At 71.6% G+C, this 113,002-nt stretch carries 100 protein-coding genes, 2 tRNA genes and 1 pseudogene (2 of these 103 running past the window's edge); 48 read left to right on the top strand and 55 right to left on the bottom strand.

The window, feature by feature from the left end:
* Positions 1–158, top strand: partial view of a YwqJ-related putative deaminase gene (locus tag ACZ6BG_RS24515; RefSeq protein ID WP_469005271.1) — the 3' end only. The gene continues 409 nt to the left of window position 1, outside the view; only the last 158 of its 567 coding nucleotides appear in the window; its start codon lies beyond the left edge, outside the window; the stop codon is at positions 156–158.
* Positions 159–241: 83 nt separating this feature from the next.
* Complete coding sequence (locus ACZ6BG_RS24510; RefSeq protein WP_469004954.1) at positions 242–730, top strand: SUKH-3 domain-containing protein; 489 nt, start codon at positions 242–244, stop codon at positions 728–730.
* Between the two features lie 42 nt (positions 731–772).
* Here ACZ6BG_RS24510 and ACZ6BG_RS24505 read toward each other — a convergent pair whose 3' ends face one another.
* Entirely contained in the window at positions 773–2,119 is a 1,347-nt protein-coding gene (locus ACZ6BG_RS24505) for a sensor histidine kinase (protein ID WP_469004952.1), read from the bottom strand.
* Positions 2,120–2,308: 189 nt separating this feature from the next.
* On the opposite strand from ACZ6BG_RS24505, the gene ACZ6BG_RS24500 reads away from it, so the two are divergent.
* From ACZ6BG_RS24500 to ACZ6BG_RS24470, 7 genes are all read left to right on the top strand, one after another.
* The gene (locus tag ACZ6BG_RS24500) at positions 2,309–3,166 is read left to right on the top strand and encodes a hypothetical protein (protein WP_469004949.1); all 858 of its coding nucleotides are present in this window, start codon (positions 2,309–2,311) and stop codon (positions 3,164–3,166) included.
* Between the two features lie 28 nt (positions 3,167–3,194).
* Positions 3,195–3,269 (top strand) — tRNA-Gln (locus tag ACZ6BG_RS24495).
* Between the two features lie 114 nt (positions 3,270–3,383).
* On the top strand, positions 3,384–4,841 hold the full coding sequence (gene glmU, locus ACZ6BG_RS24490) for a bifunctional UDP-N-acetylglucosamine diphosphorylase/glucosamine-1-phosphate N-acetyltransferase GlmU (protein WP_469004945.1): 1,458 nt from the start codon (positions 3,384–3,386) through the stop codon (positions 4,839–4,841).
* Positions 4,842–4,966: 125 nt separating this feature from the next.
* Positions 4,967–5,953: a ribose-phosphate diphosphokinase gene (locus ACZ6BG_RS24485; protein WP_190116350.1), complete on the top strand. Its 987-nt coding sequence runs from the start codon at positions 4,967–4,969 to the stop codon at positions 5,951–5,953.
* A gap of 223 nt (positions 5,954–6,176) precedes the next feature.
* Positions 6,177–6,767 (top strand): 50S ribosomal protein L25/general stress protein Ctc, encoded by a 591-nt coding sequence (locus ACZ6BG_RS24480; RefSeq protein ID WP_468459901.1) that lies wholly within the window; start codon positions 6,177–6,179, stop codon positions 6,765–6,767.
* 88 nt (positions 6,768–6,855) lie between these two features.
* Positions 6,856–7,452 (top strand): aminoacyl-tRNA hydrolase, encoded by a 597-nt coding sequence (gene pth, locus ACZ6BG_RS24475; protein ID WP_469004940.1) that lies wholly within the window; start codon positions 6,856–6,858, stop codon positions 7,450–7,452.
* An 86-nt stretch (positions 7,453–7,538) separates the two neighbouring features.
* Positions 7,539–7,994, top strand: coding sequence for a hypothetical protein (locus ACZ6BG_RS24470; RefSeq protein WP_469004938.1), 456 nt, complete (start codon positions 7,539–7,541; stop codon positions 7,992–7,994).
* A gap of 140 nt (positions 7,995–8,134) precedes the next feature.
* Here the strand turns inward: ACZ6BG_RS24470 and ppc are convergent, their stop codons facing one another.
* On the bottom strand, positions 8,135–10,903 hold the full coding sequence (gene ppc / locus ACZ6BG_RS24465; RefSeq protein WP_469004935.1) for a phosphoenolpyruvate carboxylase: 2,769 nt from the start codon (positions 10,901–10,903) through the stop codon (positions 8,135–8,137).
* A gap of 355 nt (positions 10,904–11,258) precedes the next feature.
* Here ppc and ACZ6BG_RS24460 point away from each other — a divergent pair, with 355 nt between their 5' ends.
* Both ACZ6BG_RS24460 and ACZ6BG_RS24455 read left to right on the top strand, forming a co-directional pair.
* The gene (locus tag ACZ6BG_RS24460) at positions 11,259–12,290 is read left to right on the top strand and encodes an acyl-CoA desaturase (protein ID WP_469004932.1); all 1,032 of its coding nucleotides are present in this window, start codon (positions 11,259–11,261) and stop codon (positions 12,288–12,290) included.
* Positions 12,287–13,006, top strand: coding sequence for a TetR/AcrR family transcriptional regulator (locus ACZ6BG_RS24455; protein ID WP_469004929.1), 720 nt, complete (start codon positions 12,287–12,289; stop codon positions 13,004–13,006). Before ACZ6BG_RS24460 ends, ACZ6BG_RS24455 begins: the two co-directional genes overlap by 4 nt.
* 27 nt (positions 13,007–13,033) lie before the next feature.
* Here ACZ6BG_RS24455 and ACZ6BG_RS24450 read toward each other — a convergent pair whose 3' ends face one another.
* The 3 genes from ACZ6BG_RS24450 to ACZ6BG_RS24440 form a co-directional block, all read right to left on the bottom strand.
* The gene (locus tag ACZ6BG_RS24450; RefSeq protein WP_469004927.1) at positions 13,034–13,678 is read right to left on the bottom strand and encodes a Uma2 family endonuclease; all 645 of its coding nucleotides are present in this window, start codon (positions 13,676–13,678) and stop codon (positions 13,034–13,036) included.
* A 132-nt stretch (positions 13,679–13,810) separates the two neighbouring features.
* Entirely contained in the window at positions 13,811–14,179 is a 369-nt protein-coding gene (locus tag ACZ6BG_RS24445; protein WP_469004924.1) for a VOC family protein, read from the bottom strand.
* Positions 14,179–15,018: a trans-aconitate 2-methyltransferase gene (locus tag ACZ6BG_RS24440; protein ID WP_469005269.1), complete on the bottom strand. Its 840-nt coding sequence runs from the start codon at positions 15,016–15,018 to the stop codon at positions 14,179–14,181. The genes ACZ6BG_RS24445 and ACZ6BG_RS24440 overlap by 1 nt, the downstream gene beginning before the upstream one ends.
* Before the next feature lie 164 nt (positions 15,019–15,182).
* Here ACZ6BG_RS24440 and tamR point away from each other — a divergent pair, with 164 nt between their 5' ends.
* Positions 15,183–15,680: a MarR family transcriptional regulator TamR gene (gene tamR, locus ACZ6BG_RS24435; RefSeq protein ID WP_469004922.1), complete on the top strand. Its 498-nt coding sequence runs from the start codon at positions 15,183–15,185 to the stop codon at positions 15,678–15,680.
* Here the strand turns inward: tamR and ACZ6BG_RS24430 are convergent.
* Positions 15,639–16,415 (bottom strand): response regulator transcription factor, encoded by a 777-nt coding sequence (locus ACZ6BG_RS24430; RefSeq protein ID WP_469004920.1) that lies wholly within the window; start codon positions 16,413–16,415, stop codon positions 15,639–15,641. The genes tamR and ACZ6BG_RS24430 overlap by 42 nt on opposite strands.
* Before the next feature lie 274 nt (positions 16,416–16,689).
* On the opposite strand from ACZ6BG_RS24430, the gene ACZ6BG_RS24425 reads away from it, so the two are divergent.
* Positions 16,690–17,133, top strand: a complete 444-nt coding sequence (locus tag ACZ6BG_RS24425; RefSeq protein WP_469004918.1) for a GNAT family N-acetyltransferase — start codon at positions 16,690–16,692, stop codon at positions 17,131–17,133.
* 219 nt (positions 17,134–17,352) lie between these two features.
* Here the strand turns inward: ACZ6BG_RS24425 and ACZ6BG_RS24420 are convergent, their stop codons facing one another.
* Both ACZ6BG_RS24420 and ACZ6BG_RS24415 read right to left on the bottom strand, forming a co-directional pair.
* Positions 17,353–17,628 carry a hypothetical protein gene (locus tag ACZ6BG_RS24420; RefSeq protein ID WP_469004916.1) on the bottom strand — a complete coding sequence of 92 codons (276 nt, stop codon included), beginning with the start codon at positions 17,626–17,628 and terminating at the stop codon, positions 17,353–17,355.
* A 71-nt stretch (positions 17,629–17,699) separates the two neighbouring features.
* Positions 17,700–19,388 carry a sodium:solute symporter family protein gene (locus ACZ6BG_RS24415; RefSeq protein WP_469004914.1) on the bottom strand — a complete coding sequence of 563 codons (1,689 nt, stop codon included), beginning with the start codon at positions 19,386–19,388 and terminating at the stop codon, positions 17,700–17,702.
* Positions 19,389–19,635: 247 nt separating this feature from the next.
* Between ACZ6BG_RS24415 and galT the strand changes: the two genes are divergently transcribed.
* From galT to ACZ6BG_RS24395, 4 genes are all read left to right on the top strand, one after another.
* On the top strand, positions 19,636–20,712 hold the full coding sequence (galT, locus tag ACZ6BG_RS24410) for a galactose-1-phosphate uridylyltransferase (RefSeq protein ID WP_469004912.1): 1,077 nt from the start codon (positions 19,636–19,638) through the stop codon (positions 20,710–20,712).
* Positions 20,712–21,683, top strand: coding sequence for a UDP-glucose 4-epimerase GalE (galE, locus tag ACZ6BG_RS24405; protein ID WP_469004910.1), 972 nt, complete (start codon positions 20,712–20,714; stop codon positions 21,681–21,683). The genes galT and galE overlap by 1 nt, the downstream gene beginning before the upstream one ends.
* 7 nt (positions 21,684–21,690) lie before the next feature.
* Positions 21,691–22,854, top strand: coding sequence for a galactokinase (gene galK / locus ACZ6BG_RS24400; protein WP_469004906.1), 1,164 nt, complete (start codon positions 21,691–21,693; stop codon positions 22,852–22,854).
* 122 nt (positions 22,855–22,976) lie between these two features.
* Positions 22,977–23,450, top strand: coding sequence for a carboxymuconolactone decarboxylase family protein (locus tag ACZ6BG_RS24395; RefSeq protein WP_469004904.1), 474 nt, complete (start codon positions 22,977–22,979; stop codon positions 23,448–23,450).
* Here ACZ6BG_RS24395 and ACZ6BG_RS24390 read toward each other — a convergent pair.
* The 10 genes from ACZ6BG_RS24390 to rsmI form a co-directional block, all read right to left on the bottom strand.
* Positions 23,447–24,172 (bottom strand): helix-turn-helix transcriptional regulator, encoded by a 726-nt coding sequence (locus tag ACZ6BG_RS24390; RefSeq protein WP_469004902.1) that lies wholly within the window; start codon positions 24,170–24,172, stop codon positions 23,447–23,449. The genes ACZ6BG_RS24395 and ACZ6BG_RS24390 overlap by 4 nt on opposite strands.
* Positions 24,173–24,465: 293 nt before the next feature.
* Positions 24,466–26,388: an outer membrane protein assembly factor BamB family protein gene (locus tag ACZ6BG_RS24385; protein WP_469004900.1), complete on the bottom strand. Its 1,923-nt coding sequence runs from the start codon at positions 26,386–26,388 to the stop codon at positions 24,466–24,468.
* Between the two features lie 49 nt (positions 26,389–26,437).
* A complete protein-coding gene (locus ACZ6BG_RS24380) occupies positions 26,438–28,213 on the bottom strand; it encodes an outer membrane protein assembly factor BamB family protein (RefSeq protein ID WP_469004898.1) in 1,776 nt (591 codons plus the stop codon).
* A 146-nt stretch (positions 28,214–28,359) separates the two neighbouring features.
* A complete protein-coding gene (locus ACZ6BG_RS24375) occupies positions 28,360–30,177 on the bottom strand; it encodes an ABC-F family ATP-binding cassette domain-containing protein (RefSeq protein ID WP_469004895.1) in 1,818 nt (605 codons plus the stop codon).
* A gap of 98 nt (positions 30,178–30,275) precedes the next feature.
* Positions 30,276–31,205, bottom strand: a complete 930-nt coding sequence (locus ACZ6BG_RS24370; RefSeq protein WP_469004892.1) for a 4-(cytidine 5'-diphospho)-2-C-methyl-D-erythritol kinase — start codon at positions 31,203–31,205, stop codon at positions 30,276–30,278.
* Positions 31,206–31,362: 157 nt separating this feature from the next.
* Positions 31,363–32,262: a 16S rRNA (adenine(1518)-N(6)/adenine(1519)-N(6))-dimethyltransferase RsmA gene (rsmA, locus tag ACZ6BG_RS24365; protein WP_469004890.1), complete on the bottom strand. Its 900-nt coding sequence runs from the start codon at positions 32,260–32,262 to the stop codon at positions 31,363–31,365.
* A 373-nt stretch (positions 32,263–32,635) separates the two neighbouring features.
* Entirely contained in the window at positions 32,636–33,979 is a 1,344-nt protein-coding gene (locus tag ACZ6BG_RS24360; protein WP_469005265.1) for a ubiquitin-like domain-containing protein, read from the bottom strand.
* Between the two features lie 485 nt (positions 33,980–34,464).
* A complete protein-coding gene (locus tag ACZ6BG_RS24355) occupies positions 34,465–35,337 on the bottom strand; it encodes a TatD family hydrolase (RefSeq protein ID WP_469004888.1) in 873 nt (290 codons plus the stop codon).
* 270 nt (positions 35,338–35,607) lie between these two features.
* The gene (locus ACZ6BG_RS24350; RefSeq protein WP_469004886.1) at positions 35,608–36,042 is read right to left on the bottom strand and encodes a hypothetical protein; all 435 of its coding nucleotides are present in this window, start codon (positions 36,040–36,042) and stop codon (positions 35,608–35,610) included.
* Positions 36,043–36,359: 317 nt separating this feature from the next.
* Positions 36,360–37,274 carry a 16S rRNA (cytidine(1402)-2'-O)-methyltransferase gene (rsmI, locus tag ACZ6BG_RS24345; RefSeq protein ID WP_469004883.1) on the bottom strand — a complete coding sequence of 305 codons (915 nt, stop codon included), beginning with the start codon at positions 37,272–37,274 and terminating at the stop codon, positions 36,360–36,362.
* A gap of 62 nt (positions 37,275–37,336) precedes the next feature.
* On the opposite strand from rsmI, the gene ACZ6BG_RS24340 reads away from it, so the two are divergent.
* The 5 genes from ACZ6BG_RS24340 to ACZ6BG_RS24320 all read left to right on the top strand — a co-directional run bounded on the left by ACZ6BG_RS24340 (position 37,337) and on the right by ACZ6BG_RS24320 (position 44,201).
* Positions 37,337–39,079 (top strand): dolichyl-phosphate-mannose--protein mannosyltransferase, encoded by a 1,743-nt coding sequence (locus ACZ6BG_RS24340; protein WP_469004881.1) that lies wholly within the window; start codon positions 37,337–37,339, stop codon positions 39,077–39,079.
* A gap of 100 nt (positions 39,080–39,179) precedes the next feature.
* Positions 39,180–40,823: a penicillin-binding transpeptidase domain-containing protein gene (locus tag ACZ6BG_RS24335; protein ID WP_469004876.1), complete on the top strand. Its 1,644-nt coding sequence runs from the start codon at positions 39,180–39,182 to the stop codon at positions 40,821–40,823.
* A 134-nt stretch (positions 40,824–40,957) separates the two neighbouring features.
* A complete protein-coding gene (locus tag ACZ6BG_RS24330) occupies positions 40,958–42,661 on the top strand; it encodes a penicillin-binding transpeptidase domain-containing protein (RefSeq protein ID WP_469004874.1) in 1,704 nt (567 codons plus the stop codon).
* A gap of 140 nt (positions 42,662–42,801) precedes the next feature.
* Positions 42,802–43,353, top strand: a complete 552-nt coding sequence (locus tag ACZ6BG_RS24325; protein ID WP_469004872.1) for a YbaK/EbsC family protein — start codon at positions 42,802–42,804, stop codon at positions 43,351–43,353.
* Entirely contained in the window at positions 43,350–44,201 is an 852-nt protein-coding gene (locus ACZ6BG_RS24320) for an EamA family transporter (RefSeq protein ID WP_469004869.1), read from the top strand. Before ACZ6BG_RS24325 ends, ACZ6BG_RS24320 begins: the two co-directional genes overlap by 4 nt.
* Here ACZ6BG_RS24320 and ACZ6BG_RS24315 read toward each other — a convergent pair.
* The 3 genes from ACZ6BG_RS24315 to ACZ6BG_RS24305 all read right to left on the bottom strand — a co-directional run bounded on the left by ACZ6BG_RS24315 (position 44,119) and on the right by ACZ6BG_RS24305 (position 46,383).
* The gene (locus ACZ6BG_RS24315; RefSeq protein WP_469004868.1) at positions 44,119–45,165 is read right to left on the bottom strand and encodes a hypothetical protein; all 1,047 of its coding nucleotides are present in this window, start codon (positions 45,163–45,165) and stop codon (positions 44,119–44,121) included. The genes ACZ6BG_RS24320 and ACZ6BG_RS24315 overlap by 83 nt on opposite strands.
* 247 nt (positions 45,166–45,412) lie before the next feature.
* Positions 45,413–45,595 (bottom strand): DUF397 domain-containing protein, encoded by a 183-nt coding sequence (locus ACZ6BG_RS24310; RefSeq protein WP_469004865.1) that lies wholly within the window; start codon positions 45,593–45,595, stop codon positions 45,413–45,415.
* On the bottom strand, positions 45,592–46,383 hold the full coding sequence (locus ACZ6BG_RS24305; RefSeq protein WP_469004863.1) for a helix-turn-helix domain-containing protein: 792 nt from the start codon (positions 46,381–46,383) through the stop codon (positions 45,592–45,594). Before ACZ6BG_RS24305 ends, ACZ6BG_RS24310 begins: the two co-directional genes overlap by 4 nt.
* Positions 46,384–46,494: 111 nt before the next feature.
* Here ACZ6BG_RS24305 and ACZ6BG_RS24300 point away from each other — a divergent pair, with 111 nt between their 5' ends.
* From ACZ6BG_RS24300 to ACZ6BG_RS24290, 3 genes are all read left to right on the top strand, one after another.
* Positions 46,495–47,190 carry an ATP-binding protein gene (locus ACZ6BG_RS24300; protein ID WP_469004861.1) on the top strand — a complete coding sequence of 232 codons (696 nt, stop codon included), beginning with the start codon at positions 46,495–46,497 and terminating at the stop codon, positions 47,188–47,190.
* Between the two features lie 750 nt (positions 47,191–47,940).
* A complete protein-coding gene (locus ACZ6BG_RS24295; protein ID WP_469004859.1) occupies positions 47,941–49,113 on the top strand; it encodes an amidase domain-containing protein in 1,173 nt (390 codons plus the stop codon).
* 32 nt (positions 49,114–49,145) lie between these two features.
* Complete coding sequence (locus ACZ6BG_RS24290; protein WP_469004857.1) at positions 49,146–49,598, top strand: hypothetical protein; 453 nt, start codon at positions 49,146–49,148, stop codon at positions 49,596–49,598.
* A 277-nt stretch (positions 49,599–49,875) separates the two neighbouring features.
* Here ACZ6BG_RS24290 and ACZ6BG_RS24285 read toward each other — a convergent pair whose 3' ends face one another.
* Genes ACZ6BG_RS24285 through ACZ6BG_RS24270 form a run of 4 tightly spaced genes read right to left on the bottom strand, consistent with a single transcriptional unit; the run spans position 49,876 to position 53,829 of the window.
* Positions 49,876–51,138, bottom strand: coding sequence for a serine hydrolase domain-containing protein (locus tag ACZ6BG_RS24285; RefSeq protein ID WP_469004854.1), 1,263 nt, complete (start codon positions 51,136–51,138; stop codon positions 49,876–49,878).
* A 36-nt stretch (positions 51,139–51,174) separates the two neighbouring features.
* Positions 51,175–51,948: an energy-coupling factor ABC transporter ATP-binding protein gene (locus ACZ6BG_RS24280; RefSeq protein WP_469004852.1), complete on the bottom strand. Its 774-nt coding sequence runs from the start codon at positions 51,946–51,948 to the stop codon at positions 51,175–51,177.
* Positions 51,933–52,697 carry a cobalt ECF transporter T component CbiQ gene (gene cbiQ, locus ACZ6BG_RS24275; RefSeq protein WP_469004849.1) on the bottom strand — a complete coding sequence of 255 codons (765 nt, stop codon included), beginning with the start codon at positions 52,695–52,697 and terminating at the stop codon, positions 51,933–51,935. The genes ACZ6BG_RS24280 and cbiQ overlap by 16 nt, the downstream gene beginning before the upstream one ends.
* Position 52,698: 1 nt before the next feature.
* Positions 52,699–53,829 carry an energy-coupling factor ABC transporter permease gene (locus ACZ6BG_RS24270; protein WP_469004847.1) on the bottom strand — a complete coding sequence of 377 codons (1,131 nt, stop codon included), beginning with the start codon at positions 53,827–53,829 and terminating at the stop codon, positions 52,699–52,701.
* Between the two features lie 268 nt (positions 53,830–54,097).
* Here ACZ6BG_RS24270 and ACZ6BG_RS24265 point away from each other — a divergent pair, with 268 nt between their 5' ends.
* The gene (locus ACZ6BG_RS24265) at positions 54,098–54,439 is read left to right on the top strand and encodes an SsgA family sporulation/cell division regulator (protein WP_469004845.1); all 342 of its coding nucleotides are present in this window, start codon (positions 54,098–54,100) and stop codon (positions 54,437–54,439) included.
* Position 54,440: 1 nt separating this feature from the next.
* On the opposite strand, the gene ACZ6BG_RS24260 is transcribed toward ACZ6BG_RS24265, so the two are convergent.
* Both ACZ6BG_RS24260 and ACZ6BG_RS24255 read right to left on the bottom strand, forming a co-directional pair.
* Positions 54,441–56,693 carry an MMPL family transporter gene (locus ACZ6BG_RS24260; protein WP_469004842.1) on the bottom strand — a complete coding sequence of 751 codons (2,253 nt, stop codon included), beginning with the start codon at positions 56,691–56,693 and terminating at the stop codon, positions 54,441–54,443.
* Between the two features lie 183 nt (positions 56,694–56,876).
* On the bottom strand, positions 56,877–57,470 hold the full coding sequence (locus ACZ6BG_RS24255; protein WP_469004840.1) for a TetR/AcrR family transcriptional regulator: 594 nt from the start codon (positions 57,468–57,470) through the stop codon (positions 56,877–56,879).
* Positions 57,471–57,714: 244 nt separating this feature from the next.
* Here ACZ6BG_RS24255 and ACZ6BG_RS24250 point away from each other — a divergent pair, with 244 nt between their 5' ends.
* Together ACZ6BG_RS24250 and ACZ6BG_RS24245 are read left to right on the top strand one after the other, a co-directional pair.
* Positions 57,715–61,077 carry a S41 family peptidase gene (locus ACZ6BG_RS24250; RefSeq protein WP_469004838.1) on the top strand — a complete coding sequence of 1,121 codons (3,363 nt, stop codon included), beginning with the start codon at positions 57,715–57,717 and terminating at the stop codon, positions 61,075–61,077.
* A 115-nt stretch (positions 61,078–61,192) separates the two neighbouring features.
* Complete coding sequence (locus ACZ6BG_RS24245) at positions 61,193–61,390, top strand: hypothetical protein (RefSeq protein WP_469004836.1); 198 nt, start codon at positions 61,193–61,195, stop codon at positions 61,388–61,390.
* 64 nt (positions 61,391–61,454) lie between these two features.
* Here ACZ6BG_RS24245 and ACZ6BG_RS24240 read toward each other — a convergent pair whose 3' ends face one another.
* Genes ACZ6BG_RS24240 through ACZ6BG_RS24230 form a run of 3 tightly spaced genes read right to left on the bottom strand, consistent with a single transcriptional unit; the run spans position 61,455 to position 64,833 of the window.
* Entirely contained in the window at positions 61,455–62,333 is an 879-nt protein-coding gene (locus ACZ6BG_RS24240; protein ID WP_469004834.1) for an SDR family oxidoreductase, read from the bottom strand.
* The gene (locus tag ACZ6BG_RS24235) at positions 62,330–63,289 is read right to left on the bottom strand and encodes an alpha/beta fold hydrolase (RefSeq protein ID WP_469004832.1); all 960 of its coding nucleotides are present in this window, start codon (positions 63,287–63,289) and stop codon (positions 62,330–62,332) included. The genes ACZ6BG_RS24240 and ACZ6BG_RS24235 overlap by 4 nt, the downstream gene beginning before the upstream one ends.
* Positions 63,286–64,833, bottom strand: a complete 1,548-nt coding sequence (locus ACZ6BG_RS24230; protein ID WP_469004830.1) for a flavin-containing monooxygenase — start codon at positions 64,831–64,833, stop codon at positions 63,286–63,288. Before ACZ6BG_RS24230 ends, ACZ6BG_RS24235 begins: the two co-directional genes overlap by 4 nt.
* 206 nt (positions 64,834–65,039) lie before the next feature.
* On the opposite strand from ACZ6BG_RS24230, the gene ACZ6BG_RS24225 reads away from it, so the two are divergent.
* The gene (locus ACZ6BG_RS24225; RefSeq protein ID WP_469005263.1) at positions 65,040–65,714 is read left to right on the top strand and encodes a MerR family transcriptional regulator; all 675 of its coding nucleotides are present in this window, start codon (positions 65,040–65,042) and stop codon (positions 65,712–65,714) included.
* Positions 65,715–65,808: 94 nt separating this feature from the next.
* On the opposite strand, the gene ACZ6BG_RS24220 is transcribed toward ACZ6BG_RS24225, so the two are convergent.
* Both ACZ6BG_RS24220 and ACZ6BG_RS24215 read right to left on the bottom strand, forming a co-directional pair.
* Positions 65,809–66,837: a DUF6528 family protein gene (locus tag ACZ6BG_RS24220; protein WP_469004827.1), complete on the bottom strand. Its 1,029-nt coding sequence runs from the start codon at positions 66,835–66,837 to the stop codon at positions 65,809–65,811.
* Positions 66,838–67,019: 182 nt separating this feature from the next.
* The gene (locus tag ACZ6BG_RS24215; protein WP_469004825.1) at positions 67,020–67,811 is read right to left on the bottom strand and encodes an exodeoxyribonuclease III; all 792 of its coding nucleotides are present in this window, start codon (positions 67,809–67,811) and stop codon (positions 67,020–67,022) included.
* A gap of 83 nt (positions 67,812–67,894) precedes the next feature.
* On the opposite strand from ACZ6BG_RS24215, the gene ACZ6BG_RS24210 reads away from it, so the two are divergent.
* Positions 67,895–68,374 carry a GNAT family N-acetyltransferase gene (locus tag ACZ6BG_RS24210; protein ID WP_469004823.1) on the top strand — a complete coding sequence of 160 codons (480 nt, stop codon included), beginning with the start codon at positions 67,895–67,897 and terminating at the stop codon, positions 68,372–68,374.
* 384 nt (positions 68,375–68,758) lie between these two features.
* On the opposite strand, the gene ACZ6BG_RS24205 is transcribed toward ACZ6BG_RS24210, so the two are convergent.
* On the bottom strand, positions 68,759–69,493 hold the full coding sequence (locus ACZ6BG_RS24205; RefSeq protein ID WP_469004821.1) for an FMN-dependent NADH-azoreductase: 735 nt from the start codon (positions 69,491–69,493) through the stop codon (positions 68,759–68,761).
* 86 nt (positions 69,494–69,579) lie between these two features.
* Here ACZ6BG_RS24205 and ACZ6BG_RS24200 point away from each other — a divergent pair, with 86 nt between their 5' ends.
* Complete coding sequence (locus ACZ6BG_RS24200) at positions 69,580–70,476, top strand: sigma-70 family RNA polymerase sigma factor (protein WP_469004819.1); 897 nt, start codon at positions 69,580–69,582, stop codon at positions 70,474–70,476.
* A 24-nt stretch (positions 70,477–70,500) separates the two neighbouring features.
* On the opposite strand, the gene ACZ6BG_RS24195 is transcribed toward ACZ6BG_RS24200, so the two are convergent.
* Positions 70,501–71,349 carry an arylamine N-acetyltransferase family protein gene (locus ACZ6BG_RS24195; RefSeq protein ID WP_469004817.1) on the bottom strand — a complete coding sequence of 283 codons (849 nt, stop codon included), beginning with the start codon at positions 71,347–71,349 and terminating at the stop codon, positions 70,501–70,503.
* A gap of 189 nt (positions 71,350–71,538) precedes the next feature.
* On the bottom strand, positions 71,539–72,540 hold the full coding sequence (locus ACZ6BG_RS24190) for a winged helix-turn-helix domain-containing protein (RefSeq protein ID WP_469004813.1): 1,002 nt from the start codon (positions 72,538–72,540) through the stop codon (positions 71,539–71,541).
* Positions 72,541–72,727: 187 nt separating this feature from the next.
* Between ACZ6BG_RS24190 and ACZ6BG_RS24185 the strand changes: the two genes are divergently transcribed.
* Positions 72,728–73,111: a hypothetical protein gene (locus ACZ6BG_RS24185; protein WP_469004810.1), complete on the top strand. Its 384-nt coding sequence runs from the start codon at positions 72,728–72,730 to the stop codon at positions 73,109–73,111.
* Positions 73,112–73,241: 130 nt separating this feature from the next.
* On the opposite strand, the gene ACZ6BG_RS24180 is transcribed toward ACZ6BG_RS24185, so the two are convergent.
* From ACZ6BG_RS24180 to galU, 7 genes are all read right to left on the bottom strand, one after another.
* A tRNA-Ala gene (locus tag ACZ6BG_RS24180) sits at positions 73,242–73,315 on the bottom strand.
* A gap of 180 nt (positions 73,316–73,495) precedes the next feature.
* A complete protein-coding gene (sepX, locus tag ACZ6BG_RS24175; RefSeq protein WP_469004808.1) occupies positions 73,496–74,842 on the bottom strand; it encodes a divisome protein SepX/GlpR in 1,347 nt (448 codons plus the stop codon).
* 279 nt (positions 74,843–75,121) lie between these two features.
* Positions 75,122–75,745, bottom strand: a complete 624-nt coding sequence (locus tag ACZ6BG_RS24170) for a GNAT family N-acetyltransferase (RefSeq protein ID WP_468462213.1) — start codon at positions 75,743–75,745, stop codon at positions 75,122–75,124.
* Positions 75,742–76,293: a MogA/MoaB family molybdenum cofactor biosynthesis protein gene (locus tag ACZ6BG_RS24165; protein ID WP_469004806.1), complete on the bottom strand. Its 552-nt coding sequence runs from the start codon at positions 76,291–76,293 to the stop codon at positions 75,742–75,744. The genes ACZ6BG_RS24170 and ACZ6BG_RS24165 overlap by 4 nt, the downstream gene beginning before the upstream one ends.
* Positions 76,290–76,781 (bottom strand): cyclic pyranopterin monophosphate synthase MoaC, encoded by a 492-nt coding sequence (moaC, locus tag ACZ6BG_RS24160; protein ID WP_469004803.1) that lies wholly within the window; start codon positions 76,779–76,781, stop codon positions 76,290–76,292. The genes ACZ6BG_RS24165 and moaC overlap by 4 nt, the downstream gene beginning before the upstream one ends.
* Before the next feature lie 122 nt (positions 76,782–76,903).
* Positions 76,904–78,256 (bottom strand): molybdotransferase-like divisome protein Glp, encoded by a 1,353-nt coding sequence (gene glp / locus ACZ6BG_RS24155; protein WP_469004800.1) that lies wholly within the window; start codon positions 78,254–78,256, stop codon positions 76,904–76,906.
* 3 nt (positions 78,257–78,259) lie between these two features.
* On the bottom strand, positions 78,260–79,162 hold the full coding sequence (gene galU / locus ACZ6BG_RS24150) for a UTP--glucose-1-phosphate uridylyltransferase GalU (RefSeq protein WP_469004798.1): 903 nt from the start codon (positions 79,160–79,162) through the stop codon (positions 78,260–78,262).
* 94 nt (positions 79,163–79,256) lie between these two features.
* On the opposite strand from galU, the gene ACZ6BG_RS24145 reads away from it, so the two are divergent.
* Positions 79,257–79,868: a 5-formyltetrahydrofolate cyclo-ligase gene (locus tag ACZ6BG_RS24145; protein WP_469004796.1), complete on the top strand. Its 612-nt coding sequence runs from the start codon at positions 79,257–79,259 to the stop codon at positions 79,866–79,868.
* 119 nt (positions 79,869–79,987) lie between these two features.
* Here ACZ6BG_RS24145 and ACZ6BG_RS24140 read toward each other — a convergent pair whose 3' ends face one another.
* Positions 79,988–82,837 carry a penicillin acylase family protein gene (locus ACZ6BG_RS24140; RefSeq protein ID WP_469004794.1) on the bottom strand — a complete coding sequence of 950 codons (2,850 nt, stop codon included), beginning with the start codon at positions 82,835–82,837 and terminating at the stop codon, positions 79,988–79,990.
* 229 nt (positions 82,838–83,066) lie between these two features.
* Between ACZ6BG_RS24140 and ACZ6BG_RS24135 the strand changes: the two genes are divergently transcribed.
* From ACZ6BG_RS24135 to mscL, 6 genes are all read left to right on the top strand, one after another.
* Positions 83,067–84,566: a potassium/proton antiporter gene (locus ACZ6BG_RS24135; RefSeq protein WP_469005261.1), complete on the top strand. Its 1,500-nt coding sequence runs from the start codon at positions 83,067–83,069 to the stop codon at positions 84,564–84,566.
* 372 nt (positions 84,567–84,938) lie between these two features.
* On the top strand, positions 84,939–86,204 hold the full coding sequence (locus ACZ6BG_RS24130) for an MFS transporter (protein ID WP_469004792.1): 1,266 nt from the start codon (positions 84,939–84,941) through the stop codon (positions 86,202–86,204).
* 67 nt (positions 86,205–86,271) lie between these two features.
* Positions 86,272–86,607, top strand: coding sequence for an FmdB family zinc ribbon protein (locus ACZ6BG_RS24125; RefSeq protein WP_469004790.1), 336 nt, complete (start codon positions 86,272–86,274; stop codon positions 86,605–86,607).
* A 113-nt stretch (positions 86,608–86,720) separates the two neighbouring features.
* A complete protein-coding gene (locus ACZ6BG_RS24120) occupies positions 86,721–87,572 on the top strand; it encodes an S-methyl-5'-thioadenosine phosphorylase (protein ID WP_469004787.1) in 852 nt (283 codons plus the stop codon).
* Between the two features lie 247 nt (positions 87,573–87,819).
* Positions 87,820–88,437 carry an RcpC/CpaB family pilus assembly protein gene (locus ACZ6BG_RS24115; protein ID WP_469004785.1) on the top strand — a complete coding sequence of 206 codons (618 nt, stop codon included), beginning with the start codon at positions 87,820–87,822 and terminating at the stop codon, positions 88,435–88,437.
* Between the two features lie 162 nt (positions 88,438–88,599).
* Complete coding sequence (mscL, locus tag ACZ6BG_RS24110; RefSeq protein WP_469004782.1) at positions 88,600–89,124, top strand: large conductance mechanosensitive channel protein MscL; 525 nt, start codon at positions 88,600–88,602, stop codon at positions 89,122–89,124.
* Positions 89,125–89,197: 73 nt separating this feature from the next.
* Here mscL and ACZ6BG_RS24105 read toward each other — a convergent pair whose 3' ends face one another.
* The 3 genes from ACZ6BG_RS24105 to pflB form a co-directional block, all read right to left on the bottom strand.
* Positions 89,198–89,416 carry a hypothetical protein gene (locus ACZ6BG_RS24105; RefSeq protein WP_469004780.1) on the bottom strand — a complete coding sequence of 73 codons (219 nt, stop codon included), beginning with the start codon at positions 89,414–89,416 and terminating at the stop codon, positions 89,198–89,200.
* Positions 89,417–89,510: 94 nt separating this feature from the next.
* Positions 89,511–90,362: a pyruvate formate-lyase-activating protein gene (gene pflA / locus ACZ6BG_RS24100; RefSeq protein WP_469004778.1), complete on the bottom strand. Its 852-nt coding sequence runs from the start codon at positions 90,360–90,362 to the stop codon at positions 89,511–89,513.
* 129 nt (positions 90,363–90,491) lie between these two features.
* Positions 90,492–92,777, bottom strand: coding sequence for a formate C-acetyltransferase (gene pflB / locus ACZ6BG_RS24095; protein WP_469004776.1), 2,286 nt, complete (start codon positions 92,775–92,777; stop codon positions 90,492–90,494).
* Positions 92,778–93,072: 295 nt separating this feature from the next.
* On the opposite strand from pflB, the gene ACZ6BG_RS24090 reads away from it, so the two are divergent.
* The 4 genes from ACZ6BG_RS24090 to ACZ6BG_RS24075 all read left to right on the top strand — a co-directional run bounded on the left by ACZ6BG_RS24090 (position 93,073) and on the right by ACZ6BG_RS24075 (position 97,892).
* A complete protein-coding gene (locus ACZ6BG_RS24090; RefSeq protein ID WP_469004773.1) occupies positions 93,073–94,287 on the top strand; it encodes a low temperature requirement protein A in 1,215 nt (404 codons plus the stop codon).
* Between the two features lie 83 nt (positions 94,288–94,370).
* Positions 94,371–95,498, top strand: a complete 1,128-nt coding sequence (locus ACZ6BG_RS24085; RefSeq protein ID WP_469004771.1) for a P1 family peptidase — start codon at positions 94,371–94,373, stop codon at positions 95,496–95,498.
* 163 nt (positions 95,499–95,661) lie between these two features.
* Positions 95,662–96,897: a L,D-transpeptidase gene (locus ACZ6BG_RS24080; protein WP_469004769.1), complete on the top strand. Its 1,236-nt coding sequence runs from the start codon at positions 95,662–95,664 to the stop codon at positions 96,895–96,897.
* Between the two features lie 233 nt (positions 96,898–97,130).
* Complete coding sequence (locus ACZ6BG_RS24075; RefSeq protein WP_469004767.1) at positions 97,131–97,892, top strand: DUF6227 family protein; 762 nt, start codon at positions 97,131–97,133, stop codon at positions 97,890–97,892.
* Between the two features lie 61 nt (positions 97,893–97,953).
* Here the strand turns inward: ACZ6BG_RS24075 and ACZ6BG_RS24070 are convergent, their stop codons facing one another.
* From ACZ6BG_RS24070 to ACZ6BG_RS24045, 6 genes are all read right to left on the bottom strand, one after another.
* A complete protein-coding gene (locus tag ACZ6BG_RS24070) occupies positions 97,954–98,205 on the bottom strand; it encodes a hypothetical protein (RefSeq protein WP_469004765.1) in 252 nt (83 codons plus the stop codon).
* Between the two features lie 161 nt (positions 98,206–98,366).
* On the bottom strand, positions 98,367–98,903 hold the full coding sequence (locus tag ACZ6BG_RS24065) for a hypothetical protein (RefSeq protein WP_469004763.1): 537 nt from the start codon (positions 98,901–98,903) through the stop codon (positions 98,367–98,369).
* Positions 98,904–98,980: 77 nt separating this feature from the next.
* Positions 98,981–101,053, bottom strand: coding sequence for a PTS fructose transporter subunit IIABC (locus ACZ6BG_RS24060; RefSeq protein WP_469004761.1), 2,073 nt, complete (start codon positions 101,051–101,053; stop codon positions 98,981–98,983).
* A 71-nt stretch (positions 101,054–101,124) separates the two neighbouring features.
* Positions 101,125–102,072, bottom strand: a complete 948-nt coding sequence (pfkB, locus tag ACZ6BG_RS24055) for a 1-phosphofructokinase (protein ID WP_469005258.1) — start codon at positions 102,070–102,072, stop codon at positions 101,125–101,127.
* Positions 102,073–102,212: 140 nt separating this feature from the next.
* Entirely contained in the window at positions 102,213–102,974 is a 762-nt protein-coding gene (locus tag ACZ6BG_RS24050; RefSeq protein ID WP_469004758.1) for a DeoR/GlpR family DNA-binding transcription regulator, read from the bottom strand.
* Positions 102,975–103,179: 205 nt separating this feature from the next.
* The gene (locus tag ACZ6BG_RS24045; RefSeq protein ID WP_469005256.1) at positions 103,180–104,643 is read right to left on the bottom strand and encodes an MFS transporter; all 1,464 of its coding nucleotides are present in this window, start codon (positions 104,641–104,643) and stop codon (positions 103,180–103,182) included.
* A 204-nt stretch (positions 104,644–104,847) separates the two neighbouring features.
* On the opposite strand from ACZ6BG_RS24045, the gene ACZ6BG_RS24040 reads away from it, so the two are divergent.
* A complete protein-coding gene (locus tag ACZ6BG_RS24040; protein WP_469004756.1) occupies positions 104,848–105,828 on the top strand; it encodes a helix-turn-helix transcriptional regulator in 981 nt (326 codons plus the stop codon).
* 280 nt (positions 105,829–106,108) lie between these two features.
* On the opposite strand, the gene ACZ6BG_RS24035 is transcribed toward ACZ6BG_RS24040, so the two are convergent.
* Entirely contained in the window at positions 106,109–107,131 is a 1,023-nt protein-coding gene (locus ACZ6BG_RS24035) for a sigma-70 family RNA polymerase sigma factor (protein ID WP_468457011.1), read from the bottom strand.
* Between the two features lie 214 nt (positions 107,132–107,345).
* Here ACZ6BG_RS24035 and ACZ6BG_RS24030 point away from each other — a divergent pair.
* The 3 genes and pseudogenes from ACZ6BG_RS24030 to ACZ6BG_RS24020 form a co-directional block, all read left to right on the top strand.
* Positions 107,346–107,602 (top strand): annotated as a pseudogene (locus ACZ6BG_RS24030) (GNAT family N-acetyltransferase); the annotation flags it as partial.
* Positions 107,603–107,682: 80 nt separating this feature from the next.
* Positions 107,683–108,819, top strand: coding sequence for a questin oxidase family protein (locus tag ACZ6BG_RS24025; RefSeq protein ID WP_469004753.1), 1,137 nt, complete (start codon positions 107,683–107,685; stop codon positions 108,817–108,819).
* A 173-nt stretch (positions 108,820–108,992) separates the two neighbouring features.
* Positions 108,993–109,529, top strand: coding sequence for a MarR family winged helix-turn-helix transcriptional regulator (locus ACZ6BG_RS24020; RefSeq protein WP_469004751.1), 537 nt, complete (start codon positions 108,993–108,995; stop codon positions 109,527–109,529).
* Between the two features lie 49 nt (positions 109,530–109,578).
* Here ACZ6BG_RS24020 and ACZ6BG_RS24015 read toward each other — a convergent pair whose 3' ends face one another.
* Both ACZ6BG_RS24015 and ACZ6BG_RS24010 read right to left on the bottom strand, forming a co-directional pair.
* Positions 109,579–111,108 carry an MFS transporter gene (locus ACZ6BG_RS24015; RefSeq protein WP_468457017.1) on the bottom strand — a complete coding sequence of 510 codons (1,530 nt, stop codon included), beginning with the start codon at positions 111,106–111,108 and terminating at the stop codon, positions 109,579–109,581.
* Between the two features lie 98 nt (positions 111,109–111,206).
* Positions 111,207–111,923 carry a TetR/AcrR family transcriptional regulator gene (locus ACZ6BG_RS24010; protein ID WP_469004749.1) on the bottom strand — a complete coding sequence of 239 codons (717 nt, stop codon included), beginning with the start codon at positions 111,921–111,923 and terminating at the stop codon, positions 111,207–111,209.
* A gap of 417 nt (positions 111,924–112,340) precedes the next feature.
* Here ACZ6BG_RS24010 and ACZ6BG_RS24005 point away from each other — a divergent pair, with 417 nt between their 5' ends.
* Positions 112,341–113,002: the 5' end (the start) of a M6 family metalloprotease domain-containing protein gene (locus tag ACZ6BG_RS24005; RefSeq protein ID WP_469004746.1), read on the top strand. Its footprint extends 670 nt past the window's final position; 662 of the gene's 1,332 nt are visible here — the first part of the coding sequence; its start codon is at positions 112,341–112,343; the stop codon falls past the right edge of the window.

The raw sequence follows: 113,002 nt of genomic DNA, 5'->3' as shown, positions 1-113,002 counted from the left end.
CGCGCAAGGCCCTCAAACACGCCAAACTCACCACCCGCCGCATCCGCGAGGACGGCGACCCCCTGCACGGCGCCTTCGCCCGCCCGTGCCGCTCCTGCACCGCCCTCACCGCGCACTTCGGCGTCCGCGTCGTCGACCCGACCGCGCCCGACGCGTGACGCGGGGCGCCCACCAGCCGACGACCCCCGGTGCCACCCGCACCGGCCGCCGCCATCCGCACCCGCACCACGAGGGCCATGCCATGCACACCGAGAACTCCACCCGCTTCCCCGTGCCCGTCGACGCCGCCCTGCGCACCGCCGGCTGGCGGCCGGGCCGCTGGGACATCAAGCAGGCCGAGATCTGGGCCGACGTCCTGCGCCGCCACACCTCACCGGCGGGCCACCAGCACGCCGTGTTCCCGGCGGCCGTGGAGACCTGGGCGGAGTTCGGCGGACTGCACATCACCCCGCAGGGCCCCGGCCGCCAGATAGCCCCGGCGACCCTCCACCTCGACCCGATGTACGGCCTGCACATGGCCCGCACCCTCGGCGACCTGGGACGGGCCCTCGGCACGGAGGTCTGCCCGATCGGCGAGGAGACACAGACACAGGCGCTGCTCGCCATGGACGCGGAAGGCCGGGTCTACAGCCTCGACCACAGCGGCGACTGGTTCCTGGGCCGCCACATCGACCAGGCCCTCACCACCCTCGTCGCGGGCACCCAGCCGACCCGGCTCACGACGGGCTGAACTCCGCCCGCGCACCCGGACCCGGCAGCCGCATGAGGAAGATCACTGACCGGCCGACGCCGGCAGCACCGCCGACACCTTGAACCCGCCCGCGTCCGTCGGCCCGGACACGAACACGCCACCGAGCGCGGTCACCCGCTCCTTCATGCCGACCAGGCCGTTGCCCCCGCTGGGCAGCAGCGCCTCGCCCGGACCGGCCTCCGGGGGCGGGCCGTTCTCCACCTGCATCGCGATCTCCGCGACACGGTGCGCGAGCCGCACATAGGTCTTCGCGCCCGCGGCGTGCTTGTGCACGTTGGTGAGGGCTTCCTGGACCACGCGGTACGCGGTCTCCTCCACGTCGGCCGCGTACGCCCGGGTGTCACCCTCCACGGACAGGTCCACGGCCATGCCCGCGGCCCGCGACTGGTCCACCAGCTCGTCCAGCTCGGCCAGGCACGGGCCCTCGGGGACGTCGGGGGCGGCGGGGCCGGGACCGGCGGGCTCGGCGCGGGACGCGGCCTGGGCGGCGGCCTCGCCGACGGCGGCCAGCGGGACGGGGGCGGGCGCGGGCGCCGGTTTCGGCGCGGTGTCGCCCGCCCGCAGCACGCCGAGCATCTGGCGCAGCTCGGTCAGGGCCTGGCGGCCCATGTCGCCGACCAGGGCGGCGTTCTTCACGGCCTTCTCGGGGTCCTTGCGGGCGACGGCCTGCAGCGCCGCCGCGTGCACGACCATCAGGCTCACGCGGTGCGCGACCACGTCGTGCATGTCGCGGGCGATACGGGTGCGCTCCTCGCCGCGGGCCCACTCCGCGCGCTCCTCGGCGCGCTCCGCGAGCAGTTGCAGCTCCCGCTCCAGGCTGTCGGCGCGCTCGCGCAGGGACTCCATGAGGCGGCGGCGGGCGCCCACGTACAGACCGAGGAGGACCGGCGGGGCGGTCACGCCGAGGGAGGTGCTGATGGCGATGAAAGGTATGAAGCCCTCGCCGATGGTCAGGTCGCCGTTGGCCATGTCCTGGTTGGTGCGCACGAACGTGACGATCAGGGTGCCCGCGAGGGACATGCCGGCGAGGGCGCCGATGATGCGGCGCGGCAGCTCGGAGGCGGCAAGGGTGTAGAGGCCGACGATGGCCATCAGGATGCCCATGCGGGCGGGCGTGATCGCGACGGAGATCAGCACGACCGCGATCGGCCAGCGGCGCCGCAGGACGAGGGCGGACCCGGCGAGCACCCCGAAGCCCACGCCGACCGCGACCGGGATGCCCGCGTCGTCGGCGAACTGCACGCCCTCGACACCGCACTCGGCCGCGGACACGAGCCCGAGCCCCACATCCAGGACGGCGCTGCGCCGCCTCTCCCACCACCACGGCCCGGTCCCGGCCGCGGTGTCGCTTTCCCCCGTCGTGGTCATGCCTTCCAGCGTACGGGCGTCGGCGCTCCCGTATCCGGTGAGTTTCCCGCCCTGTGATCCCGGGCAGGGCGGGGCAGGATCTGGTACTTGCCGGTGCCCCGCGCCAGCGAAACCCCCCGGTAACCCTCGAACAGTTGAATCGCCCGAATTTTCGACCCGGACGTCCGCATTCCGGACGAAGGTGTCCGCATGACCGAGATCACCGGCAAGTACGCCGATTTCGAGGACCTGCGGGCACGGGCGATCGCCCTGCGGCGCGAGGGCTGCAGCCTGCGGCAGATCCGCGACAAGCTGAAGGTCTTCAACAACGACCTCCTGAACCGCCTCGTCCAGGGCGAACCCCCGCCCGAGTGGACCAGGCGCCCGAACGCGAAGGACGATCTGCGGGCGAGGGCGCGGGAGTTACGGCTGCGAGGCCTCACGTACGACCAGATCGAGGTGGAGCTGGGCTGCTCGAGGAGTTCGGTCTCCCTGTGGGTCCGGGACCTGCCGAGGCCACAGCGGCGGGCCCCCTCGGAGCAGGGCAGGCTTGCGGCTCGAAAGCGGTGGGAGCACGAGTCCGCGGTGCGGGACGAGGAGCGACGCCGCACGAAGGAGGCGGCCCGGCAGGAGGTGGGCCCCATGTCGGACCGTGAGCTCTTCCTCCTGGGAGTGGGCCTCTACTGGGCCGAAGGCGGCAAGGACAAGCCGTACGACCGGCGGGAGAACGTCACGTTCGTCAACAGCGACCCCGGCATGATCAAAGTCTTCCTCTCCTGGCTCGACCTGCTGCACGTGGAGCGGGAGCGACTGCGCTTCTGCGTAATGATCCACGAGACCGCCGACGTGCCGGGGGCCGAGCACTACTGGGCCGATCTCGTCGGCGCGGACGCCTCCGCCTTCAACAAGACGACGATCAAGAAGCACAACCCGAAGACCGTCCGGAAGAACGTCGGCGACACCTATCGCGGCTGCCTGGTGATCAAAGTCCGACAGAGTGCCGACTTGTACCGTCGCATCGAGGGTGCGTGGTGCGGCATAGTGGAGGCCGCCACTTCAACGGACTGATGGTTTGTCCGTTTTGTGGTATTTACCATCCCCTGTGGTGTAATCGGCAACACGGGTCACTTTGGATGATTTGTTCCAGGTTCGAGTCCTGGCAGGGGAGCCACACGGCGCGGGTCCCGACCCACAAGGTCGGGACCCGCACTCATTTCCGCCCCACTACGCCCCGGTATCCTGCGGATGTCCACTCCCCAAGCATCCAAAGCCGAAGGGCACCCCTGTGAGCGCCAATCGCCCGGCAGCCGTCGTCGTCCTCGCAGCGGGTGAGGGCACCCGTATGAAGTCGGCCACGCCGAAGGTCCTGCACGAGATCTGCGGCCGTTCCCTCGTCGGGCACGTGCTCGCCGCCGCCCGCGAGCTGTCCCCCGAGCGTCTGGTGGCCGTCGTCGGGCACGAGAGCGAGCGTGTGATCGCGCACCTGGCCGGGATCGACGCCGAGGTGCGCACCGCTTTCCAGGCCCAGCAGAACGGCACGGGCCACGCCGTGCGGATGGGCCTGGAGGAGCTGGGCGGCAGCGTCGACGGCACGGTCGTCGTGGTCTGCGGCGACACCCCGCTGCTCACCGGCGCGACGCTCACGAGCCTGGCGGCCACGCACTCCGCCGACGGCAACGCGGTGACCGTCCTGACCGCCGAGGTGCCCGACGCGACCGGCTACGGCCGCATCGTGCGCGACGGCGTGTCCGGCGCCGTGACGGCGATCGTCGAGCACAAGGACGCGACGGACTCGCAGCGCGCCATCCGCGAGATCAACTCGGGTGTGTTCGCCTTCGACGGGCAGCTCCTCAGCGAGGCCCTCGGCAAGGTCCGTACCGACAACAGCCAGGGCGAGGAGTACCTGACGGACGTCCTCGGCATCCTGCGCGAGGCCGGGCACCGCGTCGGGGCCTGTGTGGCCGGGGACCACCGCGAGATCGCGGGCATCAACAACCGCGTCCAACTCGCCGACGCCCGCCGGGTCCTGAACGACCGGCTGCTCACGGCGGCGATGCTGGCGGGCGTCACCGTCGTCGACCCGGCGTCGACGTGGATCGACGCGGGCGTCACCGTCGAGCGCGACGCCGTGGTGCATCCGGGCACCCAGCTCCTGGGCGCCACGCACTTGGGCGAGGGCTGCGAGGTCGGCCCCAACACCCGCCTGAAGGACACCACGGTGGGTGCGGGCGCCCGCGTCGACAACACCGTCGCGGACAACGCCGAGGTGGGCGAGCGGGCGAGCGTCGGTCCGTTCGCGTATCTGCGGCCGGGCACCCGGCTCGGGGTGAAGGCCAAGGCGGGTACGTACGTGGAGATGAAGAACGCGACGATCGGCGAGGGCACCAAGGTCCCGCACCTGAGCTACGTGGGCGACGCGACGATCGGCGAGTACTCCAACATCGGCGCCGCGAGCGTGTTCGTGAACTACGACGGTGAGGCCAAGCACCACACGACGGTGGGGTCGCACTGCAAGACGGGTTCGGACAACATGTTTGTGGCTCCTGTCACGATTGGCGACGGTGCCTACACCGCCGCGGGCTCGGTGATCACGAAGGACGTACCGGCCGGTTCGCTGGCCGTCGCCCGTGGCCAGCAGCGGAATATCGAGGGCTGGGTGGCCCGTAAGCGTCCGGGAAGCGCGGCGGCGCGGGCCGCCGAGGCCGCCTCTCGGACCTCCGAGACTCCGGCCGGCGAAAGCTGACCGGAAACAGGTGCGCCTGACACCGCGTACCGTGATAGGTGCACGAAACCTGATAGGTGCACGAAATCGGCTGGTTCGCGCGAGTACACCTCGCGGCCAGGGAACACGTCTGAGGAGACTGTGCTGTGAGCGGGATCAAGACGACCGGCGAGAAGAAGATGATGTTCTTCTCCGGCCGCGCCCACCCCGAACTGGCCGAGGAGGTCGCGCATCAGCTGGGTATCGGCGTGGTGCCGACCAAGGCCTTCGACTTCGCCAACGGTGAGATCTATGTGCGCTACCAGGAGTCGGCGCGCGGCGCGGACTGCTTCCTGATCCAGAGCCACACGGCTCCGATCAACAAGTGGATCATGGAACAGCTGATCATGATCGATGCCCTGAAGCGCGCCTCCGCGCGGAGCATCACCGTGATCGTGCCGTTCTACGGCTACGCCCGCCAGGACAAGAAGCACCGCGGCCGCGAGCCCATCTCGGCCCGCCTGGTCGCCGACCTGATGCAGGCAGCGGGCGCCGACCGCATCGTCACCGTCGACCTGCACACCGACCAGATCGTCGGCTTCTTCGACGGCCCCGTCGACCACCTCTTCGCGCTGCCGATCCTCGCGGACTACGTGGGCGCGAAGGTCGACAAGGACAAGCTGACGGTCGTCTCCCCCGACGCCGGCCGTGTGCGCGTCGCCGACCGCTGGTGCGACCGTCTGGGCGCCCCTCTGGCGATCGTGCACAAGCGCCGCGACAAGGACGTGGCCAATCAGGTCACCGTGCACGAGGTCGTCGGCAACGTCGAGGGCCGCGTCTGTGTCCTGGTGGACGACATGATCGACACCGGTGGCACGATCTGCGCCGCCGCCGACGCGCTGTTCGCGCACGGCGCCGAGGACGTCATCGTGACGGCCACGCACGGCGTGCTGTCCGGCCCGGCCGCGGACCGTCTGAAGAACTCGAAGGTCAGCGAGTTCGTGTTCACCAACACGCTGCCGACGCCGAACGAGCTGGAGCTCGACAAGATCACGGTCCTGTCGATCGCTCCGACGATCGCCAACGCCGTCCGGGAGATCTTCGAGGACGGCTCGGTGACCAGCCTCTTCGAGGAGCAGAGCGGCCCCGCGTAGGGCGCGCGACCCCGGTCGTTCCGGGGTTCCCGGGCGTCCCGCAAGATCCTTTTGGGTGCGGCCTGCCTCACCGAGTAGACTGTCGAAGTTGCTCGGCGAGGGAGGCCGCACTCGCGTTTTCACGAACGTGGTGTGTGGCGGTCCGTTATCGACGCGCTCTTCGTAGCAGGCCAGTCGTGGCCGGGTGACCACTTCAGTTCACCTTTTCTACGAGGAGTGCACCATGTCTGAGGTCAAGCTCAGCGCCGAGGTCCGTACCGAGTTCGGCAAGGGCGCCGCCCGCCGCATCCGCCGCGAGGACAAGGTCCCCGGCGTCCTGTACGGCCACGGCACCGACCCGGTCCACATCACCCTGCCCGGCCACGACCTGCTCCTGGCCCTGCGTACCTCCAACGTCCTGATCTCCCTGGACATCGAGGGCAAGTCCGAGCTGGCCATCCCGAAGGCGGTGCAGCGCGACGCGCTCCGTCAGGGCATCCTCAAGCACGTCGACCTGCTCCTCGTGAAGCGCGGCGAGAAGGTCAACGTCGAGATCCCCGTCGTCGCCGAGGGCGAGCTGGCCCCGGGCGCCAACCTCCTGGAGCACGTCCTCAACGCGCTTCCGGTCGAGGCCGAGGCCACCCACATCCCCGAGTCCCTGAGCGTCTCCATCGCGGGCCTGGAGGCCGGTGCCTCCGTCCTCGCCAAGGACATCGCGCTGCCCTCGGGCGTCTCGCTGGCCGTCGAGGACGACACCGTCGTCCTGCAGGTCCTGGCCGCGCAGGCCGAGGAGGCCCCGGCCGAGGCCGCGGGCGACGAGGCCGCCGAGGCCTGATCCTCGACCCGGCAGTACCGACCGCCGCTCAGCGCCCAGGCGCTGGGCGGCGGTTGCGCTATGAAGGTGCCATGAAGGAGACACACAGATGACGACGGACCCGAGCGCCCCCTGGCTGATCGTGGGTCTCGGCAACCCCGGCCCCGGCTACGCCATGAACCGGCACAACGTCGGCTTCATGGTCGCCGACCTGCTGGCCGACCGCGTCGGCGGCAGCTTCAAGCGGGCCGCCAAGGCGCAGGCGCACGTCCTGGAGGGCCGGATCGGCCCGATGGGCCCCGGCAGCCGCCGGGTCGTCCTCGCCAAGCCCGCCTCGTACATGAACCTGTCGGGTGGCCCGGTCACGGCGCTGCGCGACTTCTACAAGGTCCCGACGGCGAACGTCGTCGCCGTCCACGACGAGTTGGACATCGACTACGGCGTGCTGCGGCTGAAGCTGGGCGGCGGCGACAACGGCCACAACGGTCTGAAGTCGATGACGAAGGCGATGGGCGCCGACTACCACCGGGTCCGCTTCGGCATCGGGCGCCCGCCCGGCCGCATGCAGGTCGCCGACTTCGTCCTGAAGGACTTCTCCTCCGCCGAGCGCAAGGAGCTGGACTACTTCGTGGATCGCGCCGCGGACGCCGTGGAGTGTCTGGTGACCGAGGGCCTGGAGCGGGCGCAGAGCGCGTACAACTCCTGACGTACGGCTGTGTAAGCGGGCGAATCAACGGGCTTTCACCCGGCCGCTGTTGACTGAGCGCAGTCCTTTCCCCAAGGATCGCCGCCATGCCCGCATACCTACTGCGGGGCGCGGCGGGGCTCGTCGCGGCCCTGATCCTGACCGCCGGCGTCTGGGCGTCGTGGGGGACGGCGCGGCACGTGATGGTTCCCGACGACGGGCGGCAGCGGGGCATGCTCTCGCTCGCGCGCTGCGGCGGTGACGAGTGCACCGGGCCGTACGCCCCCGCCTCCGGCAGCGAGGCCCGGGACCGCGTCGTCATCGACGAGTCGGTCGCGGCCCGCAAGGGCGAGCGCATCCCGGTCGTGGTCAAGCCCGACTCCGACGAGGCCGTCCGCAGCGGCGGTCCCGGGTTCCTGCACGCCTGGCTGCCGTTGGGCGGGGCGCTGCTGCTCGCGGCGGTGGTCGTGGCCGGGGGGCTGCGGCTGAACAAGGTGGCGGCGATCCTCGCCCTCGCGGGCGGGATCCAGCTGACGGCGGCCTTCGCGGCGCTCGCGCTCTGAACCCGCGAGGCCGCTGGAGCCCGCGAAGCCACCGGAGCCCGCGAAGCCGCTGGGGCCCGCGAAGCCAGGAACCTTCCGAACGGCCCCGGGGCCCCGCACCTGACGAAGGTGCGGGGCCCCGGGGCCGGGACGTGCGGCGGTCAGCCGGTGTTGCGCAGCCCCGCCGCGACTCCGTTGACCGTGAGCAGCAGTGCCCGCGCGAGCAGCGGGTCGGCCTCGTCGCCCGCGGCCGCCGCGTCCCGCTGCCGCTTGAGCAGCGCGACCTGGAGGTAGGAGATCGGGTCCAGGTAGGCATCGCGGATCGAGAAGGTCTGCTGGAGCACCGGGTTGGAGTCGAGCAGCCGCTCGCCGCCGGTGACGCGCAGGACCTCGGCGACGGTGAGCGCGTGTTCGGCCTCGATGGTGTCGAAGACGTGCTTCAGGTCCTCGGGCACCAGCGTGTCCACGTAGTGCCGGGCGATGCGCAGATCGGTCTTGGCGAGCGTCATCTCCACGTTGGAGACGAAGTTCCGGAAGAAGTGCCAGTGCTCGTGCATCTCGTCGAGGACGGTGTCCAGGCCCGCCTCGCGCAGCGCCTTGAGACCGGAGCCCACGCCGAACCAGCCGGGCACGATCTGCCGCGACTGGGTCCAGCCGAACACCCAGGGGATGGCGCGCAGGCCGTCGAGCGAGACGCCCGAGCCGGGGCGGCGGGAGGGCCGGGAGCCCAGGTGCAGGTCGGCGAGCTGGTCGACCGGCGTGGAGGCGAGGAAGTAGGTCGGCAGGTCCGGGTCCTCGACGAGCCTGCGGTACGCGGAGTGCGCGGCGTCGGACACGACGTCCATCGCGGCGTCCCAGCGGGCCAGGGCCTCGTCGGACTGGCGGGGCGCGGTGTGCAGGGCGGAGGCCTGGAGGGTGGCGGCGACCGTCAGTTCCAGGTTCTCCCGGGCCAGGGACGGCACCAGGTACTTGTCGGAGATGACCTCGCCCTGCTCGGTCACCTTGATCTCGCCCTCCAGGGTGCCCCAGGGCTGGGCGAGGATCGCGTCGTGCGAGGGGCCGCCGCCGCGGCCGACGGTGCCGCCGCGGCCGTGGAAGAGCCGGAGGCGGACGCCGTAGCGGTGGGCGACGTCGCGCAGTCGGCGCTGGGCGCGGTGGATCTCCCACTGGGAGGTGGTGATGCCGCCGAACTTGGAGGAGTCGGAGTAGCCGAGCATGACCTCCTGGACGTCGCCGCGCAGCGCGACGAGCCGCCGGTAGGAGGGGTCGGCCAGCATCTCGTCCAGGATGATGTCGGCGGCGCGCAGCTCGTCCGTGGTCTCCAGGAGCGGCACGATGCCGATCTTCGCCCAGCCCGCGTGCAGGTCGATCAGTCCGGCCTCGCGGGCGAGGACGGCGGCGGCGAACACGTCGTCGGCGCCCTGGCACATGGAGATGATGTACGACTCGATGACCTCGGGCCCGAACACGTCCAGGGCCTTCTTGACCGTGCCGAAGACGCCGAGCGTCTTCTCTCCGGCCGCGTCGAGGGGCGCCGGGGACGGCGCGAGCGGGCGGCGGGAGCGCAGTTCCTTGGCGAGCAGCTTCTGCCGGTACTCGCGCGGCATGTCGGCGTACCGCCAGGACTCCTCGCCGAGCCGGTCGAAGAGCTGGCCGAGGGCGTGGTGGTGGGCGTCGGCGTGCTCGCGCACGTCCATGGTGGCGAGCTGCAGGCCGAAGGCGGCGAGCGTACGGATGGTGCGGTTCATGCGGCCGTCGGAGAACAGGCCGCCCTTGTGGGCGCGCAGCGACGTCTGGATGAGCGTGAGGTCGTGCAGGAGCTCGGCGGTGCCCAGGTAGTCGCGGCCCGGCTCGTGCGCGGTGCCCTTGGCCAGGCGCTGCTTGGTGTTCTCCAGCTTCTGCCGGACGCAGGTGGCCTTGAGGCGGTAGGGCTCCTCGGCGTTGAGCCGCTTGTAGCGGGGGCTGATCTCCGGCAGCCGCTCCAGGTCGCACTGGAGGGAGTCGAGCAGTTCCTCGGTGGCGCCGGTGTAGCGGATGGAGTTGGAGAGGAAGCCGCGCAGCTCGTCGATCAGGTCCAGGGCGTCGTTGATGCCGTGCTCGTGCTGGAGGATCAGGACTTCCCAGGTGACGGCGGGCGTCACGTTCGGGTTGCCGTCGCGGTCGCCGCCGATCCAGGTGCCGAAGGTCAGCGGGCGGGTCTCGCTCGGCAGCTCGACGCCGACGCGCTCCAGCTCCGCGGTCAGGTCCTCCAGGACGTCACCGACGGCGCCGGCGTGCAGCTCGTCCAGGTAGTAGATGGCGTTGCGGGCCTCGTCGGCGGGCTCGGGGCGGACCACGCGCAGCTCGTCGGTCTGCCAGACGAGGTCGATGTTCTCGGCCAGACGGGTGTCGTGGCGGCGCCGGTCGGACTCGATGACCGGGGTCTCGAGGAGCTCGGCGACCCGGCGCAGCTTGTTCAGGACGGAGCGGCGGGCGGCCTCCGTGGGGTGCGCGGTGAAGACCGGGCGCACGTTCAGGTGCTGGACGGTCTGGCGCAGGTGCTCGGGGTCGGCGTCCTTGAGGCGGTCCGCGGTGCGGGCGAGCAGGCCGCCCTCGGCGGCGCGGCGGGCGCGCAGCTCACGGCCGCGGTGCACCTGCTCGGTGACGTTCGCGAGGTGGAAGTAGGTGGAGAAGGCGCGCACCAGCTTCGCGGCCGTCTCCAGCTCCGTGCCGCCGAGGAGCCTGGCGGCGGCCTCGCCGTCCTCGCGGGTCAGGCGGCGGACCTTCTCCACCAGGTCCAGGAGCTCGGGGCCCTCCTGGCGTACGAGGGTCTCGCCGAGGAGGTCGCCGAGGCGACGGATGTCGGCGCGCAGCTCGCTGTTCGTCCCGGCCGAGGTGGACGTGGTGCTCGCGGTGGCCGTGGTAGCGGTCTGGTCGTCGGCACTGCTCACAGGTGCGGCTCCTTGCGGTGAAGCCCGCCGTTTCCCCAGGGGGAACGGGGGGTGGGCACGTCTGGGAGGGGTCCCGGCCGTGGAACCGGGGGAGATACAGAGCGGACCGCGCTGTCCGACCGATCCAAGGATAGGTGTCGATGGGTCTTGGCAGACTCGCGGCCTCTTGCCGCGATGCCGCGCACTGCGATACTTACGAGGCCGTAACCTACGGTCCCGTAGCCACGCGTGTGAGCGGCCCCTTCCCTGGGCACCCGCCCGTCCGGTGCCTTCCCGCCCGGCACGTGTCGACACCTCCGAATTTCCAGAGTTCCGCATTCCCGCAGTCACCCTCGACCCCCCAGGGGAAGCCCTTATGACCACGAGCCCCGATGTCATCGACGAATCAAAGGGGGCGCCGGCGGGCGCCCCGCTCCCGTCCGCCACCCTGGGCGGTGAACAGAAGCGCTCCGTGGAGCAGCTCGCGCTGCTCCTCTTCATCACCGTCCCGTTCCTGGCCCTGGTGGCGGCGGTGCCGCTGGCCTGGGGCTGGGGGGTCAGCTGGCTGGACCTCGGCCTGCTGGTGTTCATGTACTACCTGGGCTGCCACGGCATCACCATCGGTTTCCACCGCTACTTCACGCACGGCTCCTTCAAGGCCAAGCGTCCGCTCCGGATCGCCCTGGCGATCGCCGGGTCCATGGCCGTGGAGGGCCCGCTGGTGCGGTGGGTCGCCGACCACCGCAAGCACCACAAGTTCTCCGACGCGGAGGGCGACCCGCATTCGCCGTGGCGCTTCGGCGAGACGGTCCCGGCCCTGATGAAGGGCCTGTGGTGGGCGCACATCGGCTGGCTGTTCGACGAGGAGCAGACCCCGCAGGAGAAGTACGCGCCCGACCTGATCAAGGACCCGGCGATCCGGAACGTCTCGCGTCAGTTCGTTCTGTGGACCGTGGTGTCGCTCGCGCTGCCGCCGGTGGTGGGCGGCCTGGTCACGATGTCCTGGTGGGGCGCGTTCACGGCGTTCTTCTGGGGCTCGCTCGTGCGGGTGGCGCTCCTTCACCATGTGACGTGGTCGATCAACTCGATCTGCCACGCCGTGGGCAAGCGCCCCTTCAAGTCCCGTGACCGCTCCGGCAACGTGTGGTGGCTCGCGGTCCTGTCCTGCGGCGAGTCCTGGCACAACCTGCACCACGCCGACCCGACGAGCGCGCGCCACGGCGTGATGCGCGGCCAGCTCGACTCGTCCGCGCGGCTCATCCGCTGGTTCGAACAGCTCGGCTGGGCGTACGACGTGCGGTGGCCGTCACAGTCCCGCATCGACGCCCGCCGCAAGGCGCCCGACGGAGTCGAAGGGGCCGGTGCGATTCCCGCCCCTGGCAAGCCCCAGGCCGCAGACGCGGCATGATGGACCACGTGGCGACCGACCCCAGCAATCCGAGTACGACGCGCTCCGCGCGGGCCCCGCAGGGCCCCGCGAGTTCGAACAACGACAAGCCCCGGCGGGCCCGCCGGACCCGGATGACCGGCGCCGAGCGCCGTGAGCAGCTGCTGGACATCGGCCGCACCCTCTTCGCCGCCAAGGGCTTCGAAGGCACGTCGGTCGAGGAGATCGCGGCGAAGGCCGGTGTCTCCAAGCCTGTCGTGTACGAGCACTTCGGCGGCAAGGAGGGGCTGTACGCGGTCGTGGTGGACCGTGAGATGCGCCAGCTCCTCGGCATGGTGACCGGCTCACTCACCGCCGGGCACCCCCGTGAGCTGTGCGAGCAGGCCGCCTTCGCCCTCCTCGACTACATCGAGGAGTACACCGACGGCTTCCGCATCCTCGTGCGCGACTCCCCCATCCCGCAGTCCACCGGCTCCTTCGCCTCTCTCATCTCCGACATCGCCACGCAGGTCGAGGACATCCTCGGCCAGGAGTTCAAGACCCGCGGCTTCGACCCGAAGCTCGCCCCGCTCTACGCCCAGGCCCTCGTCGGCAGCGTGGCCCTGACCGGGCAGTGGTGGCTGGACGTCCGCAAGCCCAAGAAGGCGGAGGTGGCGGCCCACCTGGTCAACCTGGCCTGGCACGGCCTGGACGGTCTGGAGCCCAAGCCGCGCTTGATAGGCCATCGCAAGTCCTGAGGGCCCCTGCCCCGGCGAGCGGCGCCGTCACGTCCGGGTGATGTCATCCCCGATGGCCAGGCCCTTGGCGGGGCCTTCGGGGATGACGGCGTCCTTGCCGTACGGGATGCGGTGCTCGTCGGTGTATTCGGCCTTCTTGGGCTCCGGTGAAGTGAGGACCGTGATGGCACCGTCGCCGTCATGGTCATCGACGATGACATACACAGGGATGCCCGCGCGGGCGTATTCGCGGCGCTTGCGGACACGGTCGCGCTCGATGTTGCGGCGGCCCGGAGAGACGACTTCGACGATCATGGACACGCCGGACGCGTCGACACCGAGGTCGTCCTCGTCGGGAATCTCGTCGAGCTCCAACGGGCCGACGAAGAGGTCCGGGATCCAGGACCTGCGGTGGTGGATGACGTTGACATCCTGATGCGCCGCGTCGTCACCGCCCGCGAGGTGCGCGTCGAGCACCCTGCGGAACCGGCTGATGAGCACGGCGTGACGAAGGCGGCCGGTGGGCGACACCTCGATGGCTCCCTCGATGATCTCGGCGCGGTAGCCCTCGGGGAGCTCCATGGCCTGCCAGGTCTGCCACAGGTACTCGTCCAGGTCGAAGGACTGATCCAAGCCCAGGGACTGGCTGTCGTCCTCGGTCACCGGCGACACCTCGTGTGCGAGAGCGGTCATCAGGAAGCACCTCCTTCGTTCAGTGTGGGCGGGTACATCTCTGCGGCACAAGCGACGCAAGGACCGTACGAACGTGCGTCGCCCGGCCGCAGGCATATGCCCATGGCCCGCCCGAACGAGTGAGGTCCGTCGTCAGACGCTGCCCAGCGGCTCCAGGAACTCCAACCGGTTCCCCACCGGGTCCTCGGAGTAGAAGCGCCGGTGGCCGGGGAGGTGGTCGTCCCAGGTGACGCGCGCGCCGAGGGCGGCGACCCGGGCCGCGTACGCCTCGATGCCGCTGACGAGCAGGCCGGGGTGCGCCTTGCGGGCGGGCCGGAAGTCGGCCTCGATGCCGAGGTGCAGCCGGACGGCGCCCGCCTCGAACCAGCATCCCCCGCGCCCCGCGAGAACAGGCGGCTTCGGCACCTCGGCCATCCCGAGCACGTCCACGTAGTACGCCCGCAGCGCGCCCTCACTGCCGGGCGGAGCGGCCAGCTGCACATGGTCGACGGCGGCGAGCATCAGGCCGCACCGCCTTTGCGGGCCACCGCGAAGAGCCGCCGGAAGGGGAACACGGTCCCGTGCGCCCCGGCCGGATAGGCCACGCGCAGCAGGTCGCGGTACTCGCCGAGGAACGCGTCCCGAGCCGCCGGGTCGTCGGCGAGGGCGGTGAGGACGGGCCGGAGGCCGGTCCCCTTGACCCAGTCGAGGACGGGATCGTCCCCGCCGAGCAGATGCTGGTACGTGCTCTCCCGGACGTCGGCCGCGCAGCCGAGCCCGGTGAGGAGCTCCAGGTAGGCGGTGGGTTCGAGGACGGCGTCGGCGTGCCGCAGCACTCCGCCGAGCCGTTCCCGCCAGCGCCCGCTCCCGCACAGTTCCCGCATCAGGGTGTGGCTGGGCGCCCCGAAGTTGGCGGGCATCTGGACGGCGAGCACTCCGCCGGGCCGCAGCGCCGCCACCCAGTCGGGGAAGCGGTCGGCGTGCCCGGGCACCCACTGGAGGGTGGCGTTCGACAGGATCAGGTCGTACGTCCCCGGGGCGGGCGCCCACGTCCCGGCGTCGGCGGGCGCGAACTCCAGGAGCCCGCCGCCCGCCGTGGGCCCGGCGAGGGCGGCGGCCTGGCTCAGCATCTGCGGGGAGTTGTCGTAGCCGGTGATGTGCGCGTCGGGCCAGCGCTCGGCGAGCAGGACGGTGACGTTGCCGGGCCCGCAGCCGAGGTCGGCGATGCGGGGCGGGCGGCCGTCGGGGTGGGTGGACAGCGGCGGCACCCGGGCGAGGAGGTCGCGGAAGGGGCGGGCGCGGTGGCCGGAGTGGCGCAGGTACTGGTCGGGGTCCCAGGTGGGCGACGCGGTGGGCGGCATGGGGTGCTCCTCTGCGACGGAGGTGACGACGGCGAGGTGGCGCGCGACCGACGTCGCCGTGAACGCGTACCGCATCGGTCGGCTCCACTCCCGGCCCCATCCTCGACCCGAAGTATCTTGACGTCAAGAGACTTCATGTCGAGGGACCCCCTACACTGATCGTCATGGAGGACGAGGTCGACCGGCTGGTCGCTGCATGGCGTCGGGAGCGCCCTGACCTCGACGTGGAACCGCTCGAGGTGCTGAGCCGCGTGAGCAGGCTGGCGCGCCACCTCGATCGCGCGCGTCGGCTGGCGTTCTCCGAGCACGAGCTGGAGCCCTGGGAGTTCGACGTGCTGACGTCGCTGCGGCGCGCGGGCGCGCCGTATCAGCTCTCGCCGGGCCAGCTCCTCACCCAGACCCTGGTCACGTCCGGCACGATGACCAACCGCATCGACAGGCTCACGAAGAAGGGCCTGGTGGAGCGGCTGCCGGATCCCAGCGACCGGCGCGGCGTCCTGGTGCGGCTCACCGACGAGGGCCGCGACCGGGCCGACCAGGCCCTCGCGGGCCTGCTCGACCAGGAGCGGGCGATCCTCGGTGAGCTCTCACGTACCCAGCGCGGTGAACTGGCGGCGTTGCTACGCCAGTTGACCGCCCCGTTCGACAACGTCCCCGGCTAGGTCGGCGGGGCCGACGCCGGCCCTGCGGGCCAGGGCGACGGCGGCGAGCGTGGAGTGCACGCCCAGCTTGCCGAGGACGTTCTGCATATGGGTGCGGACGGTGTGCGGCGACAGGAAGAGCCGCTCGGCGACGGCCTTGCGGCCGAGCCCCGCGACCATGCACCGCAGCACTTCGCGCTCGCGCGGGGTGAGGGACTCCACGAGCCGCTCGCTCTCCGTACGATGCTTGCGCGCCGCCGTCAGTTCGCGCAGGACGCCCGTGAGCAGGGCGGGCGGCAGATGCGTCTCGTCGCGCAGCACGCCCCGGATGACCGTGAGCAGCCGCGAGAGCGAGCAGTCCTTCGCCACCCAGCCGGACGCACCGGCGCCGAGCGCGAGGGCCGCGCGGCGCGGGTCGTCCTTCTCCGCGAGCACGACCGTGCGCACGGCGGGCTGGCCCGAACGCACGCCCGCCACCAGCGAGATGCCGTCCACGAGCCCGTCGGCCTGGCCTTCGTGCACCGGCACGGCGGGGCGGGCGCCCTGCAGCACCGACGCGGAGCTGCCCAGGTCGGCGTCCACGAGCAGGACGTCGTATCTGCGGCCCTCCGCGGCCGCGCGGTCCAGGCAGCGCAGGGCCGCGGGGCCGCTGCCCGCGGCGGACACCTCCACGTCGGGCTCCGCGGCGAGCGCCGCGGCCAGCGACTCGGCGAAGATACGGTGGTCGTCGACGACCAGGACTCGGATTCGAACCACGGAAACCCCCTTCCCCAAGCTCCTGAACGGAGCAGGGGATACCCCAACGTCGGAGAGCGACCGGAACAGGCGCGGCGCCCGGAGTGGGGACGCCGCAGCCGCACGGCCGCCGCCGTGCCGTGACTGCCACCCCCACGCCGGGCGTCGCACCCGACTGTCTCGCCCCCTGATCGGCGCCGGCCCCCACCGGCGCTGCCCTTCAGAGTACGGACGGGGGCCCCGAGCGGAAGTGGATTTGCAGAACTGATTGGCCAGCGCGTTTATGGTGGGCCGTATGTTTCGTATTGAGACAGGAGTCGACAAAGAACGTCTTCGTCTGCTTCGGGGGCGGCTGCGGGACTCCAACCGGGACGCCTCGGCGGTGCTTCGTGCTCTTCAGGGCACGCCCGAGGAGCGGGAAGAGCCGGTCGGTGTCTGGGCGTTGGACGACGGGGGTGAGCTGGTCGGGGGGCTCTCGGGGTACACGTGGGGGCGGTGGCTGCATGTGAGTCTGTTGTGGGTCGCCGAGGACGCGCGGGGGGCGGGGCTCGGGGGGCGGCTGCTCGCCGATGCGGAGCGGCTCGCCGTCGCGGAGCGCGGTTGCCTCAACTCCCGCCTGGAGACCTGGGACTTCCAGGCCCCCGCCTTCTACCGCGGGCAGGGCTACGAAGTCGTCGCCGTCATCCCCGACTACCCCGAGGGGCACAAGGAGTTCACGCTGACGAAGCGCCTCGCCTGACCTTCGCGGGGCGCCCCAGTCCCACCCCTTTCCCGAAACTGGGGCTCCGCCCCAGACCCTGCTCCTCAAACGCCGGAGGGGCTACATATGTCGCCGGTGCGGCACGGTTTTAGCCCGTCCGGCGTTTGAGGACGAGGCGCGAAGCGCCGATCAGCGGGGGTCCAGGGGGCGCAGCCCCCGGTTACGGGAAGGGGTGGGCCTGGGGCGCCCCCGCGAGGCCTACGCCTCGCCCTCCGGCCCCGGCGCAGCCGGCCGCAGCCACAGCCACGCCAGGAAGAACAGGCCGAGGGCGAGCATGCCGAGGCCGGTCCAGAGGTTGATGTTGATGCCCTCCGCCTTGTCGAGATCGGCGTCGGACACGGTGATCCCGGCGATGGTGACGATGACGCCGTAGACGACGAACAGGCCACCGATGATGCGCCGGATGTCGAAGAGACGCGCGGCCGTCGCGGACTTCCGCTCCAGCTCGGAGACTTCCTTCTGCAGGTCGGACATGATTCCTCAGGATGTGAGTGGGGTCAGGACGCAAGGAGGGGCGAGGAGAGGGGAAGGGGCCGGGGCCGGGTTCAGAACGAGTACGGGACGTAGCACGCGGCGGCCAGCACCACGGCACCCCACCCGAGCAACGCGGGCCTGCGGTACCAGGCGTCGTCACCCGCCTCGACCGCGTCGTCCTCGACGTCCGGCGACACGGTCCCGTACACGAGCCCGGCCAGTTCGGCCTCCGGCTTGGGCGCGGTGAAGAGGGTGACGCCGACCATGACGACCGCGCCGGCGACGAAGCCGACGATGGCGGAGACGAAGTTGGCGCCCTGGTCGGTGGGGATGTCGATGACGCCCTGCTTGTAGATCCAGAAGTAGTTGACCATCGCGGCGGTGGTGCCGGCGAGCAGCCCCCAGACGCCGGACTTCATGGAGGCCCGCTTCCAGAACATGCCGATGATGAAGACGACGAACATCGGGACGTTGAAGAAGGAGAAGAGGGTCTGGAGGTAGCCCATGATGTTCGAGAAGGACGAGGCGATGAAGGCGGTGCCGATGGAGGCGAAGACGCCGATCGCGGTGATGAGCCGCCCGAACTTCAGGTAGTAGCCGTCCCCGCGGCCCTTGACGACGTACTTGGCCCAGATGTCGTACGTGAAGACGGTGTTGAAGGACGAGACGTTGGCGGCCATGCCCGCCATGAAGGCGGCGAGGAGCCCGGTGACGGCGATGCCGAGCACGCCGTTGGGCAGCAACTCCTGCATCAGGTAAGGGATCGCGTCGTTGTAGGTCAGGTCCGAGCCGGGGGTGCCGATCTTCGGGACGAGGACGGCGGCGACCAGGCCGGGGATCATCACCAGGAAGACGATGAAGATCTTGGGGAAGGCGGCGATCAGCGGGGTGCGCTGGGCGGCGGAGAGGTTCTTCGCGGAGAGGGCGCGCTGCACCTCGGCGAAGTTCGTCGTCCAGTAGCCGAAGGAGAGCACGAAGCCGAGGCCGAGGACGATGGTGAGCCAGTTGGCGCCGAGCGGGTTGGCGTCGCCGATGCCGGTGCCGCCCCAGGCGGTCATGAAGTTGTCGCCGTGCTGCTTCTCGATGGAGCCGGTGAGCCCGTCCCAGCCGCCGACCTTCTTCATGCCGATGACGCAGATCGGGATGAGCGCGGCGAGGATGACGAAGAACTGGAGCACTTCGTTGTAGATCGCCGAGGACAGGCCGCCGATGGTGATGTACGCGAGCACGAAGAATCCGGCGACGACGATGGCGACCCACTGCGGCCAGCCGAGCAGCGCCTCGACGACGATCGCGAGGGCGTAGAGGTTGACGCCCGCGATGAGCACGGCGGCGAAGGCGAAGAGCGCCGAGCTGAGCACATGGGCGGACTTGTCGAAGCGCTGGAGCAGGAACTCGGGGACCGAGCGGACCTTGCTGCGGTAGTAGAAGGGCATCATGACCAGGCCGAGGAAGACCATGGCCGGAATGGCGCCGATCCAGTACCAGTGGACGACCGAGACGCCGTACTGCGCGCCCGTGGCCGCCATGCCGAGGATCTCGGTGGCGCCGAGGTTGGCGGCGACGAAGGCGAGGCCGGTGACCCAGGCGGGCAGGGAGCGCCCGGAGAGGAAGAAGTCGAGGCTGGTCTTCACGGAGCGCCGGGCGGCGAATCCGATGCCGAGGACGACCACGAAGTAGATCGCCAGGATCGCGTAGTCCAGCCCGTTGGTGGGCAGCCGAAGCCCTTCGGCGAGGGTGATGTGCGCAGGGGACTGCATGTGAACTCGCTTCGTCGCGCGAACTGATCAGACCGGAACCTACGCCTCGACCTTCAGTAAGTGAACAGTTCTGTTGATGTTCTTTGTTTGATTGTGATCGAGTCCATGATCGCTTCTCGTCGTGGATCATCGGGTGAGCCGAGAGAGGGGGCGACATCCCGGCAGGCGTCCTGAGCATTGACGAGCTTGTTGGCTTGTGGTTTGTTGTGTTCGGTTCTGTTGGCGGGCGGTGTAAGGAGCCCCGAACGTGAAGAAGACCTCGACTCGTCTCGCCGACGGTCGTGAGCTCATCTACTACGACGTGCGCGACGACGCCGTCCGCACAGCGGTCGACAGCAGACCCCTGGACCCCGTCGCCACCACCTCCGAGGTCCGCCACGACCCCCTCCTCGGCGACAGCGTCGCCATCGCCTCGCACCGCCAGGGCCGCACCTACCACCCCCCGGCCGACGAGTGCCCCCTGTGCCCCTCCACCGGCGGCCGCCGCACCGAGGTCCCCGACTCCTCGTACGACGTCGTGGTCTTCGAGAACCGCTTCCCCTCCCTCGCGGGCGACGCGGGCCGCTGCGAGGTCGTCTGCTTCACCCCCGACCACACCGCGTCCTTCGCCGACCTCACCGAGGCGCAGGCCGCGCTGGTCCTGGACGCCTGGACGGACCGCACCGCCGAGCTGTCCCACCTGCCGTCCGTCGCGCAGGTCTTCTGCTTCGAGAACCGGGGCGCCGAGATCGGCGTGACCCTCGGCCACCCGCACGGGCAGATCTACGCCTACCCCTTCGTCACCCCGCGCACGGCCCTGATGCTGCGCTCCCTGGCCGACCACCGCGCGACCACCGGCGGCCGCAACCTCTTCGACGACGTCCTCGCCGAGGAGCGCGCCGGTGAGCGCGTCGTCCTGGACGCCGAGCACTGGGTGGCCTTCGTGCCGTACGCCGCGCACTGGCCCTACGAGGTGCACCTCTACCCCAAGCGCCGCGTGCCCGACCTGCTCGGCCTCGACGACGCGGCTCGCACAGAGTTTCCCCAGGTGTATCTGGAACTGTTGCGGCGCTTCGACCGGATCTTCGGCGCGGGCGAGCGCGAGGGCGGCGCCGAGCCGCCGACGCCGTACATCGCGTCCTGGCACCAGGCCCCGTTCACGGCGCCGGCGGAGTACGAAGGCGTCAACAGGGACGACTTCGCGCTCCACCTCGAGCTTTTCACCATTCGCCGCACTTCGGGCAAGCTGAAGTTCCTCGCGGGTTCCGAATCCGGCATGAGTGTGTTCATCAACGATGTGCCGCCGGAGGCCGCGGCCCAGCGACTGCGAGAGGTAGCGAGTTGATGAGTGGGAAGTACCTGGTCACGGGTGGCGCCGGCTATGTCGGCAGTGTCGTCGCCCAGCATCTGATCGAGGCCGGGCACGAGGTGACGGTCCTCGACAACCTCTCCACCGGCTTCCGCGAGGGCGTGCCCGCGGGCGCGGCGTTCATCGAGGGCGACATCCGCGACGCCGCCAAGTGGCTGCACGCCGACGGCGATACCCCGTACGACGCGGTGCTGCACTTCGCCGCCTTCTCGCAGGTCGGCGAGTCCGTGGTGAAGCCCGAGAAGTACTGGGACAACAACGTCGGCGGCACCATGGCGCTGCTCGCCGCGATGCGCGAGGCGGGCGTGCGCAAGCTGGTGTTCTCCTCGACGGCGGCGACGTACGGCGAACCCGTGAGCACCCCCATCACCGAGACCGACCCGACCGCCCCCACCTCCCCCTACGGCGCCTCCAAGCTCGCCGTCGACCACATGATCACCGGTGAGGCGGCGGCGCACGGACTCGGTGCCGTATCCCTTCGGTACTTCAACGTAGCGGGCGCGTACGGAAGTTGCGGCGAGCGGCACGACCCCGAGTCGCACCTCATCCCGCTCGTTCTCCAGGTCGCCCAGGGCAGGCGCGAGGCGATCTCGATCTTCGGCGACGACTACCCGACGCCGGACGGCACCTGTGTGCGCGACTACATCCACGTCGCCGACCTCGCCGACGCCCATCTGCTCGCCCTGGACGCCGCGACCCCCGGCGAGCACCTGATCTGCAACCTGGGCAACGGCAACGGCTTCTCCGTGCGCGAGGTCATCGAGACCGTCCGCCAGGTCACCGGCCACCCCGTCCCCGAGGTCGTCGCGGGCCGCCGCGGCGGCGACCCGGCGGTCCTCGTGGCCTCCGCCGCCACCGCCCGTGAGCGGCTCGGCTGGAACCCGTCCCGCGCGGACCTCGCGGGCATCGTCGCCGACGCCTGGGCCTTCGCCCAGCAGAGGGGGTAACCCGCAGATGTCCGCCGTCACGAAGCCGACCGCCGAACTCATCGACACCTTCAGGGCGTTGTACGGCCACGAGCCCGCCGGAGTGTGGGCGGCGCCGGGCCGCGTCAACCTCATCGGCGAGTACACGGACTTCAACGAAGGCTTCGTGATGCCCCTCGCGCTGCCGCACACCGCGGTCGCCGCGGTGGCCCGGCGGGACGACGGGGTCCTGCGCCTGCACTCCGCGGACGTCGAGGGCCCCGTCGTCGAGCTGGCCGTGGACTCCCTGGCGCCGCTGTCCGACGGGGGCTGGGCCGCGTACCCGGCGGGCGTCGTCTGGGCGCTGCGGGACGCGGGCCACGCGGTCGGCGGCGCGGACCTGCACCTGGCGTCCACCGTCCCGACCGGCGCGGGCCTGTCCTCCTCCGCCGCCCTGGAGGTGGTCACCGCCCTCGCCCTGAACGACCTCTACGAACTGGGCCTGACCCGCCGCGAGTTGGCCCTGCTCGCCCAGCGCGCCGAGAACGCCTTCGTCGGCGTGCCCTGCGGCGTCATGGACCAGATGGCGTCCGCGGCCTGCGAGCCGGGGCACGTCCTGCACCTGGACTGCCGCGACCTGTCCGTGCGCCACGTGCCCTTCGACCTGACCGCGGACGGCCTGACGCTCCTGGTCGTCGACACCCGCGTCAAGCACGCCCTCGGCGACGGGGCGTACGCGGAGCGGCGGGCCGGATGCGAGGCGGGCGCGCGGGCCCTTGGCGTCTCCCACCTCCGCGACGTCCCGTACGCCGAACTCCCCACCGCGCTCGACCGGTTGAACGACGAGAAGGTGCGCCGCTACGTCCGGCACGTCGTCTCCGACGACCACCGCGTCGAGCGGGTCATCGCCCTCCTCGACGCCGGCGACGTGCGGGGCATCGGCCCCGTCCTCACCGAGGGCCACGCCTCACTGCGGGACGACCTGCGCATCTCCTGCCCGGAGCTGGACCTCGTGGTGGAGACGGCGTGCGCGGCCGGGGCGCTCGGGGCCCGGATGACCGGGGGCGGCTTCGGCGGCTCCGCGATCGTCCTGGCCGAGGCCGCGGACGCGGAGTCCCTCACGAAGTCGGTCCAGGAGGCGTTCGCGGCGGCCGGTCATGCGGCGCCGCGCGTCTTCCCCGCGGTGGCGTCGGCGGGAGCGCACCGCCTGTAGGGCCACCGAAGGGGGGCTCACCGGCCTGCTGCGACGCAGGTCACACCCCACCCATGTCACATCGCCCGGCCCCGCCTCCGTCCTAGGTGTGCAAGCCCATGACAACGGCAGAGGAGCACGCCATGGAAGCCCGTCTGAACATGTTCGCGAACCCGACCGCGATGAAGTTCTGGAAGCACATCATCGCGGCGAACAAGGTCCTCGTCGAGTCGACGGTCCCCGCCGCGACCCTCGAACTGGTGAAGATCCGCGCCAGCCAGATCAACGGCTGCGGCGGCTGCCTCGACATGCACACCAAGGACGCCGCGGCCGCCGGTGAGACCTCGCTCCGTCTCAACCTGATCGCCGCCTGGCGCGAGGCCAAGGTCTTCACCGACGCCGAGCGCGCCGCCCTGGAACTGACGGAACAGGGCACCCGCATCGCGGACGCCGCAGGCGGCGTCACGGACGAGGCCTGGGCGAACGCCGCCAAGCACTACGACGAGGAGCAACTCGCGGCACTGGTGGGCCAGATCGCCCTCATCAACACCTTCAACCGGGGAAACGTCATCACCCAACAGCCCGCGGGCGACTACGTGCCGGGCCAGTACGCCTAACGTCTCAGCCCGTCGTGGGGCTCCCCGCCCCCGGCGGGCTCTCCCTCCCCGCCCCCACTCCGCTCGGCCCGATCAAGCAACCCCGTCCGCGCGGCAAGCGCGGCCGCCTCAAGCCGGGACCCGACCCCGAGCTTCATCAGCACCCGCTGCACATGCGTCCGCGCCGTGCTGGGCGCGATCCCCATCCCGGCGGCGATGAGCCGTGTGTCCTCCCCGTCGGCGACCCGCACAAGCACCTCCACCTCACGCGGAGTGAGCATCTGCAGCAGCCGCTGCCCCTCGTCGTCGGGCTGGGCGGCGGGGTTGAGAAGTTCGCTGAAGGCGCCTTGGAGCAATTGGGGTGCGACGGCGGCCTCCCCGGCGCGCGCCTTCATGATGGCGCGCTCGACTCCTTCGATGCGCTCGTCATGACGTACGTATCCGGACGCGCCGGAGGCGAACGCCGCCGCGATGCCGCGGGGCGACGGAACGGGCCCGAGCACCACCACGGCGACCTGCGGCCGCTCCCGCTTGATCCGCACCACCGGGTCGAACATGCCCGGCTCCGCCGGTGTGGCCGTGCCGAGCAGGCACACCTCCGGCGCCCTGCTGATCACCAGCTCCGCCGCCCCGGCGGCGGGCGCCGCCGCGGCGAGCACCCGGTGCCCGCGCAGCTTCAGCGCCGAGGCGAGTGCCTCGGCGAGCAATCGGTGGTCGTCGACCACCATGAGCCGCACACCCACAGCGCAACCCCCCAAAGTCCCCCACGGATTCCCCCAATGATCCCCCCACGGATCGGGGGCCCCGGCCCTCCATCCCCCGGAAGCTACACGCTTGTTCGACATTGCGCTGCCCCTATCGTGCAGAAGCGGCCCGGAATGCCTCAATCAAGGCCGTTCAGAAGCATGGACACGGGGGGCTCCTGGTATGCGCACAGCGGGTCCAGCACGCGAGTACGGAGCGTGAACCGGGGCAACGCGAAACGGCCCCGCACTCGTTCGGGCGAGCGCGGGGCCGGGTGACGCTTCGGGAGCGGCTACTGGGTGGTGAAGCCCAGCGCGATGAACTCCTTGTCGTCCTTGGAGTACGGCTTGCTGATCAGCTTCTTGCCGAAGAACAAGTTGCCGCCGGTGTAGAGGAGTTCGTTGGACTTCGGGACCATGCCGCTGATGGCGCGGCTGACCGACTCGGTCGCGGGCGTCTGCAGGAGCGTGGTCTCCTTCATCGACTTGCCGTCGAGCGAGACGACCTTGGCGCCCTTGTTGTAGCCGCCGCCCTTGTACGCGAGGAGGTTGCCGCCGTCCATGCGGATCGGGAACATCTCGCCGTCGTCGCCCGCGTCGGCGCGGTCACCGGTCGTCTTGCCGGTGGCCAGCGAGAACGCGATGATCTCGTTGGTGAAGCCGTAGTCGGAGCCGCCCGCGTCGTGCTGGCGCGTGGGCACGTACAGCTTGTCGTTGCCGACGACGATGGCGCTGCAGCTCGCCCACTTGTTGACCTCGCAGTCGTGCGAGTACTTGCCGTCCTCCAGCTTGATGCGGGCGCGCAGCTTGCCGGCGTTGCTCAGCGAGAACACGTCCGTGGCGCCGCTCGCCGTGATCTCCTCGGTGTCCTGGCCGAAGACGATCGGGTTGGTCGAGATGATCTTGGCGTTGTCGACGCCGGCGGTCAGCGGATAGCTCCACTTGTCCTTGCCGGTCTTCGGGTCGAGGAGCTGGATCTTCAGCTTCTCGTCGCCGTAGCCGCCGCACTTGCGGACCGCGACGAGCTGGTCGCCGCCCGCGTAACCGGCGTCCTTGCACTCGTCGCCGATCTTCGGCTTCCACAGCAGCTTGCCGGAGAGGTCCCAGGCCGCGCCGGTGCCGCCGGTGCCCGCGCCCGCGGCGACGGTGTCGCCGGAGATGGCGATCTCCTCGAACTCCACGGGCGAGCCGCTGCCGGTGACGCTCTCGGTCCACAGCTTCTTGCCGGACTTCAGGTCGACCGCGGAGACCTGGCTGCAGTCGGGGTACTTGTTCGCCTTGGTGGACTTGGCGTCCTTGTAGACGACCGCGGCGATGCCCTCGTCGGTGACCTCCTTGGAGACCGCGCAGGTCTCACCGGCCAGCGGGATCGTCCACTTCTGCTTGCCGGAGGCGGGGTCGTAGGCGATGAGGGCGTGGTCCTTGTCCTTGCCCACGTAGCCGCTCTTGACGTACGTGTCGTCGGTGAGCCAGGAGCCCGCGACGCTCCACACGCTGTCCTTGGGCACCTCGGGCGCCGGGACCTGGAAGCCGACCTTGGCGCTGGTGTTCCCCGGGACCTTCTCCTTGGCGGGGCCGCCGGCGGCAGGCGGTCCGTCGGAGCCGCCCTTCTTGCCCTTGCCGCCCTTGCCGTCGCCGCCGTCGGCGCTGTTCTTCTTGTCGTCGTCCTTCTTCGAACCGGCGTAGATGACACCGCCGCCGACGATCAGGCCGATGGCCGCGACGGCCGCGACGATGATCAGCATCTGCTTGTTGGGCTTCTTGCCACCACCGCCGCCCGGCTGGGGCTGCATCGGCATGGTCGGCGGCTGCGGGTAGCCGTAGCCCTGCTGTGGGGCGGGCTGGCCGGGCTGCCCCGGGTAGCCGTAGCCGGGGGGCTGCTGCCCCACGGCCGGGAAGGCGGCCTGCGTCGGCTGGGCGTAGGAGGGCGGCGGGGTGCCGGGCGCGGCGGGCGGCGGGGTGCCTGGGGCCGCCGGCGGCTGCGGGTAGCCCTGGTTCGGCTGGCCCTGCGGGGGCGGCGGAGGCGTCTGCGGAGCCGCGGGCGGGGCCGCCGGGGCTGCGGGCGGCGGGGTCTGCGGGGGCTGCGGCGCCTGCGGGTAGCCGTAGCCGGGCTGTGGGGGCGTCTGGGGAGCGCCGAACCCGCCCTGCGGGGGGTCCTGGGGGGCGCCGAACCCGCCCTGCGGCGGCTGGTTGGGCGGCTGGGGCGGCTGTGTCATGACGTCTTTCCTTGGGGGGACGGAAGGGGTGGCTGAGCGGTGGGGAGGGTCACTTGCCGTAGGCCAGCATCAGCTTCTCGCGGCCTTGAGCGGTGCCGGAGAGCCGGGTGGTGGAGAGGTAGAAGCGCCCGTCCACGTAGTCGACCGCCTTCGAGTAGAAGCCGTTCTCGATCTTCGACGTCCCCGCCGGGTTCTGCAGCAGTGTCTTCGGTGTGTGCGAGCCGCTGGTGCCGATGGACACGACGCGGCCGCCGGAGTCGTACGACGGCTCGACGTACGCCACCAGGTCGCCTCCCTGGGTCTTCATCGGCACCATCGAGGTGGCCAGCGGTGACTTCGTCCGCCAGGCCTCCTTGCCGCTGGCCAGGCTGATCGCGACGATCTGGTTGGCGCCGGACGTCTTCTTGGTCGGCAGGTAGAGGTACTTGTCGTCGGCGACGGCACCGGAGCAGGCCTGCAGGTCACCGCCGAGTCCGCCCCAGCCGCACTCCGGCGCGAAGTCCTCGTTCACCTGGACCTCGGAGCGGGTGGCGGAGCTGCCGGACTTCAGCGTGGTGATGTTCCACTGCTTCTTGTCCTCGTTGGTGGCGTAGAGGACGGTGGGGCTGGTGGAGTAGACGTGCTCCAGGCGCCAGCCCTTGGGGAACTTCTTCGTCCACTGGACCTTGCCGGTCTTGGGGTCGAGCTCCACGACCTCGTCGTGCTCGGTGGGCGTGCTCGCCCCGCACGAGAACTTCATCAGCATGCGGTCGCCGCCGGTGAACCCGGCCGGGAAGCAGGTGCCCTCGTCCTTCTTCTCCGCGTCGAACAGCTTGTCGCCGTCGCTGACGCTGTAGGCGGTGCCGGACTGGGAGCGGCCGACCATCAGGGTGTCGCCGGTGATGCTCAGCTCCAGGCCGGTGGTGAAGTCGAAGAAGCCTTTCTCCTTGGTCTGCTTCTGCCAGCCCCTCTTGCCCGTCTTCAGATCGATGACCTGGAGCTGGTCGCACTTGGCGTTCTGCTTCGTACCGGCCTTGTACGCGACGACGATCTTGCCGTCGTCGCTGACCTGCGGGGTGGCCGCGCAGATCTCCTGCGGCAGCTTGATCGCGGGCCAGGCGGGCTTGCCGGAGTCCACGTGGTAGGCGAGCAGTTCCCGGTACGCGGCCTTGACCGCGATGCCGTCCTCGACCCACATGCCGGGGGCTTCGGCGCCCTTGCCGGGGGCCTTGGGCGCCTCCTTGTACCAGAGGACCTTGGCCTCGCCGGACTGGCGGCCCTCGTTGAGGTCCTCCTTGCCCTCGTGGCCGTCGCCGCTGCCGTCGCCCGGGTTGGCCGGGGCGGAGGACTTGGGGTTCTTGTTCTTCGACTCGGACTTCTTCTTGTCGTCGTCACCGCCGGACAGCGCGAAGACGGCGCCGCCCGCGACCAGGAGGGCAGCCACGGCCGCCCCGATGATCACGGCGGACTTGCCCTTGAAGGGCCCCTTGCCGCCGCTCGGGGGCGGGGTGCCCGGGGCGCCGGTGGGCATCTGCTGCGGGTAGCCGTAGCCCGGCTGCTGGCCGTAGGGGCCCGGCTGGCCGGGCTGCGTGGGCTGCCCGTACGGGCCGGGCTGCTGGCCGTAGGGACCCGGCTGGCCCGGCTGCGTGGGCTGGTCGTAGGGGCCCGGCTGGCCCGGCTGCGTGGGCTGGCCGTACGGTCCGGGCTGCTGCGGATAGCCGTAGGGGCCTGCCTGGCCGGGCTGCTGCTGGGGGTAGCCATAGCCGGGCTGCGGGGTCGCGCCCTGCTGTGGATCCTGTGGAGCTCCGAAGCCGCCGTGCGGCGGCTGATTGGGCGGCTGAGTCATCAGCGCTTCCCCCTTCACTGATTTTTCGGCACGCCAAGTGGTGCTCAGGCTGCCCTTTCTATCACTCCGATCCAGCCATCGACGGAGCCGGTCCTGCCCCTGTTCCCAAGGGAGGACCGGCCTGTAATGCGTCTGTTACGGGAAACTCACGCATCCTCCGCGAGTTCCAGCCAACGCATCTCCAACTCCTCGCGCTCGCCGACAAGTTCGCGCAGCTCCGCGTCCCATTTCGCCACCTTTTCAAAGTCTGTGGCGTTATTGGCGATCTGCGCGTGCAGCTTGGTCTCCTTTTCGGAAATCTTGTCCAGCTGCCGTTCGATCTTCTGGAGTTCCTTCTTCGCGGCGCGCGCGTCGGCGGCCGACACGGCCTTCGTCCCGTCCGGGGCAGCGGCGGCGGGCGCCGGGGCGACCGAGGCCGCCGCGGCCTCCGCCATCCGGTTCCTGCGCTCCAGGTACTCGTCGATGCCGCGCGGCAGCATCCGCATCGTGGCGTCGCCCATGAGGGCGAACACCCGGTCCGTGGTGCGCTCGACGAAGAACCGGTCGTGTGAGATCACCACCATCGAGCCGGGCCACCCGTCGAGCACGTCCTCCAACTGCGTCAGCGTCTCGATGTCGAGGTCGTTGGTGGGCTCGTCGAGGAAGAGGACGTTCGGCTCGTCCATGAGCAGGCGCAGCAACTGCAGCCGCCGCCGCTCACCGCCGGACAGGTCACCGACGGGCGTCCACTGCTTCTCCTTGCTGAACCCGAAGGTCTCGCACAGCTGGCCCGCGGTCATCTCCCGGCCCTTGCCGAGGTCGACCCGCTCCCGCACCTGCTGCACGGCCTCGAGGACCCTGAGCGTCGGCTTCAGCTCGGCGACCTCCTGCGACAGATAGGCCAGCTTGACCGTCTTGCCGACCACGACCCGGCCCGCGGCGGGCTGCGTCTCACCGGCCGACCGGGCCGCCTCGGCCATGGCGCGCAGCAGCGAGGTCTTGCCCGCGCCGTTCACGCCCACCAGGCCGACGCGGTCGCCGGGGCCGAGCTGCCAGGTCAGATGCTTCAGGAGCAGCTTCGGCCCGGCCTGGACGCTCACGTCCTCCAGGTCGAAGACGGTCTTGCCGAGCCGGGTGGTGGCGAACTTCATCAGCTCGCTGGTGTCCCGGGGCGGCGGCACGTCCTTGATCAGCTCGTTGGCCGCCTCCACCCGGAACCGGGGCTTGGACGTGCGGGCCGGGGCGCCGCGCCGCAGCCACGCCAGCTCCTTGCGGACCAGGTTCTGCCGCTTGGCCTCCTCGGTGGCGGCGATGCGCTCGCGCTCGGCGCGCGCGAACACGTAGTCGGAGTACCCGCCCTCGTACTCGTAGACCGTGCCCTTCTGCACGTCCCACATCCGTGTGCACACCTGGTCCAGGAACCACCGGTCGTGCGTGACGCACACCAGCGCCGAGCGGCGCTCGCGCAGATGCCGGGCGAGCCAGGAGATGCCTTCCACGTCGAGGTGGTTGGTCGGCTCGTCGAGGACGATCAGGTCCTGCTCGGCGATCAGGAGCTGCGCGAGCGCGATGCGCCGCCGCTCGCCGCCGGACAGCGGACCGATGACGGTGTCGAGCCCCTGCGGGAACCCGGGCAGGTCGAGCCCGCCGAACAGGCCCGTGAGCACGTCCCGGATCTTCGCGTTGCCCGCCCACTCGTGGTCGGCGAGGTCACCGATGACCTCGTGCCGCACGGTGGCCGCCGGGTCGAGCGAGTCGTGCTGCGTGAGCACCCCGATCCGCAGCCCGCCGCTGTGCGTGACGCGTCCGGTGTCGGCCTCCTCCAGCTTGGCGAGCATGCGGATGAGGGTCGTCTTCCCGTCACCGTTGCGCCCGACCACGCCGATCCTGTCCCCCTCGGACACACCGAGCGAGACACCGTCGAGCAGCGCGCGGGTGCCGTACACCTTGCTGACTGCCTCGACATTGACCAGGTTGACGGCCATTTCTCTCCTGACGACGGAATGCGATCGATCGTCCAGCGTAGTCGGGCCCCGGGGCCTTCGGCGGCGGGTGCCCGCTGGGCGGGACGTACGCGGCCGTCCTAGGCGCGCGGCTCGATCACCGTCGCGCCCGGGGCGGGCGCCCGCGCCACCCGGGCGGCCCGGCAGGTGCCCGAGGCGAGCAGGGCCCCGGCCACGCGCTCCGCCGCCCCCTCGTCCTCGACGAGGAAGGCCGTGGTGGGCCCGGAGCCGGAGACGATCGCGGCGAGGGCGCCCGCGGCCGTGCCCGTCCTCAGGGTGTCGGCGAGCGACGGGAAGAGGGACAGGGCGGCGGCCTGGAGGTCGTTGGCGAGGGTGTCCGCGAGGGCGGTGGCGTCGCCGGTACGCAGGGCCGCGAGCAGGGGCTCGGACGCCTCGGGGGCGGGGGCCTCCGGTGTGAGGCGGTCGAACTCGCGGTACACCGCCGGGGTGGAGAGGCCGCCGTCGGCGACGGCGAACACCCAGTGGAAGGTGCCGCCGACGGGCAGCTCGGCCAGCTTCTCGCCCCGCCCGGTGCCGAGGGCGGCGCCGCCGACCAGGCTGAACGGCACGTCACTGCCCAACTCGGCGCAGATGTCCAGGAGTTCGGCCCGGGACGCCCCGGTCCCCCACAGCGCGTCGCACGCCAGCAGGGCGGCCGCGCCGTCCGCGCTGCCGCCCGCCATGCCGCCCGCGACGGGGATGTCCTTGGCGATGTGGAGGTGCACGTCGGCCCGGCGGCCGTACCGCGCGGCCAGCGCCTCGGCCGCGCGCGCCGCCAGGTTCGTCCGGTCCAGGGGGACCTGGTCCGCGCCCGGCCCCTCGCAGGTCACCCGCAGCTCGTCCGCCGGGGTCACCGTGACCTCGTCGTACAGGCCGACGGCCAGGAAGACGTTCGCGAGGTCGTGGAACCCGTCGGGCCGCGCGGCGCCGACGGCGAGCTGGACGTTGACCTTGGCGGGGACGCGGACGGTGATGCCGCGGGGTGCGGTGGTGCCGGGGGGCGTGGTCACTGGCGGGGGTCCTTGTTTCCCTTGCGCTGGGTGGTGGTTTGGGCTGGTGGTTTGGGCTGGTGGTTACGGGTGGTGCTCGGGCGGCGCTCGCGGTGGGCTGGTCGCCGGTGGGCCCGTCGCCGGTGGGCTCGGCGCCAGCGGGCTCGTTGCCGCTGGGCTAGTCGCCGGTGGGCTCGGCCTTGGTCTCCGCGGTGGCCCCCACCTTGTTCTCCGCGATCCTCGCGAACTCCTCCACCGTCAGGGACTCGCCGCGCGCCTGTGGCGAGACGCCCGCCGCCACCAGCGCCGCCTCGGCCGCCGCGGCGGAGCCCGCCCAGCCCGCGAGGGCCGCGCGCAGCGTCTTCCTGCGCTGGGCGAAGGCCGCGTCGACGACGGCGAACACCTCCCGCTTGGACGCGGTGGTCTTCAGGGGCTCGGCGCGGCGCACCAGTGACACCAGGCCCGAGTCGACGTTCGGGGCGGGCCAGAAGACGTTGCGGCCGATGGCGCCCGCGCGCTTGACCTCGGCGTACCAGTTCGCCTTCACCGACGGGACGCCGTACACCTTCGAGCCGGGGTCGGCGGCGAGGCGGTCGGCGACCTCCGCCTGCACCATCACCAGCGTGCGCTCGATGCTGGGGAAGGTGTCCAGCATGTGCAGCAGGACCGGTACGGCCACGTTGTACGGGAGGTTCGCGACCAGGGCCGTCGGGGCGGGCCCCGGGAGCTCACGCACCAGCATGGCGTCGCTGTGGACCAGGTCGAAGGAGGCCGCCTTCCGCGGGAGGCGGGCCTCGACCGTCGCCGGGAGGGCCGCGGCGAGCACGTCGTCGATCTCCACGGCGGTCACGTGGGACGCGGTCTCCAGGAGGGCCAGGGTCAGCGAGCCGAGGCCCGGGCCGACCTCGACGACGACGTCGTCCGGGCCGACGTCCGCGGTGCGGACGATACGGCGGACCGTGTTCGCGTCGATGACGAAGTTCTGGCCGCGCTGCTTGGTCGGGCGTACGCCGAGGGTCGCGGCGAGGTCGCGGATGTCGGCGGGGCCGAGGAGGGGGCCTTGCTCGGTGGTGCTCACCGCCCCAGGGTAGCCCTGGGTCCGCCGCTCACCTGCTCGTGCGGTTGCCCTGGGGCGCGCTGCCCCAGGCCCCGCCGTGCCGGCCGGCCCCGCCCCGAACTCATGGGGCTCCGCCCCTGTCCCCCGCAATCGGCGCTCCGCGCCTCGTCCTCAAACGCCGGACGGGCTGAAGTGCCCACCGTGGGCCTCACGCGCAGCCCACCCGCCCATCCATCCACCCATCCACCCATCCACCCATCCACCCCAGCGACGCCGAACGACCGGACCCGGCACCGGGGAGCCGGGGGCAGCCGCAGGCTCATCGCCGGGTGGGCGGGTGGGAGAGATCCGCCGCGGAGCGGCGGGGCAGGTCGCTGGTCGCTCCAGTAGCACGTCAGAGGCGGCGGCCGCAGTGGGGCCAGGGGCTGGCGCCCCGTTGGACGTAGAGCTTCTTCGCTCGGTGGGTCTGTTCCGCGGCGGGGGCGTCCTGGGGGCGGCCCGCGCCGCCGAGGGACTGCCAGGTCTGGGTGTCGAACTGGTAGAGCCCGCCGTACGTGCCGGAGGGGTCGACGGCCGAGGCCCGCCCACCGGACTCGCACGCGGCGAGGGCGCCCCAGTTGAGCCCCTCGGCACCGGCGACGGCGGTCGGCACGACCTTCGTGCCGACCTTCACGATCCGCGTCTGCGGCTCCCGCACCACTTCGCTCCGCAACCGCTTCGGCTTCTGCTTCACGCCGTTGACGGTCCGTACCGAGTACGTGATCCGCCGCGCGCCCTCCCGCCCGGCCTGCGCCACGACCTCCGTGCCGCGCGGCAGCGAGGCGTCCTCGGTCTTGCGGACGTCGAACGGGATCGGCTCCTCGCGGACCTCCTTGCGGCCGGAGATCCGCATGACGGTGACGGTCTGCCCGTCGCGCGGGAAGCTGCCGGGCGGCACGGACGTGGTGTCGGAGCCGCGCAGGGTCACCCCGGACTCCTCGACCGCCTCGCCGACGGTCGCCGCGTTCGTACGGATGGTCCGGGACCGCCCGTCGGCCATGATCGTGACGGTGCGTTCGGTACGGACGTCCAGGTCGAGCCCTTCGCGGGCGATGCGCTTGCTGCGCGAGGCCGACAGATACGCCCCCTCGGCGCGCACCCCGAGCTGCTGGAGCGCCCCGTCGACGGTGCGGGCGGTCGTCCAGACCTCGCGGCGGTGGCCGTCGAGGGTGAGCTGGACGGGCCGCCCGTAGCGGACGGCGATCTCGTCGCCGCTGGCGAGGGCGGTGGCCGTGGTGGGGGCGACGATGTCGTGCGCGCCGACCTCCACGCCCTCGTCGGCGAGGAGTTCGCCCACGTCGTCGGCGAAGGTGTGCAGGGTGCGCGCCTTGCCGTCGACGGTGAGCTGGACGGCCTTGTCGTTGGCGACGAAGGCGGAGGTGCCGCCCGCGAGGAACGCGACGACCAGCGCCTGCGGCACGAGCCTGCGCAGTCCGTCGGGCCGCTCGGCGCTCCGCCTGCGCCGCGCCCCCCGCCGCGCCCCGCCACGCCCGTCACCGGCCCCGTCGGCCGCCTCGCCGTCGGCCCCCTCGTCCCCGACCACCCCGTCCCCGAACCCCTCGTCGTCGAACGCCACGTCCCCCGCCACCCCTTCGCCGGCTCCCCGGCCGTCCCGCCCGTCCGCCGCCCCCGCGTACCCCTGCGCACCGGAGTGCGGATACCCGTACGCGCCCCCGCCCTGGCTCGCCGGCGGATCCACCGCGAAGCCGCCCCCGGCGAACGCGTCCGGCGTGAACGCCCGCGTCGGCAGCTCGTCCACGACGGCGCCGCCCGCCCCGAAGACCTGCGTGGGCACCCCGTTCCCGGCGAACCCCTCGGCGCGGTCGAACGCGTCCGCCGCGCTGAACTCCGCGGCGGTGAACACCTGCGTCGCGGGCCCGTCCACCGCTCCCCCGCCGACGCCCGCGCCCTCGTATCCGTACGCGAGCCCGTACGGGTCGTAGGCGTCGTAGGCGTCATACGGACCGTGCGGCCCGTGCGGCGCGTACTGCGGCTGCTCGTACGTCTCGTACTGCGGTTTGCTCACGACGACGCTCCAGCTGACAAGTGACCACTGACAAGCCAAGTGCAGATCGGCTTGCAGAACCTAGCGGAGGCTCCGTCACTCTCCAAAGCAGGACGACTACTCTGTGTCGCCGTGTTGACCCAAGCTGTCAGGCCCGGGAAGCCTTCGGTCGTTATCGATCAGTAATCAAAGGCGCGGGCCGTGTTCGAGGAGATCGCCGCGGCCATGGTGTCCTCGTCGACGCCCCGGACCTCGGCCATGGCGCGGAGCGTGACCGGAATGAGATAGGGGGCGTTGGGCCGTCCGCGGTACGGGGCGGGGGTCAGGAAGGGCGCGTCGGTCTCGACGAGGACGAGTTCCAGCGGGGCGACGGCGAGCGCGTCGCGCAGCGGCTGGGCGTTCTTGAACGTGACGTTGCCCGCGAAGGACATGAAGTAGCCGTGTTCCGCGCAGATCCGGGCCATGGCGGCGTCGCCGGAGTAGCAGTGGAAGACGGTGCGCTCGGGGGCGCCCTCCTCCTTCAGGATCCGCAACACGTCCTCGTGGGCCTCGCGGTCGTGGATGACCAGGGCCTTGCCGTGCCGCTTGGCGATCTCGATGTGGGCGCGGAAGGAGCGCTCCTGGGCGGCCTTGCCCTCCGGGCCCGTGCGGAAGTGGTCGAGGCCGGTCTCGCCGACGCCCTTGACGTGCGCGAGGGCGGCGAGCCGGTCGATCTCGGCGAGCGCCTCGTCCAGGGCCGCGTCGCCCCCGGCGGGGCGGGCGCCCTGGCGCGACCAGCCGTCGGGGTCGCCGTGCACGATGCGCGGCGCCTCGTTCGGGTGCAGGGCCACGGCCGCGTGCACGGCCGGGTGCGCGGCCGCGGTGTCGGCGGCCCAGCGGGAGCCCGCCACGTCGCAGCCCACCTGCACGACCGTCGTCACGCCCGCCTCGGCCGCCTTGGCGAGGGCGCCCTCGACGGTGCCGGACTGCATGTCGAGGTGGGTGTGGGAGTCGGCGACCGGCACCCGCAGCGGCTCGGGCTGCGGCGGGGCGGCGTTCTTGTCGGCAGGCATGCGTCGATCGTACGAAGCCCTGCGGGGCTTTCCCCAATCCCGCCCCTTCCCGAAACCGGGGGCTGCCGCCCCCGGACCCCCGCTTGTCGCCGCTCCGCGCCTCGTCCTCAAACGCCGGACGGGCTATAGGCAGCCCCTCGTGGGGGTCCCCCCTGCTCCTTAAGAGCTCGGGGGAGTTTGAGGAGCGGGGTCTGGGGCGGAGCCCCCCACGCGGCGGAGCCGCAAATCGACACAGCCGGGAAGGGGCGGGCCCGGGGCGCCCCGCGAAGGTCAGCCCGCCTTGCGGTGGTGGAAGGGGTGCAGCAGGTCCGACAGGTGCCAGTGGTGCTTGGGTTCGGGGGCCGACTCGTCGTCGGCGGGCGCCGCACCCTCAGCGGCAGCCGTCCCGCCCCGGGCCACGCGCTGGGCGGCCTGCCGGTGATGCAGGGACTCGAGTGCCGACCGCACCGAGGACACCTGACCCGCCCGCATGATGCGCACCACGTGCCCGCCGCAGTTCAGGCAGGTGGGCCGGGTCAGCGGCGACGGCACCCGGTGGCCGTCCGCCACATACGTCACGAATTCCTGGCCCTTGCCGTCGACGTGGTGCTCTATCTCGTACGACTGCTCCCAGCCGTGCCCGCAGCGCATGCAGGCGAAGGCATAGGACTCATGGACGACATTGACAGCCACGGTGTGGTGACCGGTGTCTGCGATCTCACTCATGCCAGCTCCTCTTGTCCGCTGGACAAGCACCGCCGACCGGGATCTTTCCGGACCCGGTCCGACAGTGTGGGACGGGTGCGCCCCTGGAACCAGTGGACGCCTTTCCCTAAGCGAGCGCATCAGACCTGTCGACTGTTGGGCGCGATTTGGCCTTTCCATAGAGAACCGGCCTGGTGCGCGACCCACGCTTTAACATTCACGATAGTCCTTTGCCCGCCGATGGGCTCTACCGCGCGCCCTCTGCGCCGTAACCGTGACCTGTGCGCCGGGCATGTGCGCCAGGTCGCCCGCCCCGCTCCGGCACCGGAGCGGCGGGGTCAGCCCCCGAGCCCCGCGTTCTTCGCCGCCACCACCGCGTCGAACACCTCCCGCTTGGGCAGCCCCGCGTCGGCCGCGACCGCCGCGATGGCCTCCTTGCGCCGCTCCCCCGCCTCCTCGCGCACCCGGACCCTGCGCACCAGTTCCTCCGGACCCAGCTCCGCGGGGCCCTTCTCGGGGGCGCCCTCGACCACCACGGTGATCTCACCGCGCACGTCGCCGGGCGCGGCCCACTCCGCCAGCTCCTTCAGCGAACCGCGGCGGACCTCCTCGTAGGTCTTGGTCAGCTCCCGGCACACCGCGGCCCTGCGCCCGTCGCCGAAGGCCTCCGCCATCGCGGCGAGGGTGTCGTCCAGGCGGCGCGGCGACTCGAAGTACACCAGCGTGCGCCGCTCCTCGGCCGCCTCGCGAAGCCGCGAGAGCCGCTCGCCCGCCTTGCGCGGCAGGAAGCCCTCGAAGCAGAAGCGGTCCACGGGCAGCCCGGACAGGGCGAGGGCGGTGAGGACGGCGGAGGGCCCGGGCACGGCCGTGACCCGGATGCCGCGCTCGACGGCGGCGGCCACGAGGCGGTAGCCGGGGTCGGACACCGACGGCATGCCCGCGTCCGTCACCAGGAGCACCCGCGACCCGTCGGCCAGGGCCTCGACAAGCTCGGGCGTGCGTGCCGCCTCGTTGCCCTCGAAGTACGACACGACCCGGCCGCCCACCTGCACGCCGAGCGCCTGCGTGAGCCGGCGCAGCCTGCGGGTGTCCTCGGCGGCCACGACATCGGCCCCGGCCAGCTCCGCGGCGAGCCGCGGCGGCGCGTCCGCGACATCGCCGATGGGGGTGCCCGCGAGGACGAGGGTGCCGACGGAAGCCGGGGTTTCGGCGCTTCCGGACGGACTGACGACTGAATCTGCGCTTCCTGTCACGGATCCATCCTCGCAGGGGCCGGGCGCGGGACTGTCACAGTCAGGTTCCCTACGATGGCGCGGTGACCAGTACCGCGTCTTCCCCGGACACCCGCCAGGGCCAGGCAGCCGAGGAGCGGCAGCCGTCGTCGTGGCAGCACCGGCTGCGCCGCTTCGGCTACGCGGCCCGGCCCAGAGGAGATGTGCGGGAGCGGCTCATCCCGCCGTACGCGCAGCCGGGTGAGCGGCTGTGGGTGGCGCTCGGGGTGCCCCGGCAGTTGTCGCAGCGGCTGATGCGCTGGTCGGGCTGGCTGGGCCCGCTGGCGGTCGCGCTGGTGGCGGGGGTGCTGCGGTTCTGGAATCTCGGCAGCCCCAAGGACGTGATATTCGACGAGACGTACTACGCGAAGGACGCCTGGGCCCTCATCCACAAGGGCTACGAACTGAGCTGGCCCGACAAGATCAACGAGTCGGTGATCAAGCAGGGCGGCGACATCGCGCTGCCCACGGACCCGGCGTACGTGGTGCATCCGCCGGTCGGCAAGTACGTGATCGGCGTCGGGGAGTGGCTGTTCGGCTTCGACCCGTTCGGCTGGCGGTTCATGACGGCGGTGCTCGGCACGCTGTCGGTCCTGATGCTGTGCCGGATCGGGCGCCGCCTCTTCCGCTCGACGTTCCTCGGCTGTCTCGCGGGCGCGCTGCTCACCGTGGACGGCCTGCACTTCGTGATGAGCCGCACGGCGCTGCTCGACCAGGTCCTGATGTTCTTCGTGCTCGCGGCGTTCGGCTGTCTGCTGATCGACCGGGACAAGGCACGCGCGAGACTCGCGGCGGCACTGCCGGTGGACGCCGACGGGATCGCGCGCCCGGACGCGTACGTGGCGCACACCCTGCGCCTGGGGCGGCGGCCGTGGCGCTGGGCGGCCGGGCTCTGCCTGGGCCTGGCCTTCGCCACGAAGTGGAACGGCCTCTACATCATGGTCTTCTTCTGCCTGATGACCGTGTTGTGGGACGCGGGCGCGCGGCGGGTCGCCGGGGCGGACCGGCCGTACCTGGCGGCGGTGCGGCGGGACGTGCTGCCCGCGTTCGTGGCCACGGTGCCGGTCGCGGTGTTCACCTATCTGGTGTCGTGGCTGGGCTGGATCCTCTCGCCGAGCGACGGCAGCGGCGGCTACTACCGCAACTGGGCGGCGACCGAAGGCAAGGACAGCGACTGGTCCTGGCTGCCGGACTGGCTGCGCAGCCTGTGGCACTACGAGAACAAGGTCTACGACTTCCACGTCGGCCTGTCCTCGCCGCACACCTACCAGTCCAACCCGTGGAGCTGGATCGTCGACGGCCGCCCGGTCTCGTACTTCTACGAGTCGCCCTCGCCCGGCACGGACGGCTGCCCCGCCGACACCAAGGAGAAGTGCGCCCGCGAGGTCCTCGCGCTCGGCACCCCCCTGCTCTGGTGGGCGGCCGCCATCGCGCTGCTCTACGTCCTGTGGCGCTGGTTCTTCCGCAGGGACTGGCGCGCGGGCGCGATCGTGTGCGGGGTCGCGGCGGGATATCTGCCCTGGTTCATGTACCAGGAACGGACCATCTTCTACTTCTACGCCGTGGTCTTCGTGCCGTTCCTGTGCCTGGCCCTCGCCATGATGATCGGCGCGATCCTGGGACCACCGGGTTCCTCGGAACGCCGCCGGGTGGTGGGCGCGGCGGCGTCCGGCGTACTGGTCCTGCTGATCTTCTGGAATTTCATTTACTTCTGGCCCATCTATACCGGCCAGGCGATCCCGATCGATTCCTGGCGGTCCAGAATGTGGCTTGATACCTGGGTCTGACAGCGATAAACGGACACCTTCGGATAAGACCCGACGCTTTTCGCGCCTCCCGTCCCGGGGCCCTCTTAGGCTGATGGGATTCCTGGGGAGGGAGCGCTTGATGCGCAAAGGAGCGAAGGCTGCTCTGGTCGGTGGGGTGTTCGCCGTCCTGGTGGGGGGTTCCGGGTATGGCGCGTACAACGTGGTGACCGCGGTGAACGCCGACGGCGGTTCGTCGTCCTCGGCGAAGAACTCCGCGCGCGGGAGCGGGCCGCCGACGCGCGCGGAGGTCAAGGAGACGGCCGCCGCGTTCCTCGCCGCCTGGGCGAAGGGCGACGCGGACGGCGCGGCGGCGTACACGGACAACGCGGAGGTGGCCGCCGAGGCCCTGACCGGCTATCGCGAGGACGCGCACATCCGGAAGGTGCGGCTGACGGCGGGCCGGATCAGCGGGACGCGGGTGCCGTTCACGGTGCGTGCCACGGTGGCGTACGAGGGCAAGAGCAAGCCGCTGCGGTACTCCTCCGCCTTCGAGGTCGTCCGGGGTGTCCACAGCGGGCGGGCCCTGGTGGACTGGCGGGCGGACGTCGTGCATCCGGACCTGCGCGCGGGCGACACGCTGGAGACCGGCGAGGCCGCGGCGCCGCCGATCAGGGCCGTCGACCGCGACGGCAGGGCGCTCACCGCGAAGGCCCATCCGTCGCTCGCGCCCGTCCTGGACCAGCTCCGCTCGAAGTACGGCGAACGGGCGGGCGGCAGACCGGGCGTCGAGCTGTACGTCCGGCGTGAGGACGACGACGCCGGTACGAAGACGCTGCTCACCCTCGCCGAGGGCCGGGCCGGCACGCTGCGGACGACGCTGAGCGCCGCGGCGCAGCGAGCCGCGGAGGGCGCGGTGGCCCGGTACGCCGAGTCGTCGGTGGTCGCGGTCAGGCCGAGCACCGGCGAGGTGCTCGCCGTCGCCAACCACCGCGAGGACGAGTTCAACGCGGCCTTCGAGGGCAAGCTGGCGCCCGGCTCCACCATGAAGATCGTGACGGCGGCCATGCTCATCGACCGGGGCGTCACGAAGGCGTCCGGGCCCGCGCCCTGCACCCCGGAGGCGATCTGGCAGAGCCAGACCTTCCACAACCTCAAGGGCATGGCGCCGAACGGCAGGGCGACCCTCGCGGACAGCTTCGCGCGGTCCTGCAACACCGCGTTCGTGAAGCTGGTCGACGAGAAGCCGCTCACGGACGCCTCGCTGACCGAGGCGGCGCAGGACAACTTCGGCCTCGGCCGGGACGACTGGCACACCGGCATCACGTCGTCGGACGGCGCGGTGCCCGCGTCCACCGGACCCGACCGCGCCGCCAACGCCATCGGCCAGGGCCAGGTGCAGCTGAACCCGCTGAACCTGGCGTCGGTGACGGCGACGGCCATGACGGGCTCCTTCCGCCAGCCCGTCCTCGTACCGAAGTCCCTCATCGGCGAGGAACTGGCCACCGCGCGCGGCCTGTCCGCGGGCACCGTCGCCCAACTGCGGCAGATGATGCGGCGGACGGCGGTCGCGGGCACGGGCGCGCGGGCCATGGCGGGGCTAGGCGGGGACATCGGCGCGAAGACGGGGTCGGCGGAGGTCGACGGCCAGCGGCGGCCCAACAGCTGGTTCGCGGGCTACCGCGGGGACCTGGCGGTGGCCGCGATGGCCCAGGAGGGCGGGCACGGCGGGGACACCGCGGGGCCGATCGTGGCGGCGGTGCTGCGTACGGGCGCGGGTGGGTGACGGCAGGGCGACGGCGGCGGCGCCCGGTCGCCCGGGCGGGCGATGCCGTGGTCGAAGGGGTGCGCGGGTGCCGCTAGGTTGGGCAACCGGTGAGTTGGGCGCGGCGGGGGCCGAAGGGGATTGGCGGAGGGTCTGTGGGCAAGAGAAGACGTGCGACCGAGAGCAAGAAGGCGCACCCGGCCGTGCTCGGCGGCGCGGCGGTGGCGATCGTGTGCGGCGTGGGGGTCGCCGCGTACGCGCTGTCCGGCGGGGGCGACGGCAAGTCCGACGGGAAGACGGTGGCGACGGGACCACCGACCGCCGCCGAAGTGCGCACCACCACGCGGGCGTTCCTCACCGCCTGGGAGAAGGGCGACGTGGCCGCGGCTGCGGCCCTGACGGACGACCGCAAGGCCGCCCGCGCCGCGCTCACCGCCTACCGCGAGGAGGCCAAGATCTCCGCGGTGCGCCTGAAGCCCGGCAAGCCCGCCACCCGCAAGAGCGCGAAGGTGCCGTTCAAGGCGGCGGCCACGATCTCGTACGGGGGAAAGGACAAGCGGTACGCGTACGAATCCGCGCTGAGCGTCGCGCGCCGCGCGGCCGACGGCCGGGTCCTGGTCTCCTGGCGGCCGTCGGTCGTGCACCCCGAACTGCGGGACGGCGACCGCCTGGTCACGGGCGCGGCGGGCGTTCCGCCGATCAAGGCCGTGGACCGGGACGGCGGTCCGCTGACCGCCGCCAAGTACCCCTCCCTCGGCACGGTCCTCGACGGCCTGCGCGAGAAGTTCGGCAAGGAGGCGGGCGGCAAGGCGGGCGTCGAGCTGCGGGTGGTGCGCGCCGACGCGAAGTCGGCCGACGACGCCAAGGGCGCCAAGGACACCGCGAGGAAGAGCGACGCGAAGGACACCCCCGACAAGACGCTCCTCGCCCTCTCCCCCGGCACCCCGGGCACGCTGAAGACGACGATCAGCGCGCGCACTCAGGCCGCGGCGGAGAAGCAGACGGCGAAGCGCAAGCAGGCCTCGGTCGTCGTGGTCAGGCCGTCCACCGGCGAGATCCTCGCCGTCGCCAACTCCAACCCCGGCGGCTTCAACACGGCCTTCCAGGGCTCCCTCGCGCCCGGCTCCACGATGAAGGTCATCACCTCGTCGATGCTCCTGGAGAAGCGTCTCGCGGGCGTCGACAAGAAGCACCCGTGCCCGAAGTACGAGACGTACGGCGGCTGGAAGTTCCAGAACGACAACAAGTTCCAGATCAAGGGCGGCACGTTCCGGGCCAGCTTCGCGCGGTCCTGCAACACGGCCTTCATCACCCAGGCGAAGAAGCTGTCGAACGACGACCTGACGAAGCAGGCCCAGGACGTGTTCGGCCTCGGCCGTGACAACTGGTCCGTCGGCGTCTCCTCGTTCGACGGCGCCGTGCCGGTGCAGTCCCACGCGCAGATGGCGGCCTCGCTCATCGGCCAGGGCGGCGTCCGGATGAACCCGCTGAACATGGCGTCGGTCGCCGCCACCGTGAAGTCCGGCACGTTCCGCCAGCCCTACCTGGTCTCGCCCGACCTCGACGACCGCGAACTCGCCACGGCGCCGCGCAAGATGTCCGGCAGGACGGCGTCCGCCCTCCGCGAGCTCATGCACTACACCGGCGTCGCCGGCACCGCCGCCAAGCCCATGGCGGGCCTCGGCGCGGACTCCGGCGCGAAGACCGGCTCCGCGGAGGTCGACGGCCAGAAGAAGCCCAACGGCTGGTTCACCGCGTACCGCGGGGACGTGGCCGCGGCGGCGGTCGTGCAGGCCGGCGGGCACGGTGGGGAGGCGGCGGGGCCGGTGGTGCGGGCGATGCTCCTGGCGGGGAAGTAGGACGGAGCCCCCGGGGGCCGGTGCGCGAGGGTCCGGGCGCGGGGCCTCCGGGGCGTTCGCGGGGCCCGCGTGTCCGGTATCCGGGATACCGCGCGATACACGGTCGCGTGGCCCACACACGTACCGCTAGCGTGCGGCGCATGAGCACTACGGACAACGTCACGGGCGCATCCGGCGCCCACCCCCGCTTCGTCGAGGCCCTGCGCGGGCTCGGCCTCGACGACCTGCCCGACCGCATCCGCCGCTTCCCGGACCAGACCCGTACCGCGGCCGAGGCGGCCGCCGCGATCGGCTGCGAGCTCAGCCAGATCTGCAAGTCGCTGATCTTCGCCGCCGACGGGGTGCCCGTCCTCGTCCTCATGGACGGCTCGTCGCGCGTCGACGTGGAGCTGGTGCGGCGGGCGCTGGGCGCGGAGAAGGTCACGCGGGCCAAGGCGGACGTCGTGCGCGAGACCACGGGGTACGCGATCGGGGGCGTCCCGCCCTTCGGGCACGCCAACCCGACGCGGGTGCTCGCCGATCGGTCGCTGCTCGGCCACTCCGTGGTGTGGGCCGCCGCGGGTACGCCGTACACCGTCTTCCCGATGGACCCCGAGACCCTCGTCGCGCAGGCGGGCGGCACGCTGGTCGACGTACGCGAGACGCCGTCCGGCGCGGGCGACCCGTCCGGTCCTTCCGGTCCCGCTCAGTGACCCCGCTGGTCGCGGGGGCCGTCCTGCTGGCCGCCGTCACCCACGCCAGCTGGAACGCCATCGCCCACCACATCACCGACAAGCTCCTCGGCTTCACCCTCATATCCGGCGGCGGCGCCCTCATCGGCCTCCTCCTCGCCCCCTTCGCCCCGTTCCCCGCCGCCGGGGCCTGGCCCTACCTCCTCCTCTCCGCCGCCCTGCACGTCGCCTACATGGTCCTGCTCATGCGGTCCTTCCGGCTCGGGGACTTCGGGCAGGCCTACCCCATCGCCCGCGGCAGCGCGCCGCTCGTCGTGACCGTGCTCGCCGCCGTCTTCGCCGGTGAGGTGCCCGGCGGGTGGCAGGCCGCCGGGGTCGTCGTCTGCTCCGCCGGGCTCACCGGGCTCGCCGTGTGGGGGATCCGGGGGTCCGGGCGGCGGCCCGACTGGGCGGCGATCGGGGCGGCGCTCGCGACCGGGGTCTCCATCGCGGCGTACACCGTCGTGGACGGTCTCGGGGTACGCGCCTCCGGGTCGTCCCTCGGGTACATCGCCTGGCTGATGATTCTCGAAGGGATCGCCGTGCCCGCGTACGCCTTGTACCGGTGGCGCGGGGAACTCGGGGCCCGGCTGCGGCCGTTCGCCGGCGTCGGGCTCCTCGGTGCCGCGCTCTCCGTCGCCGCGTACGGGCTCGTCCTCTGGGCCCAGACGCGGGCCGACCTCGCGCCCATCTCCGCCCTCCGCGAGTCCTCCATCATCGTCGGTGCGGCGATCGGGGCGCTCTTCTTCAAGGAGAGGTTCGGGTGGTCGCGGATCGTCGCGGCGGGGGTGATGGTTGCGGGGATCGGCCTGATGTTGCACGCGGGGTGATGTCCCGTGCGGGTGGGACAGCCCGCCCGGCGAGGGCGCGGCGGACCTGGGCGGCGCCGCGGTGCGCGTCAGCGGGTCCGGGGTGGGCTACGGGCGGGCGTCCGCTGGGTCCTCCTGCCGGTCCTGCTGCGCCTTGTGGCTCCCGGCAGGCGCGGCAGAGGCCGCCGGGTAGGGCTTCCGGGCGCCCTGGTACGCCGCAGCCGGTGCACTCCATGATCGTGCGGTGCGGTGTACGTGGCGTACTCGGAGGGGGAACGGGCGGCATCTTGTCGAGGAGGCGCCGCTGGAGGAAGGCGCGGGGTGCGTGGACCTGCTCGGGAAGTCCCGCGCTCAGGGCCCGGGTGAGGTGGTCGGCCGTGACACCTCGGGCGAGCCAGTCGGCGGCCAGGTCCTCCAGAGCGGCACAGTCGGCGGCGGACAGGATCAACTGCGGCGCGGTGCGGCCGAGTCGGGCGAGTGCGCTGTACGCGGCGGAGGGCGGCGCGGGCCGAGTCCTGAGCTGGTGCCGCTCTTCGGGTACGTCGTCGGGGGCGCCGCCGCCTCGGGCCTCGGTCGGCGAGGGCGCGTCACCGTCGAGGAACCGGTTCCACCATTCGCTGTCACGTGCGGTACGGGTCCAGTACGTGCGGAAGACCCAACGCGTGCCGGTCCCGGCGTCACCCTCACCCTGGGCGAGGCGCCGTACGCGGCGCAGGTGCCCGGCTCGCGACAGCTCGTTGAGGGCGGTGCGGACGGCCTGCTGACCGTAGAGCGGCTGGGCGTTGGCGAGGGTCTTGGCGTCCATGGCGGCGCCTTCGGGAAGCCGGTCGACGGAGGCGGCGAGGTAGGCCTCGCGGGCGGGGAGGTGTCCGAAGTCCCGGGCGCGGGCGGGCCCTTGATCAGGTGCGGATCGCTTGCCGTAGCCCGGCTTGGCCATGGGGTGTGCGGAGGCGGGCAGGGCGGCGTTAGAGTCTTCGTAAGCCACGGGATCGTCCTTACCGATCTTGGGGCGAGACCCCGGTCTGGTGCGCTAACACCTGCCGGGGTCGTTTCTTTGTTGCCGCGAACCTAGAGGGTCGCGACGGCGCGTGGCAAGTCGGTCACGAAAAGTGATGTGCGGTGGTACGAGCGGGAGTTGGTAGGGGTGGGTGGGAGGTAACCCAACCACCCAATCCTTGCAAAAGGCGCTCGGATCTCGGCCCCCGAAGCTCGGGGGCCGAACTCCGTCCGCTTCAGCCTCGGCGCACGTGGCCGGTGAACGCGGCCCAGGCCGCGGGGGTCACCTCTATGAGTCCGGCCGCATGGTCCTTGGTGTCGCGGATCAGGATGAGCGGCTGGTTGTCGGCGACCTCAACGCAGTCGTTGGTGCTGCTGCCGCTGAAGGTGGACTTGTGCCAGTTCGGTATGTCGCTCACATGAACCTCTTCAATGCTTGCACTATGCGGTCTGTGGACGCCTCGGCTGTCAACGCGCTGGCGGAGACCCGATCGTAGAACTTCTGATACCGGATGACCTCCGCCGTTTCCTCGGAATAGTTGCCGGTGTAGAAGCCCTCCGTGTACACACCTCTGCTCCCCTCAGGAAGCGTCAGGATCGCGATCGTTCCAGTGAGGTACTGCCTGGCGCCGAACGGAAGCACCTGAACGGTGATGTTGGGGGCTTCCTGGACTGCGAGCAGCTTCTCCAGCTGCGCTTGAGTCGATCGGTGCAGTGCGGCTTCATCCAGGACGACTGACATCCACGGCGGGTTCTCGCGTTCCCACAACTTCTGTCGGGCCATGCGCTGGTTCACGTAGAAGTCAAGGTGGGCAGTTTCTCCCGCTTGCCCAGACAGCAGCAGCTCGCGCGCATAGTCAGGGGTCTGAAGCAGTCCAGGAACGATGAATCCAGCGGTGTGGATCAGCGCCGCCTTTTCTTGCTTCGCCAGATACGGCTTGGCGTAATCGCGAACAGTCTGCTGCTCCCGGATTCTGACCAAGTCCGACAGTGAGTCGCCCAGTTCGAGCACCACGCCCAGTTTGCTCGCCAGGGCGTGGTCCAGTGCCTCCCCGTTCTCCACCTCGGAGATCCTGCTCTTGTTGCTGAACACCTTGGCCGCGAGGTCGGTCTGGGACCAGCCCTTCGCCCTGCGCGCCTCCCTGACCTGGTTCCCGATGTACGCCTCAAGGCTCTCGGCCGGATCGAGCTCGTTAGCGCCTGGCATATGCCCCGTTCCACGGTCCGGTTCCGGAATCGCTACTCCTGGTAAACGTACCCGCAGGTGAGCAGTCTGGGAGTCGTACGGAAGGACCAACTCCCCTACGAGGTACCACCCATGACCAACGACAGCGGGACGCGCCAGCGCATGGAGCCTCCTGACGCAAGCACGGCGACGGCCGTGGGGGACGTCGTCGTGGACACGCGCCGAGGGCGCGTCGTCCAAGTGACGGCTGCGGACGGGGAGGTGCTGACGGTGACCCGGCCCGCGGGCCTCTCCTGGGAGACGAGGCGCCAGAACTGCCGAAGGGCCCTCCCCGGGGAGCGACGAGAATTCGAGATCGCCAGCCGCACGCCGGAGAAGAGCGGCAGCGACGACGAACCCCTCCCCCAGGAGATCGAATGGCGCCTGCCGCGCCACGCCAGGAGCGTGGGGCGGGCCCGAACCCTCCTCCGGGAGCAGGCGAGTTCGTGGGACCTGCCACCCGAGGTCACCGAGACGGCGACGCTGCTCCTGAGCGAGCTGATGACGAACGCGTACCGGCACGCGAAGGTCTCCCCGGGCAGGGAGATCTGGACCCGCTGCGTGCTGAAGGCGGGCCTCCTCCACATCGCCGTGTCGGACGCGAACGCGACACCGCCCGCGCCCAGGCAGTCGTGCCCGGAGGACGAGTCGGGCCGAGGCCTGACCCTGGTCGCCACGCTGTCGGACGACTGGGGCACGGAACTTCGCCCTGGGGGCATCGGCAAGAGGGTCTGGTTCGAACTCGCCGTCGCGCGGGGGCGTGGCCCTGACCGAGGGCGACCACGGTGACGTCACACGGACAGCCGCGAAAGCGCGATCCGGATCGCTTGCCCACGAGCGGTCCGCTTTCGCAAGGGCTCCAGACCGTCGCCCCGTACCCGCCCTTCGAGGGGCACGACTACGTGAAGGTGACGCTGGACCCGGCGACGTAGACCGCCCGGTACTTCGAAGCCTCTGGGGCGCCGCGGCGGCCTCCACCGCCGGCCACTACAGCCGTGACTACGACGCGATCAAGCCGCCGGAATCACCCTGCGGCTTGATCGCTGCCGTTCTCCCTGGCACTGCGCAGGCCAAGGAAAGGGTCTCGGGGCGCAACACCAATCTGCGGCCGACACCTCTTGTTGAGCAGGCTGCCCCCACCCTCGGAAGCGGAATGCCGCGTGCCGAACCTAGCGGGGGGAAGCGGACAGAAAATTGAATCGGCCATACCGCAGCCCCACCGGAGAATCCTTCGCACGTGGCGCGGAGCTTCACCAGGGACTCAGCGTGATCCAAAAGGCATCAACGCTCAGCAGAGAGGCCCTCATGCCCCGGCCAGGGGCCTATCTTTTGCGCCACACCAACGGCGATCATAACCATTGAACGACGCCTACAGAAGCGGAATGCCGAACAGCGAACTAAGGGGTGTCATTCCGCCTTTTGTGTCGGATTCAGTCAATCAAGGCTCAGAACAAGCCTGCTTCACAGCGCTCGAAGCGGAGGGCGATTTGCGTATGCCACTATTCCCGCTACCAGCCTTCTGCCATAGGAGATGCATCGATGCGCCACCCTAGATGTGCCGCAACACTCGCGGCAGCCGTAGTCCTTACGCCGCTCATCACAGCCGCAACGCCTTCCGCGCTCGCTAGCGACGAACCCGCCGCCGATGCACCGACGATCAGGGACTTCGTAGAACTCACCGACCGCTACCTTGAACAACGAGCTGCCGCGGTGACTGTCAAATCATCACAGGCGGCGCCGTCGCAGATAAGCACGATGGCCGTTCCCACCACTGATGCTTTAGGACAAAAGCTGGCGACAGAGTATCGGCAACTCGCCACCCTCGGAGCCGACTACAAGGAGCTCGACGGCGGATACGTCAGCGCAGATGTGACCGTCACCCCGAACGGACCTTTCTCTCAGACGGAAACGACATTCCGCCTGCAGGTTACTGAGGAAACGAAGCTCTACCACCCGGCCGACGAAGTCGCCGCTGGGGCACCGGAGGCCGAGGAGTACAGCCTCAAGCACACCCTGACGTTCAACCGTGACACCGCTGGCACCTGGAGGTTGGCCTCCGACCTCGCCGACACTGGCTCCATGCCACCCAGTACATACATGGCCGAACCTCAACTCGACCTGGGAGTTCCGGGAGAGGACAGTGGACCGCCTGACGAACCTGAAGGCGACAAGACCGAGACATCTTCGCCAACCGGCAACCCGACTCCGGGAGGCGATCCGAAGCCGGTCCAGGCAATGGCTGGATACAACTACCCCAAGATGGTCTCGTACGCCAACAAGTACTGGAAGAACGACAACGACGCCTACCGGAGATACGGCAGCGACTGCACCAACTTCATATCTCAAGCCATGCGTGCAGGCGGCTGGAAATTCAATGGAGACCGCCGCAGGCATAATTCGAGCTGGTTCTACGGCTCGACCCACACGATGTACACAAGTTACACCTGGGCCGGAGCCGAGAATTGGTACTGGTTCGCGAAGAAGTGGTCCAAGAGAACTCACATCCTTCGCTACGTGCAACAACTTGCCCTAGCTGATGTCCTACAGGCGGACTTCAACAAGGACAACAACATCGACCACACAATGATCGCCACCAAGGCAACGCCCAGCAATGCCTGGCTCACCTATCACACCCCCAACGTGCACAACAGGAGCCTCAAGAAGATCCTTCGCAAGTGGCCCAATTCCTGGTGGTACGCCCACCGCACCTGAGAAGCTTACAGTCGGCCGATCCTGGAGGCGCCATGAGCAGGCAACGCACACTCGTAGCAACCATTGCATTGCTCCTCGCCGCGGGCTGCAGCTCCGCCGACGCCGGGGACGCTTCTGATGACAGCGGCGGCCCTGGCAGGAACTCCCCGCCCTCTGGGGCTCCGGATGCAGTCAAGCGCTACGTCGAAGCCCTCAACAATCGTGACGTGAAGGGCCTCCTGGAAGTAGGGGACGCCCCCAACAAGCCGTGGTCGCGGAAGCAGGCAGACAAGATCATTCAAGCCAAGGGCGGCAAAGGGCTAACCATCAAGAAGGCACCCATTGAGTATGAACAAATGGGCGACTATCTAGGCAAGGTCGCCCTGACAGCTTCTGCCAGTGAAGGGCCCCCGCTGCGGGAGAGGGTTGATCTGGTGTACGAGCAGAGCCACTGGCAAGTCGTCCTGTTCGAGTGGCCCAGCAACAAAGAGACTTCAAAGTCGTAAGCACCCGGCGGGAGTTCTGTTCGGCATCCAATCGCGTCGCGCAGACGTACTACCGCCCCTGATCGACAGGGCCGCACGACATCGTGCGGCCCTGTCGATGCGGCCAATCAGCTCACAGGTCAGGCCAGTTGAGAATCCCAATGGCTGCCAAGCTACTGGGGAGACAGCGGGCCGCCGATGACACCCCGCGCCCGAAGTGACGGTGGGAGCGGGACGGGTGGGGGAAAGCCCGTCCGGCGATTGAGGACGAGGCGCGGAGCGCCGCATCGGGGGCGAGCTACCCGGCGGCGGTGCGGACGGCTCGGACCAGGGCCTGGGCCCTCGCATCCGCCGTCACTCCCTTCCCCATCCCGTTCGTGACATAGCCGAAGGCGAGCCCCGACTCGGGGTCCGCGAAGGCGAGGGCGCCGCCCCGGCCGGGGTGGCCGAAGGACGTGGGGGCGAGGAGGGGCGACGCGGCGCCGTGGAGCATGTAGCCGAGGCCGAGTCGGGTGTGGACGACGAGGACGCGGTCGGGCCCGGTGGACGCCTCGGCGCGGGCGAGGGCGAGGGTGGAGGGCGTGAACAGCCTTGCGCCGCCATCCACTTCGCCGATGAGGGACGCGTAGAAGCGGGCCAGCGCACCGGCGGTTGCGATGCCGTTGGAGGCGGGGAGGACGGCCGAGTGGTACGCGGCGGAGTTCTCGTCGGGGAAGGGCTCGACCACACCGAAGGCCCGCCGGGTGAGGGAGTCCGGGTCCCGGTAGGCGTCGGACACCTGCGGCTTGGGGCGGGTGCGGAGCCCCGGGGCGGCGGCGGGCAGATCGAGCCGCCCGAGCCGCCCCACGCGCCCGGCCCCGGCGGCGGCCACCCCGGCCGACCCGGCCGTCCCTCCGCCCGCCGCAGGCATCCCCACCCACAGATCCAGCCCCAACGGCCCCGCGATCTCCGAAGCGATCACGTCCCGTATGGAGCGCCCGGTGACCCTCCGCACCAGTTCCCCGGTCAGCCAGCTGTACGTGTGCGCGTGATAGCCGTGGTCGGTGCCGGGCTCCCAGAAGGGGCGCTGGGCGGCGACCGCGGCGGCAGCCACGTCGGGGTCGAGGGCCTGCTCGGGGGTCAGGGGGCGGTCGAGGGCGGGGACGCCCGCGCGGTGGGCGAGGACGTGACGTACGAGGGTCCGGTCCTTGCCGTGGGCCTTGTACTCGGGCCAGTACGCGCCGACGGGGGCGTCCAGGTCCAGCTCGCCGCGCTGGTGGAGGAGGAGCAGGACGGCCGCGGCGACCCCCTTGGTCGCGGAGCGGACGACCTGCGCGGTGTCCCGCTCCCAGGGCGCGGCACCCCCGGCCCGGTCCTCGGCCTCCGCCCCGTCGAAGTCCCTGATGCCGCCCCACAGGTCCACCACAGGGCGCCCGTCCCGGTACACCACGACCCCGGCCCCACGCTCCCCGAGCGCGGCGAAGTTGCGTACGAAGGCGTCCCGTACGGGCTCGAACCCCTCGGACACCGTGCCGTGCACCCCGGCGTTCTCGACGGCGTTCTCGACCTCAGCAGCGCTCATGTCACGCACAACAGCCACCCGCCGCCGAAGATTCCACTAGCTCTTCTCCCGTACGGACTTCGGATCGAAGCCGAAGGGGAGTTCCAGGCGGTGGCTGCTCATCAGGTCGGCGTCGGAGAGGAGCGCGCCGGTGGGGCCGTCCGCGGCGATGACGCCCTCGCTGAGGATCAGGGCGCGGGGGCAGAGTTCGAGGGCGTAGGGCAGGTCGTGGGTGACCATGAGGACGGTGACGTCCAGGGAGCGGAGGATGTCGGCGAGTTCGCGGCGCGAGGCGGGGTCGAGGTTGGAGGACGGCTCGTCGAGGACGAGGATCTCGGGCTCCATGGCGAGGACGGTGGCGACGGCCACGCGGCGGCGCTGGCCGAAGGAGAGGTGGTGCGGCGGCCGGTCGACGTAGGCGGCCATGCCGACCTGCCCGAGGGCCTTGAGGACCCGCGCCTCCAGTTCGGGACCGCGCACCCCGGCCGCCGCGGGACCGAAGGCCACGTCCTCGCGGACCGTCGGCATGAACAGCTGGTCGTCGGGGTCCTGGAAGACGATGCCGACCTTGCGCCGGACCTCCGCCATGTGCCGTTTGCCGACGGGCAGTCCGGCCACGGTGACGCTCCCCGCGCCCGCGGTGAGGATGCCGTTCAGGTGCAGGACCAGGGTGGTCTTGCCCGCACCGTTGGGCCCGAGCAGCGCGACGCGTTCGCCGCGGGCGATGCTCAGGTCGACGCCGAACAGGGCCTGGTGGCCGTCGGGGTAGGCGTAGGCGAGGCCGGTGACCTCCAGGGAGGCGGGCGGTGCGGTGGTCACGACAGGGTCCATCCCAACAGGCAGACGGCGAGGGCGGTCAGGGGCAGGGTCAGGGCGTACGTCCACTGGGCGCGGGTCGCCGCCACCTCGTCGATGACCGGCATCGACCCCGCGTAGCCGCGGCTGACCATGGCGAGGTGCACGCGCTCGCCGCGTTCGTAGGAGCGGATGAACAGCGCGCCCGCCGACTTGGCGAGCACGCCCCAGTGGCGCACGCCGCGCGCCTCGAAGCCGCGGGACTCGCGCGCGATCTTCATGCGCCGCATCTCGTCGGTGACGACGTCGCCGTAGCGGATCATGAAGGAGGCGATCTGGACGAGGAGCGGCGGGAGCTTCAGGCGCTGCAGGCCGAGGAGCAGTTCGCGCAGTTCCGTCGTGGCGGCGAGCAGGACGGACGCGGCGACGCCGAGGGTGCCCTTGGCGAGGACGTTCCAGGCGCCCCACAGGCCGTGGACGCTCAGGGACATCCCGAGGAACTCGGTGCGCTCGCCCTCGGCCACGAAGGGCAGGAGCAGGGCGAACGCCACGAAGGGGACCTCGATGAGCAGCCGCTTCAGCCAGAAGAGGAGGGGCACCCGGGCCGCGTACGCCACCGACGCGAGCAGCAGCGCGTACGCGGCGAACGCCCACATCGCCTCGCGGGGCGTGGAGACCACCACGACCACGAAGCAGAAGACGGCCGTGAGCTTCGTGTGCGGGGGCAGGGCGTGCACCGGCGAATGGCCGTGGCGGTAGAGGCGGTGGGCGTGGCCCGCACCCATGTCAGGCGTTCTCCGCGGGCTTGGCGGCGGGGGCGGCCGCAGGGGTGGCCGCCGCCGTGGTGACGCCGTCCGTGGTCGTCGACGCCGGGCCGCCGTCCGCTTCGCGCCGCCGTCGTACCGCCCAGAACACCCCGCTGCCCGCGACCACCGTCACGCCGACGCCGATGACGCCCGCGAGGCCGCCGGACAGGCGGGTGTTGGTGATGTCCTTCACGCCGTAGTCCGCGAGGGGCGAGTCGGCGGCGTCGTGTTCCTTCTCGCCCTTGTCGAAGCCCTTGTCGTGGGCGACCTTCTCCAGGCCGTCGGGGTTCGTGGAGGCGTAGAAGGAGACGAAGCCCGCGAGGACCAGGGAGGCGACCAGGCCCGCTGCCCACAGCTTGCGGTGCGAGCGGAAGCCGGTGGCGGCGGGGGCGGGGGCCGGGGTGGCGGCGGGCGCGGCCGGCGCGTCGACCAGCTCGCCGCCCACGCGCAGCTTCAGCGGCGCGGTGAGGCCGCGCGCCCCGTGCACCAGGTCCGGCCGCACCGCGATGACCGCGCCGACGGTGAGCGCCGTGATGGCGGCCTCGCCGATGCCGATGAGGACGTGGACGCCGACCATGGCCGTGGCGACCTTGCCGAGGGGCACGTCCGTGGTGCCGCCGACGGCGTAGATGAGGGTGAAGGCGGCGGCCGCGGCCGGGACCGACACGAGCGCGGCCGTGAACGCGGCGGCGGTCACCGAGCGGCGGCCGCGCGGCAGGACCTTCGCCAGGCCGCGGAAGATCGCGTACGCCACGACGGTCGTCACGACGGCCATGACGCAGATGTTCACGCCGAGCGCGGTCAGGCCGCCGTCGGCGAAGAGCAGGCCCTGCATGAGCAGGACGACGGAGACGCACAGGACCCCGGTGTAGGGGCCGACGAGTATCGCCGCGAGCGCGCCGCCGAGGAGATGGCCGCTGGTACCGGCGGCGACCGGGAAGTTCAGCATCTGCACGGCGAAGATGAACGCCGCGACGAGCCCGGCCAGCGGCGCCGTCCGTTCGTCGAGTTCTCTGCGCGCGCCCCGCAGGCTGACGGCCACCGCGCCCACGGCGGCGACTCCGGCGACGGCGGAGACGGGAGCATTGATGAAGCCATCGGGGACATGCATGCGCGTGCTCCTGGAAAGGCGCATGTCATGAGCGTGGGGAGGCACTCATGACGAGAGCGGATCGCTCCGAGCGGGTCGCTCGTGAACCTTTCAATGATGGGCGTTGTTGCGAATCGCTTGCAAGAGCGGCCTCGCAACGATTGGGGGCGGACCGGGACCGTCCCGGGCCGCCTTCACTCCCCCTTCACCCCATGTGACATATACGTACATATGGGACATTGGGGAGAGAGCCGCTTTCCGTGGGCCGGAACGACTACGAGGAGTCAGCATGTCCGCAGTCGAGCAGTACACCCGGGCCCACCTGGTCACCGACTCCCCCGACGAGCACGTCGTCGTCCCCGTCGCGCTGCGCTACGACCCGGAGGCCGACCCGCGCTCGGTGCGGGTCGACCTCCCTGGGTCCCACGACTGGACCTTCAGCCGCGAGCTGCTCGAACAGGGCCTGCGGGCCCCGGCGGAGAGCGGCGACGTGAGCATCTGGCCGTGCGGGCGGGTCCAGACGGTCCTGGAGTTCCACTCGGCGCAGGGGGTGGCGGTCGTGCAGTTCGACGCCTCGGCGCTGATCCGCTTCCTGCGCCGTACGTACGCGGCCGCCCCCGTGCCCCACTGACTCAGACGCCCACCAGATCCCGCTTCTCGTCGGGGTCGCCCTGGTCGGCGGGGGTGCGCAGGCCCTCGCCCTCGACGTCCACGTTCGGCAGCGAGCGGTCCAGCCACTTCGGCAGCCACCAGGCCTTGCGGCCGAGCAGCGCGAGGACGGCCGGGACCAGCGCCATGCGCACGATGAACGCGTCGAAGAAGACGGCGATGGCGAGGCCGAAGCCGATCATCTTGACCATCTGCTCGCTGGAGCCGATGAACCCGGCGAACACCGCGATCATGATGACCGCCGCCGCCGAGACGACCCGCGCCCCGTGCTTGAAGCCGGTGACGATCGCCTCGTGCGGGCTCTCGCCGTGGACGTACGCCTCCCGCATCCGGGTCACGAGGAACACCTCGTAGTCCATCGCGAGACCGAAGACCACGCCCACCATGAAGATCGGCATCATGCTCATGATCGGGCCGGTCTGCTCGACGCCGAACAGCGAGCCGAGCCAGCCCCACTGGAACACCGCGACCACGGCGCCGAGCGCGGCGAGCACCGAGAGCAGGAAGCCGAGGGCCGCCTTGAGCGGGACCAGGACCGAGCGGAAGACGACGATCAGGAGCAGGAACGCGAGGCCCACGACCAGCGCGAGGTACGGCAGCAGGGCGTCGTTGAGCTTCTGCGAGACGTCGATGTTCATGGCCGTGGTGCCGGTGACCATGACCTCGGCGCCACTGTCGGCCCTGACGTCCTTCGCCTCGCCGCGGATCGCGTGCACCAAGTCCTCGGTCTCGGTGCCGCTGGGCTTGGACGACGGCACGACGCTGATCATCGCGGTGTCGCCGGCCTTGTCGAACCGGGGCGGGCTGACCGTGAGCACGTCGTCGAGGCCCGAGATCTTCTTCTGTACTGCGGCGGCCTCGCCCTTGGCGTCGTCGACGCCCTTGAGGTCGGTGACCACCATCAGCGGACCGTTGAAGCCGGGCCCGAAGCCGTCCGCGATCAGGTCGTAGGCCTTGCGCTGGGTCGTGGACGTGGGCTGCGCGCCGTCGTCGGGCAGGCCGAGTTCGAGCTGCGAGACGGGCAGGGCGGCGGCGCCGAGGCCGAGCACGCCGAGCAGCAGGACGGCGACGGGGCGCCGGACGACGAAGCGGGCCCAGCGGGTGCCGAGGTTCTCCTTGGCGGGGGCGGTGCCCTTGGCCGGGGTGTCGCCCTCGGCGTCCGCCGCGGCCTTCTTGCGCCCGCCGAACAGCCTGCCCTTCTCCCCCGTCGGCTTGACCTTCCGGCCCGCGTACCCGAGCAGCGCCGGGATCATCGTCAGCGCGATCAGTACGGCGATGGCCACCGTGCCCGCCGCCGCGAAGCCCATCTTGGTGAGCATCGGGATGTTGACCACCGCGAGCCCGACGAGCGCGATGACGACGGTCAGACCGGCGAAGACGACGGCCGACCCGGCCGTGCCGACGGCGCGGCCCGCGGCGTCCTCGCGCTCGCGGCCCTCGGCGAGTTCGGCGCGGTAGCGCGAGACGATGAACAGCGCGTAGTCGATGCCGACGGCGAGGCCGATCATCATCGCGAGCGTCGACGTGGTCGTGCCCAGGTCGAGGGCGCTGGCGAGGGCGGCGATCGAGGAGACGCCGATGCCGACGCCGATCAGCGCGGTGAGCAGCGGAAGCCCCGCCGAGACCAGCGAGCCGAAGGTGATGACGAGGACCACGGCCGCGACCGCGATGCCGATGATCTCGGTGGCGCCGGTGTGCGGCATGGCCTGCAGCGCGTCACCGCCGACCTCGACGGTCATGCCGCCGTCGCGCGCCTCGTCGGTGGTCTTCTCCAGGGCGTCCCGGCTGTCGTCGGTCAGCTCCATGGAGGTGACCTTGTACGTCACGGAGGCGTACGCCGTCGTGCCGTCCTTGGAGACGGCCTTGGCGGCGAACGGGTCGGCGGCCGAAGCTACCTGGTCCGAGCCGGACTTGAGGGAGGAGACCGTCTTGCTGATCTCGGCCTTGTTGGCCGGGTCGGTCACCTTCTGGCCGTCCGGCGCCTTGAACACGACGCGGGCGCTCGCGCCGTCGGCGCTGGCCTCGGGGGCGCGCTCGTCGAGCAGGTCGAAGGCCTTCTGCGCCTCCGTGCCGGGGATCGAGAACGAGCTGGAGGCCGCGGTGGGCGCGGACGCCGCGCCGACACCGGCGAGGGTCAGCAGCGCGACCCAGATCAGGGCGACGAAGTGCCGTCGCCGGAAGGCGAGTCGGCCTAGTTTGTACAGGAAGGTGGCCACGGGGAGTACTCCCGGTCAGGTCGGTGGCTGATGGCTTCTGGGCAGGGGGGATCGGCCCGGGGGCGCGAGTGATCGGCCCGACGGCGAAGGGGGTACCGCCCATGCCCGAAAGGCGAGGGGGGAGGTCGCGTCAGGTGGTGTGGCCGCGGGTGCGACTGCGGGGAGCCCCCGCCCGGCCGGGCGTCAGACGCCGAGGGCGGGCAGGATCACCGCGTTGATGTAACTGCGGAGGAACTCCTGGTCGGCGGGGCGTTCCTCGACCAGGTCCCGGGCGACGAAGCCGCCGACCAGCATGTGGATGACGTACTCGAGCGCCGGGTTGTCGGCGTCGAGTTCGCCCCGGGCGACGGCGCGGCGCAGCAGTTCGTTCAGGCCGGTGATCTCCGGCTCGATCAGCAACTGCCGCATCGCCTGGTGCAGTTCGGGATTGCCGTGGATGGCGTGGAACAGGCCCCGCATCAGCGCCTGGTCCTGCTCCATCTTGCAGTCGTCCTGGAGGGTGACCATCTGCATGAAGTCCCCGCGCAGGGACCCCGTGTCGATGTCCGCCATGGACGCGGGCTTGTTGTGCTTCAGCGCCCGCGCGACCAGCTCGGCCTTGCCGCCCCACTGGCGGTAGAGCGTGGCCTTGCTGGACCGGGTGCGGGTGGCGATGGCGTCCATCGTCAGCCCGTCGTACCCGACCTCGCGCAGCAGATCGAGGACGGCCTCGTAAAGCTCCGCCTCCCGCTCGGGCGTGATCCGGCTCCGCCGCGGCGACGCTGCCACTTCGGTCATGGGCCGACTCCTTCCCGATTCCACTGCTACGCCGAGTACTCTACGGGACCAACTAACGAAACGAAACGGTTTCGTACGTGTCCTGGACCACACATCCCCAACCGGTCCGCACCCGAGAGCGAGCCCCGAGCGGCAAATCTCAGCCCGTCCGGCGTTTGAGGACGAGGCGCGAAGCGCCAACAGGGGGGAAAGGGGCGAAGCCCCATAAGTTGCCGCAGCCGACGGCACGGCAAAGCATGGGGAGGTGACTCAGGCGTACCTCCGCTTCCCCCACGTCAGCGGCGACCGACTCTGCTTCGTCGCCGAGGACGACCTCTGGGTGGCCCCGCTCACGGCGGAGGGCGCCCCGCCGGGCCGCGCGTGGCGCATCACGGCCGACCGCACCAAGCTGGGCCACCCCCGCTTCAGCCCCGACGGCAGTCACATCGCGTACACGAGCTGGCGCAGCCTGGACCCCGAGATCCATCTGGCGCCGGTGGCGGGCGGCCCCGCGCGGCGCCTGACCTACTGGGGCTCCACCGACACCCGCGTCTGCGGCTGGACGCCCGACGGCGACATCCTCGCCGTCTCCTCGCACGGCCAGCCCTTCTCCTACTTCTGCTGGGCCTACAGCGTGCCCACCGACGGCTCCCCCGGCGGCAAGCTGCCCTGGGGCCCGGTCCACGACATCGCCGTGCTCGACGGCGACGGCGACGGCGAGCGCCGCACGCTGCTCCTGACCGGCAAGCCGCCGCACGAGCCCGCCGCCTGGAAGCGCTACCGGGGCGGCGCGACGGGCCGCCTGTGGCTGCACGGCGAGCGGCTGCTCGCCGACCTCGGGGGGCATCTGGACGCGCCGATGTTCGTGTCCGGGCGCGTCGCGTTCCTCTCCGACCACGAGGGCGTGGGAAACCTGTACTCCTGCCGCCCCGACGGCACCGACCTGCGCCGCCACACCGACCACGACGCCTTCTACGCCCGGCACGCCGCCAGCGACGGCACCCGCGTCGTCTACCAGTGCGCGGGCGAGATCTGGCTGGTGGACGACCTGGCCGCGGACTCCGAGCCGCGCCGGGTCGAGGTCGAGATCGGCGGCCCGCGCGCCGGGCGGCGGACGTACCAGGTGCCCGCCGCGCAGCACGTCGACGCGCTCTCCGTGGACACCACGGGCCGCGCGAGCGCCGTCGTCGTACGCGGCAGCCTGTACTGGCTGACCCACCGCGACGGCCCCGCCCGCACCATCGCCGACACCCCCGGCGTACGGGTGCGGCTGCCGGAGATGCTTGGCACGGGCGGACAGGTCGCGTACGTCACCGACGCCGAGGGCGAGGACGCCATCGAGATCGCCTATCTGCCCCGGGCCAGCGGCGCCCGGGAACCGCGCAGGCTGGCGGCCGGGCGGCTCGGGCGGGTGCAGGAGCTGGTGTCCGACCCGGACGGGGAACGGCTCGCCGTCGCCTCGCACGACGGGCGGCTGCTCCTGGTCACCGTGCCCGACGACGCGGCGGCCACCGACACGTCCGCCGACTCCACTGCCGACGCGGCCCCCGATGCCCCCGAGGACTCGGACGGCGAGAACCCGGACGGCGAGGTGACGGAGCTGATCCGGTCCCTCAACGGCCCCGTCCGCGACCTCGCGTTCTCGCCGGACGGGGCCTGGCTCACCTGGTCGCACCCCGGCATCGGCCGCTCCCTGCGGAAGATCAAGCTGGCCCGGATCGCCGGGCCCGGCGCCCGTACGGTCATCGACGTCACCAACGGCCGCTTCGAGGACGAGAACCCGGTGTTCACCCGGGACGGCCGCTATCTCGCCTTCCTCTCCTGGCGCGGCTTCGACCCCGTCTACGACGTGCACACCGGCGACCTGTCCTTCCCGCTCGGCTGCCGCCCCTACCTCGTACCGCTGTCGTCCGCGACCCCCTCGCCGTTCGCGCTGCTGCCCGACGGGCGGCCCGCGGCGGGCGGGCTCGACCCGTCCGGCAGCGGCACGGACAGCGCGGGCGACGACGGCTCCGGCGACGGGACGGTGACCGTGGAGGCGGAGGGCCTGGCGAGCAGGGTGACGCCGTTCCCGGTGGCGGCGTCGAAGTACTCGGCGCTGTGCCCGGTGAGCGGCGGCGGCCTGGTGTGGCTGCGGTGGCCGATCTCGGGCGCGCTCGGCGAGACCTTCGCCAACCCCGCCGACACCTCGGGCCGTCCGACCCTTGAGTACTTCAACATCACCAAGGCCAAGAAGTCCGAACTCGTCGACCACCTCGACTGGTTCGCGACCAGCGGGGACGGCTCGCGGCTCGTCGTGGTGGACGAGGGCGACCTGCGGGCCGTGCCGTCCACCGAGTCCGGCGACAGCGACAGCACCGTCTGGCTCGACCTGCGCCGCATCCTGCACGACGTCGACCCGGCCGCGGAGTGGCGGCAGTCCTTCGACGAGGCGGGCCGCCTCATCCGCGCCCTGTTCTGGGAGCCGGGGATGTGCGGCATCGACTGGGACGCCGTCCTCGACCAGTACCGCCCCCTCGTGGAACGCGTCGCGTCCCCCGACGAGTTCGCCGACCTGCTCCGGGAGGTCCTCGGCGAACTCGGCACCTCGCACGCGTACGTCAGCGCCGCCCGGCGCAACGAGGGACCGCCGCACTACCAGCGGGCGATGGGGCTGCTCGGCGCCAACCTGGTGCGCAGGGACGACGGCTGGGTGGTCAAGCGGATCCTGCCGGGCGAGTCCTCCGACTCCAAGGCGCGCTCGCCGCTGGCCGGCGCGGGCATCCGCGAGGGCGCCGTCCTCACCCACGTCGACGGGCGGCCCGTCGACCCGGTGACAGGGCCCTACCCGCTGCTCGCGGCGGCGGGCGGCACCACCGTGGAGCTGACGTTCCGGCCCGCGGCGGGTGAGGGGCGTTCACGGCGGGTCGCGATCGTGCCGCTCGTCAACGAACGGCCGCTGCGGTACCAGGACTGGGTGGCCAAACGGCGTGAGGTCGTACGGGAGTTGAGCGACGGCCAGTGCGGCTATCTGCACATCCCCGACATGGGCGGGTCGGGCTGGGCGCAGTTCAACCGGGACCTGCGCCTTGAGGTGTCGCTGCCCGCGCTGCTCGTGGACGTGCGCGGCAACGCGGGCGGTCACATCAGCGAGCTGGTCGTGGAGAAGCTGACCCGCAAGATCCTCGGCTGGGACCTCACGCGGGACGCCCAGCCGGTGTCGTACGCCTCCAACGCGCCCCGGGGCCCGGTCGTCGCCCTCGCCGACGAGGCGACCTCGTCCGACGGCGACATGATCACGGCCGTGTTCAAGCTCCTCGGGCTCGGGCCCGTGGTGGGGCAGCGGACCTGGGGCGGCGTGGTCGGGATGACCGGGCGGCACACGCTCGGCGACGGCACGGTCATCACGGTGCCGATGAACGCGGCGTGGTTCGACGGGTACGGCTGGTCCGTGGAGAACCACGGCGTGGAGCCCGATCTCGCCGTCCTGCGCACGCCGTTGGACTGGGCGGAGGGGCGGCACGCGCAGCTCGACGACGCGGTGCGGGTGGCTCTGGACCTGCTGGCGCTGCGCCCGGCGGCGGTGCCGCCGGGCTACTCGGACGTGCCGGACCGGCGGCGGCCGAAGCTGCCGCCGCGGGGTGCGTAGCGCGACGCCGAGCGGGGCGGATCACGGAGGGTTAGTGATCGAAATGCGCACTCTGTCCCGTCATGTGAGTCTGGTCGAGCCCCGATCCCCTCACCCACTACGGGAGTGACACTTCATGGGCATCAAGGACCAGTTCCAGGACAAGGCCGAGGACCTCCGCAACAAGGCGCAGGAAGCCATGGGCAGCGCCAAGGAAGAGGCGAGCGAGCGCTCCTCGCAGGCCCAGGAGCGGGGCCGGCCGGAGACCCCGGACGAGGCCCAGCGCGCCGCGCAGGAGGCTCAGGACAAGTTCGACCAGGACTACGACGCGTAGCCGTCGCACCGGGCGGAACAGGAACGGGGCTCACCCGAACTTCGGGCGGGCCCCGTTTCCCGCGCTACCGCCCCCGGCGAGCCTCCGCGTCGGCGGTGCCCCCGGCCCCGACAAGACCGGTCGAGACCTCCCCGAGCCTCGGCTCGAACCTCCGCATCTCCCGTTGGCCGACACCCGCGATGATCCCCGGCAGATACGGCCGAAGGCCCTGCATGCCCCGCAGCCACCACTGCGCGTAGACGTGGGCGCTCCGGCGCTCGATCCCGGCGACGATCCGGTCGACCGCGGGACCCAGGGGGTAGGTCTTGTTGGACGGCCACGGCAGCCGCGACCGCAACTCCCGCATCACGTCGTCCTGATCGGCGCCCCGCACCATGTCGGTGTCGGTCCAGGACAGATATCCGACGCCCACCCGCACGCCCTTGTAGGCGACTTCGGCGCGCAGCGAGTGGGCGTACGCCTCGACTCCGGACTTGGACGCGCAGTACGCGGTCATCATCGGCGCGGGCGTCATCGCGGCGAGCGAGGCGATCTGGAGGAGGTACCCGCGGCTCTCCATGAGGACGGGCAGGAACGCCCGGGCGGTCACGGCGCTGCCGATGAGGTTGACCTCGATGACCCGCCGCCAGGCGACGGGGTCGGAGGAGAGGAAGGGGCCCCCGCTCGCCACCCCGGCGTTGGCGACGACGATGTCGACCTTCCCGAACCGCTCCTTGACCTCCTGCGCGACCCGCGCCATCGCCTCGTGGTCGGTGACGTCGGCGTGCCAGCACTCGGCCTCGCCGTGCAACCGCGAGGCGACCTGCTTCAGCTCGTCGGGTTCGAGCCCGACGAGCGCCACGTGCGCGCCGCGCGCCGACAGTTTGCGGGCGAGGAGTTCACCGACTCCGCGCGCGGCCCCCGTGACGACCGCGACCTGCCCTTCCAGGCTCACCTTGCTCACGCGCCCTCCCTCTCGTGCTGCCGCGCGGACTCCCGCACCGGCTGTCGTACGACGTATGCCTCGGCCAGTTCCGTGATCCCGCGCGTCACCGCTTCGGGCGCCTCCACCGGCGTCATGTGCCCGACGCCGGTCAGCTCGGTCAGGCCGAGGCAGTGCGGCAGCGCGGCCGCGATCCGCCGGGCCTGCACGACGGGGGTGAGCCGGTCGGCGGTCCCGGTGACGACCGCCGTGGGCGCCGTCAGCGCGGCCACCCCGGCGTCCAGGTGCAGCTCGTCCAGGACGTGCGCCCAGCGGTAGCGCACCACGCGCGGGCACCCGTGCACGATCCGCGCGCACGCCTCGACCCGCTCGGGCGCCGAACCGGGGCCCATCGTGGCGTACTTGAGGACCCGTCGGGCGAGCGGCGTCACGGGCCCCAAGGGCGCCCGCGAGCCCAGCAGCCGACGGGTGAGCCGGGTCCGCAGGCCCCCGGCGCGCAGCGGCAGGACCGTCGACTCGGCGACGAGCCGCGAGCTGCCCGTGCTGCACAGCAGCACCGCGGCCGCGTGGTCGCGCACCCCCGGCCGACCGGCCGCCGCCATCAGCGTCATGCCGCCCATGGAGTGGCCGACGAGCACGGCGGGTTCGCCGGGGGCGAGGGTCGCGGCGAGCACGGCCTCCAGGTCGTCGGCGAGGGCCCGGGTGCCGTACCCGGCGGCCTCCAGGGGCGCCTCGGTGCGCCCGTGCCCGCGCTGGTCGTAGGCGATCACGCGGTAGCTGCCCGCGAGGGCCCGCACCTGCGCCGCCCAGAACGCGGTGGAGCAGGTCCAGCCGTGCACGAGGACGACCGCGGGCGCGTGCTCGGGCCCGTGCACCTCGACGTGGACGCGCGCCCCGTCGGCGGAGACGGCGGTCAGCTCGTGCGCGGGGACGGGCGGCGCGTAGGGCCCGCTGCGGACGTGGGTGAGCCTGGTCATGCGGTGGCCCCCGCCTTCGTGGTCGCCCTGCCGGACTTGCGGCGCCGGGGGCCGTTGTCGGCCGCGGGGGCGCGCACGACCTCGTACTCGGACAGGTCGACGCGGCGGGTGGCGGTGCGGAACTCCGTCGTCGTACCGGGCCAGACGGTGGTGTTGACGCCGTTGTCGTCCAGATACCAGCTGGTGCAGCCGCCGGTGTTCCAGACGGTGCGCTTCATGCGCTCCTGGACGCGGTGGTTCCAGGCGTCGACGGCGGCGGTGCGCGGGGACAGCGCGGTGCGGCCGCCGATGGTGTTCAACTGCCGCATGTAGTCGGCGAGATAGTTCAGCTGGGACTCGATCATGAGGATCATCGAGGAGTTGCCGAGGCCGGTGTTCGGGCCGATGACGGTGAAGAAGTTCGGGAAGCCCGCGGCGGTGGCGCCGCGCAGCGACTTCATGCCGTCCTTCCAGGACTCCATCAGCGTCTGTCCTTCCGCGCCGACGACGCGTTCGGCGATCGGCATGTCCGTGACGTGGAAGCCGGTGCCGAAGACGATCGCGTCGACCTCGGCCTCGGTGCCGTCGGCGGCCACGACGGTGGATCCTCGCACCTCGGCGAGGCCGCTCGCGACGACGTCGACGTTCGGCTTGGCGAGCGCCGGATAGTAGGCGTTGGACAGCAGGATCCGCTTGCAGCCGATGCGGTACGTCGGCGTCAGCTTGGCCCGCAGCGCCGGGTCCTTGACGGACCGCTCCATGTTCCGCTTGGCGATGCGCTCGATCAGGCCGAGCTCGTCGGGCCGCTTGGTGAAGGCCTGCACCTGGAGCTCCCGGATGCCCCACAGGATGCCCCGGCGCGCCTGCGTGGTGAACGGCAACTGCCGGTGCAGCCACCGCTCGACGCCGCTGATGGCCCGGTCGGCGCGCGGCAGGACCCACGGCGGGGTGCGCTGGAACAGCGTGAGCCGCCGGACGTCGCGCTGGATCTCCGGCACGATCTGGATCGCGGAGGCCCCGGTGCCGACCATGGCGACGCGCTTGCCGCGCAGGTCGTAGTCGTGGTCCCAGCGCGCGGAGTGGAAGACCTTGCCGGGGAAGGTGTCCAGGCCCGGGATGTCGGGCGTCTTGGGGTCGGAGAGCGGTCCGGTGGCGGAGACCACGACGTCGGCGGTGAGCCTGCCGGTGCTCGTCTCGATCAGCCAGCGCAGCTCGTCGGCGTCCCAGGCCAGCTTCAGGACCTCGGTGTCGAGGCGGATGTGCGGGCGCAGCCGGAAGGTGTCCGCGACCCGCTCCAGGTAGTCCCAGATGTGCTCCTGCCCGGAGAAGGTGCGCGGCCAGTCCGGGTTCGGCGCGAACGAGAACGAGTACAGGTGGGACGGCACGTCGCAGGCGCAGCCCGGGTAGCTGTTGTCCCGCCAGGTGCCGCCGACCGCACCGGCCCGCTCCAGGACGACGAAGTCGGTGACGCCCTCCCTGCGCAGCCGGACGGCGGCGCCGATCCCGCCGAACCCGGACCCGATCACCGCCACCCGCACGTGCTCCACACGTTCGCTCCCGGCCATGCCGACACCTCCAGAGGCGTGACTCTGCCAGTAAGCACTGGCGCAATGGGGAGCGTAGAACAGCCTCGTACTCATGGGTAGGGGTCGGACGGGGAAAGTTACCGGCGGTACGACACCGGCGCGGCAAAGCCGTCCCGGCATAGGCTGCCCACGTGGCAGATCACACGGGAGACGCGGCAGACGCGGCAGACGTACGCGAGTTCCGCATGGAGGAGCTGGCCAAGGAGGCCGGTATCACCGTGCGCACCGTCCGCTTCTACCGCGAGCGCGGGCTGATCCCGCCGCCGCGCCGCGAGGGCCGCATCGCCTGGTACGACGAGCACCACCTGGCCCGCCTGCGCACCATCGCCGCCCTCCTGGAGCGGGGCCACACCCTGAACGGCATCGCGGAGCTGGCCGAGGCCTTCGAGCAGGGCCGCGACGTGGCCGAACTCCTCGGCATGGACGGCCCGTCGGAGGAGACCCCGGTCCGCCTCACCCCGGAGGAGCTGGCCGACCGCTTCGCGGGCGAGGTCACCCCGGAGAACCTGTCGGCGGCCCTGGACCTCGGCTATCTCGGCACCGACGGCGACGAGATCGTCCACATCAGCCGCCGCCTCCTGGACGCCTCGACCACCCTGGTGCGCAAGGGCATCCCGCTCGCCGCGGTCCTGGAGGCGGGCCAGCGCGTGCGCGAACACACCGACGCGCTCGCCGAGTTGTTCCTGACGGTCGTCCGCACGCACGCCCCCGACGACGCGGACGTCGGCGTCGAGATGCTGCGGCCGGTCGCCAAGGCCGTGGTGGAGGCGGAGCTTTCGCTGGCCCTCGACCGGCGGCTCGCGGGCGAGAAGCCGGACGAGGAGGCGGAGGGGGCCGAGGGGCGGGGCTCGGCGGGGTAAGGGTCAGCCGGCCGGGGTCCGGTCGGCCGGAGGGCGCAGCGGGCCGGGGCTCACCCGCCCGGGGTCCACCCGCCCGGGGTCCACCCGCCCGGCCTCAGCGCGGCAGCCACCAACGCGCCTTGTAGATCCCCCCGTTGACCAGCGTGTACGTCCCCGTGGGCCGGTGCACCCCCACCTTCGTGGTCCACCAGGTCTCTTCGAGGCCCTTCTCCGGCACGGTGCTGAGGACCTGCCCGGTGCGCGGGTCGTTGCCGACGGCCTTCACCGACGCACGGTCGATCAGCTCGTGCCCCGGGTAGTCGCGGACGAAGGTGCCGTGGCGCCGGTCGTACTGGAACACGGCCGCGTTCGTCGTCACCCACAGCCGCCCCGGCCGCCCCGCGACGGGGAACAGGTCGTGCCCGCCCGCGGTCTTCCCCGGCACGGCGACCGGCAGCGGGGTCACGGACGTCCGCGTCAGCGTGGGCCGCGCGGAGGTGCCGCCGACCTCGTACGCCACCAGGTCGTCGTCGCCGAGCGCCCACAGCACCCGCCGGGCGCGGTCCCAGTGCAGCGCGTGCGCGCCCTTGAGGCGGTCCTCGGCGTACCGCGTCGCGTCGGGGCCGAGCGAGGCGGCGTACAGGCGCACGAGCGCGCCGGAGCTGCACGCCACCGCCACGTTGCCGTCCGGCAGGATCTCCGCGCTGTGCGGATTGAACAGGTCGTCGCCGGGGCCGAGCGCCGCGCCCCAGTAGCGCCGCCCCGTCGGGTACTCGACGGCGGCGACGAACCCGAACGACGCCGTGGTCAGCACCAGGGTCCGCTTGCGGTGCACCCGCACCTTCGCCTCGCACGGGTACACCCAGCTGGCCTCCGGCTGGAGGTCCCGGTAGCGGGGGTCGCCCAGCGGCGAGAACTGCCAGCGCACGACGCCCGGTTCGGCCGCCGGGTCCCAGACGCGGCGGCGCGGGTCGAGCACGAGGAGCCGCTTGCTCGCCTGCTCGGTGACGAGGACGGGCGGGGTGCCCGGGGGGACGCCGGGGCCGGTGGCGTACGGAGCCGACTCGGCGGACGCGTACGCCGCACCCGCGGGCAGCGCCCCCGCGAGCCCCGCGCCCGCCACCGCGCCCGCGGCACCGGTCAACAGCCCGCGTCTGGAAAGACCTCCGGAAGGACCAGCAGACATGAAGTACCCCCGCGTGAGGATCAGTTGGCGCGCCCATCATGGACGATGAGCGCGACCGCAATCTGCCACGCCACGCGGCGGCCGGGACAGCCCTCTGCCGGACTTTTGGCCACGACTTCGCCCGCCGGTCGCCGAGCGGCCTACTCGTAGACGACGGTCACCGGCGCGTGGTCCGACCAGCGCTCGGCGTGCGTGGCGGCCCGCTCCACGTACCCCTTGACGGCGCGGCCCGCGAGGCCCGGGGTCGCCACGTGGTAGTCGATGCGCCAGCCCGTGTCGTTGTCGAAGGCGCGGCCGCGGTAGGACCACCAGGAGTAGGGGCCCTCGACGTCCGGGTGCAGCGCGCGCATCACGTCGTCCCCGAAGTCCTCGAAGACCTCCCCCATCCAGGCCCGCTCCTCGGGCAGGAACCCGGAGTTCTTCTTGTTGCCCTTCCAGTTCTTGAGGTCGGCCTCCTGGTGGGCGATGTTCCAGTCGCCACAGACCAGGACCTCGCGCCCGTCGGCGGCGGCCCGCGCCCTGAGGTCCTTCAGGTACACGAGGAACTCGGCCATGAACCGGACCTTCTCGTCCTGCCGCTCGGTGCCGACCTCGCCCGAGGGCAGATAGAGGCTCGCGACCGTGACGCCCGGCAGGTCGGCCTCCACGTACCGCCCGCTGCCGTCGAACTCCTGCGACCCGAAGCCCACCCGCACCCGCTCCGGCTCGCGCCGCGTGTACAGCGACACCCCCGCGCGGCCCTTGGCGGCGGCCGGGGCGTGCGTGACGTACCAGCCTTCCGGGTCCCGAACCTCGTCCGGCAACTGCTGCGGCTCGGCCCGCACCTCCTGCAGACACAGCACGTCCGCGCCGGTCCCGGCGAGCCACTCCACGAAGCCCTTCTTGGCGGCGGCACGCAGGCCGTTCACATTCACGCTGGTCACTGTGAGCATCCCGGCACGATACCGGCACACTGGTAGCCGCCCGGAATCCCGCGGCCGCCCCCACGGCCCTGCATAGAAGTACGATGGAGAGCATGAACATACAGCCCGTCGCCTTCGACCACCCGGACGCCGTCAAGCTCAACGACCGCGTCCAGCTCGAGTACGCCGAGCGCTACGGCGACGAGGGCGACGCGACCCCGCTGGACGCGGCCATGTTCAAGCCGCCGTACGGCCTCTACCTGATCGCGTACGACGACGCGGGCACCCCGCTGGCCACGGGCGGCTGGCGGGCGATGGACCGGAACGGCGAGGGGTACTCCGACGGGGACGCCGAGATAAAGCGCATGTACGTCACCCCGGAGGCCCGGGGTCTCGGCCTCGCCCGCCGCATCCTGGCGGCCCTGGAGTCCGACGCCCGCGAGGCGGGCCGCACCCGCATGGTCCTCGAAACCGGCACCAAGCAGCCCGAGGCCATAGCCCTCTACACCTCCACCGCCTACGAGCCCTGCCCCAAGTTCGGCTACTACCGCGACACCCCCTTGAGCCGCTGCTTCGCCAAGCCCCTGCGCTAGGGCCGGGGCGGAGCAAGGCCCCCGCGAGGTCCGGCTCCGCCAAAGCCCCGCCCTCCGCCGGGTCGGCGAACCGCAGCGAAGCCGCCAGCGCCTTCGCCCGCCCCACCACGACGGCGATCCCCAGCGACAGCCCGCCGCGCCACCTCCCCCACCCCGCACGCCTCGGCCCGCACCTGGCCGAGCGCGTCGGCCACGTACACGGGCCCGCTGATCCGCGAGGGCCGCGGCGCGGGCCCCTCGACGTACAGGCCGCCGTGCTCGGCGCAGCCACCGGCGAGCGCGGCCGTCAGGGCCGTGCCGCAGACGGCGGCGAGGGTCCTGCCGGGACTGCCAGGGCTGCCAGGGTTGCTCCATATGCCCCAAATGCATCGATCACGACATTTCTCACACGTGGAGAGCGGCCGCGCGCCCGCCGTAAGGGCGTACGGCGAGCTCGGCCACCGCCCCCCGCGCCGCCGCGAGGGAGTCCGCCGCGAGGTCCTGGAACGGGGCGAGCCCGGGGATGTCCCCGGCCCGCGTCAGCTCGGCCCGCACGACGTGCAGCTCCTCCTCGGGCACCCCGAGGGTGGCGAAGTACGCCCGCAGGTAGGGCACCTGGAAGTCGCAGCTCTCACGGGGCGTCCCCGGCCCGTAGCCACCGCCGCACGCGGCGACCACCACGACCCGCGTCCCGCCGAGCAGCGGCCGCCCGCTGTCCGGGTCGGTGTACGCCCCCGGGAACGACACCCGGTCGATCCACGCCTTCAGCGCCGCGGGCACGCCGAAGTTGTACATGGGGACCCCGATCAGCACGGTCCCCGCCGCCCGCACCTCCTCGACCAGCGGCAGCGTCAGCGCCCACTCCCGTTCCTCGTCGGCGCCCTCGGCCAGCGCGGCCACCTTCGCGAGCGGTACGGCGCCCTGCCGCTCCGCGCGCGTCCCGAGCGCGACATAGCCGGACCCCACCAGGGGCACCGGCTCGGCGGCCAGGTCCCGGTAGCGGTACCCGGCGTCCCCGTGCCGCTCCCGCCAGCTCCGCGCGAACAGCCCGCTCAGCGTCCGCGTCACGGACTCCCCGCGCCGATCGGCACTGGAGTCCAGATGCAGAAGGCCGCCCCTGACGTCATCTGTGTCACCCATGGCACTCACGCCGACTCAACTCCTGTCACATCCCTGCGGTCCGGTACGTCAAGGAGGTGACGGAGCACGACGTGGAAAGGTGACCGATGGACGAGCCGGCCGCACTGGCGGACCGCTTCGAGGCACAGCGCGGGCGGCTGCGGGGCATCGCGTACCGCATGCTCGGCTCGCTGCACGAGGCGGACGACGCGGTGCAGGAGACCTGGCTGCGCCTGAGCCGCACGGCCCACGCCCCGGGGCGCACCGAGCCGGTGGAGAACCTGCCTGCCTGGCTGACGACCGTCGTCTCCCGCGTCTGCCTGGACCTGCTCCGCACCCGCGCGACCCGCAGGGAGGACTTCGTCGGCGGCCCGGTCCCCGACCACATCGCCGCCGCCGACGCGCACACCCCCGAGGAGGAGGCGCTCCTGATCGAGTCGGTGGGCCGCGCCCTGCTCGTGGTCCTCGGCACCCTGGGCCCGGCGGAGCGGGTCGCCTTCGTGCTGCACGACTCCTTCGCCGTGCCGTTCGACCGGATCGCGGCCATCGTGGAGCGCTCACCGGCGGCCGCGAAGAAGCTGGCGAGCCGCGCCCGCGGCAAGGTGCGCGGCACCCCGGCCGTCCCGGAGTCGGACCCGGCCGGGCACCGGCGGGCCGTCGAGGCCTTCCTCGCCGCGGCCCGCGGCGGCGACCTCGACGCCCTCCTGGCGGTCCTCGCCCCGGACGTCGTCCGCCGCGCCGACCCGGCGGCGCTCCCGCCGGGCACCGCCGCCGAGATCCACGGCGCCGACGCGGTGGCCCGCGAGACGGTCCTGCTCACCCGCAACGCCCGGCACGCGGCCGTGCTCCTGCTCGACGGCGCCCCCGGCATCGTCGTCGCCCCGCGCGGCCACCTCCTCCTGGCCCTCACCCTCACGGTGAGGTCGGGCAGGATCACGTCGTACGAGGTCGTCTCGGCCCCGTCCCGCCTGCGCGGCCTGACCCTCGCCGTACTCCCGGACTGAGATCCCGGGAACAGGCCGACCGCCTCAGACCAGCTTGGGCAGCAACAGCTCGACGTCCTCGGCCGGCAGCTCGACCCCGAAGACCTCGGCGAGCACCTGGGGCACCTCGTGCGGCTCCAGCTCCCGGCTCTCCGGCGGGCCCGGCTGCCCCGGCGTGACCGTGGTCAGCCGCAGGTTGTCGAGGAGGTGCAGCCGGTCCGGGTGCAGGCGCTGCACGAAGACGCGGTCGCTGAAGGCGGAGTGGCGGCTGCTGGCGCCGAAGTGGTTGGTGACGCGCAGGTCGGTGGGGTACTGCGGGTGGAGCGTGAAGGTGTGTCTGACCAGCCAGCCGTCGCCGGAGTTGTCGGGCTGGCCCTTGCCCGCGGGCTGGTAGAGCGCCCAGCCGTCGGCGCCCGGCGTGACGTCCTGCCGCCGCAGCCGGTACGCCCAGGTGCCGTCGCTCACGTCCGTCGCGTCGGTCAGCTCGATGGGCTCAAGGGGGCTGGCCCCGAACCCGACATCACTGAGCCAGCGCTTCCCGTCGAGCTCCACGATCACCATGGCGTGCGTCTCGGGCCTGATCCTGGTCTCGCCCATCTGCACCCGCCCCTGCACCACGACGAACCGGAAGCCGAGGCGTTCCAGGGCGGCCGCGTAGAGGGTGATGTGCTCGAAACAGGTTCCGCCGCGACGGCTGCCGATCAGCTTGGCCTGGACGGACTCCAGGTCGAGCGGCCGGTACTTGCGCAGCACCGCCTCGACGTTCTCCCAGCGCACGGAGAGCACATGCGCCCGGTGCAGGGCGCGCAGCGTCGCGAGGGAGGGCGAGCGGTCCCCTTCGTGCCCGAGGTGCGCCAGATAGGCGTCGAGGTCGAGTGCGTCGCCGTTCCACATGCGGGGGGTCTCCTCGTGTCATCACGTCGTTTGCCGACGTACGCACGACGCTTGGCCGACGCACGTCCGACGCTTGGAGCGATCTCCCCCGCCCCCCTATTCCGCCATTCCGCCCCGGACCTCGCCCTCTGGTCCTCCACCACCGGTCCTCGGTCCCGGGCCCGGGCCGGTCCCGGGCCCGAGTTCTCCCTACAGGGAGTTGAGCAGGGCGGTGCCGAGCGCGGTGACCGTGTGGAGAGCCGTGTTGCGCTGTCGGGCCGTGTGCACCAGTCCCGCACAGCGCAGGGTGGTGGCGTGTTCGCTCGCGGTGGGAGGCGCGACTCCGGCCAGGAGGGCGAGCTCCTTGGTGGAGCACCCCGGGTGTTCCGCGATGGAGGTGAGGACGGCGGCACGGGTGTGGCCCAGCAGGGCGGACAGTGCCGCCGACCCTGTTCCGGGGTGCTCGGCGTGCGGGGGCGGAGCGAGGAGAGGCCGCGCGCCCTCGGGGCTGTGGGCGGGATAGGTCAGCACGGGCTGAGGTGCGGCGGCGGTGCAGACAGCGGACCACCGCGGTCCGAAGTAGGACGGGACGAGCAGGAGGCCGCGGCCTTCGAGGAGCAGATCGCCGTCGAGGCCACTGGCCATCGTGACCTCCAGTACGGGCGCGTTCCAGCGGACGCAGTGGGGGTTCGCGGAGGTGAGCAGGTGTTCCATGCCGCCGACCAGCGCCTGCCGCGCCTTCACTCCCCCTTCGGCCGTGGCGTTGCTGGTGATCTGTGGCCAGTAGGGGGACAGGAGCACGGTGTACGTGTGCTCCAGGCTGTCGCAGAGTTGCTGGAACAAGTCGCGGTCGTCGGCCAGGTTCCTGGCCCAGGCCGGGAGGGGCCAGCCGGCTGCCACATGCGCCAGGTCACTGCGGATCCGTGCGCGCGGCGTGGCCCGTACCCGCTCCAGCGCTTCCTCAGGAGAGCCTGTCTCGGCACGGGTGAGGAAGTCGGGTGCCCAGCGGTTGGCCCGGATCAGTTCGAGAACCATCCGGGCCTCCGGGCGCAGGCCGGCCAGGGCGCGACGCCGCCAGGCATCGAAGCGCACCGCGTGACCGCGCTGTTGAAGGGTGCGAACGGCCGCCCCCAGTTCCATCAGCGGCAGGGCGCACGGCAGCACCCGTGTCCGCGCCAGATCGTCGACCGTGAAGTGCATGCGGTAGACCACGGCTGCCCGCCCCCCCGAACGACACAGTTCGAGACGATCCTCCGGGAATGCCGTTGTTCGGTCCAGGCCGAATCACGTCGAGTGCCGCCGCCGAAGACGCGCAGGCTGGGATCCGGCGCCGGACGTACCGGCGCACCCCACGACCAGAACCACGGGGTAGCCCACGAGAAGAAACCGGGGAACATCCATGCGCACCCGTTCCTTCCGCACCGTCGGCATCGTGACCGCAGCGCTCCTGATGACCGGAGGAGCAGCAGCCGCCACCACCGGGGCGGCCACCGCGGCGCCCTCGACGGCCCGGTCCTGCTACGGCAGCGGCAAGGCCTTCACCACGGCGAACAAGGTGTGGCCCAAGTACCCGAACTGGGCCTACACGACGGCCAACTGCGCGGACATCAACATCAAGCCCAACGCCACGATCAGCGTGCGGACCTGCTGGAAGAACCACGCCTGCAACGCCCCGACGACCATCCGGGCCGGCCAGTGGGGAACCGCGGCCAAGGACGTCCTCAACGGGACGAAGTTCTACCTGAAGTTCAACCGCGACGTCAGCGGGACGGTCGCCTACTGACTGAGCACCAGGGCAGCGCCCACCTGGCTGCCCTTGAAACTGGCTCAGATACGCAGAGATCCCGTCCGATCGAAGTGATCGGACGGGATCTCTGTCACCGACTTGAGCTTCCTCAAGAACGGTTGTGCAGTGGACCTGAGGGGATTTGAACCCCTGGCCCCCTCGATGCGAACGAGGTGCGCTACCGGACTGCGCCACAGGCCCTTGCAACGAGTGAAACTCTAGCATCCCCATCCGGGTGCTTGGAAATCCGTTCCCGCGCTGGTCAGGAAGGCACACCTGGGCCGGTCGTGAAGGCCCGCCCGGGCCGGTCGGGAAGGTGCACCCGGGCCGGTCGGGGAGGCGGGCCGACGGGGCCTCACGGGAGGTCGCCCGGCCCGCCCGTCACTCGTTGGCGGCGCGCGGGCGCCCGTCGGCGCCGTCGTCGTACTGGTCGAACAGCGGGGTGCGGCCGCGCTCGCGGGAGCGGCGGGCGGAGGCCGCGCGGCGGGCGTCGCTGCGGCCGCCGTCGGCTCCGCCCTCGTCGCCCTCGCCGCCGTCGGCCCGCTGGTCCTCGGCGGGCGCCGCGGCCTCGGGCACCGGCCCGCGGTCGGCGGCGGGCTCGGCGGTGCTGGACCGGGCCGAGCTCCAGGTGTCGGGGGCGCCCAGGTCGACGCTGCCGGGGGCGCGCGGGGCGACCGGCGCCGTCACGTACGTCGGCAGCGGCACCGGGACCGGGTCCCAGCTGTCGGCGCGGCCGGGGCCGTGCTGGCGTTCGCGCTGCTGGTCGACCCACTCGGCGTGGTCGGTCTGCTCGACGAGGGCGCGGCGGTCGGCGGCGAGCGCCGACAGGCCGGTCTCCGGCTCCGGTGCGGGCTCCTCGGCGGCGGGCTCGGGGCTCGCCTCGCGCCCGCGCGGCTGCCGCTCGCGCAGCCGCCGCGCGGCGGCCTCGGCCCGGCGCCGGTCCATCGTGTACGTGAAGCGGCGCCGCTCCTGGCGACGGAGATAGACGATGTACGCGCTCAGCAGCGCGGCCGGGAAGGCGGGCGCCCACAGGAACGCGAAGCCGCCGACGGCCGCGACGATCGTGCCGACCGTGAACGTGAGGAACAGCATCACCGTGGTGCGGCGACGGCGCGCGAGCACCTTCGTGCGGCGGGCGCGCGCGGCGGCGTCGGCAGCGGCGGCACGCCGGGCGGCCGCGGACGGCCCCTGGCTCTGTCCCTGGCTCTGCCCGTGGCCCTGTCCGTGCGCCTGGCCCTGTCCATGCCCCTGGCTCTGGCCCCGCTCCGCGCCGGAGCCCCCGGCCGTCCTGGGCCCCTGCCCCGACCCCTGCCCGGACCCCGGCTTGGCGGCGGGGCGCGCGCCGACGCGCGCCTGCGCGCCGGGCTTGGCCTGTTCGGCGGCGGACGCGCGGGCCTGGGGCCGGGCGGCCGGGGGGCGGCCGCGGGAGTCCGTGGCGCGCCCCTCGCGTTCCGCTCCCGGAGGCACGGCGAAGGCCCGGACGTCGACCGAGTCGGTCACGGCGTCCGGGTCGCTGCGCGACTCCTCCTCCTCAGGCGAGCGCGCTTGCAGGTCCTTGGCGTACCGGCGCTCCATTCCCGCCCGTCCGGACAGCAGCCGGATGGCGGTGCTGAAGCGTTCCGTCGGACGAGCTTCGTTGAGCTCGTCCTGCCTACGGAGCCACATCGGCACCAAGTAGGCGGCCCAGGCCCCGACGATGACTGCGTAGATGAGGCCGCTGCTGCTCACGCCTCACACGGTAGAGGGGTTTTGTCGAGGCCATCCGCCAATTGAGCCGGTGTGTCGCACGATCTGGCTGATATCTCGAACTTTTTTTGTGACTGATGCGATCAACAGGCCGACGCGGCACCGAATTTAACGGTCACTCACCGATCAATTTCGAACAGGTATTTCATTTATGAGAGTGGCAGCATTGTGCCGTGCCGGGGGCGCGACGGCCCGTCAGGCGCCCGCTCCACGCGCTGCGGACGACGTCACGCGGTGTCACGTGGTGTCCTGCGGACGACGTCACGCGGTGTTCTGCGGACGTGCCTGCTGCCAGCGGCGCAGCAGCCCCTCGGGGACCTCTTCCACGGTGAGCGCGAACACCAGGTGGTCGCGCCAGGCCCCGTCGATGTGGAGATAGCGGGGCCTGAGCCCCTCCTCGCGGAATCCGAGTTTCTCCACGACCCGACGGCTCGGCGCGTTCTCGGGCCGAATGCAGACCTCGATGCGGTGCAGCCCGACGGTGCGGAAGCAGTGGTCGACGGCGAGCGCCACGGCGGTCGGCATCACCCCGCGCCCCGCGACCGACTCGTCGACCCAGTAGCCCACATGGGCCGAGCACATCGACCCCCAGGTGATCCCGGCGATCGTCAACTGCCCGACGAGGCGGCCCTGGAACTCGATGACGAACGGCAGCATGCGGCCCGCGTTCGCCTCGGCGCGCAGGTGTCGGACCATCTGCCGGTAGGTGGGGCGGTGGGCGACCGGGCCGCTGGGGGTGGGCGGCGGGATCGTGGCCTCCCAGGGGCGCAGCCAGTCGCGGTTGCGCCGGTTGACCTCCCGCCAGGCGCGCTGGTCACGCAGTTTTATCGGCCGCAGGACGACATCGCCGTCCGTCAGCTCGGCGGGCCAGCTGGGGCTGTTCAGCTCGCACCCCCGTCGGTCCTCGGATGGTCGCCGCCGCGCAGCTGGTCGACGGCGTGGATCAACAGGGGTCTGAGAACGGCGAGTCCGTCGCGCACACCGCCGCTCGAACCCGGCAGGTTCACGATCAGCGTGCGCCCCGCGACCCCGGCGAGGCCCCGGGAGAGCACGGCGGTGGGCACCTTCTCGCGGCCGTACGCGCGGATCGCCTCCGGGATGCCGGGGACGTCGTGGTCGAGGACGCGGCGGGTCGCCTCGGGGGTGGCGTCGGTGGGCGAGACGCCCGTGCCGCCGGTGGTGAGGATGACGTCGTACCCGGCGGCGACGCCCTCGCGCAGGGCCCGCTCGACGGGGTCGCCGTCCGGCACCACGCGCGGTCCTTCGACGGCGAAGCCGAGGGCGGCGAGGCCTTCGGCGAGGATCGGACCACCCTTGTCGGCGTAGACGCCCGCGGCGGCGCGGTTGGAGGCGGTGACGACGAGTGCCCGGTACGCCAGGCCCTCGCTCCCCTCGGCCGCCGCCCCGGAGTCGGCGGGCGCGCGGTGGGTCATGCCCCCGCTCCCCGCCGGTTCCAGTCGCCGGACTTGCCGCCCGTCTTCTCCTCGACCCGCACGTCCGTGATGACGGCGCCCTTGTCGACGGCCTTGACCATGTCGATGACGGTGAGCGCGGCGACGGTGACCGCGGTGAGGGCCTCCATCTCGACGCCGGTGCGGTCGGTCGTCTTCACGGTGGCCAGGATCTCCACGGCGTCGTCGGCGACGCTCAGGTCGACCTTCACTCCGGAGACGGCCAGCGGGTGGCACAGCGGGATCAGGTCGGGGGTGCGCTTGGCGCCCATGATGCCCGCGATACGGGCGGTCGCCAGGGCGTCGCCCTTGGGAACGCCCTCCCCCCGCAGCAGTTCGATCACGCGGGGCGAGACCAGGACCCGGCCGCCGGCGCGCGCGGTGCGGGCGGTCACGTCCTTCTCGGATACGTCGACCATGCGGGCGGCGCCCGCCTCGTCGATGTGCGTCAGTCGCTGCTGCGTGCTCATGTGCTGTGGCGCTCCCGGTCCGGGCCCCGCGCGGTGCGGTGCGCGGGCCTGCTGTGCGCGACACAGTACCGCCCCGGCGCCGCCCCGCCCGAGCCGCGCGCCCGCCCGGGCGGCGGGGCCCGTCAGCCGAGCAGCACCACGTCGACGTCCGCGCCCGGCTCCACGGACGTGGTGTCCTCGGGGACGACGATCAGGGCGTCCGCGTGGGCGAGGGCGGCGATCAGATGCGACCCGAAGCCGCCGACCGGCGTCACCGTGCCCGCGTCCGCGTCGTGGCGTCCGCGCAGGAACTGGCGCCGTCCGGCGGGCGAGGTCAGCGCCTTGTCGGCGGTGAGCCGGGCGCTGGCGGCGGGCCGGTGGACGTCCGGCAGGCCCATCAGGGCGCGCACGGCGGGCCGTACGAACATCTCGAAGGAGACGTACGACGACACCGGGTTGCCCGGCAGGGCCAGGAGCGGGGTGTGGTCGGGGCCGATGGTGCCGAACCCCTGCGGCTTGCCCGGCTGCATGGCGAGCTTGCGGAACTCCACCCCGCCGCCCGCGCCCAGGCCCTCCTCGTCGTCCGGGTCGCCGATGGAGTCCAGGGCCTCCTTGACGACGTCGTACGCCCCCACGCTGACGCCGCCCGTGGTGACGAGCAGGTCGGCGCGGATCAGCTGGTCCTCGATGGTGGAGCGCAGGATCTCGGCGTCGTCGGTGACCGCGCCGACGCGGTAGGCGATGGCTCCGGCCTCGCGGGCGGCGGCGGTGAGGGCGAAGCTGTTGGAGTCGTAGATCTGCCCCTCGGCCAACTCCTCGCCGGGCTGGACCAGTTCGCTGCCGGTGGACATGACGACCACGCGCGGGCGCGGGCGCACCTTGACCGTGCCCCGGCCGATCGCGGCGAGCAGGGCGATCTGCGGGGCACCCAGGACCGTGCCCGCGGTGAGGGCGCGGTCCCCGGCGCGGACGTCGCTGCCCCGCGCGCGCACGTGGGCGCGTGCTTCGGCGGGGCGGTGCACGCGGACCTCGCCGGAGGCGCCCTCGGGGGCCGCGCTGTGGGCGCGCATGCCGGCGGCGGGGCCCTGGCCGAGCCCGCCGTCGGTCCACTCCACGGGCACGACGGCCTCGGCGCCGGGCGGCAGCGGGGCGCCGGTCATGATGCGGGCGGCCTCGCCGGGGCCGACGGTGGGCTGCTCGGCCTGGCCCGCGGCGACGTCCCCGATGACCGTGAGGACGGCCGGGAACTCCTCGCTGGCGCCCGCGACGTCGGCCACCCGCACCGCGTACCCGTCCATGGAGCTGTTGTCGAACGGCGGCAGCGAGACGGGCACCGTGACGTCCTCGATCAGGACACAGCCCTGGGCGTCGAGGAGCTGGAGCTCGATGGGCTCCAGGGGGCGGACGGTCGCGAGGATGTCGTCCAGGTGCTCGTCCACCGACCAGAGGCGGTCCCGGCCGGTGGTGTGGTGCGTCGTCGTGCCGCTGCTGCTCAAGTGCTACATCTCCTCGGTGACGTAACTGCGAAGCCAGGCCTTGAAGTCCGGGCCCAGGTCTTCACGTTCGCACGCGAGTCTGACAATGGCACGCAGATAGTCGCCGCGGTCGCCGGTGTCATAGCGGCGGCCCTTGAAGACCACACCGTGCACCGGGCCGCCGATCTTTTCGTCGGCGGCGAGCTGCTGGAGCGCGTCGGTGAGCTGGATCTCGCCGCCGCGGCCCGGCTCGGTCTTGCGCAGTATGTCGAAGACGTGGGGGTCGAGGACATAGCGGCCGATGATCGCGTAGTTCGACGGGGCGTCCCCCGCCTCCGGCTTCTCGACCAGGTCGGTCACCTTCACGACGTCGCCGTCGGCGGTGGGCTCGACGGCCGCGCAGCCGTAGAGGTGGATCTGCTCGGGCGCGACCTCCATGAGCGCGATGACGCTGCCCCCGTGCCGCTCCTGGATCTCGACCATGCGCGCGAGCAGCGGGTCGCGCGGGTCGATCAGGTCGTCGCCGAGGAGCACGGCGAAGGGTTCGCGGCCGACGTGGGGGGCGGCGCACAGGACGGCGTGACCGAGTCCTCTGGGGTCGCCCTGGCGGACGTAGTGCATGGTCGCCAGGTCGCTGGACTCCTGGACCTTCGCGAGCCGGGACTCGTCGCCCTTCTTCGCGAGGGCCGACTCCAGCTCGTAGTTGCGGTCGAAGTGGTCCTCCAGGGGGCGCTTGTTGCGGCCCGTGATCATGAGGACGTCGTCCAGGCCCGCGGCGACAGCCTCTTCGACCACGTACTGGATCGCCGGCTTGTCGACGACCGGCAGCATCTCCTTGGGCGTGGCCTTCGTGGCGGGCAGGAAGCGAGTGCCAAGTCCCGCTGCTGGGATGACAGCCTTGGTGATCTTGGGGGGAGACTCAGTCATGAGCGTTACCTTAACCGGTGCCTATGTGTGAAATCTGTGGCTCCGGAATAGAGGCCCACATGTACGCACAATAGGAAGGATTTGTGAGTTCACCATGGATCAACCCGGCCCGGGCAAGGGAAACAAGCGCACATTGCGTGCGGAGATCCTCGCGGTAAGACGTGGGTTGACGCCCGGTGACACGCGGAAGACGGCCGCCGCCCTCGCCGAGCGCGCCCTGGAGTTGCCCGAACTCTCCGGCGCCGGGACGGTCGCGGCGTACGTCTCCGTGGGCACCGAACCCGGCACCCGTGCCCTCCTGGACACCCTCCACGCGCGCGGGACACGTGTCCTGCTGCCCGTTCTGCTCCCGGACAACGACCTGGACTGGGCCGCGTACGACGGGCCCAGCTCCCTCGCCCCCGTCCAACACGCGGGAAAGATGACGCTGTTGGAACCCGCGGGGCCGCGCCTCGGACCGGACGCCGTCCTGGAGGCCGACGCCGTGCTGCTCCCGGGGCTCGCGGTGGACACGCGCGGGATGCGGCTCGGCCGCGGCGGCGGATCGTACGACCGGGTGCTCGCCCGCCTTGAGCGCGCGGCGCTCTCCCCCGCGCTCGTGGTGCTCCTGTACGACTCCGAAGTGGTCGCGCACGTCCCCGGGGAGGCGCACGACCGGCCGGTGCACGCCGTGGTGACGCCGTCGGCGGTGCGCCGCTTCACGTGAGCGGCGGGCGCGCTTCCGCGGGGCGTCGCCGTCCCGTACGACGTCTCGTGCGCCGTCCCGTACGGCGAAAGGGCCCTCCACGCGCGCGTGGAGGGCCCTTTCGTCATGTCATCCGTCCGTCAGGGCTTGAGCACCAGCGTGTCGTTCGTGCTGTCCTCGACGGCCTTCTCGGAGTAGGCCCACGGCAGCAGCTCGCCCTTGATCCACTTGCCGGTCTGGTCGGTGTAGTGGTCGCTGTAGGCGTGCCCGGAGGCGCCGGTGAGGTTGATCCAGCGGGACTTGTCGAGGTCCTTCAGGTTCACGACCATCCGCATCGACGGCACCCAGATCACTCCGTAGCCGCCGGCCGCGTTCCAGCCGGTGGCGTTGACCGTGGCCTCGCCGCCGCCGAGCTTCCAGGGGCCGCGGTTGAGCACCCACTGGAGCCAGCCGGGGCCCTCGGTGCCGAGCGTCTGGTTCTTCAGCGTGAGGGTGTGCAGGCGCCCCCAGCTCCAGGTGTCGATGTCCTTGCCGAGCTTGGCCGTCAGGTCCCAGCGGGCGTCCTCCATGGCCCGCGCGAACAGCTGGTCGCGGTTCTTGGTCTCCTTGTCGGTGCGCGTGCCCGGCGTCTTCCACCAGTCGTTGTCCTGATCGTCGAGGATCTTGCGGATGACCTCGAAGTAGCGGTCGCCGCCGTCGGGCTGGGCGGAGTCCGCGTCGCGCTCGCCGCACTCGCGCACCCGGTTCTCCTCGTCGGCCGGGCGGGTGTTGCCCGTCGGCTCGACGGACAGGCACTGGCCCTTGACGCGCAGCTCCTTGGGCAGCTTGTTGCCGATGGCGAGCTGCAGGATGCTGCGCCAGACGGCGTTGAAGTACGCGGCGGCGGCCGAATCGGCGTCCTGCGTGTAGTCCCAGCCCTCCAGGAGCTTCTGGGCCTCACGGACGTGCTTGTCGTTGATGTCGATCTTCAGCAGCTTGGGCACGAGCAGCCGGGCGATCTCGCTGCTGTTGTCCGTCTGCATCAGCCGCATGTCCTCCGTGGAGATCTTGCCGCCGTTCTTCGTCTTGGACTTGATGAGGTCCTCGATGCGCTGGCTGCGCGCGCCGTAGCCCCAGTCCGAGGTGAGCTTGTACGGGTACTTCTTGCCGCCGTCGTCGTCGATCACGGCCTGGTTGGCGGTGACGATGTAGCCGCGCTTGGGGTTGTACTCGTACGGCAGCGCGTCCTGCGGGATCGGGTCGCCCCAGCGGTAGTCGGGGTCCCAGCCGGGCGCGGGCAGCGAACCGTCGCCCTTGCCGCGGGTGGGGATCTTGCCGGGCGCCTGGTAGCCGATGTTGCCCTCGGTGTCGGCGTAGATCAGGTTCTGCGAGGGCACCTCGAAGTCGGCGGCGGCCTTGCGGAACTCCTTGAAGTTCTTCGCCTTGTTCAGCTCGAAGACCGCGTCCATGGACTTGCCGGGCTCCAGGGCGGTCCAGCGCAGGGCGATGCCGTAGCCGTCGCCGCGGTCCGGTGCGGACGCGTCGACCTGGGCCTTCTTGCCGACCTTGACCAGCTCGTCGTCGCGGTCGGAGATCAGCGGGCCGTTGTTCGTCTCCCGGACCGTGATCGTCTTGGTCTTGCCGCCCGCGACCTTGATCTTCTCCTCGCGGGGCTTGAACGGCACGATCTTGCCGTCGTACTGGTAGCCGTCGGCGGTGAACTTCTCCAGGTACAGGTCCGTGACGTCGGCGCCGAGGTTCGTCATGCCCCAGGCGATGTCCTTGTTGTGGCCGATGACCACGCCGGGCAGGCCGGAGAAGGTGTAGCCGCTGACGTCGTACTGGCACTTGGCCGACACGGACTTGCAGTGCAGGCCCATCTGGTACCAGACGGACGGCAGCTGCGGCGCGAGGTGCGGGTCGTTGGCGAGGAGCGGCTTGCCGGTGATGGTGTGCGCCCCGGCGACGACCCAGGAGTTGGACCCGATGCCGTTGCCGTTCGAGCCGAGGCCCGCGTCCGGGATCTTGTCGAGGACGTCGGAGAGGCCGGAGAGCTGGGACTGCAGGCCGCTGCCGGGGTTCTGGGCGCCGCCGGTGCCCGCGGTGCCGGTTCCCGTGCCGGTGCCGGTTCCCGTGCCCGTACCTGTGCCGGTTCCGGTGCCCGTTCCCGTGCCGGTCCCTGTACCCGTACCAGTACCCGTTCCCGTGCCCGTCTGCCCGCCCGTCGAGTCGTCGCCGCCGAACTTCTCGGTGACCTCGTTGTAGCGGCCCTCCTGCACGATGGGCTTGTGCAGGTCGAAGGGGTACTCCGGGTAGAGGTCCTTGATCTGCGACGGGCCGAGGCGGCTCGTCATCAGGGCGCGGTCGATCTCGTCCTGCATGTTGCCGCGCAGGTCCCAGGCCATGGCCTTGAGCCAGGCGATCGAGTCGACGGGCGTCCAGCGCTGCGGCTTGTAGTCGTTCTCGAAGGAGAGCGCCGCGTACTCCACGGAGATCTCCTTGCCGTCCTTGCCGTCGAGGTAGGCATTGACCCCCTTGGCGTACGCCTGGAGGTACTTCTTCGTCTTCGGCGAGAGCTTGGAGTCGTACTCCTTCTTGGCGACGCGGTGCCAACCGAGAGTGCGCAGGAACTCATCGGTCTTGACCTGGCTCTTCCCGAACATCTCGGAGAGCCTGCCGGAGGTCATATGGCGGCGTACGTCCATCTCCCAGAAGCGGTCCTGCGCCTGCACGAAGCCCTGTGCCATGAACAGGTCCTCGTCGGTCTCGGCGTAGATCTGCGGAATGCCGTTGCCGTCGCGCTTGACCTCGACCGTGCCCGACAGGCCCTTCAGGTCGATGGAGCCCTTGGTCTGCGGGAAGGAGGCGCGGACGGTGCTGATGCTCCAGTACGCGCCGAAACCGATGCCTCCTACGACGGCCAGGACCAGGACGATCACGATCAGTCGGGCTCGGCGCCCCTTCTTCCTACCGGACTTGCGACCGGAAGAGGCGTTGGTGTTGGAGGGCATCGCTGTCCTTGCTGTCCTTCGCGAGCGGCAGGGCGGGGCTTGTGCGGGTCCTGGAGTGCTGGAGCAACCATAGGCGCAGGGCGATACGGCCCCGGACGCGGAGTCGGAAACCGGCATCGAACGAAGGTTCGGAGATGCTAGACGGAGCGCGGGGGCGTGCGTCAAGAGCGCGTTAAAGCTTAGGTAACGTAACGAAGCATCATGGCTCGCACGACGGAAGGATCAGCCCCTGTCTGTCCACGACCTCAACCAGCTTCTGCTCATCAGCTCACTCGTCCTGCTCGTCGCGGTCGTCGCGGTGCGCCTCTCCTCCCGCAGTGGGCTGCCGAGCCTGCTGCTCTACCTCGGCATCGGCGTCGCCATGGGCCAGGACGGCATAGGCAACGTCACCTTCAACAACGCCCAGCTCACCCAGGTCATCGGTTACGCGGCACTGGTCGTGATCCTGGCCGAGGGCGGCCTGGGCACCAAGTGGAAAGAGATCAAGCCGGCGCTGCCCGCCGCGGCCTCCCTGGCGCTCGTCGGCGTCGCGATCAGCGTCGGCGTCACGGCCGCCGGAGCGCACTACCTGGTCGGGCTCGACTGGCGGCAGGCGTTCATCATCGGCGCGGTGGTGTCCTCGACGGACGCGGCGGCCGTCTTCTCGGTGCTGCGCAGGGTGCCGCTCCCGTCCCGTATCACCGGGGTCCTGGAGGCGGAGTCGGGGTTCAACGACGCCCCGGTGGTGATCCTCGTCGTGGCCTTCTCCACCGCGGGGCCGGTGCACCACTGGTACGCCCTGGTCGGGGAGATAGCCCTGGAGCTGGCCATCGGCGCGGCCATCGGGCTCGCGGTGGGCTGGCTCGGCGCGTACGGGCTCCGGCATGTGGCGCTGCCCGCGTCCGGTCTCTATCCGATCGCGGTGATGGCCATCGCCGTCGCCGCCTACGCCGCCGGGGCCATCGCCCACGGCAGCGGATTCCTCGCCGTCTACCTGGCCTCCATGGTGCTCGGCAACGCCAAGCTCCCGCACTGGGCGGCCACCCGCGGCTTCGCCGAAGGCGTCGGCTGGATCGCCCAGATCGGCATGTTCGTCCTGCTCGGCCTGCTGGTCACGCCGCACCGGCTGCTCGACGACATCTGGCCCGCGGTGATCATCGGCCTCATCCTGACCGCGGTCGCCCGGCCGCTGTCCGTCGTGGCGGGCCTGCTGCCGTTCCGGATGCCCTGGCAGGAGAAGGCGCTGATGTCCTGGGCCGGGCTGCGCGGCGCCGTGCCCATCATCCTCGCCACGATCCCGATGGTGAACGGTGTCGACAACAGCGAGGAGATCTTCAACATCGTCTTCGTTCTCGTCGTCGTCTACACCCTGGTGCAAGGACCCACCCTGCCCGGCCTCGCCAGACTCCTCGGCATCGGCAAGGGCACGGAGGCCGCCGACCTGGGCATCGAGTCGGCGCCCCTGGAGCGCCTGCGCGGCCATCTGCTCTCGGTTCCCGTCCCGGAGGGCTCCCGGCTGCACGGCGTCGAGATCAGCGAGCTACGGCTGCCCACGGGGTCCGCCGTCACCCTGATCGTGCGCGAGGGCACATCCTTCGTGCCGGGCCCGACGACCGTACTGCGGCACGACGACGAACTCCTGGTGGTGGCCACGGACCCGGTGCGCGACGCGGCCGAGCAGCGGCTGCGGGCCGTCGCACAGGGCGGCAAGCTGGTGGGCTGGCTGGGGCTGCCGGACGCGCAGCGATGAGGGGGGCGGCGGCCTGAGGGTCGCGGCAATGTAGGGCCGGGCGGGGGCCCGCGTGGGGGTGTCTTGGGGCGGTGCGGGGGCAATCGCAGGTGGCGGGGGTCTCACTTCTCGTAATCCCAGGTGCGTCTTGCCTAGCACCTGTACGATGAAGGCACACTCGGAACGTACCGAATCACCGACTCATCGGGCACTCGGTACCGACACTGATCGAACCAACTCTGTCTGACGCAGAGCTGGCGCGACCGTATGGCGGCCGCGGCGCCCTCGCAGTGGGCGACCGGTATCTACCGCAGTTCTGCGCAAGAGGACAGCTCTCGGCGCCGTCGCCCTGGAAAAGCGGCCGCGCTACCAGGCAGCAGAAAGGCAAGGGCCGTGGCGTCCACGGTCACCGAACCCCGCCCGGGCTACGGACAACTTCTGCGCACCCCTCGCGCCTGGACCTTCCTGCTCCCGGGATTCGCCGCGCGGCAGCCGTTCGCGATGCTCACCATCTCCATCGTGCTGCTCGTGCAGCACACCACCGGCTCGTACGGGGCCGCCGGTGCGGTGTCGGCCGTCACCGGCGTCTCCATGGCCCTGTTCGCGCCCTTCACCGGCAAGCTCGCCGACCGCTTCGGGCAGCGCGCCGTGCTGCTGCCCGGCGTCCTCGTGCACGCCGCGTCCGGCGTCACGCTGACCGTGCTCGCGCTCACCGACGCCCCTCTGTGGGCGCTCTTCGTGGCCGCAGTGCCGACCGGTGCGTCGACGCCGCAGATCGGGCCGATGGTGCGGGCACGCTGGGGCGTCAAGCTCCAGGGCACCCCGCTCGCGCAGACCGCGGCAGCCTTCGAGTCCGTCACCGACGAGCTGACCTTCGTCCTCGGCCCGCTGGTCGCCACCGCGCTGTGCACCGGCGTCGACCCGGCGGCCGGACTGCTCACCGAGGCGGGCCTCACCCTCGTCGGCGGTCTGCTGTTCGCCGCGCAGAAGTCCACCCAGCCGAAGCCCGCTGCCGCCGGCCACGCGCGCGTGGAGCACGATTCGGCGCTGCGGGTGCCCGGCGTACGCGTCCTGATCGTCGCGTTCCTCGGCATCGGCACCGTCTTCGGCGGCATGCAGGTCTCCCTGGCCGCCTTCACCGAGTCCATCGGGCAGCCCGGTCTGAACGGCGTCCTGTACGGCACGTTCGCGGCGGGCAACATGCTCTCCGGGATCGCCTGCGGCGCCATCGCCTGGAAGATCGCCCCACAGCGGCGGCTCGTCCTCGGATACGCCGGACTGACGCTGATGGCGTCCGGCCTGTGGGCCGCGCACTCCGTGCCGCTGCTCGCCGGGCTCGGCCTGCTCGTCGGCGTCTGCATCGCGCCCGCCCTGATCACCGGCTACACGCTGGTCGACAGCCTGGTCGCGCCGACCGCCCGCACGGAGGCCTTCACCCTGCTCACCGGCGCGGTCGCGCTCGGGCAGGCGGCCGCGGTCACGGTCGCGGGACAGTTGGAGGACCGCTTCTGGGACGGCGCCGGATTCCTGGTGCCCCTCGGCGGCACGGCGCTCGCGCTCACCGTGCTCCTGTCGCTGCGCTCCCGCCTCACTCCGAAGGGCCCGGGCCGCACCGTGGCACGTGGCGTCGGTCACCGCGTACCGGTGACGGTGGACTGATCCCACGGAATACGTCACTATGGACCGTCGTTAGCACTCATCGAGTGAGAGTGCCAGGAGGAAGCAAGTGCCGACGTACCAGTACCAGTGCACCGAGTGCGGCGAGGGCCTCGAGGCGGTGCAGAAGTTCACCGATGACGCCCTGACCGTGTGCCCGAACTGCGACGGACGCCTCAAGAAGGTGTTCTCGGCGGTCGGCATCGTCTTCAAGGGCTCCGGCTTCTACCGCAACGACAGCCGCGGCTCGTCGTCCAGCAGCTCGCCCGCGTCGACGTCGTCCTCCTCGTCGAAGTCGTCGGACAGCTCGTCGTCTTCTGCGTCGACGTCGTCCGCCACGTCTTCGTCCTCCTCGTCGTCCTCGTCGGGTTCTTCCTCGTCGTCGACGAGTTCCTCGGCGGCCTGACCGGGCCCCACAGGGACTCCGGCTTACCTCCGGGACCCCCGCACTTCCCAGGACCCCGCCGTCGTACGACGGCGGGGTCCTCGGCGTATCCGGGCGCGGCTACTGTGCTGGCCATGGTGAATACGGCGAACGCGACTCAGGCCGAGATCGGCGTCATCGGCGGCTCCGGCTTCTACTCCTTCCTCGACGACGTCACCGAAGTGCACGTCGACACCCCCTACGGCTCCCCCAGCGACTCCCTGTTCCTCGGCGAGATCGCCGGGCGGCGGGTCGCCTTCCTGCCACGCCACGGCCGCGACCACCACCTGCCTCCGCACCGCATCAACTACCGCGCCAACCTGTGGGCGTTGCGCTCCGTCGGCGTGCGCCAGGTGCTCGCCCCGTGCGCCGTCGGCGGGCTGCGGCCCGAGTACGGACCCGGCACGCTCCTGGTGCCCGACCAGATCGTGGACCGTACGCAGTCCCGCCCGCAGACGTACTTCGACGGCCTTCCACTGGCCGACGGCAGCACGCCGAAGGTCGTGCACGTGTCGCTGGCCGACCCCTACTGCCCGACGGGCCGCGCCGCCGCCCTCAAGGCCGCGCGCGGCCACGACTGGGAGCCGGTGGACGGCGGCACGCTCGTGGTGATCGAGGGGCCCCGGTTCTCGACCCGCGCCGAATCGCGCTGGTACGCGGCGCAGGGCTGGTCCGTGGTCGGCATGACGGGCCACCCCGAGGCGATCCTCGCCCGTGAACTGGAGCTCTGCTACGCGTCGCTGACCCTCGTCACCGACCTCGACGCGGGCGCCGAATCCGGCGAGGGCGTCTCGCACGACGAGGTGCTCCAGGTCTTCGCCGCCAATGTGGGCCGGCTGCGGACCGTGCTGTTCGACGCGGTGGCGGGGCTGCCGGTGAACGCGGAGCGGGACTGTCTGTGCGTGGGGGCGCTGGGCGGGCTGGAGACGGGGATTCGACTGCCGTAGGGGCTGGAGGGCCGGGCGGGGGCCTGCTGGGCGCGGCCTGCTCGGGTCGGGCGGCGCGGGTGGCGCGGGTCGGGCGGCGCGGGGCGCGGGGGAACCTCCCCTTCGGGTGAGGGAGTTGTCCACAACCGGCGAGTAGTGCACGGGGCTCAGCGGGATCTGGCGTGGGCCTGCATCGTGAGAACGGAATCGGTACCGGGATCGGGACCGGGATCAGGGTCCGAACTTCTCACGGTGGGTGGTGGTCGTCATGGCGCAGGTCCCTTCACGTACACATACCTCTCCGCCCGGCCGGGGCAGCGGTGCGCCGCCGCCCTGTCAGGTGCCGCACTTCTCCCCGCTGCATGTGCGCGGTGGACGACAGCGGCTGCGGCGCCTGCTGCGGCACCGGCGGCGGGCGCTGGCCGTGGGTCTCGCGATGACGGCGGCCGCACTGGTGACCGCGGGGCCGCGCGAGCCGGGGCGACCGCAGCCACAGGGGTCCCCGGTGCCCGCGAGCGCCGGGGAGCACGGCGAGCACCCGGCGCCGCAACGGGCGCGGCGGGCGGCCCGGTTGGTGACGGCGCCGGTGCGGATCGCGGACGCGGCGACGGTGCGACTGCTGCGGCCGGGCGACCGGGTGGATGTCGTGGCCGCGGACGGCGCGGGGGTGGACGGCACGGGGGCCGGGTCGACGGGGTCGGCGGGTGCGCGGCCGGGCGGGGCGGCGCGGGTGGTCGCGGCCGGGGCGCGGGTGTCCGAGGTGCCGGACTCCTCCGACGCGGTGGCCGAGGGCGGGGCCCTGGTCGTCCTCGCGGTGCCGCGCGCGACGGCGGCCCGCCTCGCCGGGGCGAGCGCGACCGCCCGGCTCGCGGTGACCCTGCGATGAGCCGGGTACATACCCGTCCGACGGGTCCACGTGAGTACGACACGGCTGACCACCTGTCAAGTCGCTCATTCGCGTTATGGAATTGGACAGGGCTGCCACGCCCTGCCGTAGGTTGCGAGGCGGTTTGCCGCACAATCCGCACATGCAACGAAAGGCTCAGTGGTGAGCGAGAAGAAGGATCCGGGCATCTGGCAGGGCTTCAAGGCCTTCCTGATGCGCGGCAATGTCGTCGACCTGGCCGTCGCGGTCGTCATCGGCGCCGCGTTCACGAACATCGTGAACTCGGTGGTGAAGGGCGTCATCAACCCGCTGGTCGGCGCCCTGGGCACCAAGGATCTCGACCACTACAGCTCGTGCCTGAAAGCGCCGTGCGAGGTGAAGAACGGCGAGGCGGTCAACGGCATCCCGATCCTGTGGGGCTCGGTGCTCAGCGCCACCCTCAGCTTTGTGATCACCGCCGCGGTCGTCTACTTCCTGATGGTCATGCCGATGGCGAAGTACCTGGCCAAGCAGGCCGCGCGGCAGGCGGCGAAGGAGGGCACGCAGGAGGTCATCGAGATCTCGGAGCTGGAGGTGCTCAAGGAGATCCGCGACGTGCTGGTCGCCCAGCGGAACGGCGGGGAGGACCGGCAGGGCGGCGACCAGACGCCCGGCGGCGAGGGCAGGTCGGGCGGCTCAGGGCTGTAGCCCGGCTCAGGGCCGTAGCCCTGCCCGGGGCCGTGGCCCGGGGGCCCTGGTGGGCCCGGGGGCTCCGGCGGGCTCAGATGTGGTGGGGCGGCTTCTCGTCCAGGAAACGGGCGAGGTCGGCGGCGCTGTCGCCGGAGGACGTCGGCCGCTCACCCCATCCTCGGTCCGTGTCGTCCGCGGACTGCTGGGCCAGCGGGTCGTCGAAGACCAGCGCGTTCGCCGGCTTCTTGGCGTCCTGCCGGGGCTTCGCGTCCTTCGGATCGCGCGGTTCGGGGGCGGGGGCGGTGCTCATGCCTCCAGCGTACGTCCGCCGGAGGCGGCGGGAGTGCCGGCAGGAGCGGCCGGGGTGGCCGGTGGGACCGGGGCCGCCGGGGCCGCGGGAGCCGTCAGACGGCCCGCAGGCCCCGTGCGGCGAAGATCTCCCTGGCCGCCGCCAGCTGCCTCCGGGTCGGCGCGGGGGTGTCCCGGAGGGTGAAGTCCTTGCCGAGGGCGTCCCACTTCGCCGTGCCGAGCTTGTGGAAGGGCAGCACGTCCACGCGGGAGACGTTCCCGAGTCCGGCGGCGAAGCGGGCGACACCGTCGACGTTGGCCGGGTCGTCGGTCAGTCCCGGCACGAGGACGAAGCGCACCCAGACGTCCTTGCCGAGGGCGGCGAGGCGGTCGGCGAAGTCGAGGGTCGGCCGCAGCGGGCGCCCCGTGACCTCGCGGTACGTCTCGCGGTCCCAGGACTTGATGTCGAGCAGGACGAGGTCGACGTCACGGAGCAGGGCGTCGGTGGCCCGGACGCCGAGGAAGCCGGAGGTGTCGAGGGCGGTGTGCAGGCCGAGCTCGTGCTTGAGCCGGTGCAGGAGTTCGCCGGTGAAGACGGGCTGGAGGAGGGGTTCGCCGCCGCTGACGGTGGCGCCGCCGCCCGCGGCCGCGATGAACGCGGTGTACTTGGCGGCCTCCGCGAGCACGTCGTCGGCGGTGCTCCGGCGCCCCGAGCGCATCCGCCAGGTGTCGGGGTTGTGGCAGTACAGGCAGGTGAGCGGGCAGCCCGCGAGGAAGGTGACGAAGCGGGTGCCGGGGCCGTCGACGCCGGTGGACAGGTCCCAGGAGTGGACGGAGCCGGTCACGGGGCGGCGGGTGGCGGCGGCCGCGGGGGTCGCGGCGGGGGCGGTGTCGGCCGGGGGCTTGTTCACGGCCCCCGTGGCGGCGGTCGTCTTGGCGGTCGTGGCGGGTCCGAGCAGGACGGTCATGGCGGGGCTCCCGGACTTCCGTGGACGGGACGTGGTGGTCGCGGCGCCCGGGGCCGGGGTGAGGGCCGGGCCCCGGGGCCGCGAGTCGGTGGGGCGCGGCGGGGGTGTGACCCGGGGCGCGCCCAGGGCTCACAAGGAGCCGTGGAAGGTGCGGTTGATGACGTCGAGCTGCTGTTCGCGGGTGAGGCGGACGAAGTTGACCGCGTAGCCGGAGACGCGGATGGTCAGCTGCGGGTGGTTCTCGGGGTGCTCCATGGCGTCCTGGAGGGTGGCCTTGTCGAGCACGTTGACGTTCATGTGGAAGCCGCCGCTCGCCATGTAGCCGTCGAGGACTCCGGCGAGGTTGGCGACCCGCTCGTCGGGGGTGCGGCCGAGGGCGTCCGGGGTGATGGTGTTGGTCAGCGAGATGCCGTCCTCGGCGTCGTCGTAGTCGAGCTTGGCGACGGACAGGGCCGAGGCGATGTAGCCGTGTGCGTCGCGGCCGTTCATGGGGTTGGCGCCGGGGGCGAAGGGCAGGCCCGCGCGGCGGCCGTCGGGGGTGTTGCCGGTCTTCTTGCCGTAGACGACGTTCGAGGTGATCGTCAGGACGGACTGGGTGTGCACGGCGTCGCGGTAGGTCGGGTGCCGGCGGATCTTGCCCATGAAGTCGGAGACGATCCGCTGGGCGAGGGCGTCGGCCCGCTCGTCGTTGTTGCCGTAGGCCGGGTAGTCGCCCTCGATCTCGTAGTCGACGGCGAGGCCCGTCTCGTCGCGGACGACCTTGACCCGGGCGTGCTTGATCGCCGAGAGCGAGTCGGCCGCGACCGACAGACCGGCGATGCCGCAGGCCATGGTGCGCAGGATGTCCTGGTCGTGCAGGGCCATCTCCAGGCGCTCGTAGGCGTACTTGTCGTGCATGTAGTGGATGACGTTGAGCGCGTGGACGTAGGTCTTGCCGAGCCAGCCGAGCATCGCGTCGTAGCGTTCGGCGACGGTGTCGTAGTCGAGGTAGTCGCCCTCGATCGGCTCGAAGCCCTCGACGACGAGCTTGCCGGTGAGCTCGTCCCGGCCGCCGTTGATGGCGTAGAGCAGGGCCTTGGCAACGTTGACGCGGGCGCCGAAGAACTGCATCTGCTTGCCGACGGCCATCGCGGAGACGCAGCAGGCGATCGCGGTGTCGTCGCCGTACTTGGGGCGCATCAGCTCGTCGGACTCGAACTGGATGGCCGAGGTGTCGATGGCGACGCGGGCGGCGAAGTCCTTGAAGGCGCGGGGCAGTCGGCCGGACCAGAAGACGGTCAGGTTCGGTTCGGGGGCCGGGCCGAGGTTGTAGAGGGTCTGCAGGGCGCGGAAAGTGGTGCGGGAGACGAGCGGGCGGCCGTCCTCGCCGATGCCCGCCATGGACCAGGTGACCCAGGTGGGGTCGCCGGAGAAGCCCTCGTTGTACTCGGGGGTGCGCAGGAAGCGGACGATGCGGAGCTTGATGACGAAGTCGTCGATGAACTCCTGGGCGTCGGACTCGGTGATGAGGCCGCGGTCGAGGTCGCGCTGGAGGTAGATGTCCAGGAAGTTGTCGATGCGGCCGATCGACATGGCCGCGCCGTTCTGCTCCTTCACGGCGGCGAGGTAGCCGAAGTACAGCCACTGCACGGCCTCGCGGCCGGTGCGGGCGGGGCCGGAGATGTCGTAGCCGTACGACAGGGCCATCGCCTTCAGTTCGCCGAGGGCCTTGATCTGCTCCGAGATCTCCTCACGGTCGCGGATGACGTGCTCGGTCGGCCAGTCGAGGCAGCGCCGGGCCTTGTCGGCCTCCTTGGCGGCGATGAGGCGGTCGACGCCGTAGAGGGCGACGCGGCGGTAGTCGCCGATGATGCGGCCGCGGCCGTAGGCGTCGGGCAGGCCGGTGATGATGCCGGCGGAGCGGCAGGCGCGGATCTCGGGGGTGTAGGCGTCGAAGACGCCTTCGTTGTGGGTCTTGCGGAGGTGGGTGTAGATGTCCTTGACGGCGGGGTCGGCCGGGTAGCCGTAGGAGTTGAGCGCGCTCTCGACCATGCGCCAGCCGCCGTTGGGCATGATGGCGCGCTTGAGCGGGGCGTCGGTCTGGAGGCCGACGATCAGGTCCTTGTGGTCGGCGGCGGTGCCGTCGACGTAGCCGGGCTTGAAGGCGTCGATGCGGGAGGGCGTCGCGATGTCGACGTCGTGCACGCCGCGCTCGTTCTCCTCCGGGAACATCGAGAGGAGCCGCTGCCAGACGGCGGTGGTGCGCGGTGTGGGGCCGGTGAGGAAGGCCGCGTCGCCTTCGTACGGGGCGTAGTTGTGCTGCACGAAGTCGCGGACGTCGATGGAGTCGCGCCACAGGCCGCCCTTGAAACCCTCCCAGGCCTCGCCGTGCACCGTCGTTTCCTCAGGAGTCGCATCCGCAGGAGTCGCAGTCATCGCCCGCACCTTCCGAGTCGCCGTGTCGCTACGGCTCCATTGCACTCCCGCGCGGGCGGTCCGGGGCGCCGCGTTGGTCCCGGCTTGAGGGCCACAAGTCCCGTCGGTGGCCCGGGGTTCGCGGGGTGGCCCGAGGTGAGCTGGGACTTCTTGGGGGACTTTGGTCCCGTGTTCGCTTGTGAAAGCGTTCACAATATTTTGCCGAGGGGGTGCCCGCACCGCCCACTCGGGTGCTCCGGCCCCGACACGGCTCGCGCCGGGACGTGGGGCCGCCGGGCTCTGCTGTTGTTGGCCCATGACGTCGACCACTCCCCCGCCGGGTGCCGCGACCACCCCACCCGCACCGCCTCCCCCACTGCGTCCGATGGTCGCCCGCGGCCGCGAGGAGGAGCACCGTGCCGCGACACCGCTGGAGCTCTTCTTCGACCTGTGCTTCGTGGTGGCGGTCGCCCAGGCCGGTGTGCAGCTGGTGCACGCGGTCGCCGAGGGGCATCCCGGCGAGGGGGTCCTCAACTACGCGATGGTGTTCTTCGCGATGTGGTGGGCCTGGATGAACTTCACCTGGTTCGCGTCGGCGTACGACAACGACGACACGCTGTACCGGGTCGTGACGCTCGTCCAGATCGCCGGTGTCCTGGTCCTCGCGGCCGGGGTCTCGAAGGCCTTCCAGGACCACGAGTTCCTGGTCGTCTGGCTCGGCTACCTGATCATGCGGCTCGCCCTGATCACCCAGTGGCTGCGGGCGGCGGCCTCGACGACGGGGGACGAGCGGCGCACGGCGCTGCGGTACGCGGGCGGGGTCGCGCTGTGCCAGGTCGGCTGGCTGGGGCTGCTACTCCTGCCGGAGGGGGCGCGGGGGTGGACGTTCCTGGTGCTGGCGATCGCCGAGATGGCGGTGCCGACGTGGGCGGAGCGGACCCGGACGACGCCCTGGCACCCGCATCACATCTCCGAGCGGTACGGCCTCTTCACGATCATCGTGCTCGGCGAGACGATCGCCGCGGCGACGGTCGCGGTGAAGTCGGGCATCGACGAGAACGACGCGCTCGGCGAGGTCCTGCCGATCGCCGCGGGCGGGCTCCTCCTCGTCTTCGCCGCCTGGTGGATCTACTTCGTGGTGCCGATCCACGGCCATCTGCGCTCCAACAGCCAGGCCTTCCTGTGGGGTTACGGCCACTTCGTGATCTTCGCGGCGGCGGCGGCGATCGGGGCGGGCATCGAGGTGGCGGTGGAGCAGGCCGTCGGCAAGGCGCACATCTCGGAGACGGCGGCCTCGGCGGCGGTGACGATCCCGGCGGCGGTGTACATGTTCACGGTGTGGCTGCTGCACTCGCGCTACTTCAAGGTCGGCCTCGCGCAGCAACTGGTGCTTCCGGTGACGGCGTTGGCGGTGCTCGCATGCACGTTCGCGGGCCGCTGGGCGGTGTTCGCGGCGGGGGTCGTGGCGGCGCTCGCGGTGGTGACCGGGGTGACGCTGACGTCGCGGATGGTGCGGGCGGAGTCGGTGTGACATCGCCCGGGTGCCGTGTGACGTCGACCGGATGCCGCGCGACCTCGCCCGATCGCCGTCAACACGCGTGATACGCATGGCGTATGACGACAGGTGACGTACCGAGGGAATCCGGGCGGGTCGGCGGGCTGACCGATGTGGCGGGGCTGCGGGTGGGGCACGCGGGGCGCGCCGGTGACGGCTGGCTCTCCGGCACGACGGTCGTGCTGGCTCCCGAGGGCGGGGCGGTCGCGGCCGTGGATGTGCGCGGCGGCGGCCCGGGCACCCGGGAGACCGACGCGCTGGACCCGCGGAACCTGGTGCAGCGGGTGGAGGCGGTGGTCCTGACGGGCGGCAGCGCGTACGGGCTCGACGCGGCGGGCGGGGTGATGGCGTGGCTGGAGGAGCGGGGCCGCGGGGTGCGGGTCGGCCCTGACCCGGCGCACGTGGTGCCGGTGGTGCCCGCGGCGTGCGTGTTCGACCTGGGGCGCGGCGGTGACTTCGGGGCGCGGCCCGACGCGGCGACGGGGCGGGCGGCGGTGGCGGACGCGGCGGCCAGGGAGAGCGGGCACGCGGTGGCCGTGGGCGCGGTGGGTGCCGGGATCGGGGCGGTGGTCGGGCAGGTCAAGGGCGGGGTCGGCACGGCGAGCACGGTGCTCGGCTCGGGGATCACGGTGGCCGCGCTCGTGGTGGCGAACGCGGCGGGGTCGGGGATCGAGCCGCGGACGGGGGTGCTGTACGGGCAGCTCTTCGGCACCGGCACCGGCACCGGCACGGACGCCGACTCCGGCACCGCTGACGGCCCCGCCGGAACCGCTCGGACCGCCGCCCCCGTGACACCGCCCCCGCCCGAGGTGCACGCGGCCGCGCGGCGGCGGCTCGCCGAGGCCGCGGCGCGGAACGTGGCGCCGCCGCTGAACACGACGCTGGCCGTCGTCGCCACCGACGCGACGCTCACCAAGGCGCAGGCGCAGAAGCTCGCGGGCACGTCGCACGACGGCATGGCCCGGGCCGTGCGGCCGGTGCACCTGCTGCACGACGGCGACACGGTGTTCGCCCTGTCGACCGGCGCCCGGTCGCTGGACGAGGCCGATCCACTGGCGCTGAACGAGGTCCTGGCGGCGGGCGCGGACATGGTCACGGAGGCGATCGTCGGGGCGCTGCTCGCGGCGGAGTCGGTGGAGACACCAGGAGGAACATTCCCGGCATACAGGGACCTTTACCATCAATAGTCCTCTCGCCAACAAAGGACATTAAGTCCCTTTTAATCGAGTGCTGTTAGCGTCGGACGAGGGCGCTCCGGTGTGCCTGCACTCACACCCCCACGTCGGAACCGTTCCGCCGCCAGGGCGCTCTTTACTCGTACTGGACCAGACGACGTACTTGGAGCAGCTCGTGACAACGCCGGACATAGCAGCGCAGCAGCCTCAGCCCCGTCGCCGTCGGCGGGTGCTGCTGGCGACAGCCGCGCTCGCGGCCGTCGGCGCGCTGACCCTCTCGGCCTGCGGCGGCGACGGCGACGCCAAGGGCGACGAGAAGTCCGACACGTCCAAGGACGCGTCCGGCGCGCGCATAGCCATCTCGTCCAAGGACGGCGCGACCGACGCCTCGATCAACGCCACGGGCGTGAAGGTCAAGGACGGCAAGCTCACGAACGTCAAGATGACGGACGTGGCCTCCGGCGCGGCCGTCGAGGGCTCCATATCCGCCGACGGCGGCACCTGGAAGCCGAAGGAGCAGCTGGAGCGCGGCACCAAGTACAAGGTCACCGCGAACGCCAAGGACTCCGACGGGCGCCCGGCCACGGAGAACGCCACGTTCACGACGGTGTCGAACGCCAACAGCTTCATCGGCACGTACACGCCCGACGGCGGCACCACGGTCGGCGCGGGCATGCCGGTCTCCTTCACGTTCGACAAGGCGATCACCGACAAGAAGGCCGTGCAGTCGCACATCACGGTCAGCTCCAGCAGCGGCCAGAAGGTCGTCGGCCACTGGTTCGGCAACCAGCGCCTGGACTTCCGCCCGCAGGAGTACTGGAAGGCCGGCTCCAAGGTCACGATGAAGATCGAGCTGGACGGCGTGAAGGGCGCGGCGAACGCGACCGGCGTGCAGGACAAGACGGTCACCTTCACCGTCGGCCGCGCCCAGGTCTCCACCGTCGACGTGAAGGCGCGGACCATGACGGTCGAGCGCGACGGCAAGGTCATCAAGACCATCCCGATCTCCGCGGGCAGCCCCCAGAACCCGACGTACAACGGGCAGATGGTGATCTCGGAGAAGTTCACGCAGACGCGGATGAACGGTTCGACGGTCGGCTTCGGTGGTGAGTACGACATCAAGGACGTACCGCACGCCATGCGTCTTTCGACGTCCGGCACCTTCATCCACGGCAACTACTGGAGCTCCCCCTCCATCTTCGGCAGCGCCAACACCAGCCATGGCTGCGTCGGCCTCCGGGACGTCCAGGGCGCGCAGGGCGACACCGTCGCCAAGTGGTTCTACGACAACTCCCTCGTCGGTGACGTCGTGACGGTCAAGGGCTCGCCGGACAAGACCATCGCCCCGGACAACGGCCTGAACGGCTGGAACATGTCCTGGAGCCAGTGGACGGCGGGCAGCGCCGCCTGATCGGGAGGTGCCTGAAGGCACCGAAGGGGCTGAAAGGCCCACAGCGCGGGGCGCGTTCAGTGCCCCGCAAGAGCGCACACGGTGCCCTTTGAGCGCCAACGGAACGAGCCGCACGGGAACTTGCCGTGCGGCTCGATCGTTTTCCCGTTCCCGGACATGATGTCGGACCCAGGGGCTACGGTATGCACGCACAAGGTGACATGCAGCAACGCCGGAAGCATCCGGGAGTATCCGTGAGCGTTCCGTACGAGACAGCGTACGAACCACCCGAGTCGCCCGAGCCAGCCTCCCCCGAGGAGCACCTCGAGCGACTGCTCAGCCGCGCCCTGAACTCCTTCGACCTGCCGGACGAGGTCGTGCGGCGCCTCGAGCGGGCGTTGGCGTACGACAGTTCACTGCACTCCGCGCACCACAGCGCGGGCCTGCACCGCGAGACCTTCCGCCACACCTGGCTGCTCGCCGACGGCCAGGCGCTCACCCTCTGGGAGTTGGCGCACAACACGGGCCCCGGCAGCCACGCGCAGTACGAGCTGTATCTGGACGAGGAGGAGGCGGGGGTCGCGACCGCCCGCCTTCCGCTCCCGCCGGACACCCCCGTCGGCGACCTGCCCGTCCTGCTCCAGGCCGCACCGCCCGAGCCCCGGCACACGTACGTCCCGGACGACTCCGCCGACCACGCCCGCAGGTTACTGCGCCGCGCGGAGAACCCGGCGGGCGCGGACCGCCCCGGCGACGACATGGCCCGCCTGCTGCGCTCGGCGTTCGCCCACCAGATCACCCAGGCCTTCGGCCGCACCGGCGAGCCCCGGCTCGGCTTCTCGCTGTACGAGCACGCGTTCCTGCTGTTCGACGGCTCCGAGATCAGCCTCTGGGAGGTCGAGCACACGGCGACGACCGACGGCCGGCACATGTGCGAGGTGTACACCAGCGAGCGCGCGGCACGGTCGGCGATGGCGCGCCGGGCGCGGGCGTATCCGGCGACCAGGTCCCGCTAGTCCGGCCAGGACCGCTGGGACCGCGGGCCCGACCCGCGGACCCGCTGACGGCCCCTGGCCGTCAGGACCGGCCCCGGCCGAACTGACGTATCAGACCGGCGAACGCGGCGCGCTCGTCCGGGGTCAGCTCGACGGACTCCGCGCGCGGTGGCCCCGACTGGACCGGGAGCGAACCCAGCGAGGGGCTGCTGCCGGTCGCGGGTTCCGCCGCGCGGCGGCGCTGCACATGCAGGAACGTGACGGCCCAGATGGCAGTCAGCGCGGCGAGCAGGACCACGCCTGTCTGCTGAACGATCGATGCACCCTGGAACATGCCGCTCAGTAGACAACAGCGGCCGGATCTACAACAGAGGCGTTAATGGGCCTTTGGTCCTGAAGTGACGCATCTCGCACTTGTCAGTCACCTCACGCACCTCGTACCGAACCGTCAGTCGCACCTCGTACCGAACCGTCAGTCACCCCGCACGCCGACCGTCAGTCACCTCGCACGTCTTTTGTCCGCTTCTCCGGGAAGGCCTCGTGCTCTGGGACGGCCTCATGCTCCGGGACGGCCTCGCTCTCCGGGACGGCCTCGTGCTCGCCGGTGAGGAAACCAGCCATCCGGATGCAGATCGCGGGCAGTTCGGGTGCCTCACGGGCCCAGTCCTCGGTGTCGACGCCCGCGAGCACGCTACTGGCCCACAGGGTCGCGAGCAGCCGGGCGGCGAGGTCCGCGCTCGCGGGACCGGCGCCGGGGGCGCGCAGGCCGATGACCTCGGTGGCGTGCTCGATCAGATCCGGTTCGAGGATCCAGCGGATGCCCGTGCCGGTCTCGATGAGGAAGCCCGAGTAGACCGCGAGGAAGACGCGCGCCGCATCGGTGTCGGTCTCGAGGCCGGCCTGTGCCTGCTCGGTGAGCTGGCCGACCATGTCGAGCAGGCCTTTGAGGTGACTCTGCTGAAGGTGGCTCACGTTGGCCCCCGCCAGGTGCCCGTACCCGGGTTCGAACCGCAGTACCAGCAGTATGCCCACGCGCGGGGCGTCCGGGAACGTGTGAAGGGCACGCCGGTGCCGACGCGCCCTTCACACCCCGCTCGTACGCCGCGCCCTCAGGCGGCCACCGGCACCCTGGACTCGTCCGCCGCCGCGGCGGCCGCGCCGCCGTCACCGGCCGGGTCCGCCGTCCCGCGCGCCCCCTTCAGGAGGACGACCACGAGGGTCGACACGCAGACGCCCGCCGCGACGGCGACCAGGTACAGCAGCGGCTGCCCGATCAGCGGGACCACGAAGACACCGCCGTGCGGAGCGCGCAGGGTGCAGCCGAAGGCCATCGACAGGGCGCCGGTGACCGCGCCGCCCGCCATCGACGCGGGGATGACCCGCAGCGGGTCGGCGGCGGCGAACGGAATCGCGCCCTCCGTGATGAAGGAGGCGCCGAGGAACCAGGCCGCCTTGCCGTTCTCCCGCTCGGTCCTGGTGAAGAGCCGCCCCCGTACGGTGGTCGCGAGGGCCATCGCGAGGGGCGGGACCATGCCCGCCGCCATCACCGCGGCCATGACCTTCAGGGAGCCGTCCGTCGGGTGGGTGAGGCCGCCGATCGCGAAGGCGTACGCGACCTTGTTGAGCGGGCCGCCGAGGTCGAAGCACATCATCAGGCCGAGGATGACGCCGAGAATGATCGCGTTGGCACCGCTCAGGCCCTCCAGCCAGTCCGTCAACGCGCTCTGCAGCGAGGCGATGGGCTTGCCGACGACGAGGAACATCAGGAAGCCGACGACCGCCGCGGAGATCAGTGGGATCACCACGACCGGCATGATGCCGCGCAGTACGGGTGGGATGCGGACCCGTTGGATACCGAGGACCACCGCGCCCGCGAGCAGGCCCGCGGCCAGGCCGCCGAGGAAGCCCGCGTCGATGGTGACGGCCACCGAGCCGCCGACGAAGCCGGGGACCAGGCCCGGGCGGTCGGCCATGCCGTACGCGATGTAGCCCGCGAGGACCGGGACCAGGAAGGCGAAGGCGAGGCCGCCGATCTGGAAGAGGAGGGCCGCCCAGCTGGTGTGGTCGGTCCAGATGAAGTGGTCCGCCACGGACGGGGCCTTGTCGATCTTCCAGCCGCCGATGGCGAAGCCCAGGGCTATGAGGAGGCCTCCGGCCGCCACGAAGGGGACCATGTAGCTGACGCCCGACATCAGCCACTTGCGGAGCTTGGTGGCGTAGCTGTCGCCGCTGTCTCCCGCGTTGTCGACCGGGGTCGGGCTCGCCGGGGTCGTGACCTCGCCTCGGGCCGCCTTCTCCCGTGCCTCCGCGATGAGTTCGGCGGGGCGGTTGATGGCCGCCTTCACTCCTACGTCGACGGTGGGCTTGCCCGCGAAGCGGGCCTTGTCCCTTACGGGGACGTCGTGGGCGAACACGACTGCGTCGGCGGCTTCGACGGTCTCTGCGGTGAGGCGGGTGAAGCCTGCGGAGCCCTGGGTTTCCACCGTCAGGTCTACGCCCTCGGCGCGGGCCGCGTTTTCCAGGGACTCTGCTGCCATGTACGTGTGGGCGATGCCCGTGGGGCAGGAGGTGACGGCCACGATTCTGAACGTCGGGGCAGTCTTGTCTGCGTTGGACTCAAGCTCAGCGGAACCGGGGGCTGTACCCGCAGCGGTAGCGGAAGCCGCGGGGGTGCCGTCGGCGTCGCTGGCCCCAGCGGGCACGGCGTCGTCGGTGTCGCCGACAGGAGTGGCTTCGTCACCGCGGATCAGCGCTGCCGCCGACTCCGCGTCGTCCACCGCGCGCAACGCGTCCGTGAACTCCGCGTTCATCAACTGGCGGGCCAAGGACGACAAGATCGTCAGGTGGGCGTCGTCCGCGCCCGCGGGGGCCGCGATGAGGAAGACGAGGTCGGCCGGGCCGTCGGGGGCGCCGAAGTCGATGCCGGTGGTCGAGCGGCCGAAGGCCAGGGTCGGTTCCGTGACGTGGGCGCTGCGGCAGTGCGGGATGCCGATGCCGCCGTCGAGGCCCGTCGGCATCTGGGCCTCGCGGGCCGCCACGTCGGCGAGGAAGCCGTCGAGGTCGGTCACGCGGCCGAGGGTCACCATGCGGGTGGCGAGGGCACGCGCCGCCGCCTCCTTGGTGTCGGCGGACCGGTCGAGTTCGAGGTCGACCAGGTCCGCGGTGATCATTTCGCTGCTCATCGCGGGCTCCTTCGCACGCGTATCCCTCGGGGGCGGGGATGAGGGCGGGGGACGGGGGTGAGGGGGTGGGGTTATGGGGCGGGCTCCGTCAGGGCACGGTCCAGGGGGACTTCGGACGTGACCGTGACGGTGTCCGGGGACAGGTCGGACGGGGTGGGCATGGCGCTGCCGGGGAGTTGGACGGCGGCGGCGCCGTGGGCCACGGCGGAGGCGAGGGCGCGGGGACCGGTGCCGCCGGCGATCAGGAAGCCGGCCAGGGTGCTGTCGCCCGCGCCGACGTTGCTGCGTACGACGTCGACGTGGGCGGATCCGAAGTACGTTCCGGAGTCGTCGACGAGGAGTTGGCCGTCCGCGCCGAGGCTGGCGAGGACCGCGCGGGCGCCGCGTTCGCGCAGTTCCTCGGCTGCCTTGACGGCGTCGCCGACGGTGGCGAGGGGGCGGCCGACGGCTCCGGCGAGTTCCTCGGCGTTGGGCTTGACGACGTCGGGGCGTTCGGCGAGCGCGGCGAGGAGGGCGGGGCCCGAGGTGTCGAGGGCGATCCGGGCCCCGGCGGCGTGGCAGCGGGCGACCAGGTCGGCGTACCAGGAGGGGGCGAGGCCGCGCGGGAGGCTGCCGCAGCAGGCGATCCAGTCGGCGCCCGGCGAGTTCTCCCCGATGGTGGCGAGCAGCGACTCGCGCTCGGCGGGGGTGAGTTCGGGGCCGGGCGCGTTGATCTTCGTGAGGGTGCCGTCCGGTTCGGCGACGGAGATGTTCGAGCGGGTCTGGCCGGTTACGTCGACGGGGGCGACCTCGATGCCCTGCTCGTCGAGGAGCCTGGCGACGAGGGCGCCGGGGGCGCCGCCGAGCGGGAGGACGGCGAGGGTGCGGACGCCCGCGGCGGCGACGGCGCGGGAGACGTTCACGCCCTTGCCGCCGGGGTCCATGCGCTCGCCCGTGGCGCGGATGACCTCGCCGCGGTCGAGGGCGGGGACCTCGTAGGTGCGGTCGAGGGAGGGGTTGGGGGTGACGGTGAGGATCATGTGGGCGGTGCTTTCTACTGCTGCGGCGCCTTCTGCTGCTGCGGTGGCGGCTGCTTCGCGTTCCACGGCCTCGTGAGCTGCTGCTGCGGCGGCGGCCGCTTCGCGTTCCACGGCCTCGTGAGCTGCTGCTTCGTGGGTCGTCATGCGCGTACGACCTCCGTGCCCGCCTTCTCGATCGCGGCGGCCTCGGCCGCGGGCAGGCCCGTGTCCGTGATGAGCAGGTCCACGTCGGTGAGGTCGCCGAAGCGGGCGAAGTGCTCCTGGCCGTGCTTGCCGGAGTCGGCGAGGAGGACCACGCGGCGGGCCGCGGCGACGGCGGCGCGCTTCACGGCGGCCTCGGCCAGGTCGGGGGTGGTCAGGCCGTGGGCGGTGGAGAAGCCGTTCGCGGCGAGGAAGAGGACGTCGGCGCGGATCTCGCCGTAGGCGCGCAGGGACCAGGCGTCCACGGCCGCCCGCGTGCGGTGCCTGACGCGGCCGCCGACCAGGTGGAGCTGGAGGCCAGGGTGGTCGGCCAGGCGGGCCGCTGTGGGGAGGCTGTGCGTGACGGCCGTCAGCTCCGCCTCCAGCGGGAGGGCGGCGGCCAGGCGGGCCACCGTGGAGCCCGCGTCGAGGATGACGCTGCCTTCGGCGGGGAGTTCGGCGAGGGCCGCGTGGGCGATGCGGTCCTTCTCGTCCGCGGCTGTGCTCTCGCGTTCCGCGAGGTCGGGTTCGAAGTCCAGGCGGCCGGCCGGGATGGCGCCGCCGTGCACTCGGCGCAGCAGGCCCGCGCGGTCCAGGGCCTTCAGATCGCGGCGGATGGTCTCCGCGGTGACCTGGAACTCGGCGGCGAGGGAGAGGACGTCGACGCGGCCTCCCTCGCGGGCGAGGCGCAGGATCTCCTGCTGGCGCTCTGGGCCGTACATGGCTGGGGGCCTCCCGCTTTTGCCCGATTGTGTGGGTTCTTTTGGAGAGTACGACCCCGACCTCTAGAAGTAAACATGAACGGGCATGCAATGGGCATGTTCGGGCTTTGGTCCTGGTGCGGGTGGGACCGAGGTCCCCGCACACGGCGCAGGGCCCCGCACACCTTTCGGTGGCCGGGGCCCTGCGCCGTGTGGAGCTGTGGGCTCAGCGCGTCAGCGCCGCCTCGCGGGGCTCCTGCGTCTTCGACACCGGGGTGTCCGTCGGGTCGTCGGACGACTCCGCGCCCTCGATGTGCTGCTTGGGCCGCTTCGGGAGGGTCAGCATCAGGAAGAAGATGGCGACGAGGACCGCCACGACCCACCACAGCGCGTGCTCGAAGCCGTTGATGAACTCGGCCGGGATCCGGTCCGGGGTGACCTTCTCGTCGATGACGCCGTAGAAGACGACGGACACCAGACCGAGGCCGAACGCGTTGCCCATCTGCTGGACGGTGTTGAGGAGGCCGGACGCCGAACCGGCGTGCTCACGCGGCACCTCGGAGAGGATCGCGTCCGTCAGGGGCGCCACGATCAGGCCCATGCCGAGGCCCATGACGACCAGTGGGAGCGCCATCTGCCAGGACGCGATCCCGGCGCCGTACCGGTCGGCCTCCCAGATGTAGATGAGGACACCCGCGGCCATGGTCAGCGCACCGGCCTGCAGGACCTTGCGGCCGAAGCGGGGCACGAGCACCTGCACGGAGAGCCCGGCCGCGGCGGACACCGCGATGGAGAACGGCACGCCCGTCACACCGGCGCGCAGCGCGCTCCAGCCGAGACCGACCTGCATGTACATCGTCCAGACCAGGAAGAAGATGCCGAGCGAGACACCGAAGACGGTCTGCACGGCGATGCCACCGGCGAAGCTCTTCACCTTGAACAACGACAGCTCGATGAGCGGCGAACCGTCCTTCTTGGCCTTGTGCTTCTCGTACGCCACGAGGGCGCCGAAGACGACGAGCGCGCCCGCCATCATCACGTACCCCCACACCGGCCAGTCCAGCTCACGCCCGCGCGTCAGCGGGTAGAGCAGCATCAGCGCGCCCGCCGTGACCAGGACGACGCCGACCAGGTCCAGCTTGAGGGCCTTCGGGGCCTTGGACTCCTCGATGAACTTGCGGCCGAGGATCAGGCCCGCGATGCCGACGGGGAGGTTGATGAGGAAGATCGGGCGCCATTCGAGGCCGAAGAGGTTCCACTCCGTCAGGAGCGCGCCGAGCAGCGGCCCTGAGACCGCGCCGAGGCCGACGACCATGCCGAACAGGCCGAAGACCTTGCCGCGCTCGTGCGCCGGGAAGGTGGCGTGCACGATCGAGAGGACCTGCGGCACCATCAGCGCGGCCATCGCGCCCTGCAGGATCCGGGACGCCACCAGCATGTCCGGGTTGGCCGCGAAGCCGCAGAGCGCGGAGGCGACGGTGAAGCCGGTGATGCCGACGAGGAATACCTTCTTGCGGCCGTAGATGTCGCCGAGCCGCCCGCCGGTGATCAGGCCCGCGCCGAGCGCGAGCGCGTACCCCGCGGTGATCCACTGGATGTGGCTGAACGAGGCCCCCTCGTCCCGCTGGATGGACGGGATCGCGATGTTCACGATCGTCACGTCGACCAGGTCCATGAAGGCGGCCGTCATGACGATCGCGAGGGCGAACCAGCGGCGCCGGTCCGTCGGGGACCCCGCTGTCGTGGGCTGGCGCCCCGCTGACGTGGAGGTGCTGCTGGGAGAAGTCATGCCGTAAGGCTAGGGGCCATATAGGTCAGGTCACGTCCTAGATGTACGGGATCCTGGGATCAGGTTCGGGACGGATTTCGGACCACGGCGTACGGGAGGCCTCTCATGAGTACGGACACACCGGCACGGCTGCTCCAGCTCCTCTCCTTGTTGCAGACCCCGCGCGAGTGGCCGGGCGGTGAGCTGGCCGACCGCCTCAGCGTCAGCCGGCGCACGGTGCGGCGGGACGTCGACCGGCTGCGGGAGCTGGGGTATCCGGTGCAGGCCACGCACGGCGCGAGCGGGGGCTATCGCCTGGTCGCGGGGAAGGCGATGCCGCCGCTCGTCCTCGACGACGAGGAGGCGGTGGCCATCGCGGTGGGGCTGCGGGCCGGGGCCGGGCACGCCGTGGACGGCGTCGAGGAGGCGTCGGTGCGGGCGCTCGCCAAGCTGGAGCAGGTGCTGCCGTCGCGACTTCGGCACCGGGTGTCCGCGCTCGGCGCCGCGACGATGTCGCTCGCCACCGGGGACGGTGTGCGGATCGCGCCGGAGACGCTGACGGTGATGGCGTCGGCGACGGCCGCGCACGAGCAGTTGCGGTTCGCTTACGAGGCGAAGGACGGGACCCCGTCGCGGCGCCTGACGGAGCCGCATCGACTCGTGTCGACGGGACGGCGCTGGTACCTGGTCGCGTACGACCTGGAGCGGCAGGACTGGCGGACGTTCCGGGTGGACCGGGTGTCGGAGCCGTTCGCCACGGGGGTGCGGTTCACCGAGCGGATGCTGCCGGGCGGGAGCGCGGACGCCTATGTGCGGCGCAGTGTCCTCGCGCGGCCGCAGGAGAGGACGGCGTACGAGGTGGATGTGGAGTTCCACGCCCCGCCGGACCGGGTGCGCGGGCGGCTGCCCACCTCCCTGGGCGAGTTGGTCGCCGTCGGCACCGACCGCTGCCGCCTGCGGGCGACGGTGACCGAGCCCGTGGAGTGGGTGGCGGCGCGGCTCATCTGGGTCGAGAGCGACTTCACCGTGCACGGGCCGGAGGAACTGGTCGTGCGGGTGCGGGAGTTGGGCACTCGCCTTGTCCGGGCCGCCTCCGGCGTGGGGTAGGGGGTTGTTCGGCTCTCCGCCGGTGGGGGGGGTGCCCCGCGCTCCGCGCGGGGTTTTCTCCCACCCGCCCACCCGTTTACTGCCGGACGAAAGCCCAGCGCCGCGGCCAACCGCCGCCCCGGGCCCAGCACGCATCGCGGCTGCGGGCGACCATTCCAGCCCGTCCGGCGTTTGAGGACGAGGCGCGGAGCGCCGATAAGGGGTGACCGGAACCACCGGAAGACGCACCGCCGCAGGCCGGGGCCAGGGGGGACGAACCCCCCTGCTAGCCCGGCCGGCCTCAGGCCGCCGCGTCGAAGCCCGTGTCCCGCGCCAGCTTCTTCAGCTCCAGCAGCGCGTGCTTCTCGATCTGCCGAATCCGCTCACGCGTGAGCCCGTGCTCCTTGCCGACCTCCGTCAGCGTGCGCTCCCGGCCGTCCACGATGCCGTACCTCATCTTGATGATGGAGGCCGTGCGCTGGTCGAGGCGGCCGATGAGGTCGTCCAGCTCCTCGCTGCGCAGCAGGGTGAGGACGGACTGCTCGGGGGAGACGGCGGAGGTGTCCTCCAGGAGGTCGCCGAACTGGGTGTCGCCCTCGTCGTCCACCGACATGTTCAGCGAGACGGGGTCGCGGGCCCAGTCGAGGACGTCGACCACGCGCTCGGGCGTGGACGCCAGCTCGGCGGCGATCTCCGCGGGCTCCGGCTCCCGGCCGTTCTCGCGGTTGAACTCGCGCTGCACGCGGCGGATCCGGCCCAGCTCCTCCACCAGGTGCACGGGCAGTCGGATGGTGCGCGACTGGTCGGCTATGGAGCGGGTGATGGCCTGGCGGATCCACCAGGTCGCGTACGTGGAGAACTTGAAGCCCTTGGCGTAGTCGAACTTCTCCACCGCGCGGACCAGGCCCGCGTTGCCCTCCTGGATCAGGTCGAGCAGGGGCAGGCCGCTGCGCGGATAGCGGCGGGCGACGGCCACGACCAGGCGGAGGTTCGACCGGATGAAGACGTCCTTGGCGCGCTCGCCGTCGGCGACGAGGGCTTCGAGCTCCTCGCGCGAGGCGGACACGGCGGACGCCTCGATCCCGTCGGCGTCGCGGCCCACCACACCGTCCAGTATCTGCCGGGCATAGACGCCCGCCTCGATGATCTGGGACAGCTCGACCTCCTTGGCGGCGTCGAGCAGGGGGGTGCGTGCGATCTCGTCGAGGTACATGCCGACCAGGTCGCGGTCGGCGATCTCGCCGCCTACGGCGCGAACACTGCGTGCCGCGTCGGTCCCGCCGGTGGCGGCGGACTTACGACGGGCGACGGCACGGGTTGCCATGCGTGCTCCCTTGCGTGGTTGTCACTGGTCGGTCCGTCATGGACCGGTGGCCCTGATGGTCCGGGCCCGGGGGCCGGGCCTGTGGTGGACGGCACACCTTCCCAGGTGCTCTGCATCCGATGGAAACAACGACTGGAATCCGGACAGAATTCCCAAGCCGCGCACCCGTTTTTGTGATCATGCAGTACCCTGTGCCGCCACAGCGGGTGGGCCATTGCCGTCGGAACGTACAGAGGTGCAGGTCAGACCGGGATTCGAGACCGATCTCGAAGCTCTCGCCGACACCCACAACCACTCTGTACGTGAGACCGCCGTCACATTTGACACAGACTCTTTCTTGCCGGGGTCCCGCCGGAAGAGCGCCGCCTTCGACCGCTCTCCCACCCAGAAGACGGCCCGCGTCGCCTGATGGTTGCCCAGCGGGACAAATCCGGCATTCCCGGGTACGTGACCTCCGGCACGCACGAGCCGGCACGAGAGGCCGCTCGGACCAGGGGGACTAGTACCCCAGACCGTTACGGCCACTCACGGAGGAGCCCTAGCGTGCGGCCATGACCGACACCAGCGGAATCAGCCGCACCGGCAGGATCGACGGCCCCGGCGCGATCGGCGACAGCGGCATCCTCGACGAGGCCCTGCAGCGCCTGCACGCCTCCGGCCCCGAGCGCCTCGGGCGGCTCACCAACCACGGACCGATGGCCGTCGAGGCCCTGGTACGAGGCGGGCAGGGCCGCTCCGTGCACCGCTGGCTCGACTACTACCGCGCCAAGCTGGAGGACATGCCCGCGCTCGACACCCGGGTCACCGGCGCCAACTGGCGCGCGGCCCTGGGCGACCCGCGGCGCGCCGCCGACTGGATCGGCCACTTCGAGCGCGCCCTCGCCGAGCGGCCCTGGCGCGAGGTGCTCGCCGCCTGGTGGCCGGTGCTCCTGCCGGGCATCGCGGGCGGCTCCACGCACCCGGTGATCCGCGTCGGCCACGCCGTGCGCACCCTCCTCGGCCCCGGCGGCGAGACCGCGCCCCGCGTCGCCGAGCTGGCCCACGGCCTCGGCTACTGGGCCGCCCGGCACACCCCGCTGCCCCCGCGCACGCCCGTCGCCCTGCCGCCGTCGGCCGGGGCGGCGGCCGCGCTCGCCGCGGTGGAGCCCGTCCCCGTGCGGGACGGCAGCCTCCCGGACCGCTTCGCCCAGCTCACGACGGTCCCGGTGTGGCCCGCGAGCACGGGCGGCGCGGGCGCGAGCCCCGCCTCGGGAGGCCCCGCCTCGGGAAGAACCCCCGACCCCGAATCCGCCCGCGCCCGCCTCACCGACCTCGTCACCGCCGCCGTCCACCGCTTCGCCTCCCACGGCCACGGCGAGCCGATCATGCTGGTGCACGCCGCGACCGCCCCCAACGCCGTCCTGCGCGCCCTGCCCGCGCTCCCCCGCGAGCTGTGGCCCGCCTCCCTGGACGCGGCCTGGGCGGCGAGCGCGGCGGTGACCGCGGCGTACTCGCCGGCCACCCCGGAGACGTACCGGGAAGCCGACGCGGAAGCGGGCCGCAGCACCTTCGACGAGGTCTTCGCGCGGGCCGCCGCGCACGGCGACGACCACACGATCAAGTTCGCGGACACCGCCCTGGACGTGGGCGACCGTCTGGCGCGGGCCGCCGCGCTGCGGGGCGTGGAGCTCAACCCGCCCGCGCTCTGAACGAGTCGACGCGCCCCGCCCCGGGGCACCCGGAGGGCGCCGCCCGGGGGAACACGGAGGCACCGCCCGGGGGGGGACACGGAGGCACCGCTCCGAGGCCGGGAGGGCGCGACTCCGTGAGCCCAGAGGGCGCCACTCCGGGGGACACAGATAGGCCTCGTACAGTGGGATACATGGACACGCCATCCACCGCGACCGCAGATGCCGCAGACGCCGCGGACGCCACCGGGCCGCGCTGGCTCGATGACGAGGAGCAGCGCACCTGGCTGGCGTATGTGCACGCCTCCACGCTCCTGGAGGACTTCCTCGACCGGCAGCTCCAGCGCGACGCGGGCATGCCGCACGTCTACTACGGCCTGCTGGTGCAGTTGTCCGCCGCGCCCCGGCGACGGCTGCGCATGACCGAGCTGGCGAAGAGCTCGAAGATCACCCGGTCCCGGCTCTCGCACGCGGTGGCGCGCCTGGAGAAGAGCGGCTGGGTGCGGCGCGAGGACTGCGCGACGGACAAGCGCGGGCAGTTCGCGATCCTCACGGACGAGGGGTTCGAGGTGCTGCGCCAGACCGCGCCGGGGCATGTGCACGCGGTGCGCCAGGCCCTCTTCGACCGGCTGAGCCCCCAACAGCAGAAGTCCCTCGGCGAGATCATGAGGATCGTCGCCGAGGGACTTCAGCCCAAGGACGTGGGGGCGGACCTGCCCTGGCTCCGCTAGGAGCGCCGGGCAGGTCCGGCCCGCCGTGTCACGCGGGTCGTACGGGGCGTCAGTGCGCCACGACCGGGATCTTCACCGCGTCCTCGACGCCCTCGCCGTCGCCGGAGGCCGCCGCGGAGCCGTCGTCGGCGCCGGTGTTGACCAGGACGAAGGCGATCGCCGACGCCGCCACGAGGATGCCGACCGCCCACCAGATGGCGGACGTGTAGCCCTCCACCATCGACTGGGCCGCGAGCAGCTTCTGCGCCGCCGGGGTGGTGGCGGAGGCCGCGTGGTCGGTGAGGTACGCGGTGGTCGCGGAGGCCGCGATGGTGTTCAGCAGGGCCGTGCCGATGGCGCCGCCGACCTGCTGCGAGGTGTTGACCATCGCGGAGGCGACACCGGCGTCACGCGGCTCGACACCGTGCGTGGCGAGGGACATGGCGGGCATGAACGCCGTACCCATGCCGAGACCCAGCATCAGCTGCGCGGGCAGGATCAGACCGGCGTACGAGGTGTCGACCTCCAGCTGCGTCAGGAGCAGCATGCCGACCGCGGCGAGCAGGAAGCCCGGAGCCATCAGCAGGCGCGGCGCGACGCGGGTCATCAGACGGGTGCCGATCTGCGTCGAACCCACGATCATGCCGAAGATCATCGGCAGGAACGCGAAGCCGGTCTTGACCGGCGAGTAGCCCTGGACGATCTGCAGGTAGTACGTGAGGAACAGGAACAGGCCGAACATCGCGATGATCGCGAGGCCGAGCGAGAGGTAGACGCCGCCGCGGTTGCGCTCGGTCAGGACGCGCAGCGGAAGCAGCGGCGACTTGACCTTCGCCTCGGTGACGACGAAGGCGGCGAGCAGCACGACGGAGGCGACGAACATCGTCACGGTCACGGCGTCGGACCAGCCGTCGGACTCGGCGCGGGTGAAGCCGTAGACCAGCGCGACCAGACCGAGGGTGGAAAGGACCACGCCGGGGATGTCGAGCGGCGAGCGGTTGCGGCCCTCGGAGGGCTCACGGATCACGAAGTACGCACCGGCGGCGGCGATGATCGCGAACGGGATGTTCACGAAGAACGTCCAGCGCCAGTTCAGGTACTCGGTGAGGAAGCCGCCGAGGATCAGGCCGACGGCGCCACCGCCACCGGCGATCGCACCGTAGATGCCGAACGCCTTGGCGCGCTCCTTGGCCTCGGTGAACATCACCGCGAGCAGCGAGAGGGCGGCGGGCGCGAGCAGCGCGCCGAACACACCCTGGAGCGCGCGGGCGCCGAGCATCATCGCCTCGCCGGTCGCGGCGCCGCCGAGGGCGGAGGCCGCGGCGAAGCCGATGAGGCCGGTGACGAAGGTGCGCTTACGGCCCCACAGGTCGGCGATGCGGCCGCCGAACAGGAGCAGACCGCCGAAGGCGAGGGCGTAAGCGGTGATGACCCACTGCTTGTTGCCCTCGGATATGCCGAGGTCTTCCTGGGCGGACGGCAGCGCGATGTTCACGATGGTCGCGTCCAGGACGACCATCAGCTGCGCCAGGGCGATGAAGACGAGCGCTTTCCAGCGCATCGGGTCGGGAGCGGGTGGGGTGACGGGTGATTGAGACATGGGTGGGTCCACCTAGGAAGACAAAGAGGTGAGTACGGGGTAAACGAGACACCTGACGGGCGTGCGAGCGCATGGGCCCCTGGTCGTGAGGTCGGGTCCTACTTTTGACCCAGGCCCTCCTCGCTGTCTCGCGGCTGCCGCGGCCGCGACGTGTCGAGATCGCGACGCAGCTCCTCCAACGTCGCGGCGTGCCCCGGGAGTTCGGAGCGCGCCGGCGCCATCAGGCCGTCCAGGAACAGCTGCAGATGGCGGTGGACGAACTGGTCGAAGTCCACCAGGCAGCCGGCGCCGGGCAGCGGCCTGGTCAGTTGGGAGAGGGCGACCATCAGATCTCCGACGGCGATGTCGGTACGCAGCTGCCCGACGGCGCGGGCCCGCGCCATCAGCCCTTCGACGGCGTCTTCGAGCCGGATGCGGGCGGCGTGCAGATCGGGGTGGTCGGGGTCGATGGCCTCGGACAGGATCGGGCAGAGGGCGCCGATGCGCTCGTCCACCGCGGCGTGGACGAAGGCCCGCAGCGCCTCGAAGGCGGCCCCGGGGTCGGCCTCGGCGGCCGCGATGGCGTCGTCGGCCTGGGCCGTGACGTGGTCGGTGACCGACAGGACGACGTGGTGCACGAGTTCGCCGCGGTCGGGGAAGTGACGGTAGACCGTGGCGTTGCCGACGCCGGCGCGGCGCGCGATCTCGTCGAGGGGCACGTCGGGGCCCTGTTCGACGAACATCTCGCGGGCGGCGGTGACGATCCGCTCCCGGTTGCGCAGGGCGTCGGCCCGCGGACGGGATACGCGGCGCTGCGCGACGGTGGCGGTTTCCACGGCGAACACTCCTCGAAGCGGTCAAAGGCCTCAGGTTCGCAGGGCCCGCGGTGGCGGGTCCAACGATTTTCCCGGTGGGAGAACTGAGGTGTGCGATCCGGGGAGTGGATCCCCGTTTCGCGCGGACACCGGTCTAAACGGGGAGACGATCCCCGGTTATTTCCCACCTTTCATGTGACCTGCGCCACACCTTTCCTGATCTGGCGCGCCCCACTCACCCCCGCCACCGCCCGCACCCCCACCCGCGCCCCCCCCCAATGGCCCAAACCCCCGCCGCGGTCGCCCCACGCACCCCCTCCCACCGGCAGAAACCCACGATCGGTCGCGCTCAGCGAGCGCCCGCGCACACCCCGGCACAGGGTGAGCGAACAGGGTGCAGCCAGGACCGGCGGCTGCCGCGGAGTGGAGGGCCCACGCATGCAGCAGCCGACCCCGAAGCCGATAACCCGCCCTCGCCCGCGCACCCGGTCGGCCAGGGCGGCCCGGTGGGTCCCGCCGCGCACGGCGGCCCTCGCCGGGCTCACGGCCCTCGCCCTCGCGGTCACCGCGTCGGCGAGCACCGGACGGCTGATGGCGGAGACGCCCTCGGCCGCGGGGTCCACGGCGCAGGCGCGGCCGACCGCCCTCGGCCCGTGCATGATCAGCGGGGACCTCGGGGTGCAGATGCCGGAGGGCATCCCCACGGGCCCCGGCTACGCCCGCTCCACCGGCACGGTGCGCGCCCTGAACCTGATGATCGACTTCTCCGACGCCCCCGGCGAGGGCTCCGCGCTCGACCGGCTCGGGGAGTTCTTCCCGCAGACCACGGACTGGTTCCGCACCAGCTCCTACGGCCGCGTGGACTACCGCGCGGAGGCCCCCGTCCAGGACTGGCTGCGGATGCCGAAGCCCTTCAAGAAGTACGGGATAGAGCGCGGCGCCCCCTTCGACCCCGGCTACCGGGAACTGGTCGACGACATCGTGGCCGCGGCCGACCCGGACGTGGACTTCTCGCAGTACGACCTGGTGAACATCCTCGTCACCCCGAACGCGGGCCCCTCCGCCCTCGACACCGTCCTGTCGGTGACGTTCGCGGGCAA

It is taken from the genome of Streptomyces sp. NPDC041205 (genome assembly GCF_055591765.1).
The sequence above is the reverse complement of the archived record's forward strand: the minus strand, read 5'-3'. Positions and strand labels throughout refer to the sequence as shown.

Bases quoted from the DNA above. Each gene is read 5' to 3' on its own strand.
- ACZ6BG_RS24115 (WP_469004785.1), top strand. From the start codon at position 87,820: ATGGCGCAGGTCCCTTCACGTACACATACCTCTCCGCCCGGCCGGGGC.
- moaC (WP_469004803.1), bottom strand. From the start codon at position 76,781: ATGAGCACGCAGCAGCGACTGACGCACATCGACGAGGCGGGCGCCGCC.
- ACZ6BG_RS24415 (WP_469004914.1), bottom strand. From the start codon at position 19,388: ATGCAGTCCCCTGCGCACATCACCCTCGCCGAAGGGCTTCGGCTGCCC.
- ACZ6BG_RS24070 (WP_469004765.1), bottom strand. From the start codon at position 98,205: ATGTTCCAGGGTGCATCGATCGTTCAGCAGACAGGCGTGGTCCTGCTC.
- ACZ6BG_RS24210 (WP_469004823.1), top strand. From the start codon at position 67,895: ATGAACATACAGCCCGTCGCCTTCGACCACCCGGACGCCGTCAAGCTC.
- ACZ6BG_RS24350 (WP_469004886.1), bottom strand. From the start codon at position 36,042: ATGAGTGAGATCGCAGACACCGGTCACCACACCGTGGCTGTCAATGTC.
- ACZ6BG_RS24040 (WP_469004756.1), top strand. From the start codon at position 104,848: ATGAGTACGGACACACCGGCACGGCTGCTCCAGCTCCTCTCCTTGTTG.
- ACZ6BG_RS24200 (WP_469004819.1), top strand. From the start codon at position 69,580: ATGGACGAGCCGGCCGCACTGGCGGACCGCTTCGAGGCACAGCGCGGG.
- pfkB (WP_469005258.1), bottom strand. From the start codon at position 102,072: ATGATCCTCACCGTCACCCCCAACCCCTCCCTCGACCGCACCTACGAG.
- ACZ6BG_RS24470 (WP_469004938.1), top strand. From the start codon at position 7,539: ATGCCCGCATACCTACTGCGGGGCGCGGCGGGGCTCGTCGCGGCCCTG.
- ACZ6BG_RS24300 (WP_469004861.1), top strand. From the start codon at position 46,495: ATGACCAACGACAGCGGGACGCGCCAGCGCATGGAGCCTCCTGACGCA.
- ACZ6BG_RS24045 (WP_469005256.1), bottom strand. From the start codon at position 104,643: ATGACGGCCGCCTTCATGGACCTGGTCGACGTGACGATCGTGAACATC.
- ACZ6BG_RS24230 (WP_469004830.1), bottom strand. From the start codon at position 64,833: ATGGCCGGGAGCGAACGTGTGGAGCACGTGCGGGTGGCGGTGATCGGG.
- ACZ6BG_RS24035 (WP_468457011.1), bottom strand. From the start codon at position 107,131: ATGGCAACCCGTGCCGTCGCCCGTCGTAAGTCCGCCGCCACCGGCGGG.
- ACZ6BG_RS24285 (WP_469004854.1), bottom strand. From the start codon at position 51,138: ATGAGCGCTGCTGAGGTCGAGAACGCCGTCGAGAACGCCGGGGTGCAC.
- ACZ6BG_RS24245 (WP_469004836.1), top strand. From the start codon at position 61,193: ATGGGCATCAAGGACCAGTTCCAGGACAAGGCCGAGGACCTCCGCAAC.
- ACZ6BG_RS24270 (WP_469004847.1), bottom strand. From the start codon at position 53,829: ATGCATGTCCCCGATGGCTTCATCAATGCTCCCGTCTCCGCCGTCGCC.
- ACZ6BG_RS24425 (WP_469004918.1), top strand. From the start codon at position 16,690: ATGTTTCGTATTGAGACAGGAGTCGACAAAGAACGTCTTCGTCTGCTT.
- ACZ6BG_RS24050 (WP_469004758.1), bottom strand. From the start codon at position 102,974: ATGTACGGCCCAGAGCGCCAGCAGGAGATCCTGCGCCTCGCCCGCGAG.
- ACZ6BG_RS24460 (WP_469004932.1), top strand. From the start codon at position 11,259: ATGACCACGAGCCCCGATGTCATCGACGAATCAAAGGGGGCGCCGGCG.
- ACZ6BG_RS24120 (WP_469004787.1), top strand. From the start codon at position 86,721: ATGGTGAATACGGCGAACGCGACTCAGGCCGAGATCGGCGTCATCGGC.
- ACZ6BG_RS24505 (WP_469004952.1), bottom strand. From the start codon at position 2,119: ATGACCACGACGGGGGAAAGCGACACCGCGGCCGGGACCGGGCCGTGG.
- pflB (WP_469004776.1), bottom strand. From the start codon at position 92,777: ATGACTGCGACTCCTGCGGATGCGACTCCTGAGGAAACGACGGTGCAC.
- ACZ6BG_RS24325 (WP_469004872.1), top strand. From the start codon at position 42,802: ATGAGCACTACGGACAACGTCACGGGCGCATCCGGCGCCCACCCCCGC.
- ACZ6BG_RS24195 (WP_469004817.1), bottom strand. From the start codon at position 71,349: ATGTGGAACGGCGACGCACTCGACCTCGACGCCTATCTGGCGCACCTC.
- galU (WP_469004798.1), bottom strand. From the start codon at position 79,162: ATGACTGAGTCTCCCCCCAAGATCACCAAGGCTGTCATCCCAGCAGCG.
- ACZ6BG_RS24140 (WP_469004794.1), bottom strand. From the start codon at position 82,837: ATGCCCTCCAACACCAACGCCTCTTCCGGTCGCAAGTCCGGTAGGAAG.
- ACZ6BG_RS24215 (WP_469004825.1), bottom strand. From the start codon at position 67,811: ATGCTCACAGTGACCAGCGTGAATGTGAACGGCCTGCGTGCCGCCGCC.
- ACZ6BG_RS24480 (WP_468459901.1), top strand. From the start codon at position 6,177: ATGTCTGAGGTCAAGCTCAGCGCCGAGGTCCGTACCGAGTTCGGCAAG.
- ACZ6BG_RS24025 (WP_469004753.1), top strand. From the start codon at position 107,683: ATGACCGACACCAGCGGAATCAGCCGCACCGGCAGGATCGACGGCCCC.
- galK (WP_469004906.1), top strand. From the start codon at position 21,691: ATGTCCGCCGTCACGAAGCCGACCGCCGAACTCATCGACACCTTCAGG.
- ACZ6BG_RS24500 (WP_469004949.1), top strand. From the start codon at position 2,309: ATGACCGAGATCACCGGCAAGTACGCCGATTTCGAGGACCTGCGGGCA.
- pth (WP_469004940.1), top strand. From the start codon at position 6,856: ATGACGACGGACCCGAGCGCCCCCTGGCTGATCGTGGGTCTCGGCAAC.
- ACZ6BG_RS24510 (WP_469004954.1), top strand. From the start codon at position 242: ATGCACACCGAGAACTCCACCCGCTTCCCCGTGCCCGTCGACGCCGCC.
- ACZ6BG_RS24375 (WP_469004895.1), bottom strand. From the start codon at position 30,177: ATGGCCGTCAACCTGGTCAATGTCGAGGCAGTCAGCAAGGTGTACGGC.
- ACZ6BG_RS24205 (WP_469004821.1), bottom strand. From the start codon at position 69,493: ATGGGTGACACAGATGACGTCAGGGGCGGCCTTCTGCATCTGGACTCC.
- tamR (WP_469004922.1), top strand. From the start codon at position 15,183: ATGGAGGACGAGGTCGACCGGCTGGTCGCTGCATGGCGTCGGGAGCGC.
- ACZ6BG_RS24280 (WP_469004852.1), bottom strand. From the start codon at position 51,948: ATGGACCCTGTCGTGACCACCGCACCGCCCGCCTCCCTGGAGGTCACC.
- ACZ6BG_RS24015 (WP_468457017.1), bottom strand. From the start codon at position 111,108: ATGTCTCAATCACCCGTCACCCCACCCGCTCCCGACCCGATGCGCTGG.
- ACZ6BG_RS24085 (WP_469004771.1), top strand. From the start codon at position 94,371: ATGACGACAGGTGACGTACCGAGGGAATCCGGGCGGGTCGGCGGGCTG.
- galE (WP_469004910.1), top strand. From the start codon at position 20,712: ATGAGTGGGAAGTACCTGGTCACGGGTGGCGCCGGCTATGTCGGCAGT.
- ACZ6BG_RS24355 (WP_469004888.1), bottom strand. From the start codon at position 35,337: ATGCCTGCCGACAAGAACGCCGCCCCGCCGCAGCCCGAGCCGCTGCGG.
- ACZ6BG_RS24235 (WP_469004832.1), bottom strand. From the start codon at position 63,289: ATGACCAGGCTCACCCACGTCCGCAGCGGGCCCTACGCGCCGCCCGTC.
- ACZ6BG_RS24255 (WP_469004840.1), bottom strand. From the start codon at position 57,470: ATGACCGAAGTGGCAGCGTCGCCGCGGCGGAGCCGGATCACGCCCGAG.
- ACZ6BG_RS24335 (WP_469004876.1), top strand. From the start codon at position 39,180: ATGCGCAAAGGAGCGAAGGCTGCTCTGGTCGGTGGGGTGTTCGCCGTC.
- ACZ6BG_RS24265 (WP_469004845.1), top strand. From the start codon at position 54,098: ATGTCCGCAGTCGAGCAGTACACCCGGGCCCACCTGGTCACCGACTCC.
- ACZ6BG_RS24305 (WP_469004863.1), bottom strand. From the start codon at position 46,383: ATGCCAGGCGCTAACGAGCTCGATCCGGCCGAGAGCCTTGAGGCGTAC.
- ACZ6BG_RS24105 (WP_469004780.1), bottom strand. From the start codon at position 89,416: ATGAGCACCGCCCCCGCCCCCGAACCGCGCGATCCGAAGGACGCGAAG.
- ACZ6BG_RS24295 (WP_469004859.1), top strand. From the start codon at position 47,941: ATGCGCCACCCTAGATGTGCCGCAACACTCGCGGCAGCCGTAGTCCTT.
- ACZ6BG_RS24440 (WP_469005269.1), bottom strand. From the start codon at position 15,018: ATGCCGCCCACCGCGTCGCCCACCTGGGACCCCGACCAGTACCTGCGC.
- ACZ6BG_RS24450 (WP_469004927.1), bottom strand. From the start codon at position 13,678: ATGACCGCTCTCGCACACGAGGTGTCGCCGGTGACCGAGGACGACAGC.
- cbiQ (WP_469004849.1), bottom strand. From the start codon at position 52,697: ATGGGTGCGGGCCACGCCCACCGCCTCTACCGCCACGGCCATTCGCCG.
- ACZ6BG_RS24445 (WP_469004924.1), bottom strand. From the start codon at position 14,179: ATGCTCGCCGCCGTCGACCATGTGCAGCTGGCCGCTCCGCCCGGCAGT.
- ACZ6BG_RS24185 (WP_469004810.1), top strand. From the start codon at position 72,728: ATGCGCACCCGTTCCTTCCGCACCGTCGGCATCGTGACCGCAGCGCTC.
- ACZ6BG_RS24225 (WP_469005263.1), top strand. From the start codon at position 65,040: ATGGAGGAGCTGGCCAAGGAGGCCGGTATCACCGTGCGCACCGTCCGC.
- ACZ6BG_RS24090 (WP_469004773.1), top strand. From the start codon at position 93,073: ATGACGTCGACCACTCCCCCGCCGGGTGCCGCGACCACCCCACCCGCA.
- ACZ6BG_RS24060 (WP_469004761.1), bottom strand. From the start codon at position 101,053: ATGAGCAGCGAAATGATCACCGCGGACCTGGTCGACCTCGAACTCGAC.
- ACZ6BG_RS24395 (WP_469004904.1), top strand. From the start codon at position 22,977: ATGGAAGCCCGTCTGAACATGTTCGCGAACCCGACCGCGATGAAGTTC.
- ACZ6BG_RS24385 (WP_469004900.1), bottom strand. From the start codon at position 26,388: ATGACACAGCCGCCCCAGCCGCCCAACCAGCCGCCGCAGGGCGGGTTC.
- pflA (WP_469004778.1), bottom strand. From the start codon at position 90,362: ATGACCGTCCTGCTCGGACCCGCCACGACCGCCAAGACGACCGCCGCC.
- ACZ6BG_RS24290 (WP_469004857.1), top strand. From the start codon at position 49,146: ATGAGCAGGCAACGCACACTCGTAGCAACCATTGCATTGCTCCTCGCC.
- ACZ6BG_RS24420 (WP_469004916.1), bottom strand. From the start codon at position 17,628: ATGTCCGACCTGCAGAAGGAAGTCTCCGAGCTGGAGCGGAAGTCCGCG.
- ACZ6BG_RS24455 (WP_469004929.1), top strand. From the start codon at position 12,287: ATGATGGACCACGTGGCGACCGACCCCAGCAATCCGAGTACGACGCGC.
- ACZ6BG_RS24165 (WP_469004806.1), bottom strand. From the start codon at position 76,293: ATGACCCACCGCGCGCCCGCCGACTCCGGGGCGGCGGCCGAGGGGAGC.
- ACZ6BG_RS24145 (WP_469004796.1), top strand. From the start codon at position 79,257: ATGGATCAACCCGGCCCGGGCAAGGGAAACAAGCGCACATTGCGTGCG.
- ACZ6BG_RS24380 (WP_469004898.1), bottom strand. From the start codon at position 28,213: ATGACTCAGCCGCCCAATCAGCCGCCGCACGGCGGCTTCGGAGCTCCA.
- ACZ6BG_RS24020 (WP_469004751.1), top strand. From the start codon at position 108,993: ATGGACACGCCATCCACCGCGACCGCAGATGCCGCAGACGCCGCGGAC.